Annotated in this window: 95 protein-coding genes, 4 tRNA genes, 1 other RNA gene and 3 pseudogenes; 38 read left to right on the forward strand and 65 right to left on the reverse strand. The window is 27.9% G+C overall.

What is annotated here, in order from left to right; all coding sequences use genetic code 11:
- Positions 1–80: 80 nt before the first annotated feature.
- Together A966_RS12590 and fliD are read right to left on the reverse strand one after the other, a co-directional pair.
- Entirely contained in the window at positions 81–851 is a 771-nt protein-coding gene (locus A966_RS12590) for a patatin-like phospholipase family protein (RefSeq protein WP_008726210.1), read from the reverse strand.
- 66 nt (positions 852–917) lie between these two features.
- Complete coding sequence (fliD, locus tag A966_RS12595) at positions 918–3119, reverse strand: flagellar filament capping protein FliD (RefSeq protein WP_008726212.1); 2202 nt, start codon at positions 3117–3119, stop codon at positions 918–920.
- Positions 3120–3336: 217 nt separating this feature from the next.
- Between fliD and A966_RS13320 the strand changes: the two genes are divergently transcribed.
- Positions 3337–3507 carry an NINE protein gene (locus A966_RS13320; RefSeq protein WP_372450730.1) on the forward strand — a complete coding sequence of 57 codons (171 nt, stop codon included), beginning with the start codon at positions 3337–3339 and terminating at the stop codon, positions 3505–3507.
- Between the two features lie 272 nt (positions 3508–3779).
- Here A966_RS13320 and A966_RS12600 read toward each other — a convergent pair whose 3' ends face one another.
- The 3 genes from A966_RS12600 to A966_RS12610 form a co-directional block, all read right to left on the reverse strand.
- Complete coding sequence (locus A966_RS12600; RefSeq protein WP_008726214.1) at positions 3780–4703, reverse strand: helix-turn-helix domain-containing protein; 924 nt, start codon at positions 4701–4703, stop codon at positions 3780–3782.
- 107 nt (positions 4704–4810) lie between these two features.
- The gene (locus A966_RS12605) at positions 4811–5449 is read right to left on the reverse strand and encodes a DUF3226 domain-containing protein (protein WP_008726215.1); all 639 of its coding nucleotides are present in this window, start codon (positions 5447–5449) and stop codon (positions 4811–4813) included.
- Positions 5442–6419, reverse strand: a complete 978-nt coding sequence (locus A966_RS12610; RefSeq protein ID WP_008726217.1) for an AAA family ATPase — start codon at positions 6417–6419, stop codon at positions 5442–5444. Before A966_RS12610 ends, A966_RS12605 begins: the two co-directional genes overlap by 8 nt.
- Before the next feature lie 104 nt (positions 6420–6523).
- Here A966_RS12610 and A966_RS12615 point away from each other — a divergent pair, with 104 nt between their 5' ends.
- Entirely contained in the window at positions 6524–7678 is a 1155-nt protein-coding gene (locus A966_RS12615; RefSeq protein WP_008726219.1) for a radical SAM/SPASM domain-containing protein, read from the forward strand.
- Between the two features lie 23 nt (positions 7679–7701).
- On the opposite strand, the gene uvrC is transcribed toward A966_RS12615, so the two are convergent.
- The 7 genes from uvrC to A966_RS12650 all read right to left on the reverse strand — a co-directional run bounded on the left by uvrC (position 7702) and on the right by A966_RS12650 (position 17195).
- Complete coding sequence (gene uvrC / locus A966_RS12620) at positions 7702–9543, reverse strand: excinuclease ABC subunit UvrC (RefSeq protein ID WP_008726221.1); 1842 nt, start codon at positions 9541–9543, stop codon at positions 7702–7704.
- Between the two features lie 252 nt (positions 9544–9795).
- The gene (locus A966_RS12625) at positions 9796–10194 is read right to left on the reverse strand and encodes a phosphoribosyltransferase (RefSeq protein WP_008726223.1); all 399 of its coding nucleotides are present in this window, start codon (positions 10192–10194) and stop codon (positions 9796–9798) included.
- A gap of 30 nt (positions 10195–10224) precedes the next feature.
- Positions 10225–12648, reverse strand: coding sequence for a phenylalanine--tRNA ligase subunit beta (gene pheT, locus A966_RS12630; RefSeq protein ID WP_008726225.1), 2424 nt, complete (start codon positions 12646–12648; stop codon positions 10225–10227).
- A gap of 132 nt (positions 12649–12780) precedes the next feature.
- Entirely contained in the window at positions 12781–13800 is a 1020-nt protein-coding gene (gene pheS / locus A966_RS12635) for a phenylalanine--tRNA ligase subunit alpha (protein WP_008726227.1), read from the reverse strand.
- A 109-nt stretch (positions 13801–13909) separates the two neighbouring features.
- Complete coding sequence (locus A966_RS12640; RefSeq protein WP_008726229.1) at positions 13910–14716, reverse strand: DUF4037 domain-containing protein; 807 nt, start codon at positions 14714–14716, stop codon at positions 13910–13912.
- Between the two features lie 52 nt (positions 14717–14768).
- On the reverse strand, positions 14769–15086 hold the full coding sequence (locus A966_RS12645) for a hypothetical protein (RefSeq protein ID WP_008726231.1): 318 nt from the start codon (positions 15084–15086) through the stop codon (positions 14769–14771).
- 54 nt (positions 15087–15140) lie between these two features.
- Positions 15141–17195: a tetratricopeptide repeat protein gene (locus A966_RS12650; protein ID WP_008726233.1), complete on the reverse strand. Its 2055-nt coding sequence runs from the start codon at positions 17193–17195 to the stop codon at positions 15141–15143.
- Between the two features lie 182 nt (positions 17196–17377).
- Between A966_RS12650 and trpB the strand changes: the two genes are divergently transcribed.
- Both trpB and A966_RS12660 read left to right on the forward strand, forming a co-directional pair.
- Positions 17378–18631, forward strand: coding sequence for a tryptophan synthase subunit beta (gene trpB, locus A966_RS12655; protein ID WP_008726235.1), 1254 nt, complete (start codon positions 17378–17380; stop codon positions 18629–18631).
- Between the two features lie 351 nt (positions 18632–18982).
- Complete coding sequence (locus A966_RS12660) at positions 18983–20740, forward strand: hypothetical protein (protein ID WP_008726237.1); 1758 nt, start codon at positions 18983–18985, stop codon at positions 20738–20740.
- A 47-nt stretch (positions 20741–20787) separates the two neighbouring features.
- On the opposite strand, the gene lepB is transcribed toward A966_RS12660, so the two are convergent.
- Together lepB and gatC are read right to left on the reverse strand one after the other, a co-directional pair.
- Positions 20788–21519, reverse strand: a complete 732-nt coding sequence (lepB, locus tag A966_RS12665; protein WP_008726239.1) for a signal peptidase I — start codon at positions 21517–21519, stop codon at positions 20788–20790.
- Positions 21520–21555: 36 nt separating this feature from the next.
- On the reverse strand, positions 21556–21879 hold the full coding sequence (gatC, locus tag A966_RS12670) for an Asp-tRNA(Asn)/Glu-tRNA(Gln) amidotransferase subunit GatC (RefSeq protein WP_008726241.1): 324 nt from the start codon (positions 21877–21879) through the stop codon (positions 21556–21558).
- A gap of 331 nt (positions 21880–22210) precedes the next feature.
- Between gatC and mrdA the strand changes: the two genes are divergently transcribed.
- From mrdA to secA, 6 genes are all read left to right on the forward strand, one after another.
- Positions 22211–24208 carry a penicillin-binding protein 2 gene (gene mrdA / locus A966_RS12675; protein ID WP_008726243.1) on the forward strand — a complete coding sequence of 666 codons (1998 nt, stop codon included), beginning with the start codon at positions 22211–22213 and terminating at the stop codon, positions 24206–24208.
- A complete protein-coding gene (gene rodA / locus A966_RS12680) occupies positions 24201–25517 on the forward strand; it encodes an FtsW/RodA/SpoVE family cell cycle protein (protein ID WP_008726245.1) in 1317 nt (438 codons plus the stop codon). The genes mrdA and rodA overlap by 8 nt, the downstream gene beginning before the upstream one ends.
- Before the next feature lie 11 nt (positions 25518–25528).
- Positions 25529–26683, forward strand: a complete 1155-nt coding sequence (locus A966_RS12685; RefSeq protein WP_039955787.1) for a fused response regulator/phosphatase — start codon at positions 25529–25531, stop codon at positions 26681–26683.
- Positions 26684–26840: 157 nt separating this feature from the next.
- Positions 26841–27458 carry an acetate uptake transporter gene (locus A966_RS12690; protein WP_008726248.1) on the forward strand — a complete coding sequence of 206 codons (618 nt, stop codon included), beginning with the start codon at positions 26841–26843 and terminating at the stop codon, positions 27456–27458.
- Positions 27459–27685: 227 nt separating this feature from the next.
- Entirely contained in the window at positions 27686–28411 is a 726-nt protein-coding gene (locus A966_RS12695; RefSeq protein ID WP_008726250.1) for a periplasmic-type flagellar collar protein FlbB, read from the forward strand.
- 361 nt (positions 28412–28772) lie between these two features.
- Complete coding sequence (secA, locus tag A966_RS12700; RefSeq protein ID WP_008726252.1) at positions 28773–31715, forward strand: preprotein translocase subunit SecA; 2943 nt, start codon at positions 28773–28775, stop codon at positions 31713–31715.
- 83 nt (positions 31716–31798) lie between these two features.
- Here secA and A966_RS12705 read toward each other — a convergent pair whose 3' ends face one another.
- The 13 genes from A966_RS12705 to A966_RS12765 all read right to left on the reverse strand — a co-directional run bounded on the left by A966_RS12705 (position 31799) and on the right by A966_RS12765 (position 43760).
- Positions 31799–32179 carry a hypothetical protein gene (locus A966_RS12705; RefSeq protein ID WP_008726254.1) on the reverse strand — a complete coding sequence of 127 codons (381 nt, stop codon included), beginning with the start codon at positions 32177–32179 and terminating at the stop codon, positions 31799–31801.
- Positions 32180–32310: 131 nt separating this feature from the next.
- Positions 32311–33984, reverse strand: a complete 1674-nt coding sequence (locus A966_RS12710; RefSeq protein WP_008726257.1) for a hypothetical protein — start codon at positions 33982–33984, stop codon at positions 32311–32313.
- A 99-nt stretch (positions 33985–34083) separates the two neighbouring features.
- Complete coding sequence (locus tag A966_RS12715) at positions 34084–35799, reverse strand: hypothetical protein (protein ID WP_008726259.1); 1716 nt, start codon at positions 35797–35799, stop codon at positions 34084–34086.
- A 20-nt stretch (positions 35800–35819) separates the two neighbouring features.
- Positions 35820–36632, reverse strand: a complete 813-nt coding sequence (locus A966_RS12720) for a hypothetical protein (RefSeq protein WP_039955788.1) — start codon at positions 36630–36632, stop codon at positions 35820–35822.
- A 262-nt stretch (positions 36633–36894) separates the two neighbouring features.
- Positions 36895–37863, reverse strand: a complete 969-nt coding sequence (locus tag A966_RS12725) for a hypothetical protein (RefSeq protein WP_008726262.1) — start codon at positions 37861–37863, stop codon at positions 36895–36897.
- On the reverse strand, positions 37847–39187 hold the full coding sequence (locus A966_RS12730; RefSeq protein WP_008726264.1) for an LptA/OstA family protein: 1341 nt from the start codon (positions 39185–39187) through the stop codon (positions 37847–37849). The genes A966_RS12725 and A966_RS12730 overlap by 17 nt, the downstream gene beginning before the upstream one ends.
- Positions 39171–39731 (reverse strand): LPS export ABC transporter periplasmic protein LptC, encoded by a 561-nt coding sequence (gene lptC, locus A966_RS12735; protein ID WP_008726266.1) that lies wholly within the window; start codon positions 39729–39731, stop codon positions 39171–39173. Before lptC ends, A966_RS12730 begins: the two co-directional genes overlap by 17 nt.
- Positions 39709–40260, reverse strand: coding sequence for a KdsC family phosphatase (locus tag A966_RS12740; RefSeq protein ID WP_008726268.1), 552 nt, complete (start codon positions 40258–40260; stop codon positions 39709–39711). The genes lptC and A966_RS12740 overlap by 23 nt, the downstream gene beginning before the upstream one ends.
- A gap of 39 nt (positions 40261–40299) precedes the next feature.
- Positions 40300–40372, reverse strand: a tRNA-Arg gene (locus A966_RS12745).
- A gap of 26 nt (positions 40373–40398) precedes the next feature.
- Positions 40399–40481: transfer RNA gene (locus A966_RS12750), tRNA-Ser, on the reverse strand.
- A 64-nt stretch (positions 40482–40545) separates the two neighbouring features.
- A complete protein-coding gene (gene truA / locus A966_RS12755) occupies positions 40546–41289 on the reverse strand; it encodes a tRNA pseudouridine(38-40) synthase TruA (protein WP_008726270.1) in 744 nt (247 codons plus the stop codon).
- 86 nt (positions 41290–41375) lie between these two features.
- Positions 41376–42338 carry an ABC transporter substrate-binding protein gene (locus A966_RS12760; RefSeq protein WP_008726272.1) on the reverse strand — a complete coding sequence of 321 codons (963 nt, stop codon included), beginning with the start codon at positions 42336–42338 and terminating at the stop codon, positions 41376–41378.
- A gap of 75 nt (positions 42339–42413) precedes the next feature.
- Positions 42414–43760 carry a hypothetical protein gene (locus A966_RS12765; protein ID WP_008726274.1) on the reverse strand — a complete coding sequence of 449 codons (1347 nt, stop codon included), beginning with the start codon at positions 43758–43760 and terminating at the stop codon, positions 42414–42416.
- Between the two features lie 465 nt (positions 43761–44225).
- Here A966_RS12765 and A966_RS12770 point away from each other — a divergent pair, with 465 nt between their 5' ends.
- Both A966_RS12770 and A966_RS12775 read left to right on the forward strand, forming a co-directional pair.
- Positions 44226–45278 (forward strand): DegT/DnrJ/EryC1/StrS family aminotransferase, encoded by a 1053-nt coding sequence (locus A966_RS12770; RefSeq protein ID WP_008726276.1) that lies wholly within the window; start codon positions 44226–44228, stop codon positions 45276–45278.
- A gap of 38 nt (positions 45279–45316) precedes the next feature.
- Positions 45317–46132 carry a metal ABC transporter permease gene (locus A966_RS12775; RefSeq protein ID WP_008726278.1) on the forward strand — a complete coding sequence of 272 codons (816 nt, stop codon included), beginning with the start codon at positions 45317–45319 and terminating at the stop codon, positions 46130–46132.
- A gap of 342 nt (positions 46133–46474) precedes the next feature.
- Here A966_RS12775 and A966_RS12780 read toward each other — a convergent pair whose 3' ends face one another.
- Positions 46475–47215, reverse strand: a complete 741-nt coding sequence (locus A966_RS12780; RefSeq protein WP_008726280.1) for a metal ABC transporter ATP-binding protein — start codon at positions 47213–47215, stop codon at positions 46475–46477.
- Positions 47216–47224: 9 nt separating this feature from the next.
- Positions 47225–48082, reverse strand: a complete 858-nt coding sequence (locus tag A966_RS12785) for a metal ABC transporter substrate-binding protein (RefSeq protein WP_008726282.1) — start codon at positions 48080–48082, stop codon at positions 47225–47227.
- A 173-nt stretch (positions 48083–48255) separates the two neighbouring features.
- Between A966_RS12785 and A966_RS12790 the strand changes: the two genes are divergently transcribed.
- From A966_RS12790 to A966_RS12805, 4 genes are read left to right on the forward strand one after another with little or no spacing between them, the layout of a single operon-like run.
- Entirely contained in the window at positions 48256–48660 is a 405-nt protein-coding gene (locus A966_RS12790) for an META domain-containing protein (RefSeq protein WP_008726284.1), read from the forward strand.
- Between the two features lie 33 nt (positions 48661–48693).
- A complete protein-coding gene (locus tag A966_RS12795; protein ID WP_008726286.1) occupies positions 48694–49104 on the forward strand; it encodes an META domain-containing protein in 411 nt (136 codons plus the stop codon).
- Positions 49105–49106: 2 nt separating this feature from the next.
- Positions 49107–49835: an ABC transporter permease gene (locus A966_RS12800; protein WP_008726288.1), complete on the forward strand. Its 729-nt coding sequence runs from the start codon at positions 49107–49109 to the stop codon at positions 49833–49835.
- Positions 49825–50511, forward strand: coding sequence for an ATP-binding cassette domain-containing protein (locus A966_RS12805; protein ID WP_008726290.1), 687 nt, complete (start codon positions 49825–49827; stop codon positions 50509–50511). Before A966_RS12800 ends, A966_RS12805 begins: the two co-directional genes overlap by 11 nt.
- A 2-nt stretch (positions 50512–50513) precedes the next feature.
- Here the strand turns inward: A966_RS12805 and A966_RS12810 are convergent, their stop codons facing one another.
- From A966_RS12810 to A966_RS12855, 10 genes are all read right to left on the reverse strand, one after another.
- Complete coding sequence (locus A966_RS12810) at positions 50514–51518, reverse strand: calcium/sodium antiporter (protein ID WP_008726292.1); 1005 nt, start codon at positions 51516–51518, stop codon at positions 50514–50516.
- Positions 51519–51548: 30 nt separating this feature from the next.
- On the reverse strand, positions 51549–52352 hold the full coding sequence (locus tag A966_RS12815) for a hypothetical protein (RefSeq protein ID WP_008726294.1): 804 nt from the start codon (positions 52350–52352) through the stop codon (positions 51549–51551).
- A gap of 147 nt (positions 52353–52499) precedes the next feature.
- Positions 52500–52832, reverse strand: a complete 333-nt coding sequence (locus tag A966_RS12820; protein ID WP_008726297.1) for a cupin domain-containing protein — start codon at positions 52830–52832, stop codon at positions 52500–52502.
- 112 nt (positions 52833–52944) lie between these two features.
- Positions 52945–54561, reverse strand: a complete 1617-nt coding sequence (locus A966_RS12825; RefSeq protein ID WP_008726299.1) for a CTP synthase — start codon at positions 54559–54561, stop codon at positions 52945–52947.
- Between the two features lie 116 nt (positions 54562–54677).
- Complete coding sequence (locus A966_RS12830) at positions 54678–55229, reverse strand: DNA-binding protein (RefSeq protein ID WP_039955679.1); 552 nt, start codon at positions 55227–55229, stop codon at positions 54678–54680.
- A 2-nt stretch (positions 55230–55231) separates the two neighbouring features.
- Entirely contained in the window at positions 55232–56443 is a 1212-nt protein-coding gene (locus A966_RS12835; protein ID WP_008726303.1) for an ATP-binding protein, read from the reverse strand.
- A 57-nt stretch (positions 56444–56500) separates the two neighbouring features.
- Complete coding sequence (locus A966_RS12840) at positions 56501–57427, reverse strand: pseudouridine-5'-phosphate glycosidase (protein WP_008726306.1); 927 nt, start codon at positions 57425–57427, stop codon at positions 56501–56503.
- Positions 57428–57444: 17 nt separating this feature from the next.
- The gene (locus A966_RS12845) at positions 57445–58386 is read right to left on the reverse strand and encodes a carbohydrate kinase family protein (protein WP_008726307.1); all 942 of its coding nucleotides are present in this window, start codon (positions 58384–58386) and stop codon (positions 57445–57447) included.
- 41 nt (positions 58387–58427) lie between these two features.
- Complete coding sequence (recR, locus tag A966_RS12850) at positions 58428–59033, reverse strand: recombination mediator RecR (RefSeq protein ID WP_008726309.1); 606 nt, start codon at positions 59031–59033, stop codon at positions 58428–58430.
- A 5-nt stretch (positions 59034–59038) separates the two neighbouring features.
- The gene (locus tag A966_RS12855; protein ID WP_008726311.1) at positions 59039–59479 is read right to left on the reverse strand and encodes a YbaB/EbfC family nucleoid-associated protein; all 441 of its coding nucleotides are present in this window, start codon (positions 59477–59479) and stop codon (positions 59039–59041) included.
- 152 nt (positions 59480–59631) lie between these two features.
- Here A966_RS12855 and A966_RS12860 point away from each other — a divergent pair, with 152 nt between their 5' ends.
- Entirely contained in the window at positions 59632–61101 is a 1470-nt protein-coding gene (locus A966_RS12860) for a CsgG/HfaB family protein (RefSeq protein ID WP_008726314.1), read from the forward strand.
- Entirely contained in the window at positions 61101–61703 is a 603-nt protein-coding gene (locus A966_RS12865) for a hypothetical protein (RefSeq protein WP_008726316.1), read from the forward strand. The genes A966_RS12860 and A966_RS12865 overlap by 1 nt, the downstream gene beginning before the upstream one ends.
- 182 nt (positions 61704–61885) lie before the next feature.
- Here the strand turns inward: A966_RS12865 and A966_RS12870 are convergent, their stop codons facing one another.
- Both A966_RS12870 and A966_RS12875 read right to left on the reverse strand, forming a co-directional pair.
- Positions 61886–62383 (reverse strand): septum formation initiator family protein, encoded by a 498-nt coding sequence (locus A966_RS12870; protein WP_008726318.1) that lies wholly within the window; start codon positions 62381–62383, stop codon positions 61886–61888.
- A gap of 693 nt (positions 62384–63076) precedes the next feature.
- Positions 63077–64390: an MATE family efflux transporter gene (locus A966_RS12875; RefSeq protein WP_008726320.1), complete on the reverse strand. Its 1314-nt coding sequence runs from the start codon at positions 64388–64390 to the stop codon at positions 63077–63079.
- A gap of 280 nt (positions 64391–64670) precedes the next feature.
- On the opposite strand from A966_RS12875, the gene A966_RS12880 reads away from it, so the two are divergent.
- The 4 genes from A966_RS12880 to A966_RS12895 all read left to right on the forward strand — a co-directional run bounded on the left by A966_RS12880 (position 64671) and on the right by A966_RS12895 (position 69259).
- Positions 64671–65417 carry a hypothetical protein gene (locus tag A966_RS12880; RefSeq protein ID WP_008726321.1) on the forward strand — a complete coding sequence of 249 codons (747 nt, stop codon included), beginning with the start codon at positions 64671–64673 and terminating at the stop codon, positions 65415–65417.
- 844 nt (positions 65418–66261) lie between these two features.
- Positions 66262–67026, forward strand: coding sequence for a ParA family protein (locus A966_RS12885; RefSeq protein ID WP_008726323.1), 765 nt, complete (start codon positions 66262–66264; stop codon positions 67024–67026).
- 77 nt (positions 67027–67103) lie between these two features.
- A complete protein-coding gene (locus tag A966_RS12890; protein ID WP_008726324.1) occupies positions 67104–68060 on the forward strand; it encodes a ParB/RepB/Spo0J family partition protein in 957 nt (318 codons plus the stop codon).
- An 8-nt stretch (positions 68061–68068) separates the two neighbouring features.
- Positions 68069–69259 (forward strand): DUF4384 domain-containing protein, encoded by a 1191-nt coding sequence (locus tag A966_RS12895; RefSeq protein WP_008726326.1) that lies wholly within the window; start codon positions 68069–68071, stop codon positions 69257–69259.
- A gap of 53 nt (positions 69260–69312) precedes the next feature.
- Here A966_RS12895 and A966_RS12900 read toward each other — a convergent pair whose 3' ends face one another.
- The 5 genes from A966_RS12900 to A966_RS12920 form a co-directional block, all read right to left on the reverse strand.
- Positions 69313–70002 (reverse strand): hypothetical protein, encoded by a 690-nt coding sequence (locus A966_RS12900; protein WP_008726328.1) that lies wholly within the window; start codon positions 70000–70002, stop codon positions 69313–69315.
- 490 nt (positions 70003–70492) lie between these two features.
- Positions 70493–71536 carry a hypothetical protein gene (locus A966_RS12905; RefSeq protein WP_039955680.1) on the reverse strand — a complete coding sequence of 348 codons (1044 nt, stop codon included), beginning with the start codon at positions 71534–71536 and terminating at the stop codon, positions 70493–70495.
- 11 nt (positions 71537–71547) lie between these two features.
- Positions 71548–72363 carry a TIGR00282 family metallophosphoesterase gene (locus A966_RS12910; protein ID WP_008726331.1) on the reverse strand — a complete coding sequence of 272 codons (816 nt, stop codon included), beginning with the start codon at positions 72361–72363 and terminating at the stop codon, positions 71548–71550.
- 5 nt (positions 72364–72368) lie between these two features.
- Positions 72369–73898 carry a ribonuclease Y gene (gene rny, locus A966_RS12915; RefSeq protein ID WP_008726334.1) on the reverse strand — a complete coding sequence of 510 codons (1530 nt, stop codon included), beginning with the start codon at positions 73896–73898 and terminating at the stop codon, positions 72369–72371.
- A gap of 113 nt (positions 73899–74011) precedes the next feature.
- Positions 74012–74551 carry a rubrerythrin family protein gene (locus A966_RS12920; protein WP_008726336.1) on the reverse strand — a complete coding sequence of 180 codons (540 nt, stop codon included), beginning with the start codon at positions 74549–74551 and terminating at the stop codon, positions 74012–74014.
- Between the two features lie 196 nt (positions 74552–74747).
- Here A966_RS12920 and A966_RS12925 point away from each other — a divergent pair, with 196 nt between their 5' ends.
- Both A966_RS12925 and A966_RS12930 read left to right on the forward strand, forming a co-directional pair.
- The gene (locus A966_RS12925) at positions 74748–75386 is read left to right on the forward strand and encodes a cytidylate kinase-like family protein (protein ID WP_008726338.1); all 639 of its coding nucleotides are present in this window, start codon (positions 74748–74750) and stop codon (positions 75384–75386) included.
- A gap of 56 nt (positions 75387–75442) precedes the next feature.
- A complete protein-coding gene (locus A966_RS12930) occupies positions 75443–75943 on the forward strand; it encodes a DUF2262 domain-containing protein (protein ID WP_008726340.1) in 501 nt (166 codons plus the stop codon).
- Positions 75944–75965: 22 nt separating this feature from the next.
- Here A966_RS12930 and A966_RS12935 read toward each other — a convergent pair whose 3' ends face one another.
- Together A966_RS12935 and ychF are read right to left on the reverse strand one after the other, a co-directional pair.
- Positions 75966–77216, reverse strand: coding sequence for a chloride channel protein (locus A966_RS12935; protein WP_008726342.1), 1251 nt, complete (start codon positions 77214–77216; stop codon positions 75966–75968).
- A 59-nt stretch (positions 77217–77275) separates the two neighbouring features.
- The gene (gene ychF / locus A966_RS12940; protein ID WP_008726344.1) at positions 77276–78376 is read right to left on the reverse strand and encodes a redox-regulated ATPase YchF; all 1101 of its coding nucleotides are present in this window, start codon (positions 78374–78376) and stop codon (positions 77276–77278) included.
- Positions 78377–78731: 355 nt separating this feature from the next.
- On the opposite strand from ychF, the gene A966_RS12945 reads away from it, so the two are divergent.
- The 7 genes and pseudogenes from A966_RS12945 (at position 78732) to A966_RS12975 (ending at position 86108) form a co-directional block, all read left to right on the forward strand.
- Entirely contained in the window at positions 78732–79724 is a 993-nt protein-coding gene (locus A966_RS12945) for an aromatic ring-hydroxylating oxygenase subunit alpha (RefSeq protein ID WP_008726345.1), read from the forward strand.
- A 66-nt stretch (positions 79725–79790) separates the two neighbouring features.
- Positions 79791–80168 (forward strand): STAS domain-containing protein, encoded by a 378-nt coding sequence (locus tag A966_RS12950; protein ID WP_008726348.1) that lies wholly within the window; start codon positions 79791–79793, stop codon positions 80166–80168.
- Between the two features lie 49 nt (positions 80169–80217).
- Positions 80218–81243, forward strand: coding sequence for a hypothetical protein (locus A966_RS12955; RefSeq protein ID WP_039955681.1), 1026 nt, complete (start codon positions 80218–80220; stop codon positions 81241–81243).
- A 1-nt stretch (position 81244) separates the two neighbouring features.
- Positions 81245–82180 carry a bifunctional riboflavin kinase/FAD synthetase gene (locus A966_RS12960; protein WP_008726352.1) on the forward strand — a complete coding sequence of 312 codons (936 nt, stop codon included), beginning with the start codon at positions 81245–81247 and terminating at the stop codon, positions 82178–82180.
- Positions 82147–82416, forward strand: coding sequence for a 30S ribosomal protein S15 (gene rpsO, locus A966_RS12965; RefSeq protein WP_008726355.1), 270 nt, complete (start codon positions 82147–82149; stop codon positions 82414–82416). The genes A966_RS12960 and rpsO overlap by 34 nt, the downstream gene beginning before the upstream one ends.
- Positions 82417–82485: 69 nt before the next feature.
- Entirely contained in the window at positions 82486–84627 is a 2142-nt protein-coding gene (gene pnp, locus A966_RS12970; RefSeq protein WP_008726358.1) for a polyribonucleotide nucleotidyltransferase, read from the forward strand.
- A gap of 173 nt (positions 84628–84800) precedes the next feature.
- Positions 84801–86108 (forward strand): annotated as a pseudogene (locus tag A966_RS12975) (ankyrin repeat domain-containing protein).
- 76 nt (positions 86109–86184) lie between these two features.
- Here the strand turns inward: A966_RS12975 and A966_RS12980 are convergent.
- Together A966_RS12980 and A966_RS12985 are read right to left on the reverse strand one after the other, a co-directional pair.
- On the reverse strand, positions 86185–87345 hold the full coding sequence (locus A966_RS12980) for a hypothetical protein (protein WP_008726360.1): 1161 nt from the start codon (positions 87343–87345) through the stop codon (positions 86185–86187).
- Between the two features lie 179 nt (positions 87346–87524).
- Positions 87525–89318 (reverse strand): phosphoenolpyruvate carboxykinase (GTP), encoded by a 1794-nt coding sequence (locus A966_RS12985; RefSeq protein ID WP_008726361.1) that lies wholly within the window; start codon positions 89316–89318, stop codon positions 87525–87527.
- 225 nt (positions 89319–89543) lie between these two features.
- Between A966_RS12985 and A966_RS13615 the strand changes: the two are divergent.
- Positions 89544–89852 (forward strand): annotated as a pseudogene (locus A966_RS13615) (hypothetical protein); the annotation flags it as partial.
- A 273-nt stretch (positions 89853–90125) separates the two neighbouring features.
- On the opposite strand, the gene A966_RS12990 reads toward A966_RS13615, so the two are convergent.
- The 3 genes from A966_RS12990 to A966_RS13000 form a co-directional block, all read right to left on the reverse strand.
- Positions 90126–90308 carry a hypothetical protein gene (locus A966_RS12990; RefSeq protein WP_008726363.1) on the reverse strand — a complete coding sequence of 61 codons (183 nt, stop codon included), beginning with the start codon at positions 90306–90308 and terminating at the stop codon, positions 90126–90128.
- Positions 90309–90328: 20 nt separating this feature from the next.
- On the reverse strand, positions 90329–91933 hold the full coding sequence (locus A966_RS12995; protein WP_008726365.1) for a peptide ABC transporter substrate-binding protein: 1605 nt from the start codon (positions 91931–91933) through the stop codon (positions 90329–90331).
- A gap of 403 nt (positions 91934–92336) precedes the next feature.
- The gene (locus A966_RS13000; RefSeq protein WP_008726367.1) at positions 92337–92900 is read right to left on the reverse strand and encodes an RNA 2'-phosphotransferase; all 564 of its coding nucleotides are present in this window, start codon (positions 92898–92900) and stop codon (positions 92337–92339) included.
- A gap of 178 nt (positions 92901–93078) precedes the next feature.
- On the opposite strand from A966_RS13000, the gene A966_RS13005 reads away from it, so the two are divergent.
- Positions 93079–93795, forward strand: a complete 717-nt coding sequence (locus A966_RS13005; protein WP_008726369.1) for a gamma-glutamyl-gamma-aminobutyrate hydrolase family protein — start codon at positions 93079–93081, stop codon at positions 93793–93795.
- A gap of 2 nt (positions 93796–93797) precedes the next feature.
- Here the strand turns inward: A966_RS13005 and A966_RS13010 are convergent, their stop codons facing one another.
- The 8 genes from A966_RS13010 to A966_RS13040 form a co-directional block, all read right to left on the reverse strand.
- Positions 93798–94655, reverse strand: a complete 858-nt coding sequence (locus A966_RS13010; protein ID WP_008726371.1) for a hypothetical protein — start codon at positions 94653–94655, stop codon at positions 93798–93800.
- Between the two features lie 154 nt (positions 94656–94809).
- Positions 94810–96090 carry a recombinase RecA gene (gene recA / locus A966_RS13015; RefSeq protein ID WP_008726373.1) on the reverse strand — a complete coding sequence of 427 codons (1281 nt, stop codon included), beginning with the start codon at positions 96088–96090 and terminating at the stop codon, positions 94810–94812.
- 120 nt (positions 96091–96210) lie between these two features.
- Positions 96211–96305, reverse strand: an RNA gene (gene ffs, locus A966_RS13325) — signal recognition particle sRNA small type.
- 32 nt (positions 96306–96337) lie between these two features.
- A tRNA-Ser gene (locus tag A966_RS13020) sits at positions 96338–96423 on the reverse strand.
- Between the two features lie 11 nt (positions 96424–96434).
- A tRNA-Arg gene (locus A966_RS13025) sits at positions 96435–96508 on the reverse strand.
- Between the two features lie 86 nt (positions 96509–96594).
- Entirely contained in the window at positions 96595–97332 is a 738-nt protein-coding gene (locus A966_RS13030; RefSeq protein ID WP_008726376.1) for a hypothetical protein, read from the reverse strand.
- A gap of 29 nt (positions 97333–97361) precedes the next feature.
- Positions 97362–97811 carry a ribosome silencing factor gene (gene rsfS, locus A966_RS13035; RefSeq protein WP_008726378.1) on the reverse strand — a complete coding sequence of 150 codons (450 nt, stop codon included), beginning with the start codon at positions 97809–97811 and terminating at the stop codon, positions 97362–97364.
- Complete coding sequence (locus A966_RS13040) at positions 97795–99009, reverse strand: LCP family protein (RefSeq protein WP_008726380.1); 1215 nt, start codon at positions 99007–99009, stop codon at positions 97795–97797. The genes rsfS and A966_RS13040 overlap by 17 nt, the downstream gene beginning before the upstream one ends.
- 252 nt (positions 99010–99261) lie before the next feature.
- On the opposite strand from A966_RS13040, the gene A966_RS13045 reads away from it, so the two are divergent.
- From A966_RS13045 to msrA, 4 genes are read left to right on the forward strand one after another with little or no spacing between them, the layout of a single operon-like run.
- Positions 99262–100239 carry a hypothetical protein gene (locus tag A966_RS13045; RefSeq protein WP_008726384.1) on the forward strand — a complete coding sequence of 326 codons (978 nt, stop codon included), beginning with the start codon at positions 99262–99264 and terminating at the stop codon, positions 100237–100239.
- 11 nt (positions 100240–100250) lie between these two features.
- Positions 100251–101234 (forward strand): hypothetical protein, encoded by a 984-nt coding sequence (locus tag A966_RS13050; protein WP_008726387.1) that lies wholly within the window; start codon positions 100251–100253, stop codon positions 101232–101234.
- A gap of 45 nt (positions 101235–101279) precedes the next feature.
- Entirely contained in the window at positions 101280–101753 is a 474-nt protein-coding gene (msrB, locus tag A966_RS13055; RefSeq protein WP_008726388.1) for a peptide-methionine (R)-S-oxide reductase MsrB, read from the forward strand.
- Positions 101754–101808: 55 nt separating this feature from the next.
- Positions 101809–102420, forward strand: a complete 612-nt coding sequence (gene msrA / locus A966_RS13060; protein WP_008726391.1) for a peptide-methionine (S)-S-oxide reductase MsrA — start codon at positions 101809–101811, stop codon at positions 102418–102420.
- A 65-nt stretch (positions 102421–102485) separates the two neighbouring features.
- Here msrA and A966_RS13065 read toward each other — a convergent pair whose 3' ends face one another.
- The 3 genes from A966_RS13065 to lysS all read right to left on the reverse strand — a co-directional run bounded on the left by A966_RS13065 (position 102486) and on the right by lysS (position 107195).
- Positions 102486–103379 (reverse strand): metallophosphoesterase, encoded by an 894-nt coding sequence (locus tag A966_RS13065; protein WP_008726393.1) that lies wholly within the window; start codon positions 103377–103379, stop codon positions 102486–102488.
- Between the two features lie 16 nt (positions 103380–103395).
- Positions 103396–105450: an ABC transporter permease family protein gene (locus A966_RS13070; protein ID WP_008726395.1), complete on the reverse strand. Its 2055-nt coding sequence runs from the start codon at positions 105448–105450 to the stop codon at positions 103396–103398.
- A gap of 224 nt (positions 105451–105674) precedes the next feature.
- Positions 105675–107195 carry a lysine--tRNA ligase gene (gene lysS / locus A966_RS13075; RefSeq protein ID WP_008726397.1) on the reverse strand — a complete coding sequence of 507 codons (1521 nt, stop codon included), beginning with the start codon at positions 107193–107195 and terminating at the stop codon, positions 105675–105677.
- A 181-nt stretch (positions 107196–107376) separates the two neighbouring features.
- Here lysS and A966_RS13080 point away from each other — a divergent pair, with 181 nt between their 5' ends.
- On the forward strand, positions 107377–107823 hold the full coding sequence (locus A966_RS13080; RefSeq protein WP_008726400.1) for a hypothetical protein: 447 nt from the start codon (positions 107377–107379) through the stop codon (positions 107821–107823).
- 615 nt (positions 107824–108438) lie between these two features.
- Here the strand turns inward: A966_RS13080 and A966_RS14070 are convergent.
- Positions 108439–108586 (reverse strand): annotated as a pseudogene (locus A966_RS14070) (Rpn family recombination-promoting nuclease/putative transposase); the annotation flags it as partial.

Below are 108586 nucleotides of genomic sequence, written 5' to 3' on the forward strand. Positions count from 1 at the left end.
TTTTTATTTTGTTTTTATATCACCGAATATGTACTTTCCTTAATTAATAAATAAAATTAGTTTTGAAACAGGTCATTATTTTATTGCAATGTACTCAAATCTTTGAAATAATTTTGGGCATCATTATAACCCTGCTCTATTCTTCTTTCAGCACCTTTTGGAGAGAAATCAAGTACCCCATAAAAGAAATTACCTAAGTCTTTGGAAGGATACATTTCATAAATATTAACATTATCTTTCTTTTTTACAGGCTTTTTATAATCCAAATGTATAACTATTATATCTGTACAATTTTCATAAAGATAAAGCGGCTCTATAGGACAATCATCTGTATAACAGCCGTCGAGATAGAATTTATTATCAATCTTTTCTGTTGGAAATACCCCGACTAAAGCAGATGTAGCTAAAAGTATTTTCTTTATTATTTCATTAGAATTGCCGTTTAATTTGAAATATTTTGATTTTATAAAAAACAGAGCATTATATTCTGTACAGGAAGCATATATATTAAAATGATAATTTGACAAAAGATTAATATCTATATATTTATCTATGATTTCGATTAATCCTTCTCTTGAAAATATACCGAATATAGAAGATTTATCAATTTTACAATACTCTTTAAGTTTTTTTGCTGTAAGTATTTTAGTTTTTATCTCTTCTTTCCACACTTTTACGGCCATATCATAATTATTCATAGCCATAAGACAAGCATTCAAAGCACCTACAGAAGTTCCGGAAATGGCAGACACTTTATCATATATACCAGATTCTATCAAATACTTCCAAACGCCTATATGATAAGCCCCTCTTCCTCCTCCGCCTCCTAATACAAGTCCGATTTTTTTCATACTCTGATTATTATAAAAAATACTATTGCATATTAAATACACAATAGTATAATATCAACATAATAATTAATTACCGCCATTATTCTGATTTAGTGAAGACTCAAGTCTCTTTCTTTCTCTCTCAGCCTGCTGCAATTCTGCCTGCATTTGATAATATGAAGCTAATCTCTGCTGTCTGTATTGTTCTATACGATCCTTTTCATCGTCCATTCTTCTTTTATTATCATCTAAACGGCTTCTTGTCATAGCAATACTATTTTCAACAATACCTCTTGTCTGAGAATAAGGAGTTATAAAATCACTCATAGTATAAGCAACTCCTGTATCCGGTACATCATCGCCTGTGGTATCATTAGAAAATAATTCTTCTATACCGTCCATCTGAGTCTCTATTTTATTCATAAATTTTTCTTCATCTACCTGTAAGAAACCTTTTTTTACTTTAGACCATTCCTCTCCGGCATTTCCTCTGTTTATTCCTATCTGATCTAGAAGTGCCAATTCCTCACCGTACTCTGTTTCATAAGCATCAGCAACAATCATTCTCACCCTTTGAGATAAAGTGCTTACAAGAGTATTTCCGCTGAATACACCTACATAATAAAGTTTCTTTCTCAAAGCATCATCTGTCATATCATAATTAAACTCTATTCCTAAAGTGGTAGCCAAATCATTTAAGTCGGTTCTATTCATAGCTTCAAGTCCGTCTCTAATATCTCTCGATAAAGGTCTTTGCGTAGTATCATTAAGAAGATCTATAACCTCATTATAAGCCCTTATAAAATTAGCTATAGCATTAACTACTCCCTCTTTATCAACTTCAATAGTGGTAGCAAATGCCTCAGGAGTAACTTTTTTAGCTGTGATATTAAGTCCATTAACTACATCATTAAACTCATTACTTTCGCTTAATACATCAACTCCGTCTATAGAAGCTCTGGCATCTGTAGCCTCTGAAACCAAATAATTAGGAGCATCTTCTTCTTTGCCCATGTCCTCAACTAATAAATCCTTATAAAATACATTATATCCCGGATTCTTATTGATAAGAACGACCTCTGTTATTACATCGCCCTCTTCAAACTGTCCGCCTATAGGAATATTAAGCCTTTGCCATGAGGCACTTATAGTAGGTAAAGCAAAGAATTTTTCTACCTCATCTCCTGCTTTATTTATATATTTTACTCCGATAATCTCAGAATTAAATCCTGTAGCATCTATTGGCTCAGGTGCTTCTGCTTCAAGTCCTTCTTTTGCCTTTCTTTCTTCTTCTAAGGCTTCTTTATATTTCTTTATATCTTCAAAAGTTCTGGAACTGTCTGCAGGAGATAAACCTTCTCCGTATAATTCAACATCTTTATATATTACGCTGTCTATTTTATTGAAAGTTACGCCTGTATCAGGTATAGACAAATCAACCGTAGGAGGCATAATAGGAGCTTCTTCATCATCTAAAGTATCAGAAACTCTAGCTGTTATAGATAAAGTAATATTTTCATTAACTTCAGCCTCTCTATGCAATGGAAGTGATAATTTATTCTCTCCCTTTAATACTATAAAGTCATTTTTTACCATATAATTAGTAGTTAAATTATCTGATTCATCTTCCCATTTATTTAAAAGCTGTTCATTAAATATATGTCCCAAATGCCTATAAGGGCGTCTAGTAAACATATTAAGCTCTTTCAATATGCCAGAATCATCGCTTACAACTTCTACTATATTTTTAGAACCTGTTTTTACTAAGTCCATAGTAAGAACTTGTAAATTTCTTGATTTCTGAGTTATTGTAGTTTTTATTTTCTTACCGAATGCCTTATCTATGGCTTTCTGTAAATTTACCAAACTTCCGCCTGCAAAATCTATAGTAGTTTCTTCCTCTCCTATTTTCAGAACTATTTTTCCAGCCGGAAGAGTATCAGTCATATTAAAAGCCTTTGATGAAAATTTCTGGCTTGCTGCTATATCCTTAATAGCTATATCATAAGTGGTGGTATTTGCTAATCTATTGGCTGTTACTGTAAAATAATCCGGTATACCTTCCCCTGTACCTACATAATTTTTGAAAGGAGAACGAAAGCCGTAAAGCTCTTTTGAGGCTGTAGATAGCGTATCTAATCTGGCTTTTAAATCCTCATAAGCGGATATTTGTCTTTGATAATCCCTTGCATTATCTGCCAAATTAGAAAGCGTGGTGCTTCTTTTATTTACCTCGGCTTCTACTGCATTTTTATATACTTCATCAAGAAAAGCTTCACTTGTTGCCATATAAACACCTCTCCTTATAATAATATATATTAATAAAAACTAAAATTCTAATATATTTGTAAAATAAATCTATTTTTAAATTATCGGAACAATGAAAAAAATAATAAGAACAATATTTTTTATTATAAGATAATCATTTGCACTTGAATTTTATTTTAATATACTATAGTACGGTGAATAAATTTAAAGGAGAGTTTATGGAAGTTTCAGATAGAAGCTGATTTTAGCTATATTCCTGCCGGTACACAGATTCTATGTAGGAAAAGGAGGAACAGGTATACTATATCTGATTACCGCAGGAGGATTTGGTATATGGTACATTATAGACATTGTAATGATCATATTAGACAAATTTACTGATAAAGAAGGAAGAAAGCTAAAAAAATAAGTAAATTTGAACAAATCAATAAAGGTTAGTATTGTTATGATGCTAGCCTTTTTTATTAAACTTTAATAATCGCTGCTTCTCTAATTCAAAACTTTTATAATCTAATATTTTAAAAAATGCTTTTTATAACCTCATTAACTTTTTATATTATTTTTCCATTACTTACTACAATATAAAGTATAAATACCCTGCTTTGATTATCATAACAAATATGCATACCTAGTATCATTAAAATAAAAAATAAAATTAGTTTTAATAAAAAATACTTAATATCAAGCCCTTTTTAAAAACATTAAATTTCTCTTGGTGAACTCTATAATCTCATCTTCAGTCATATTATCAAAACCAAGCCTTTTTTCTTCCTCAAGCAATTTTAATTTCTCTTCTCTCTCTTTTTGCATTTTAATTAACTCTATTTCTTTAAGCCGCTCTTCTCTTTTTATCAACTCCACTTTGCTGTAATGTCTTTTAATAGTGTTTTCTCTGTCTCCTTTCATTAAATATATTTTTAAATAACTTAAAAAATCAAGCCATATACCTGATAAATTGTCTTTATATTTTACTTTTTGTTTTGCTAAATTAATACAGTCCCTCCAATCATATTTCCTATCTTCAAAAATTAATTTAATTTCTTCCCGACTGTATTTAGTCTTAAAAGAATGTACTTGATATAATTTACTAGCTTTATTTCCTGTAAGAAAATTAAAAGTATTAATAAGCTCATTTACAAATATATCAAAATCAGAAGAGGGAGAAAATATTTTTTTATCTGCTTTATTTAATTGATTTGTATTTTTTAGTCTGCTATCTTTATTATTTAAGTTATTATCTTTATTATTATCTTCTGCTTTTTTATCTATACCGTCATCACAATTTTCACTATACTGTATAGGCTTTTTTGCTGATACATAATTAAATTTTTTTATATATATTTTTCTCTTCTCATTATTTTGTTTAGTTTTATCATATACGCATTTTATATAATTATATTCTTCAAGCTGTTTTATAGACCTTGAAATAGTATCTTTACTCACAGAATAGATTTCTGCAAAATAATGATTATTAGCCCAGCAGTAGCCTTTATCATTGGTAAGTGCTGCTATTTCTCCATAAATGAGTTTTGATAATGATTTTAATCTCTTATCATATCTTACATTAGATGGTATTATAGTATAATAGTTTTTATTATTTTTCATTATTATTACACCTTTAAAAAAACTTTATACTATATACAAAAAATATAATAGATTATAAGTTTATATTAATGCTTTTTTATCATTTTCTATTGATTTATTTTAATTTTTTAAATTAATGATTTAAAAAACTCTTTCAAATCATCTAGTATGCTATTATCTAAATCCCATATATCTTTTTTCATAGCATACTCAAAACTGCAGAATTTACTAGCTTGTTTTTGTTCTGATTTACTGCATGTATCAAATCTAATATAATTATTTATATAGAACTTATCAAAATCTTTATCGCTTATATCTTTATTATAGACTTTTAAACATTCTCTCCATCTATCTAAACAGTCAGCAAAAACAGAATCAGATTTTTTTATAGATTTTAATACAGTTTCTAATTCACCATATCCATCTACATTCATAATATAGCATACAAAATCAACATCGAGTTTAGAAGACTTTTCTAATTTATTTATTACTGTAAGATTTACATCATCACATACTGTTTTTAAGGAATCATTTATAAACTCAATCCTTTTATTTATACCTTCTTTATCAGCATCCAAAATAATTCCTACTATATCATATTTATCAAATTTTATATCTTTCAATTTTTTATTAAGGTTACTAATTCCATCTAAACATTCAAATTCACAAATACATTCAACATTTACATTATTAATATTAGAATGTTCAATTAATCTTTCTATAAAAAATTTATCGTTTTTACTTTCAACTATTATTAAATTATTCACCTCTAAACTCTCCATTATTAAGAAGTGCATATTCTAACTGCTCATTATCTCTATCTTTTATATTAATAAGTCCTGTTTTTTGATTTCTATAAAACTCTAAATATAATCCTTCATTGTCTTTATTTTCTTTATTAAAAGCCTCTATGCATTCTTTTGAATGAGTAGCAGCAAATACCTGACAATTAGCCTCTTTAGATATATCAAAAATCAATTTCCATAACTTAGGATAATTTGTATAATGTATTCCATTTTCTATTTCATCAATAAATAAATATCCGTCCTTACTAGCCCATATTGCACAAATGATTGCAATATATCTATTAATACCTTCACCAAATGAAGATAATAAAACAGGCTTCTCTCTATCTTTTAATTTTAATTTCAATATAACCTTATTATTATTAAATATTTGCCTAAGACCAATAATATTTTCATCAAATATTTTTAATGAATTATCAACATAATCTTCCTTACCCAAATTTGTTAATTGACCATATAAATATGCAGTATATTCTTCGTCAGTTTTAAAAGAATGTATAAAATGATAATCATCTTTAATTATTATTTTATCATTACAAAAATCGTATATATCTAATTCAAATTTACTATTATCAACAATTAAATTAAAATAAGGATGAATAATCATTCTATTTTCTTTTGATGGATCTTTTATATATACCATTTTTATTTTTTTATTATTAGATTTAATATTAATAATATTCGTATCATCATTAAAAAAATCTATATCAATATCATCATTTTGTCTGCTTTTAATCATTTGTATTATATTAGTATGAAGCTTCAAAGCATCTTCCGAATATACGGCAAGATTAACTCCTTCCATAAAAGAAGTTTTTCCTACATTATTCTTACCGCCTATCAAATTAACTCTTTTCAAACCATCAAATTCTAACTTTTTAAAGCATTTAAAATTTTCAAAACATATATTTTTAACAAAATGATTTTCCATTACTGCCTCTTAATATTTTTAAAAATATTATAGTTAATCATATACTAATTATTATATTTTTACAATAAAATAAAATCTCAAACAATATATAACGATTATAAATATTGAAATTTATAAAATTATGTATTAATATAAAATCTATGAATAATGTGTCTGTATTAATTAAGCCGGCATCATCTTTATGCAATATAAATTGTAAATATTGTTTCTATATAGACGAAGCTAAAAACAGAAAAATAGAAAATAACGGAATCATGACTGAAAATGTTATGAAAGCTGTAATAGATAAAGTTCTTCAAAATGCTGATAAAAATGCCTTATTTTCATTTCAGGGCGGAGAACCTACTGCAGCTGGACTAGAATATTTTAAGTCATTTATAGATTATGCTAATGAAAGCAATAAAAAAAACATCAATATAAATTACAGTATACAAACCAACGGATTATTGATAGATGATAAGTGGTGTGAGTTATTCAAAAAGAATAATTTTTTAGTAGGCCTTTCTTTTGATATGATAAAAGATATACATGATAATTATAGAGTAGATAAAAATAATAATGATACATATAACAAAGTATTAGAAACTAAAAAATTATTTGATGCCTTTAATGTAGAATACAATATACTTACAGTTCTTACATCCGAATTATCAAAATACCCTAAAGACATATACAAAAAGATAAAGAAGCTGAATATAAAATATACTCAATTCATACCATGCCTATCTGAAATAAATTCATGCAATAATGAATATTCTATAAAACCAAAAGAGTTTTCATACTTCTATAAAGAAATATTTTCATTATGGAAAGAAGATTTTTTTAATAATAATTATTACAGTATACAGTTCTTTGACAATATCATTCCATTATTTTTCGCAGGCTATCCTCCTATGACTTGTGGTATAAACGGAAAATGCACAAATCAGATAATAATAGAAAGCAACGGAGATGTTTTTCCCTGCGATTTTTATTGTTTAGATGATTATAAAATAGGAAATATAGCAGAAGAAGATTTGGCTGATATTTATTCAAGCAGAAAAGCAAAAGACTTTATCAATGAAAAAGCAGACAGAATAAATGATGAAAGCCATTCATTATGCCGCTCTTGTAAATACTTAAAAGTATGCAGCTCTGGATGCAAAAGAATGGAAAGCAATATGTACATAGATGAAAGCGGAGATTTCTGCGGCTTTAAAGATTTTCTTGATTATGCTATAAATGATATGATGATAATATGGAAGATAATATCAAGATAAATGAGTTTATAATAATAAATAGCTTATTTATGAAAATGTTCGTATATATTATTTGCTGCTTTATAGCTTATTCCCGGTATATTTCTAATGCTTTCAAAAGATGCATTTTTTATATTATCTATATTGATAAAATGAGAATACAATTTCTCTATAGTTTTTTTACCTATACCCTCTATGCTTTCAAGTTCGCTTTTAACCATTTCTCTGCTTCTTTTCTTACCATGACTGCTATTAACCCATCTGTGAGTCTCATCTCTAACCTTCTGTAAAAAAAGTCTTGCAGGTTCATTATCACTTAATTGTACAGGTTCATTTCTATTTGGCAAATATATTTCCTCAAACCTTTTAGCTAATGCCATTATAGGCTGTCCTTTTATATCAAGTTCTTTCAATGCCTCTATTGCCGAATTAAGCTGTCCTTTACCTCCGTCTATAAGTATTAAGTCTGGGAAAGTAAGATTCTCATCTCTAAGTCTTTTATATCTTCTGTAAACCGCCTCTTTTATAGAAGCAAAGTCATCTATGCCTGTAACTGTTTTCATATTAAATATTCTGTAATTCTTATTGTCAGAAACCCCATTAACAAATCTTACCATACCAGCCATAGTATAGCTTCCCTGAATATGTGCTATATCGAAAGACTCTATTACAGAAGGTGCTTTTTTCAATTTGAATATCTCCTGAAGCCTTGTTATGCCTAAAGGTATTTCTCTTATCAATGCCTTTTCTTTAAATAAATGTTTGGCATTCTCATTTGCTATGCTCATTAAACCTTTTTTGCTTTTATCGAGTTTTATATCAACATCTCTGCCTGAAATCTGCTTTAAATAATCTTTTATTATATCAATATCATTAATAGGAAAATCCGTGGATATAGAAGCCGGTATCAGATTGGCATGAGTATAATATTGAGTAAAGAAAGCAGAAAGTATTTCAGAATATTTTGATATACCATTTTCAATATAATATTCATCATCATTCGGAGAGTGCATACTGAAAGTTTTTCTGTCTGCAAGCTTACCTCCCTTAACTGATAAAATAACTATTATATAATTTCCTTTCTCTCCATAAACTCCTATTATATCAATATCATCGCTTTCAGGAATATAAATACTCTGCTCTACTGTTATATATTTAAGCAAGTCAATTTTATCTCTTAAATCTTTAGCCGCCTCAAACTCCAGCTTCTCAGCATGAACAAACATCTCTTGTTTTAATCTCGCAGCTAATTCATCAACATTTCCCTCAAGAAGCATTACAGCATCTTCTATAGTTTTATCATAATCTTCTTCATTTATCAAATCAGCACAAGGAGCACTACATTTACCTATATGATAATAAAGACAAGGTCTTATAGGTCTTTTAAGAGGAAAATCATATTTGCATCTTCTCAATTTGAAATTATCAATTATAAACTTTACTATATTATCCGCCCTTTCAGCAGCAACATAAGGTCCGTAATATTTTTTATATTTTCTGGCATTATCTTTATCTATTACATTTCTAGCCTTTATCACTCTAGGAAAATGCTCATTTGTTATTGCTATAAAAGGAAATGATTTCTGATCTTTAAGAAGTATATTATAATGAGGCTTATGCTTTCTTATCATCTCAGCTTCTAATATCAAAGCCTCAACTTCATTTTCTGTCAGTATATATTCAATATCCCTTATATGCTCTACTAATGCTGTTGTTTTTGCATCTTTGTTTGAATTATTAAAATATGATGAAACTCTTTTCTTTAGCGATTTTGCTTTGCCTATATATATTATTTCAGATTTGGAATCTTTCATAAAATATACTCCGGACTTATCCGGAATAATTTTTAATTTTTCATGTATATAACTTTTAACTTCCTGATTCATAATTCTCAACTTTTTATAAATTATACATAAAATAATAAACTTTGTCAAAGAAGTATACTATATATTGCTTTGTATAATTTTCAAGACTCTAATTAATAATAGACTTGTAGTTTGTTAATTTAATATTTCTTAATTAGAATAAAGTCTATTATAAAACTTTTAAAATATGTTAATTTAAATACAAAAAAAACAAACATAATCCTATAAAAAATAAGAAAATGTTTGTTTTATTTATAATATTAAAATTTATAATTATTTACTAGAAGCTTTAGTCTCCCATGGAAATAAAAGCCAATTATCATGATTAATATTTTTATAACTGTATCTAGGCTTTATTTTACTTGTATGCTCTCTTACAAATAAAGTAGCAATATCAAATTTCTGATCATCAAAATATTTTAGAGTTTCTCCTGTATCTGATATATCATCAACAATTAAAGCAGATTTATTTTTTACTTTTAATCTCCAAACTTCTTCCATATTTAAAACCATAGGAACTTTAAGTCTATGAGAAAGCATAACCGCAGGTACTAATCCGCCTCTTGCTAATCCGTAAATAACTTCATAATGAATCTTTGAATCTTCTATTTGCTTTGCTAATACCTCTATAGCTTCATCTATATTTTCCCAAGTGATTATATCATATTCCATTATACATAAACCTTCTTTAATCTTTAAAAATTAGGATCTTAAATTAATATCAAATCTAGTTTTAAGCATTTCAAGCAAAGATTTTTCCACACTATTAATATCTTCTTCTCTTAAAGTTTTATTAGGATCATAATATGTTATAGATATTGCTATGGACTGTTTTCCTTCTTCAACCTGTTCGCCTACATATCTATCAACTACACTTACATTCTGTATAATATTATTAAACTTAGTTATAGATTTAATAACCTTGCTGAACTCTATATCATTACTGCAAACCAAAGCTAAATCTCTAAATACAGCAGGATATTTTCCTATATCTTTTAATTTCTGTTTTTTAACTCTCTCTTTAACCAACTTCAAAGTTTTTCTGATATCAATATCCAAGAAATATACTTCACCGTTTATATCAAAAAGTTTAAGAAGTTTAGGATGAAGTCTTCCAATAATACCTATTTTCTCTCCGAATATAACAATCTCACCAGACATAGTAGGTATGAACCATTTATGCTCTTTAGGTACCAAATTATAATCAGTGCATTTTAAATCTCTTATTAAAAGCTCTTCTGCAACTCCGCTCATATCAAAGAAATCATAAGCCCTAGCTTCTTTATTCCATAATTTTTCCTGATAAAGTCCGAACATAACAGCAGACAAATGCTTTTCTTCTATAAAGTTTTCATTTTCCTTATAGAATATATTTCCTACTTCAAATAAAGCCCCATTTTTATGTCTATGATTATGATTATAAGCTACACTATTAAGAAGAGAAGCTAAAGTTGTAGGTCTTAAAACATCCATTTCATTAGTTAATGGATTTACCACTTTTATCAATTTTTCTTCTTCTATTCCCATAGCCTTAAATACATTGCTGTCCCCCATAGAATACTGCTTAGTTTCATAAAGACCATAAGAAGCCATTCTATGCTTAACAAAGCTCACTTCAGCATAATCTGTATTTATAGGATTACATTTTATATGAGGCACATTTGTAGATATATTATTGTAACCATATACCCTTGCTATTTCCTCAATCAAATCCTCAGCTATTGATAAATCATGTCTGTAATAAGGTATCTCTACTTTAAGATTATTCTCTCCAAGTGCTACAGCTTTAAATCCGTATCTTTTAAATATAGAAGATATTTCCATCTTACTCATATTAAGACCTAAATATCTTTTTACAAGTCCGCAGTCAAACACTATTATATTCGTATCAAACTGCTTAACATTTACCTCTTTAGATCTTGAAGCTATTTTGCATGAATTATCTAAAGTAACTATCAAATCAACAACTCTATTCAAAGCAGCAAGTGTAAGAGTATGATCTATATCTCTTTCAAATCTGTATGAAGCATCTGTTTTAGTCTTAGTTGCTATTGTAGATTTTTTCACCGCTATATGATCAAAATATGCACTTTCTATTAAAATATTTTTAGTATCATTTTCAATTTTAGTGAAATCGCCTCCCATAACTCCAGCAACACCCATAGGTTTTTCGCTGTCAGCTACTACTAAAACTTCATCTGTAAGTTCTATTTCTCTGCCGTCAAGCAAAGTAATTTTTTCTCCGTTTCTGGCATTTCTAACTATAACTTTACCGTCTTTTATCTTATCAAAATCATAAGCATGCAAAGGCTGTCCATATTCAAGCATAACATAATTTGTAACATCCACTATATTATTAACAGGATTTATACCGCACATTATTAATCTTTTCTGCATCCAATCTGGAGAAGGTCCTACAGTTATATCTTTTATAAGTCTCCCTACATATTTATAGCAGCTGTCAGTATTTTCTATTGTTATATCTATATTTCCGCCTGCAGCATCATAAGTATTAACAGATGGAATACTCACTCTTCTTTCTAAAACCAAAGAACATTCTCTGGCAAAACCTATAATACTTACCAAATCTCCTCTGTTTGCTGTGATTTCAACATTAAATATATGATCTGTGCTTCCTACTATAGTAGAAAGCGAATTTCCTAATATACTGTCTTTATCAGCATTAACTTTTTCAATATCTTCATCTAATATCCATATACCATATACGCCTTCCAATTCTTCATATCCCAATTCTGTTCTGGAACATAGCATACCATTACTTTCAAAACCTCTTATAGAAGCTTTTTTTATGGTCAATCCGTTTGGAAGTTTGGCACCTATCATAGCCACAGGAACATATATACCCTCTTTTACATTAGGAGCACCGCATACTATTGAGAGTGTATCTCCATCGCCAACATCAACTTTACATACACTTAATTTATCCGCATCAGGATGTTTATGTACAGATGTTATTTTACCGATAATAACACCCGGTATATCACCTCCTGTAGTTTCTATAGATGAAATCTCACTTCCTGCTAAAGTTATTTTTTCAGCAATTTCCTCTACACTAAATCCGTCTAAATTAACAAATTCTTTTAGCCAACTTAATGGAACTCTCATTATTATATCCTCAACTTAATTCTATTAAAAAATTATTTTTTTTTATTATTGTTGTTATGTATCTTGTTGTTATGTATCTTGTTATTATCTATTTCAGCCTCTATACTTATTTTATTAAATATTCTTAGAATTTTACCATTGTTTTAAGAAATCTATATCATTCTCATAAAACATTCTTATATCAGTTATTCCATATTTAATCATAGCTACTCTTTCTATACCCATTCCGAATGCAAAGCCTGTATATTTATTTGTATCATATCCAACATGTTTAAATACATTAGGATGAATCATACCAGCTCCCATAAGTTCAAGCCAGCCTTCTCCGCCGCAAGTTTTACATCCGCTTCCGCCGCATATTACGCAAGTAGCACTCAAATCAGCACCGGGCTCTACAAATGGAAAATAATCCGGTCTTAATCTTATCTGTGTCTTATCACCGAACATTTTTTTACAGAATAGCTCTAATATCCCTTTTAAATCATTAAAACTTATTCCATTATCAACCATAATCCCTTCAACTTGATGAAATACAGGTGAATGTTTTGAATCTATAGCATCTCTTCTGGCACATTTACCCGGTGAAACAACGGCTATAGGAGGAGGCGTCTCCATCATGGTTCTTATCTGCATGCCTGATGTATGAGTTCTAAGTACATGATCTTTAGATATAAAGAAAGAGTCATGACTATCTCTTGAAGGGTGATAATAAGGTATATTTAATGCCTCAAAATTATGAAAATCATCTTCTATTTCATTGCCTTCCACAACTCTAAAACCTATTTCTGTTAAAATCGAAACTATTTCCTCTTCCACTTTAGTAAGAAGATTAACTCCTACAGATTTAGGTCTTCTTCCAGGCATAGTTATATCTATTTTATTTTTCTCTAAAGAAGATAAAAACTCGCGTTCAGATATTAAATTCTTCTTCTCTAATAAAGAATTCTCACAATAACTCTTTATCTCATTAATCTTTTTTCCAAACTCTTTCTTCTCCTCAATATTATCTATAGAGGATAAACTTTTTAAAAGCTCTGTTATCTTTCCTTTTCGGCCTAAATAATGAATTCTTATATCATCTATTTCAGCCTGAGTATTAGCATTTTCTATACTGTTTTTTAAAAAGCTATGAAGCTCCTCGAGATTCTCCATTGATTTTTCCTATAACATAAAATTGAATACTATTATATTATACCATAAAATTATTTTCAATACAATAAAAAAATGATATAATATATTAATGATTTCTATTTATAATAATTTAAAAAATTTTTTCTATATTTTCAATAAGAATTTTAATTCTTTCTAAAACATTTTCATCATTTTTATTACAGAATAAAATATTTTTGATATCTCTATCAAAATTATTTGGAATTTTACGGCATAGTTTAAATACATAATCTAAAAGCTTCTTTTCACCTACATGCAGCTCTTCATTTAATGCAAATAAAATATCAAAATATGATGATAATATAGCCGTAATCCTATGATTAATACTCACAATATCATTTCTTTTTACTGCTTTTTCTAACTGCTCATAAAAAGATGCTATTTTCTTGCCGTACATAACATTAAAATTTTTTTCTATTATGTTGTTTTTTAATTTCTTAGGATATTCTTCATTTAATTCGCCTTGAAACTTCTTAAATTTTCCGCCTTTATCATAAAGTATATTAGAATGTTTTATATTGTATAAAAAAGCAGTAGTATATCCTATCTTTGCATTGCAGCCTCTCCATACATATTCAAGCTCTCCCTCAGCCCAAGATAAATCCCTATACATAAAATCTAAGCATATACCGCTGTCTTTTAATATCATCTCATCGCCATGCTCAAAATAATCATTGCCTATTTCATAATAAGAAGCATGTTTCTCAGCAAACTTTCTTCTAAGCTCTATATCTTCGCTGCTGTTTAATAAACCTTTGGAATATACATAAATGTCATAATCTGACATATCATCATTTATCAAACTGCTCCTTGATCCTGATAAAACTATAGAATCAATATTATTATTATTTTCAGTAATTATTTTTATATAATCATTTAGTATGTCATTTAAATACATAAAAACTTCCAAGTATTCTATTTTTTCTCCAATAAATAATTACTTTAAATAATCACTTTATTGAATTTGTTATGCCTTCTTTTACTCTATCTAATTCTTCTGCTGCCTTTTTAAATTCTGATTCTAAAGATTTAGAAGCATCTTCTATAGCTTTGGAAGGATCAATATTTTCTATAGCTTTTGAGAAATTATCAAGTCCTTTTTCTGCTGTATCTCCTGCTTTTTCTACGCTATCCTGTAATTTCTTTGAAGCATTATCTATTTTTTTATTTATAGCATCTGCTGCTTTATCTATCGCACTTTTATCTTTCTCACATGAAAAACTAAATAATGATAAAATAATAACCAAATAAAATATAATACTTTTCATAATATAATAAACTCCATATTTTTTTGTATAATTATAATAATTAATATGCATTTGTCAAGATATTGGAGAATTAGATATATAAACATTTATCTTATATTTATTTTTCATATTTTTTGAATTATATATACTAGTAGCTTTTGCAAGTCTGTCATTAAACTTTTCAACTAGAAAATCTGCATCTTTCACTTTAGGTGCTAGTATCACCTCTTTTAATGACTTGTTATCAAATATATAAAGATAATTTTTATAAGAGCGTTTCATTTTATTATCTATATGAAGAGGATTGCTTCCATACTCTACAAGCTGTATAATACGCATCTCCTGCTCTTCTATAAATGAAGCATCTTTTATTAAATACTGAATATTCATAAGAAGCTGATACGATAATGACAATTCTTCTGAATTAAAATCTTTGATAATTTTAAATATAGAATTGAATATATAACCTACATTGTTTTTTAATTTTTCATAAACTTTTTTATCATAGCTCCAAACATTATACTCTTTATTTAAATCAATGATAATATTATCATAATCCGATTCGCATGGATTGAATATTATTTCATTATTTTTAGAATTGTAATATAAAACAAAATATAAAGGCAAAGTCTGTTCATTATAGAATTCTATATTAGAATAATTATTTTTATCATAAGAAAATGAAAATACTATGCTGCTATTTAAATTATTAAATGAAGTATCAAAAAATGACTTATCAAATACCAAGCAGCAGCCTGTACCCTCTTTATTATCAGATTTTCCATATAGTCTGTACATAGTAAGAGAATCTTTGCATCTGCTGAATGATGTCTGTAATGCAATAAAATTATTAATATTTCCATATTTGGAATTTAATTTATTATTTCTAAGAAGCTGCATCAATATCTTTCCTTCTTTAGGATCATTTGCATTTTTTATGCTTGTCATTCTAAGTTTATTTTTCTTTAAGTATGTATTATATTTCGAGCTGTCTGATTTATCGTATCTCTTATCAAAGGCCATATCATCAAATACTTCAATGCTTGTATAATGGGATATCTCATTAATCTTATCATCATCTTTTACTGATACCAAATACAAAAATACATATTGTAATATCCATAGCTTTTTTAATTTTATTCTGTTATTAATATCTATATCTCTTACTATAAAATTAAAATATTCTTCTTTTTCTTCTGTCCAAAAATTATCTTCTTTTAATATTATATTAATAATTTTTTCTATCCCTATATATTCTATAAACCTTGATATAATACCGAATATATTAAGACTTTTAGAATCTTTAATATTCAATATAAGACTTAAAGCATAATCATACTGCTCTAAACCTATAAGAGCCTCAGATTTCAGAAAATATATTCTGTCATATATAGTATCATTTTCTATCATGCCTATTTCTATATACTCTATATAATCCTTATTTTTTATGATGGTGTCTCCCTTTGAATTTTTTTCATCTAAAATTGATAAAGATTTATCCAAACATTCTATAGCCTCTTTATATTTCTTTATATTGATAAAAAGACTAGCCTTATTTAAATAAATCACCTCCAAAGACTTATTTATACTTACAGCTTTATCATATACAGCAAAAGCCTCTTCTATTTTGCCAATCTTCTCTAATACTATGGCAACATTCAAATAAGCATAATCATACCCAAGTTCTAAAGCCTTATTAAAATAAAATAATGCATCTTCATATCGCTCAAGCCTTGAATATATAACGCCTATATTAAAATAAGATATCTCAGATTTATCATTTATTTCTAATGCCATATTAAATGCATATAAAGCCTCATCAAATGCCATTAACTTCGCAAGTATTATACCTTTATTGATAAAAGCCTTTTCATAAATAGGATTAATCTCTATAGCTTTGCTGTAATAATCTATAGCCTCTTCATATCTATTTAAATAATATAATGTTAATGCAGTTTTATAATAACTTCTTGCAAAATATCTGTCTATATAATTTCTATCAAGCTCATCATTATTATTTTCAAAATAACTTATAATCTTTAAATATATTCTAAGTGCTGAAGAATATTTTTCTAAATTAAAATAAAATCTAGCCTGAATAAACATATTTTCTATTCTATCTTTCAGCATAAAAAGTTCTCCAATAATTAGTATCATTTTATTATAAACCATTTTTTAATTATATAAAATTCTTTAATTATATAAAAATACTATAATTATATAAAAATACTATTGACAAATTTTTTATACATGTTAATATTACTATATAGAGTAATATTACTAAAAACATTTTAATTTAAGGATTTATGTATATGAAAAACAGTGATAAGGGATTCTTCGGTAAATTCGGCGGAAGATTCGTACCAGAAGAATTAGAAAAATTGTTAATCGAATTGGAAGAAGCATTTGCACATTACATTAATGACAAAGAGTTTTTAAGCGAGCTTGAGGAATTAAGAGCTGATTTTATAGGAAGACCTACTCCTTTAATGTACGCTAAAAACTTATCAGAAAAAATAGGCGGTGCTAAAATCTATGTGAAGCTTGAAGGCTTAGCAAATACAGGTGCACATAAGATTAACAATTCTATAGGTCAGGCACTTTTAGCCAAGAAGATGGGAAAGAAGAAAATTATCGCAGAAACGGGAGCAGGTCAGCATGGACTTGCTACCGCTGCAGCATGTGCCAAGCTAGGACTTGAATGTTCTATATATATGGGCGAAATTGATGTAAAAAGACAGCAGCCTAATGTTGCCTCTATGGAATTATACGGAGCTAATGTTGTGTCGGTAACCAGAGGAGGAAGAGGACTTAAAGATGCTGTTGATGCGGCATTAGAAGATTGGGTTAAAGATTTAAAAGATACTCACTATTTGCTTGGAAGTGCAGTAGGACCTAGCCCTTATCCTGATATTGTCAGGACTTTCCAATCGGTAATAGGAAGAGAATTGGATAAACAAATACAGGAAAAAAATTTGAATGTTAAAGCTATGATAGCATGCGTGGGCGGCGGTTCTAATGCTATAGGATTTTTTGAACCTTTTATAGAAAGAGAAAATCCAAAATTAATAGCGGTTGAAGCAGGCGGCATAAGTATGAACCTTGGAGAAAATGCCATTAGAATGCAAAACCCCTATGCTAAAGATATAGCAGCTCAAGGGTATATGAGCAAATTTATATTAAAAGAAAACGGCGAAATATCAGAAACTATGTCTATATCAGCTGGTTTGGACTATCCGGGAGTTGGTCCTCAGCTTGCATATTTGGGAGAATCTGGAAGAATAGAGTTTACTTATGCCACTGACAAAGAAGCTGTTAATGCAGTTAAAGAATTTGCTAGAAATGAGGGAGTAATATTTGCATTAGAAAGTGCACATGCCGGTGCTAAGGCTATAGAATATGCAAAGCAATACACCAAAGATGATGTAATTATAGTTAATATGTCCGGAAGAGGAGATAAAGATATATTCATAACTTCTCCTATATTTAGAGCAGAAAAATGGAAAGAATTCTTAAGAAATGAATTAGAGAGATTAGAAAAAAACATAGATATTCACAAATTTTAGTCTCCGATATAGGCTTTTGATTATTATTTATTAATATTCAAAAGCCTCTTTTTTATTTTCTATAAATTTCTACAAAAAATAACATACTTCTTCAAAAACTAATTTTATTTATGATTGCCGTACTAACCAAGTAAAGAAACAACCTCCTATTTTTTTATCGCTATACAAAACTGCATATTTATATAAAAATGATAATTATTATCACTATATAATAAGGCTTTTATTAATAATACATTTTAAATTAATTATGTCCTTGAAAAATATATATTTTATTATAGAATAAAGCTAGATTTTTAATTAAATACTATTGTTTTTATAAAATCATCGTATTTAGTTTAAGGATTTTTTATATTGAAAAATAAAGTTTATTTCATTATATCTTTGCTTTTTATAGTGTTAATAATTTCATGTAAAAAAATCAATTTATTAACTCCTTCTATTATACCGCCTCCTACGGAATTCCCTGTTTCAGGAGAAATTCCGGATTATATAGTACCTTCTCCTACACCTCCAGAAAATATAGAGGAAAGTTATATAGAAATAAATCCTGAAGTAGTTGCAAATGGCACTGTTTTTGGAGGGTACGGAAGAAGATTCAAATTTCAAAATGAATGGTATGTTTTAGCTACTAATGAATATCAATATGACCCTAATACAAAAAGGCTTACTCCTTCATCAAAAGGCGCATTACTAAAAATTAATAATGATGGAAGTACAATAATTAAAATTCATAGTTTATCATTAGCTGATGATTTAGAAAATACTGAATATTGGAGAAATTTAAACTCAAAACAATTAGTTATAGAAGCAGATAAAGTAACAATACCTTCAGCAAATGGAAGACAAAAAACTTTTAATTTTCCTAAATATCCATATAGATTAGATAGGGCAAATTTTTATTATAATAATCCTCCTCCTTATTATAACTTTGCATGCTATGGAAACTTAATTATTTATGCTGTATATAGAGAATCTCAGAGTCTTATAAATTGGTCTGATTCTCTTAATGAAATAGAAAAAGCGGACTATTATATTCCTGGTCCCGATAATTATGAGCTTGGTGTACAGGGTGTACATGGCATGGAAACTTTAGACTTTTCTGCTTTATTTTATATTAAAGGTAAATTATTTATTACAGGTCAAAAGTCATTTGCTGATGACAATCTTCGCGGATATAGAGACCCTCAAGCCGCTCAATATACATGTGATTCAAAAAACTACTATACTGTTGATATTACAAAAGACACTCTAAATAATAATAATTGGGATAAACATGAATTCCCTTTTCCAGAAAAAAGACAGCAGTTTCTTATAAAATATGATAGAAATAAATTGGACAAAGTATACATATATGGAGGAATATCTTCGCATTATGAGTATAAAGGCGGATATTGGCAAGAAGTAAAAGATAAAGATTTTAGCGAGAAAGACGGAGTATGGTCAACAGAAGACGGTATAAATTGGAAAGAAGAAAAGAATATAGATGTAAGTAAACTTGATAATTATTATTATGATGCTAATCGTGAAAAAATTGATATAGTAGGCGGATATGAATCTGAAGAATACGGAACCCCTTTAGAACCTTCATACACAGAATTAAATGGTAAATACTACAGAACTTTTAACAGCACTTATCCTATACCTCCAATAAAAGAAATTATGGAAACTGTTGATAGATTTGAAACAAATTTCACTGTTACAGAAGAGCATATTAAAAAGTCTGGTTATTATCAATTACAAGTCTCTTCAGTATCTCCAGATAAAGCAGATGAGTCTGACTGGGTTAATGTAGTACCTAATAATCAATTAACTTCCGCTATAGGCTGGGAAAGCGGCGGTGCTGATTTATTTACTTTTAATAATAAAATAGTTCGTCTGATTGATTATGACAGGCAATTCAAATTAAACAATCAATATGAAACGGCTTTGAATCTTGCAGATAAATATTATAATCTGCTTTTAAACTCTTCTATGTCTGATTTTAAAAAATATGATTATTATTTTCTATATTATAAAGCTATGGCGGACATGCTAAAAATTATTAAAGATAAAGGCAATGATTATTTTCTGCCCGATGAGGCAGTTACGCATTATACATTTAATATATAAGTATAATGAAGATTCATAAAAGTAATTTATTAATTTAGAAATATTTTTTATTTAGATATAACTTTTCCGTCTATATTAGAAAAATGAACATTCCCAAAATCTCTGCTGTCATAACCATAATCTCTATTATCAGAAAGTACAAAATATTCATTGTAGCCTATAATATAAGGTCCGAAATTATCTCTTGTTGATACTTCAGCATCTAATATTCTTCCGTCAAACTCTGCATTAGCCCAAGGCTCATTCAAAACTTCTCCGTTTATATAAACAACCTTATCCCTTATTTCTATTGTTTCATTTGGAAGTCCCACAACTCTTTTTATTAAATATCTGGTATTTGATATATTTACATTTCCGAATGTTACAAAATATACAAAATATGAAGCAAATCTTTTTAGAAAAAATTCCTTTTCCGTTCTAGGATCTACCATAAATACTATATCTCCCCTTTTAGGTCTTGAGAAAACAATAGTTTTTCCTGTAAGAGATGATACAAAAGGTTTTAATGTAATACCATATCTTAATTTAGAAGTAATTAAAATTTCATTAGGTTCTATAGTATCCATCATAGTAGAACTTTTCATTCTATCTATTCTTATAAATAAAGTAAAAATACCAAATAAAACAAAAGCAATAATAAATCCTAATATCAATCTTGCAGCTACCCTATAAAGCAGATTATTGCTTCTGTAATATATAAAAATAAAAGGTTTTAATACTGACTTGAGTGCATTAATTTTTTCTTTTTTTAATTCTTCTCTGTCATAAGAATAATTCATCTATAATTGATGACCTCTGTAAATAAAAATAACTTTTTATGATTTTTTAGCCTGATGCTCGCTATTTTCCAAAGCAGCAGGAACAGCAGGAACTACAATATATCCGTATTCGCCGCTTCTACATAAGTCCATTATTACTTCATTATTTAATGTAGCACCTTGAACATCTTCCCTTAAATATTCAGGCAAATCTATAACATGATATAAAGGATCAATGCCGTCAACATTAACTTCAAATAATCCTTCTATGAATTCCAAATCTTTATTTAATCTATCTAACATTTCATCTTTTTGACTTTCTTCTATTCTTAATCTTGTTTGATATAAAAGAGCTTCTAATTCTTCTCTGTCTGTAGTCATTATTATATCCTTAAAAATTATAATTACAAAAATAATATACTATAATCAATATTTTTTCAATAGTTTATATATTTTTTTAATATTACTAATATAAAAGAATTCTCTTCATTAAAATACAAAAATACATAATAAAAGCATAATTTTTATATTTTAGCTATTTAAATTTTATATAAAACAATGTATCATTTTTTTAAAATTAATTAACATAATATTAAATTAACAAGTAAAAAATATACTAAAAAATACCGTTATTTATACTATTGATAAAATTTTTTTGTTAATATAATATTGCAGTATTAATAATAATTCTTAAGAGGTAAAAGGTTTATTTATGAATTTTTTGGAAATAGAATTAAATAAAGATAAAAAAATAATAAGCGAGGATTTCAAATATAGAAAAAGGCTGATAGTTGTATTTATAATATCAATATTAGTTGCTGCATTATTATTAATAAGGCTGTTCTATTTACAAATAATACAAAATGAACATTATGACAGTTTAGCTAGGAATAATAAAGAGCAAATAATACCTATAGATGCCTATAGAGGTGAAATTTATGATAGAAATGGTGTTATAGTAGCAGAAAATATCAAAACATACACAATGTATATGATCCCTGTCTATTTGCCTAAAAATTATTTTGAAAGAGAAGAATTATTATACAGGGTATCTAAAGTATTTAATATAGATTTAGGACATATAAAATCAAGTTTGGAAAAAGTTTCAAAAAACAGCTATGAATCGGTAGAAATATCAGAAAATATATCAATGTCTCAAATGAGTTATTTGGCTGAAAGATCTGAAGAATATCCGGGAGTATATTATGGAAGTAAATCTATAAGACATTATCCTCTTGGCGAAACTATGACGCATGTATTAGGATATATCGGAAATATATCTCAGGAAGAGTTTGAAAGAAAGCAGGCAGAGGGATACAGAAGAAACAGTGTTATAGGTAAAGAAGGTGTTGAGCAGTTCTATGATAAAGAGCTTAGAGGTATAGATGGCTATGAACAGTGGATAGTAGACTCAAGAAACAGAGTAAAAGAAACTATAACACCTGCCATAGGAAAGCCAATACCTGGAAAAAAACTCATATTAAGTATAGATTCTAAAATTCAGAAAGATGCTGAAGATTTAATAAGGGGACAAGTAGGTACTATAATAGTATCAAAGCCTACAACAGGTGAAATATTAGCTATGGTAAGCTCTCCTTGGTACGATCCTAACATCTTTATAGGTAAAATAGACAGGCAGAAATATGCTGAACTTATAAATAACCCAGCTAATCCATTCTGGAATAAAGCCATAAGAGGAAGATATCCTCCGGGTTCAACATTCAAATTGGTAACCGCTGTAGGGGCATTAAATGAAAAAAGAATAGGAGTTAATACAACAAGATTCTGCGGAGGCGGTATGCTTCTTGAAAACAGATTCTACAGATGTACAGGTCAGCATGGCTATGTAAATATGTATAAAGCCATACAATATTCATGCAATACATATTTCTATAACTTGGCTTATGAATTAGGACCTAATTTCATTAAAAGATATGCTGAAATGCTGGGATTCGGCGATATTACAGGTATAGATTTACCTGGAGAAAAAGTCGGAGTTGTACCTAGTGCCGATTGGAAGAGAAGAAAAATCGGAGAATATTGGTGGGATGGAGATACTATTCAGTATGTTATGGGACAAGGTTATATGTCTGCTACACCTATAGCAGTTCATATGGCTACTTCAGCTATAATTAATGACGGAGTAATGTACAGACCTCATGTAGTTAAAGAAATAAGAAGCTCGCAAACAGATGAGGTTATATACAATAATGATAAAGTAATAATCAAAAAATTGGATATAGATAAGAATATATTTACAGTAGTAAAAGAAGGTATGAGAATGGCTGTAACAGGCGGTACTGCTAGAAATGGTGCTTGGTCTCCTGATATTAAATTAGCAGCTAAAACAGGTACTGCTCAAAATGCTCAGGGTAAAGACCATACTTGGGTTACAATATTCGGTCCTTATAATCCTAGACCTACTGATGATATGATAGCAGTTACAGTTATGCTTGAACATAGCGGCGGCGGCGGCGGTACTACTGCAGGTCCTATAGCTACAGCAATGCTTCGTTCTATATTAGGAGGCGAAAACGCTTTAGAAGCCAAAAATGTTATATATGCTAGAATGCAGTATATATATCAGCAGATAAGACTTGCAAGAGAACAAATGAAAGCTCAGGAAAATGGAGAAACCTTAGAAAATACTGACGAAGAACAGCAAAAAGAAGAAAAAACTCAAGAAGATGAGAGGATAAAATATGAGTGATAAAAAAGAGTTAAAAAAACTATTTGTCTTCGATTGGAAAATATTAGCAGCTGTAATATTTTTAATGACTGCAGGGGCTATTGCGGTATATTCATCAACCTACTCCCCTGAATCAGGAAAAACAAGCTGGATGTTTTTAAAGTTTATATTCTTCTGTGCCACAGGTATAGTATTGATATTCATCAGTATGTTTATAAACTATACTAAATTAGCAGAACATAGAATGTCATTATATATACCAATGCTTGGAATCTTAATACTAGTATTAATACCCGGTGTAGGAACTACTGTAAACGGCAGCAGCAGCTGGTTATTCGGTATGCAGCCTTCGGAGTTCGGAAAAATCGTTGTTATCATATTCTTAGCTGGTTATTTAGATCAGATAGGAGATAAAATAAAAGAAATAAAATATTTTGCTTTAGCAGGACTATTTATTTCCATACCTATAGGTTTAGTATTGCTTCAGCCGGATTTAGGTACTGTACTTGTATACTGTTTTATAGTATTTATAATGCTTTTTGTGGGAGGGGTTCCTACAAGATATATTATAGCTTTGATAAGCATAGGTGTTATAGGTCTTTCTATACCTATGTTTCTTGAATATAAAAGAATGTCTGATGATATAGATAATATACTTTTTAATTTTCTATCCCAAAGGATATATATAGGATATTTAGCCGGAATATTTTTATTTGTATCAATACTTCTCATTACATTAAATTTCTATATGAACAGTAAGTATGTAAGTTTATTATCATTTACTTTCTTTGTATTATTTTTATGTATGGGAGCGGCTCTTGTATTTGATATAGGTTTAAAAGAGTATCAAAAACAAAGATTATTGGTATTTATGAATCCTCAATTAACCAGATTAAGTTCGGGTTATAATATTATTCAATCGCTTATAGCTGTGGGAAGCGGAGGATTATTAGGCGAAGGTTTTTTAAATGGTAGTCAGTCTCAATTAAACTTCATTCCTCAGCAGGTAAATGACTTTATATTTTCTAATATATGTGAGGAATGGGGCTTTATAGGAAGTTCTTTGGTAGTTTTGGCTTATGCTGTTATATTTATAAGAGGTACAATGTCTGCATATTATGCTAAAGACAGACTTGGTGCTTTAATAGTATCAGGAGTAATAGCTATGTTCTTATGCCATGTTATTATTAATATAGGAATGGTTGTAGGAATGATGCCTATTACAGGATTAACTTTGCCTTTTATAAGCAGCGGCGGTTCATCTATATGGACTTTCTGTATATCAATAGGATTAATATTTAATGTAGAAGCAAGAAGGTATGTTCATTAGTTAATATGAGTATGAAAAACAGTAAAATTTTAACAGAAAAAGTTTTGATAGTCGATTCAAATATAGATTATGCGAAATTTCTGCAAAAATTTTTAAAAGAATCCGGATATTTATCATATATAGCTTTATCTTATGAAGAAGCTGTTAATATGGTCTATGATAAGATTCCAGACTGTATATTAGTTGATTACATGCTTCCTAATGCCGGAGCATGCCGTCTTTCTCAGCATATAAAAAATGATAATATATTAAAAAATATAGCAATACTTTTTCTCACGGCAACCAACAACAAAAGTGAATTTTTAAAAGCTTATGAATGCGGTGCTGATGGTTTTTTTATAAAATCTATAGATACGGATATTTTATTATCGAAAATGAAAGCATATATAAGGCTTAAAAAAGCTATAGAATCAAATATAATGTATATGAATATATTAAAACAGGATATAGAATATGCATCAAAGCTTCAAAAATCAATACTTTCTTATGGAAATACATCAATACCTAAAAATGACATATCCGTTTATCATTATGCTCCTAATGAAGTATCAGGCGATTACAGCGGCATAAAAAGTATAAATGATGGCTGGTATGCTATACTTCTTGCAGATGTATCAGGGCATGGGGTGGCGGCAAGTATGCTTACTATTTTGATAAAATCGTTTTTTGATTCTCATGCTGTTATAAATTGTAAAAATACTTCTCCTTCTAATTTTATAAAAGAACTTAATAACTTTTTTATAGATGAAAATTTTGATAAAAGTTTATTTGCATCCGTTTTTTACGCTATATACAACAATGATACAGGAGAATTAATATGTTCATCAGGCGGCTCTCCTAAACCAATATATCATTCTAAAGATTCAGCAGAGGAAATCAATATAGAAGGGCCTTTAATAGGTATGTCAGAAGACAGCGAATATTCAGAAATAAGCATAAAATTAAAATATAATGATGTAATATTTATATTCACCGACGGAGCTTATGAAGTATTTAATACCGAAGGAAAAATGCTTGGGGATACGGAATTAAAAAATATTTTCACTAAAAATATTCATAAAGATGTTAATGTAATAAAAGACAATATTATAAAAGAATTAAAATCATTTTCAAATAATGCCTTATCAGATGACATAAGTATGATAATACTAAGAAGAACTAACTGATAAAAGACAAATCAAATATTATTTTTTCATATAAAATAAAAAAAATCACAATAATTATAATTTTTTGTAAAAAAACAAAAATTTATTTACATGTTTATTTGACATGTAAAAATATTTTTCTATACTAAGTTAATAAATAGAGTATAGGAGTATTTATATGAACAATGAAGTAAAAGTAACACAAACTCTTGCAGATCCTGCACCTTTTGGTTTATTCGGACTTGCAGTAATAACATTTGTAGCTTCCACGCAAAAATTGGGACTTACATCAGGATTCCCAGGACTTATTCCTTGGGCTATATTTCTTGGCTGTATAACACAATTCGTTGCTGCTATTGTTGACTTCAAAAAAGACAATGTTTTCGGAGCTACTGTTTTCGGTTCTTTCGGATTATTCTGGATAGCTGTAGCTTTCATTTGGCTTACTACTTTAGGAGTATTTGGAGAAGCAATGAAGAACTCTATTGATATGAAACAATTCGGAGTTGTATGTATAGCTTATTTGTTCCTTGTAGGACCTTTAACTTTCGGTGCTGCTGAAGCTCATAAAGTTTTATTCTTTATATTTGTTGCTGTAGATGTTTTATTAGTAGCTATGGCATTAAATTATTTAGGAATAGCTGTAAAAGAAACTCAGATTGTTGCTGGTATATCTGAACTTATAGCAGGATTATTAGGTTTCTATGGTGCTGCTGCTGGTGTATTAAATAAAAATTTAGGAAGAGTTGTACTACCTGTAGGAAAACCTTTAGGAATATTCAAAAAACAAGCTTAAAATTATTGATGATTAAATATAGGGACTATATTAAAATATAGTCCCTTTTTTATTAAAAAGAATAAATAAAAAATAATTTTTAATGCTTAAAATAAAAAAAATATGATAACTAAATATTTTATTATTACGATAATAATTATGATAACAAAATATTAGTTGACATATTATTGTTTTTTCTATATGATGTTATTATATATTTATCTATTGCAATAAGGTGATTAAAGGTTATGAAATTAAAAATAGGAATTTTAACTATAGTAAACTTAATAGCATTTATAGCACTATTATATATGTTTGATATATTCGGTGTAGTTAATTATTATACTTTAATGCGTAATAAAATAGCACCGAATGTACCAGGATTCTTAACAAGATTCACTCAAAAACCAAGAGTAGAAGACATGACTCTTTTGGCAAGAGAAGACCTAAATAAAATGAGAGAATCATTCAACTTAAGAGAAAAAGATTTGCAGGCTCAGGAATCTTTAATAGCAAGCAGAGCAATAGAATTAAATACTCAATCTGAATTAATAGAACAGGACAGACAAAATCTTTTAAATGCTTGGTCTAATTATCAGGCTACTATGGACGAATCTTCTCAGTATCAATTAGTATTAACAGATTTAGCAAATAAAATTAACAGCATGCCTCCTCAAAACTCTGTGGCATTACTTAATCAGTTGGCTGCTAATGGATCTGATGATTTAGTTATAGATGTATTATTAGAAATGGATTCTATAGCTGCTGCTGAAGGAAGAAACAGTACAACTTCTTATCTTTTAAGTTTAATGGATCCAAATGTAGCTGCTAGAATATTAGAAAAATATGAGGCAAGATCTAATCCTGGAAATAATACTGTGCCTTCTTCACCTAATGACTTCCCTAATTATTTGCCTGATGAGATGAATAATGATGCTATGCTTAATGAAGGCATAATGGATATGGGAGCATAAAAGTTTAATAATCAAAAAAATAATAAGCTATTCTTAAATATTTTTAGGAATAGCTTTTTATTTTAATATATTTAATAAATTTAATTGTTATTAGAAAGCATTATAAAATATTTCAAAAGATTAACTTATAATAATAATTTTCTAAAAAATATATTTAAATCTTTCTTAAAAAGGCAAAGCAAAATTTATTAATTTTTTATATATAATGTTTAGAATTCATTTTATATCTTTAATTTAAATTACAGATATATGAATATTAAAATGATAATTTTCTACTTTATTATATTTACATTTTATGTTATTATTAAGTTTTAATAAAAAACATTCTACATGATATTAGATTTTTAAGGAGTTTATTCTAATGGGAGCAATGGACTTAGTATTTAAATTAATATTCGGCTCTAAAGAACAAAATGACGCTAAAATATTAAAACCTATAGCAGAAAAAACATTAACATTTGAAGAAGAAATAAAAAAATTAAGCAATGAAGAACTTACAAATAAAACTAAAGAGTTTAGAGAAAGAGTAGAAAAACATATAGGCTGCAAAACAGAGGAATTAGATTTAGGCAAAGAGGAAAACAAGAAAAAACTTCAAGATATATTAGATAGTATACTTCCAGAGGCATTTGCTGTTGTTAGAGAAGCTAGTATAAGAACTACAGGTATGAGACACTTTGATGTTCAGGTGATGGGAGGAACTGTACTCCATCAGGGAAGAATTGCCGAGATGAAAACAGGTGAAGGTAAAACACTTGTTGCTACTCTTGCGGTGTATCTCAATGCTTTAACAGGACTTGGAGTACATGTAGTTACAGTAAATGATTATCTTGCTAAGCGTGACGCTGAATGGATGACTCCTATATACTCTATGCTTGGAATATCTGTCGGCATACTTGATAATACTAGACCTCATTCCCCAGAAAGAAGAGCTGTTTATAACTGCGATGTTGTTTACGGTACTAATAATGAGTTTGGATTCGATTATTTAAGAGATAATATGGTTACAAGAAAAGAGGATAAGGTTCAAAGGAAATTCTATTTTGCCATAGTGGACGAGGTAGACAGTATTTTGATAGACGAAGCTAGAACTCCTCTTATAATATCAGGACCAGCTGAAAAAAATATAAAAATGTATTATGAAATTGACAGAATCATACCTATGCTTAAGCAGGCTGAAGTAGATGAGAGAATGCGTGAGGTGGCTGGAACTGGTGATTATGTGCTTGATGAAAAAGATAAAAATGTATACCTTACAGAAGAAGGCGTACATAAAGTAGAAAAACTTCTTAATGTAGAAAACTTATATGGGGCTCAAAGCAGTACAATAGTTCACCATGTTAATCAGGCTTTAAAAGCTCATAAAGTATTCAAAAAAGATGTTGACTATATGGTTACAGACGGAGAGGTTTTGATTGTAGATGAGTTTACAGGACGCGTACTTGAAGGAAGAAGATACAGCGACGGACTTCATCAAGCAATAGAAGCCAAAGAAAAAGTTGCTATACAAAATGAATCGCAAACTTATGCTACAATAACATTCCAAAACTATTTTAGAATGTATCCTAAACTTTCTGGTATGACAGGTACTGCCGAAACAGAAGCAGAAGAGTTTTATAAAATATATAAATTGGATGTAGCTGTTATACCTACTAATAAACCTATAGCAAGACAGGATTTATCAGACAGAATATACAGAACTAAAAAGGCAAAATTTGAAGCATTAGCAAAATATATAAAAGAACTTCAGGAAGCTGGAAAACCTGCACTTGTTGGTACTGTATCAGTAGAAATGAATGAAGAGCTTTCTAAAGTATTCAAAAGACATAAAATTAATCATGAAGTATTAAATGCCAAAAACCACTCAAGAGAGGCTCAAATAATAGCACAGGCTGGGGAACCTGGAGCTGTTACTCTTGCTACAAACATGGCAGGACGCGGTACGGATATTGTGCTTGGAGGAAATCCTGTTGCTAAAGGAGTTGCTGAAATAGAACAGATACTTGTACTTATGAAAGATAAGGCATTCAAAGAGAGAGACCCTTACAAAAAAGAAGAATTAACTAAAAAAGTTAAAGCAATAGATCTTTATAAAGAAGCATTTGTAAGAAGTGTTATTGCTGGAAAAATAGACGAAGCTAAAGAATTGGCAGAAAAAAATAATGCCTCTGAAATGATAGAAAAAATTGATAGAATTACTCATATAAATGAAAAATCTAAAATAGATAAAGAAAAAGTGCTTGCAGCCGGCGGTTTGCATGTTATAGGAAGCGAGAGACATGAGGCAAGGAGAATTGACAATCAGCTTAGAGGAAGAAGCGGAAGACAGGGAGACCCTGGACTTAGTGTATTTTTCTTATCTCTTGAAGATGATTTAATGCGTTTATTCGGCGGTGAGAGAGTAGCAAAAATGATGCTTGCTATGGGAATGGGCGAAGAAGAGGAGCTCGGTCATAAATGGCTTAACAAATCTATAGAAAATGCTCAGAGAAAAGTAGAAGGCAGAAACTTTGATATAAGAAAACATTTGCTTGAGTATGATGATGTTATGAATCAGCAGCGTATGGCAGTTTACGGAGAGAGAGACTATATACTTTACTCTGATGATATATCTCCTAGAGTAGAAGAAATTATATCTGAGGTAACTGAAGATACTATAAAAGATATTAGCGATAATAAAAAACATGTTGATCCTTTGGAAGTAACTAAATGGCTTAATAGTTATTTAATAGCCATAGATGAAGATGCTGCAAATAAGGCTGTGGAAGGCGGTATTGATAATTCTATAAAAAATCTCACTAATTTACTTTTGGAAGCATATCATAAAAAAGCCTCTGAAGTAGATGAGAAAATATTTAGAGAAGTAGAAAAAAATATATTCTTATCAATAATAGATAACAGATGGAAGGATCATCTATTTGCTATGGACAGTTTAAGAGAAGGTATAGGACTTAGAGGATATGCTGAAAGAAACCCTCTGACAGAATATAAACTTGAAGGCTATAAAATGTTTGTAGCTACTATGAATGTAATACATAATGAGCTTGTAAATCTTATAATGAGAGTAAGAATTATTCCTAATTCATTTGATGCTATGGATAGGGAAAATGCATTTGACGGCGGAGTTGAAGAAAAAGCGAATGCAAGTGCTATGAATGGCAATAACACTCAAAACATTCAAAGCAAAGTAAAAACTGCACAGGCTAATGTAAAAATGACTCAGAAAATAGGAAGAAATGATCCCTGCCCTTGCGGAAGCGGAAAAAAATACAAGCATTGTCATGGAAAAGATAATGTGCAGTGAGTAAAAGAAACAAATAATTAATGCAAAAATAAAAGGTATATATTTTCATATATACCTTTTTTAATATCATTAATACATTTATTTTATTTAGTATTTTTTAATTCCTGACTGTTTATAGGATATGTTGTTCCTTTTCTTACACTAAATGTTATACTTGTATTTCCATTAAAATTAACCATATATTCATAACTTGTATGAATTTTTGAATCAAAGCTAAATTTTCCTGTAGTTACTGCAGAAGTAACACTATAAGTTTCACTAACAGTACCTAAACCATCAAGATTAGCAATATTAATACTAATATTGTTATCATCAGTATCTTTTACAATTACAATGATAGTACCATCATTATTTTTATAAGTACCATTTCGATCTTTAAACTCAATTCCTCCTTTCTGTATATAAGGCGAAGTGCAGGAAATCAAAAATAAAGATATAAGTAATAAAGTAATTTTTTTAATCATTTTTATTTACCCCAACATTATATAATATATATTATATAAAAAATATAGTTTTTGTAAATAGTCATTTTATAAAAAAAGCGGAGAGAGTTTTTTATTCCCTCCCCGCTTAATTTTTATATTATAGATTTTATTTATTTTGTCTCTCTATAAGCCTCATATAGTGTGTCAATACCTGGTCCAGATATTGTAAGACCTGTATGGGCAGATTTTATTGTATTATCACTTGATGATAATTCAACCCAATAATATGCACCATCATATTCATAAACAGCTCTATAATGATTATCTGGATTATTATCAAATCTTGCTAACGTATATATATATGTTCTATCAGCCCAATCAGACCATGCATAATCTTTTCTCTTATAAGTTAAAGTAAATGTACTTCCATCGCTAGAAAATACATATTTTACATCTTTAGTTTCAAGCAGATAAGGATTTTGTTTTGTGCTATTAAAGAATGTTGCTCCTGCTACTCTATCTGTAAATATAGGTTCATAATCTTTAAAATCTGGGTCTAATGAAGTGCCATCAAAAGATATAGAATCTTTATTATTTACTTTGACTAAAGAAACTATAACAGTATCTCCAGAATCAGCAATATTTTCATATATAGCCTTATATTTAGAAGTTATAGTTTTAACTTTATATGTTTTTATTTCCTGAGCTCCACTATTATAATATGTATCTATAACAACTTTTATATTAGGAGCATCCGTACTAATTCCGCTAGAAGCAGTTTCAAATGTATATGTATATAATTTAAGACTTTTTCCTGTATAATTACCAGCTTTCCATAAATTCAAATCTATTTGTGATGTTCCATCAACCATATATCCTGAATAATCGCGATATTTAAATCCACTCTGATGACTATCTTTAATTTTATTTATCTCATCTTTAAAGTTCTTTTGATCTTCTGGTGAAGCAGGATCTGTAGATGAAGAATTCAAAGGTTTGTAAGGAGAATAACCATGTCCTGTAGGAGTAGGCTGTGCCATTTTATCAAAGCTATGATCTTTAGGCATATAAGAAGTAGGAGCAGATGTAAACTCTGTTTTATAATGATCATATAAAATAACAGATCCGTTTTCTGTAACATATCCTATAGGGTCATATTCATAAAAATCTTTATCTCCATGTCTTTCAACAGCCTCAAAAGCAATAGGTACTTCATCTCCAAAAACAGTATCTGTAGCAGTAATAGCACCGAAAGCAAATATAAACTTAGAATAAGTATCAACAGCTATCAAATATTGTTTTAATGTAGCTATAGAAGCCTTACCATTTATAGCATAAAAACGGAATCTGTCCATTCTTCCAGAAAGATATCCTAAACTGCTGTAAAGAGGATTGTTTCCAACATATCTGTATACTTTTAAGCTTTCAATAGGTACTTTCATAGATCCGCTTTGAGCATAAGTTTCTCCGTCTTTACCGTCATAATATTCTGCTGATATACCATTCCAATCAGCTCCTCCCGGTATCCAATATCTTGTACTATCATCAAAAAAATTGTATATAGGAAGTTTATCACTCTGAAAACTCGCTTTAAATAACCAGTTATTAAATTTATCAGCAGAAAACTGATAATTAGGACTATTATATTCTTCAGGAAGTTTAAATGGATCTTCATCAGCATCAACTTGTTCTGGAAGCTTTTCAGGAGCCGTATTAAGAGATTGAGATGATGAGCTAGAAACATTCGATTTATTGTAATAATACCTAGGATTAAAGAAATGCCCTCCGCAGGACATCATAAACATAGATATAGTTAATAAAAATATTAAATGGGTATTTTTCATATATTTTCCTTAAATTAAATTTTAAATGAAAAAGCGGAGAGAGTCTTTTATTCCTCTCCCACGCTTGATTCTTATAAAGTACAAAATTAAGGCGTTATTCTATCTATTAGCCACCATATCAAGACCGCCATTTAATGTAGGGCTTTCTGCAAAATCTATAGCGTGCAACGTCATACTCATACGAATAGTATCTCCTATTTCATCAACTCCCGGATTAGTAGTTCCGCTTCCATTTCTAAATACAACTCTGACATAATTACCTAGATTACCTGTTTTTGTTGTACATTCATACTTAGCTGTCCAAGTATTTTCAGGATCAGAATCAAATCTAGCCAATCTGAATTTTTGCGTTCTAGGATCTCCATTATGGGTATAACTCATAGTAAATTCTGTACCATTATCATTAAACTTATATTCAAAATTTTTCAAAGTAGCTCCTGCTCCATCCACAAATGTACAGAAAAATGTATAATATGCTCCTTCTGGATTAGTAAATACTGTATTTCTTGCTCTGTCTACAAATATAGGTCCGTAGTCTTCAAAATCCTTATCTAATACTGTACCGCTTACAGATATAGTATTTTCTCCATTATCATTTTGAACTATAGATACAGACAAACTATCCGAAGAATCAGTTTCATTTGTATAAGTAGCCTTATATGCTGCATTTATCATACTTAATTTATATTTTTTAGTAGTTACTGAAGAACTAGGGAATAATTTTTCTGTAACTGTCAAAGTTTGCTTATCAGTTTCCAATTTATAAGTATATAATGTCAAGCTAAGTCCTGCATATCCTGCTTTCAACCAAGAATCCAAATCTATTTGAGCTTTTTCACCTGTAGGAGATTTTTGATAACCTACATAATTACGGTATTTATATTCAATATTGATATATTGATCTATATCATTTTCAAATTTAGCCTTATCTTCTTCACTTGCTTCTGTATTACTGACTAGAGGTACATAAGGAGATTTACCAGGTTTTGTTTCAGCATGTTCTGCATAATTATCATAACCATGCTGTTTTGGTAAATAGCTTGTAGGATTAGCAACAAACTCATCTTTATAATGCTGATAAAATACAACTTCTCCTGTCTGTTTAACATAACCTATAGGATCATATTCATAGAAATGTATCTTACTGCCATAATATTCTATAGCCTCAAATTTACTAGGTACTTTATCTCCAAAAACAGTCTCTGTAGCAGTAATAGCACCGAAAGCAAATATAAACTTAGAATAAGTATCAACAGCTATCAAATATTGTTTTAATGTAGCTATAGAAGCCTTACCATTTATAGAATAAAAACGGAATCTGTCCATTCTTCCAGGTAAATATCCATTATTATCATAAAGAGGATTTTTTCCAACATATCTGTATACTTTTAAGCCTTCAATAGATACTTGCATAGATCCGCTTTGAGCATAAGTTTCTCCGTCTTTACCGTCATAATATTCTGCTGATATACCATTCCAATCAGCTCCTCCCGGTATCCAATATCTTGTACTATCATCAAAAAAATTATATATAGGAAGTTTATTTGCCTGAAAACTTGCTTTAAATAACCAAGAATTAAATTTACTCGCATCATATCCGCCATAATTGGGATTATTATAATCCGAATTAATTTTAAAAGGATCTTCATCTGCTGGTACTTCTTCAGGAGCTTCAACTTTTAAAATAGTTAAACCCTCAGAAGAAGATGATGAAGATGAACTTTTATTGTAATAATACCTAGGATTAAAGAAATGCCCTCCGCAGGACATCAGAAACATAGATATAGTTAATAAAAATAAATATATTTTTTTCATATTATGTACCTCTAATAAAATTATCCCTTAAATGCCAAACCTAATGTAAGCCCAAAATCTAATGAGTTTATATAATAAGATTTTAAAGGTGTGTCCATAGTAAAATTAGGAGCAGCTGCCTGCATAAGTTTAAATAAAGAGTTAGGCATTGTTATATATTTAGGACTGTAGACATTAAATCTTGTGTAAGCACCTAATATTATCTCAACTCTGTCATTAATAGGCTGATTATATTCTATCATAAATTTAATACTGAACATAACAGGATTCATATTTTTTATCATAAAATCAGTTACTATTATCTCACCTAGGTCAGGAAAACCAGCAATATCTGATCTGTTGAAATAAGCTAAATATTCAGGAGATGTATCAGCTATTAATTTTCCTCCTATATGAAGCCCTAATGCTAATTTGCTGTCTAAGAAATAAACCTTAGTACCAACTCCGAAACTTATTACAGGGGCATAACTTACATTGATATAAGCATCAGCTTGCTGACCATTTATGGTGTTTCCTGCAACTTGTCCTGCAAATCCGCTTCCTACACCTAAAGATCCAAATACACTCATTCCGCTAAATCCCTTAGGATCTATTCCTCCGAACCATCTTTCAGATCCGAATAAATAACCAAGTTCAGCTTCTCCATCCATAGTATATCCTACAGAACCTTTCATATATGCAGCACCAATTTTATTCAAATCCTCCTGACTAATAGAAGGCATAGTTGCAGAGCCGTTAAAGTTTACCTTTAATGCCCATATAAAACCTTCATCAAAACCGTAAGCAGCCGAAAAGCTGACCAGCAATAAAATGTTAATAAATATCTTTTTCATCATAAAATATTTTCTCCCACTAATAAAAATCGACATTTTGATTAAAATGTTTATATGCAAATTGTACTATCTTTTAAGTTTTAGTAAATACTATTTTTGTATGATTTTACAATAAATTTACTATATATGTTTTTTATTTTTTATAAAACACTACATATAAAACATATATATTAGACATTTAATAATTTTTGTATTGGTTTTTATAGACATTTTTTATATAATGTTGATTTTTACATAGTTAATTCATACTATGATAATATATTTAGTCTTTAATAGTATCTTTATAATATTTAATAGTTTTATAAGGCTGATTTAATTTAAAGTTTATTATATTGCTGTACCAATTAACATAATCAAACCTATTAACCTCAGCCATTATTGAATGTTTTTCATCTGAATGTATATCATATTTTGCAAACATCGCTGCAATAGACTGAATGATATAATAAGAAAATATATTCTTTAATGTTTCATTATCTAAGCCGGAATTAAAAAATTGATAAGTGCTTATTATAGAAATTGATTTGCATGGCTTTATATCATTATTTTCACAAATTATTCTATCTACAAATCCGCCGTCTGCAATAGATTTTGCACTCATTCCCCTGTAATTTGAAGTTAGAGGAATATTTATTATTACTAAGGAGCTGTCTGTAAACTCATTAGCTGCTATTCTCCAATATAAGGATGTAAAGATAAATAATCTTTTTGCATCTAAAAGCTCATTTCTTCCGCTTACAGAACTATTCCAAATATTAAGTATGCTTTGCTGATAAGACGGAGCTATATTTTCTGCTATTACTTTTAACGGAGTTCCATATTCATATCCGAATAAATTTCTTATATTTGCACTAGTTTCATTTGAAAGGGAATAGAATATATCTTTTTCTAATTGAGCAGAATCTGTATTTTTTACATCTATAAAATATCTTTCAAATATATCTGAATTTTCTGTTATTATTTTTCTGTTATCTCTATAAAATTTATCATAACTTATACCATTTTTCAAATTATATTTTATTTTATAACCTAATATTTTATAAGTAAGATCTGATAAATCATCATCAAAAATATCAAGAAAATCTCCAGGAGTAAATCCAACAATACTGCTATCTTCTATATAAGTTATGTTTACATCATATACTTTATTTTTCTTAAGAGGCTCATTACTTTTTTGACATGATAAAAAGAATAACAAAAATAAAAATACTGTATTACTCAGGTATTTCACCGCTCACACCCATAGCTTCAACTTTTTCAGTATCTATATAATACTTTATTTCTCTAGCTCTTACAACACTTTCTTTCTGCTTCAAATAAGGACTTTCTCCCCAAAGTCTTAAATATTTTTCATTATCAAAATAAGTAGCCCAAGCACTTTGAGAGTTCATATCCTTACCTTCAACATGTACATTTCCATTAGCCCTAAGTTTTTCTTCATCATTAAACATCTGCATAGTTACAGATGTAATTTTAATACTTCTATCTTCTACATAAGCTTTAGGACTTCCGCTTACTGTCGCAACTTTAGTATCCGGATCAAGATGAAGTAAATCTCCCTCTAATGATATACTCTCATCATAATCTATCATAACAACATCATTATGAAATATAACATCTTTAAATTTTTCATCTTTTTTGTATTCTATCCATTCACCAAAAGCAATAATTCCTCTGTCTGGTATTCTAACAGAAGGATCCTGATACATATAAATATGTTCATTCTCTATTTCATATTCTATATATCCGCCTTTGAGTATCATATTCTCTTCATAGAAGAATGCTGTAACATTTCCATAGGCATATAAAGTTCTTGTATTATTATCTTTTCCGCCGTATTCATTCAAAAATAATCTGTCTGCCACTATAATATTATAATTACTTACATTACTGTTTTTTTTATTTGTTTCAGAAGAGTTTACATAATTATTAGTCTGAAGTACATATATCTTACCTCTTCCCATAACATTAGCAGTAGCATTTTTAGCATTATACTCTAATATTTCACCTTCTAATCTATCTGCCCCTTGATAAAGTCTAGGATTTCCTGTGAGAACTGCTATTTCAGAATCCATATCATATACTAAATTATCTGCATAACCATCTGTTTTTCTTTCACTTTCTTTATCAATATGAGTTAAATGAACATTGCTGATTGCCTTAGCTAAAGGTGTATTAAAATCTCTTTCCATAAATGAGCTTCTTATAGTCATATTATTTGTAGGAGATCTTAAAATTGGATTATTTTTAACATAAGCATATCTGGTTTTTCCATTATAACTTGCATATCCGCCGGATATAGTAGAACCATTAGTTTTACTTAGAAGTTTCACACCTCCGCTGAATGTGGCAAGCTCTGTTTCCTGATAAAATGTCATAACATGGCTTGTAATTACAGCAGATGAATCTTCCATCTTAGAATTACCTGTATATTGAAAAACTTTTGTTTTATTATTATATGTAAATTTATCAGCACTTCTTCTTGATTGGGCAAGCAAGGATAATGCCAATATAAATAATATAATTAAAACAAAAAATTTATTGATCTTCAGCAACCGGCACTCCTATAGTATCGCCTTCATCAGTTTCATTATATACTGTAATATGTTCTAATCCAATATCACCTTCCATACTGCTTCCTGTAAGCCAACTACCGTCCTCCTGCTCTACACGAATTGGAACAGGGCTTTTAAATTGCTGTTTTTCATTATCCCATTGAAGATATTCTGTATAAAGTATTGTATTGTTTGATGATTTAACTATAACATTTGTATATATTTGAGTGAATAATGTATCCTGATTTACAGTTATAAACTCTCCAGACACGCTGGCAGCTATTGTATTATTGGAATCATAAGTATATGTTCTGCTGTCATAAAGTTCAACCAATTTCTTTTTATTATAGAATTTGGCATTAGTTGCAAAGGAATCTAACTGTTTAAAATTGGTATCATAATTTTCTCTTCTAAAACCATAAAATTCCATATCTGGAGGCGGTACAAAATCCTCAGTTTGAGCAAATTCTTTTCCAATATCATTAAAATTAGTGCAGGAAACACATAATATAAGTATTATACTAAATTTTACTAATAATTTCATCGTAAATACCCTTAGATTTAAGCAGCATATCTATTACTACCCTAACCGCACCATATCCTCCTCTTTTATGAATTATAACATTAGCAGCTTTTAAAGCTTCATAATGTGCATCTTTAGGAGAAAAAGAGAGACCAACATATTTCATAACACTTAAATCTATTAAATCATCTCCAATATAAGCTATCTCTTCTTTTTTTAAACCATATTTTTCCATTAAAGTTAAAACAATAGGCATTTTATTTTCTTCGCCAAGAATTAAATCCTCAAAACCATGCCTTCTAAATTTATCAAATCTTGTTTTTATAGCCTTAGAATTACTGCCTGATATAACAGCAATTTTTATTCCTGCCTTTAATGCTAAAACTATTCCCATACCATCTTGAGTATTAAAAAATTTACTTTCCACCCCATTATCATCAAATACTAATCTTCCGTCAGTCATAACTCCGTCTATATCGGATATTAACAGCTTAACTTTTTTTAACTTACTCTTATTAAGCAGATATGAAATATAATCTCTGATATTCATTTTTAGAAACTTTTATTAAGATATTAGGATAAAACATTTTGGGGCTTACAGGACTCGAACCTGCCCACCCGGTTTAGGAAACCAGTGCTCTATCCTGATGAGCTAAAGCCCCTTATATTTAAGAAGCTATTAAGTAATCGGAGAGTGTGGGACTCGAACCCACATGGGTGTTAGCCCGGCGGTTTTCAAGACCGCTGCTCTACCAATTGAACGAACTCTCCAAATAAATATGCTATACATTATAACATATATTAAATTTATTTCAAGTCTTTTTACAGTGAAAAATCAATTAAAAAACGCTCTTCTAAAATAAAGTCCATGGGCCGGAGCCGTTACAAATGCCGATGCCCTATTCTCACTCTTTAATATATCTTCTATAAAATTAATAGGCTTTTTCTTCTTCTGACCCTCTACCAAAGTACCAACTATAATTCTTACCATATTATGTAAAAAAGCATTGCCCCTAATAATAAAATATATAGTATCCCCTTTCCTTATAGCTTTAACTCTCTCTAAATACCTAAATTTAGAATCATTTTCATCTTCTGTAGAACAAAATGATGTAAAATTATGCTCTCCTATTAAATATTTTGCATATTCATTGATTAATTTCTCATCTATAATATTTTTTCTGTAAAACCAAGCATATCTTTCATAAAAGGGAAAAGAAGTGCTGCTGTTATGAACTATATATAAATATTCTCTAAATATAGCTGAAGCCCTTGCATTAAAATTATCAGGCATTTCTTCGGCTTTTATTATTCTTAAATCTCTACCTAAATATGAATTCAAAGCTATATGCACCTTATTAATAGGAACAAGCATCTTAGGAACTCTAAAATTAGCAACCTGCCCCAAAGCATGCACTCCCGCATCTGTTCTGCCGCAGCCGTATATAGTAATCTTTTCACCATATACTTTCTCTACTGCTTTATATATTTCTCCCTGCACTGTTCTTAAATTAGGCTGTATTTGCCAACCGTAAAAGTCTGTGCCGTCATACTGTATTGTTATCTTTATATTATTCATAAAACAAAAAAATAAAAGCCCATATAATATTTATACAGGCTTTGTACAATCATAATAAAATCATAAAATAATCAAATAATATTAAATTATAAATCTGCTGGTATTGTAACACCCAATTTCTGAGCTGCATTAGTATTAACTTCTAATACAGGATTTTGTATATATTCTATAGGCATATTAGCAGGTTGAGATTCTCCTTTTAATATTTTTACTGCCTGATTAGCTGTCAATTTTCCTAATTCATAATAATCTATACCATAAGTAGCAAGTCCGCCTGCATTAAGCATTCCAGCCTCTCCGCATATAACAGGTATTTTAGCAGGTTCTGTAATAGAAACAACATTAGCCATTCCTGCAGAAACCATATTATCTGTAGGTACATATATAGCATCTACTTTGCCAACCAAACTTTGAACTACCTGCTGTATATCATTAGGATTTGTGATTGTAGCATCTACATAAGATAAACCTAATTCATCAGCTTTTTCTTTTGCAATATCAACTTGAAATTTAGAGTTTTGTTCGCTTGAATTATATAAAAATGCTATTTTTTGTGCTGAAGGAATCAATTTTTTTAGCAAATCCATTTGTTCTTTTACAGGTGTTAAATCTGAAGTACCTGTAACATTTCCGCCTGGAGCATTATTATCTGCAACCAATTTTGAATCGGCTGGGTCTGTTACTGCTGTAATTAATATAGGTATATCTTTAGTTAAATTAGCAACTGCCTGTGCTGCTGGTGTTGCTATTGCAAGTATTAAATCTACTCTGTCATTAATAAATTTCTGTGATATTGTAATACAGTTTGCCTGTTCACCCTGAGCATTTTGATAATCTATTATAATATTCTTTCCATCTTCATAACCTGCTTCTTTTAAGCCGTCTACAAAACCTTTATTAGCTTGATCTAGTGCCGCATGTTCTACAAGCTGAAGTATTCCTATCTTTTTAGCCGCACTATCTGATGATGAAGCATTTGCATCATTAGTTTTGGAACATGAGGCAATTAATAATATTGAAATTGATAAAGCAATAAATAACTTCTTCATTATTATATCTCCTTAAAATTTAAATAATTACTATTACTAGTAGTATATAATACTGATGTAATAAAGTCAATAAAATTACTGCTTATTATTTTCTAAAAATTCTATTATTGAATTATTTTGATTGCTTGATAAATCTTTTTCAAATTTATTAATATATCTCTCAATACTTCCAAACATAGCAAAAGCATTCAGTATTAAAAAAATAATAAAAACTGAAAATATTTTTTTATTATTCATAACAAAATTTTCTTTTTGAACCAAAAATAAAATAATAGGAGCATAAGATACAGAAAAAAGTCCGTATAAATAATGGAAATATCCCTCGCCAAATCTGAAAATAAAAAAACATAAAAGTGTGATAAATACTGATAAAACAAGAAATTTTGATAATTCTAAAATAGACATTTCTATTGTATTATTAGATTTGTACTTAAAATTAAATATAAAATAAAACATATTTATTAAACAGAAAATAGAAAATAAAATACTAAAAATTAAAAATATTAAGCCATATATGTAAGAAGGCGATAAAGTCCAAAACTCAATAATATTCCTAAAACCTTGTAAATAATGAGATGACATTTCGTTTGTAGGAAAGAAAAATAATGCTTGTATTTTAGCAATCGTAATACCGTCAGAATTTGAACCTTTTGAAAGCATTAATTTTATATTATGAAAACCATTATTAAACTCTGAAATCAAATAAGGCAAATACTCTAAAAATGATAAGAAAACTCCTAAAATCCAATATTTTAGATATTTAAGAGTATTTTTGTAAGTTAATATCAAATAAAATATCATAGTAGGAATTACAGAAAAAAATGAAGCAAAATGTCCTTGAGCAACAATAGCTAATATTGGAAAAATAAAAATAGATGATATTTTGGAATTTATATTATAATAATTAATATTATATACATATTCATAAAATAAAATTAAAAATATAAAGCTGAATATTAATGCTATATTAGGATTCCAAAAATTAGTCATAGCTTTAACTAAATAGCCATTAAGCAGAATAAGAGGAGACATTAAGGAACAAACAAAAAGGCCTAATCTTTTATAAAGCCAAAATATAAACAATGACATTATTAAAAGGCTTAAAAAATAATTTATAATTTTAGCTGCATATAAATTTTCATTACCTAATTTATAACATAAAATATAAAATATATAATAAGCTCCTCCAGGTACTCTTGAGGTTGTAAACTCATCTTCATAAGTATCAGATAATTCAAATCTAGTACTTGTTGCTGGAAGTTCTTTTTTTTCATACCATCTATACATGTCATAAAAATGCTGAAAATCATCATAAGTACTTCTTATTGGAATTATACGAAAAGATAATATTATGTTTAGTATAAATGAAAAAATAATTAAAAATAAAAGTATAATTTTTATATTATTTTTAAAATTATTCATATTTTTTATAATCCTTATAATTCACTCTAAAGAATTATACTAAAATAAAATAAAAATACAATAAAAAATCAAGCATTTAGAATTTATCATAATAGACTTGTTTCAAAAGTCATTTTATTTATAATTTGTGGGGACTAGCCCTGCGAAGCACACAGTCGTGCCACACCCCCACTTCTTTTGCCGACGCTCTGCGTGCCGTAGGCAAGGCACCTACTCGGTGGTGACCCATACAAAGTACGCCTACGGCGAGAAGCAAAAGGACTGCATTTTATAGCTTAAACATACGGTTTATACAACATGTAAAATATTTAATTAAATTATAATGAATATTATTTAATTAAAAATAAAATAATAAACTTATAAAATTATTTGTAAAGTAGTTTTGAAACAAGTCTAATATTGAAAATAATATATTTTATGATATCATCATCTATAATATTTTAACTTTATACAAGGAACAAAAAATTGATTAGACATTCCAGACCTACTATAAGAAAAAAAGATTTAGAATCTGCTTTAAAAGTAATGATTAGCGATAATCTTGCTACGGGTGATGTTATACAAGAATTTGAAAGAGCTTTCGCAAATTATTTTGGAAAAGGTTTTACAGCAATATTTGTTAATAGCGGAACTGCTGCATTAGAACTTATATTGAGACATCTTAATATAGGAGAGGGAGATGAAGTTATAATGTCTTCTTTCCTTAACGCATCACCTCTTCAAGTCGTTACAAATTTAAAAGCTACACCCGTACTTATAGATATAGATGAAGACAGCTTTCAAATATCTATGGATAATGTCATAGAGGCTATCAATGAAAAAACTAAAGCAATTATAGTTTCTCATATGTTTGGAAATTGTGCTTTAATAGATGAGCTTACTGATATTAAAGTTCCTGTTATAGAGGATGCCTCTCATAGTTTGGGCGGCAAATACAGAGATACTTTACTTGGAAGTTTCGGAGATTTTGCTTACTTCTCTCTTTCTGCTACTAGAATGATTACTTCTGGGGGGGCAGGAGGAATGATACTCACAAAGAAAAAGGGCATGGATGCTATAAGGGATATAATTCATTATGATAAAAAAGAAAAATTTATAAAAAGATTCAATTACTGTGCAACAGATCTTCAAGCATCAATAGGTATAGAAGAGCTTAAGCATCTTGAAAGAATGGTTGAAGTAAGGTCAGATATAGCTTCATTTTATGATAATGCTATACTTGAAAGCAATTTGATGAAATTATCTACTCATGACAGTGAAAGTCCTTCACATTACCGATATGTTTGTATGCTTAACGGCAGCATGAATATATATGATGCTATTAAGATGTTTGAAAGACATAATGTAGAAGCGGCAAGACCTATATTTAAACCTTTGCATCAGTATCTTAATTTGCCTAATGAAAATTATCCTAATACTGAAAATGCGTATTTAAAAAGTATATCATTGCCTATATACCCTACTTTGCAGAAAAATGAAGCGGAGCTAATTTGTAAGCTTATAAAACAGATAAGATAATTAAAATATAATTTTTAGTGATTATATGGGGAAATCCTATGGAAATATTTGAATATGATTTTATGCGTAAAGCTTTCTTAGTTGGTATTATGCTTGCTGTTATAATACCTTGCATAGGGGTGGTTGTTGTATTAAAAAGACTCTCTATGATAGGAGATGCTATATCACATACTTCACTTGCCGGAGTTACATTCGGATTAGTTTTTAATATAAACCCAATAGTAGCCTCCATAATATTCTGTATACTATCTGCATTATCAATAGAGTTTATAAGAAAAAAAATAGCTAAATATGGAGAAATGTCTATATCAATTATAATGTCTTTGGCTATAGGAGTTGCGGGGCTTCTTTCCGGATTTGTAGCTAACAATTCAAACTTTAACAGTTTCTTATTCGGAAGTATCGTTGCTATAAGTGATTTTGAATTGAAATTAGTAATATTAATAAGTTCTATATCAATACTAATTTTCATCTTCCTATACAAAGAAATTTTTTATATAACTTTCAATGAGAGATTAGCAAAACTTTCTGGTGTACCTGTAAATAGAATTAATTTCATTTTTACAATATTGACTGCTGTTACTGTATCAATATCAGCAAGGGCAGTTGGAGCTTTAATAGTATCATCAATGATGGTGGTTCCTGTTGCCTGTTCTATGCAAATAGCTAATAGTTACAAAAAAACTATTATTTTTGCTGTAATATTCAATCTATTTTTTACAATATTAGGAATATTCATTTCCTATTATCAGGGTCTTAAACCCGGAGCAACTATAGTTCTAATAAGCATAACAACTTTTATAATTATAATATTATTAAAATCTGCTTTATCACCAAAACATAATAAAGCATAAAATTAACTTACATATTCCCACCCTATAAATTTATAATCTAATTTGATAATATAATATAGCATTTATTTTTTACTTATTCTGTGATTATAATACCCACCCTAAATTTTATTTAAATTTCAAGTTCATATCAACGCACGCAAAATGAAATTTCAAATATAAGTTCATTAACAATATAATTTAAATCATATAAAAAATGGAATACACCGTGCGTTGAATAAAATTCTAAATTTAATCAAAACTTGGGCGGGTGCTGAAAATTCTAATTAAGCAATAAATATAATTAAATTAAAATTACAAAATAAATCAGAAAAAATAAAGGGCGGGGTATGTAAATAAAATTAATTAACAAGAACAAATATTGTCGCTATTAGGATGCTTATGTTTATGTGAAAGTTCATCATATATTTGTTTCTTTTCAAGCTCAACCAAAGAACCTTGCTCAAAACAAAATATTCTGTTGGATATACTAGATATTTTTTCTATATCATGTGTAACCATTATTATAGTTACTTTCTTTTCTTTATTTAAAGACTGTAGAATTTTATATATTAAATCAATAGTTTCCCTGTCTACCCCATTTGTAGGCTCATCAAGTACAAGTAAGTCAGGTTCTGATATCAATGTTCTTGCTAAAAATACTCTTTGAATTTGTCCACCTGAAAGCTTTGATATCATTCTGTTTTTATATTTTTCCATACCTAAAAGCTCTAATGCTTTTATAACTTTTATACGATGGCTTTTATTTGGAAATTTAAATAAACCTATATCGGCAAAATTATTAGACATAACTATTTCATAAACAGTGGCTGGAAAATTTACAATTTTGGAATATGCATTCTGCTCTAAATAACCTATTCTTTTCCAATCTTTGAATTTATTTATATCTTCTTCATATAGCTTTATGCTTCCTCTGAATTGACTAATCTCTCCTAAAATAAGTTTTAATATTGTACTTTTGCCTGCTCCATTAGAACCTATTATAGATACAAAATCTCCGCTATTAACATCAAAACTTATACATTTAAGTATATCATCAGAAGTATATCCGAAATGCACATTTTTAAACTCTACAATCTTACTCATAATATTATTTTAATTAAGTCCATTGGTTAAAGAAATGAGATTTTCTTCCATTACAGAAAAATAATCTTTTCCGGCTTTAATATATTCTTCGCTTAAAGATTCTATAGGATTTAGTGTTAATACTTTTACTCCTGTTTCTTTTGCTATAGAATCAACTAATTTAGAACTTGAAAACTCTTCATAAAATATAGCTTTCACATCATTATTTTTTATAAAATCAATAGTTTCAGACATAGCCTTAGGATCTGCTTCATCTCTAGCAATAGCCACCTGATTTAATGAATATTCTTTACAGAAATGTCCGAAAGCAGGGTGAGTTACTACCAAATTAGTATTTTTTATATTAGATAAAACTTCTTTGAAATGATTATCTAATTCATCTAATTTATCTGCATAAAAATTATAGTTAGAATTATAATAATCAGCATTAACAGAATCTATATCCGCCAATGCATTTTTTATATTCTCCATTTGTTTCTTTGCTTTAATAGGAGAAAGCCAAAAATGAGGATCCAATCCTTCATTACTAATATTAGATGAAGTTTCTACATATTTTAATTCTTTTATACTATCTTTAACTGTATCAACCCAATGCTCCATTCCTCCGCCATTATATATAAATAAATCTGCCTTTGTTAAATCGGCCATATCTTTTGAAGTTATTTCAAAATCATGAGGCTCTGAGCCTGCAGAAGTCATATTATATACATCTGCTTTATCTCCACATATTTTTTTAGCAAAATCATATATTGGATAAATACTTGCATAAACTTTAAGTTTATTTGAAGATACTTCATTATCCTTTGATGCATTACTGCATCCTGCTAATAATGATAATATAAAAATAATTGTTAAAAATTTTTTCATAAGTTTTCATACCCTATAATAAAAAAATATATTTGTACATTATATATAAAAATAATAAAATTTCAATATGTTTTACATACCTAACATTATAAAATAATATATAAAATTACATTATCAAATTTAATTATTTTTTACCGATAATATTAATATTATGAATTAAATTTAGGATAATTATGAAATATATTGTACATATTTTGGCAGCTGTATTATTTATATTTTCATGCTCAACAGCAAAAGTTACTCATATAGAAGAACCAAAAAATGACTCCCTTTTTGGAAGGAAATTTAAATTGGTAAGTATATATCCTGATATGGACATAACCATAGAATTTACACAAGATACAATACATGGTTTTTCTGCTGTTAATAATTATTCATCTTCATATACTCTTGACGGAGATATATTTAACATATTATCAATTTCAATGACTAAAAAATCAGGTACAAGAGATAGAATTGCTGCTGAAATAGAATATCTTAATATGCTGCAAAATGCCACTTCCTACAAAATTAATGGCAGACAGTTAATAATATATACTTTATTATCCAGCGATAATTTAGTCTTTGAAGAATTTTAAGTAATATTGTATAATGCCATATAGGATATTTTAATGATAAGAAATTTTATTTTGATGCTAAGTTTTACTATAGTAATTTTTATAGGCTCATGTTCTACAACATCACAATCGATAAATATATCTACAAGTACTTTAAATGGAAAAACTTTTCAGCTTAGCAATATGTTTGAAGGAAGAGGTATTACAATATCATTCTATAATGAAGAGTTTTACGGATACAGCGGATTTAATACTTATTTGGGAAAATATGAAATGCGCAGAGGTAATATGATAATATTTACTGATATGGTAGTTACAAAAATGGGCGGTACTTCGGAAGCTGTAGAAGAAGAAAAAAAATATATAGAATTATTAAGCAAGGCATCTTCAATAGAACTTACAAGTAATAATCTTACAATAACTACTTTAGATAATGAAATTCTTATATTCAAAAGAATAAAATAATAATGAAAAATAAAAAACTTATATATTTAATATTAGGTGTTATTATATTCATAAGTTTTTGGTATTTTACTGCTTTAAAAATAAATTCAGAAATAGTTTTTCCAAATATACCAAATATATTAAAAAAGTTAATAGAAATAATATCTGAAAAATCATTCTACAAAGATTTATTATCAAGTTTATTAAGAGTATTAATCACATTTTCATTATCCTTTTTATCAGCATTTATAATAGGAATATCATCAGGAATATTTATGCCTATTAGATATACATTAATACCAATTATCAATTTCATAAGAACAATACCTACTATACCATTAATATTAGTTGCTATAATATGGTTTGATAATAATACCGTTCCTATATTTGTTTCTATGCTTATTATTTTTCCGATAATGTACGATTCTATAACTAATGGAATAATGAATGTAGATAAAAAATTGATAGAAATGTCAATATCATATAATGTATCTTTAAGAACTCAGATAATAGACCTTTATATACCATATATAAAACCATACATATTTACAGGAATATCTCAATCTATGGGAATAACTTGGAAAAGCATATTGGCAGCAGAAATACTAGCTTTACCTGCTTTTGGAATAGGTACAAAACTTTATGAATCTCATTTATATTTAGACAGTGTAAGCCTATTTGCATACTGTCTTATTGCAATAATATTTAATGCTGTATTTGAAATCATTATAAGGATAAATCATGATAAATAAAATAAATGATTATATATTCAGATTAGAAAATATAAATCTCTCTTATAATGACTTGATAATATTTAAAAATTTTAATATAGATTTTCATTTAGATAAAATAAATATAATATTAGGCTCTTCCGGTTCAGGTAAAACCTCATTGCTTAATATAATAGCATCAAAAATAAACAAAGATGATAAAGCATTCGTATATCAAGAACCTAGACTATTAAATTTCTTAACTTCATATAAGAATATAGAATATGTTTTAAAAGATAAAATTAAAAATAAAAATGAAATGGATAGAAAAATAAAGAATGCATTAGAAATTACAGGGCTTATAAATAATATAGAGTCAAAACCCAATGAGCTTAGTGGAGGAATGAAGCAGCGATTATCTCTAGCAAGAGCTTTAGCTTATGATTCAAATTTTATATTTATGGATGAACCATTACAAGGACAGGATATAAAAAGAAAAAAAGAACTTATTGATATAATAAAAAATATACAATCAAAAACAAATAAAACTTTTTTCTATGTTACGCATGATGTTTACGAAGCAGTTATGCTTGGAGATTATGTATATATATTATCTAATAAAAATAACTGCACCCAATTAATATTTAAAACATATATTGAAAATAACAGATTAGAAAATCACCAAGCAAAACTTACTGATATATTAATAAATAATTAATTTTATATAGATGTAGTTTTAAGAAGATAGGCAACATAAGCAATATATATAATTAAAAATATAACTCCTTTTACTTTACCTAAACTCTTTCCTCTTAGAGTAAAAGCTAATAATAATAATCCTGCAAATACCATAATAGAAAAGTCTATTAAATAATCTTGAGCCTCACTTAGAATTATTCCGCCGTATTTGAATGAAGCCATAGAGGATATACCCAAAACTCCTCCCACATTAAATATATTGCTTCCTACTATATTTCCTATAGATATATCAGCCTCTTTCTTGACAGCAGCTATTACACTTGTAACAAGTTCAGGTATGCTTGTACCTACAGCAACAACTATAAAACCTATTATATGCTCACTCAAGAAATTTCTAAATATCCATGTAACTCCTTTAATAAATACATCAGAACCAAATGCCAATGCCAATACAGCAACTATTATTTTAAATATAGCTCTGAATATAGAATGTGTTTTACTAGATGATGAAACTTCCTTTTCAAATACTGCTAATTCATCTTTATCTTTGGATATTACAGTATATAAATAATAAACATATACACATAATAAAACTATAAGTACAGCACCTTCTATTATTGATATTTTATCTCCGCTTAATCTCTTAGTTTTAATATTAAAAAGCATTATACCCAAAGCAACATACATTATAAACATAGAGACCATAGAAACATAATATGACTTTTTACCGGCAGACATTGTCATAAATAAAGCAGATACTCCAAGTACAAATACAACATTGAATATATTACTTCCTATAACATTACCTACTGCAATAGCACTCTCTCCCCTCAAAGCTCCGAATAGACTCACAAAAAGCTCAGGCATTGATGTTCCCATAGCAACAACTGTAAGCCCTATAACTATAGATGGTATTTTAAGCCTATTAGCTACCATAACACTGCCGTCTACAATATATGTTCCGCCCAAATATAAAAGCAATATTCCTGCTGCCGTAAAAACAATATTCAATAACATATTTTCCATCTAATTATATTCCTTAAATTAATTGTTTAACTATTGTGTTTTAATATCTGAATTATCTTTATTTTCTGTATTATCTTTATTTTCTGTATTATCTTTATTTTCTGTATTATCTTTATTTTCTGTATTATCTTTATTTTCTGTATTATCTTTATTTTCTGTATTATCTTTATTTTCTGCATTATCTTTATTTTCTGCATTATCTTTATTTTCTGCATTATCTTTATTTTCTGCATTATCTTTATTTTCTGCATTATCTTTATTTTCTGCATTATCTTTATTTTCTGCATTATCTGTCTTTTCAATTTTATCTGCATCTTCTGAAGACTTAGACTTTTTACTTAATGCTGATACTATAAATACTATCAAACATATTAATAATATAAATAATACTAATGCAGTAGAAAGCCATAATGGAGAAAGAACCCATACCCAGCTCCAATCAACAGCTTTGAATAATTTTAATATTACAAATATTATACCCAAAAAAGCAAAAAATATTGCTGCTATATTCAATACTGAAAATTTATTAGCTGATGATGCTTCTGATGTATTGGAATTATCTTGCTTAGTATCATCTGATGAACTTGAAGCATTATCAGAAGTTTTATTATTTTTAAAAAACATAGAATCAAAGACTAATGCAAATATTATAAGTATAACTTCTATTAATAGAATACTTAGTATAAAATACCAGCTTAAATCAATTAATACTTTTGACAGTTTTAATAATGATAAAATAACTATAAAAACAGGTAGCAATCTTGAAGAAAAATTTAGTAAATTTTTAATAAGATGTAAAGTTGCCATAGTAAAAATATTTTTTGCTTTTCCCATAATATAAATCCTATAAAAATATATATAATTAAATAATATATATTATTTTCAGTAAATTTTAAATAAGTATTTATAATATTTTTGGTTAAATAATTATGGTATGGAACAAGAATTCATTCCATACCATAATCATGAATTTATTTAGGGTTACTCTGGTTTCACTTGTATAACTAATAATTTGAATGCCTCTATGGCTTTTAATGAATGAGATGTATTGGCAGGGATTAATATAGACTCTCCTAATGATGTTTCAAATGGAGTGCCGTCAACTGTTATTTCTGCCTTTCCGTCAATCACTGTAACTAGAACATCTCCGGTACTTGTATGAGTAGGTATTTCTTTACCTTTATCTGCTGATATTATTGACATAACTAAGCTTTTTCTATCAACTAATGAAAGCATAGATATATCTTTAATTGCTATTAAATCTTTTAAATTAACTATTTTTTTATAATCTATATTATTAATATAATTTTCCATCTATAAGCCTTAATTGATTTTGATGTCATTATCCGGCATTTATATAAAAAAATCTATTGCTGCAGCAACAAAAATTTTTTTTATAAAAAATATGCATATTACATCATAATAATCATACTTTTAATCTTTTAGCAGCCTCTATAAATCCTACAAATAAAGGATGCGGATTAGTAATTCTTGATTTTAATTCAGGGTGAAACTGCACTCCTATCATAAAAGGATGATATTTAACTTCAACAATCTCAACCAAATCAGCATTTTTCATACGGCCTGTTATAATAAATCCAGATTTTTCCATTACATCTATATATTTATTGTTAAATTCATATCTATGCCTATGCCTCTCACTAATAGAAGTTTTATTGTACAGCTTATGTGCCAAACTTCCATCTTTTACATCGCACTCAAAAGCACCCAATCTCATAGTACCGCCTTTTAATATGCTTTTTTTCTGCTCTTCCATAAGCGTAATTATAGGATTTTTGGCATCTTCTTTTACTTCTATGGTATTTGCATCCTCTAGTTTTAATACATTTCTTGCAAACTCAACACTCATAAGCTGCATACCTAAACATATACCAAAATAAGGAATCTTGTTTTCTCTTGCATACTTTATAGCCCGTATTTTGCCTTCTATTCCTCTCTCTCCAAATCCGCCAGGTATTATAAGTCCATGAATACCTTTAAAATATTCAGATATATCATCTTTATTTTCTAACTCTTCAGCTGAAATCCATTCTATATCAACATTAATATCATTATATATGCCGCCATGATTCAAAGCCTCTATTAAAGATATATAAGCATCTTTCATAGATATATATTTTCCAACTATAGCAATTCTTACTCTTTCATTTGTTATAGAAATATTTTTTTGTCTTATTATTAAATCTGTCCAATCTGTCAAATCTATTTTTGCAGTCTGCAATTTAAAATGACGGCATACAACATCTGAAAGCCCCTGCGATTCAAGCATCAAAGGTACATTATAAATATTAGGCTCGTCAAAGTTTTCAAATACATTTTCCTTAGGAAGATTACAAAATAATGCTATTTTAGATTTATGCGATTCCTGTAAATGCTTGCTGGTTCTGCATACCAAAATATCCGGTATTATACCGCTTTGCATAAGCTCTTTTACACTATGCTGAGTAGGTTTTGTCTTTATTTCTTCAGATGAGCTGATAAAAGGTATCAATGTTACATGTATATATAAAACATTATCCTGACCTAATTCTGTTTTTACCTGTCTTATAGCTTCAATATAAGGTAAAGACTCTATATCTCCTATAGTGCCGCCTATCTCTGTTATTACTATATCGGTCTTTTTTGTATCATTTTCTCTGTATATTCTTCTCTTTATTTCATTAGTAATATGAGGTATAACCTGAACAGTTTCACCTAAATATTTACCCTCTCTCTCCATATTTATAACATGCTGATAAATTTTTCCTGTAGTAACATTACTAAATTTATTTAAATTCTCATCTATAAATCTCTCATAATGCCCAATATCCAAATCAGTTTCTGCCCCATCATCAGTAACAAAAACTTCTCCATGCTGAAATGGACTCATAGTTCCCGGATCCACATTTATGTAAGGATCAAATTTCTGTATAGTAACACTTAATCCCCTAGCCTTAAGAAGTCTTCCTAGTGAAGATGCTGTTATTCCTTTTCCTAAACCAGATACAACTCCGCCTGTTACAAATATATATTTAGTATTCATATAATCCTCAATTATGTTTTTATTTTATTTATTATTATCAAACCTTTTAACATTATCATAAATTATTATTAAATCAAGCGAATTTTATTATTATGTTAATTATCAAATAATATTTTCTAATAAAAATTAACTTCAATACCTAATATGTTTTTTATATAATTATTCCAAGAATATTCGGTTAAAACATCAGAAGTATATATAAATTGATTAGTATATAATGACTCATCAACTTTTGAAAAAATAGGTAAATAACGTTCCAAATCTTTACGCATATTTCTTAATACAAAATTAGGAACAGTATTAGGCATAGAAACAATAACATAATAATGTATATTTAATCCTAATCTATTTGATGAATATTCTCTTATAAATGTATCTCTTGCTTTTTGTATACAATCATAAGTATATGAATGTCCTTTATCTGGTTTTCTATATAGAAATTTTGAAAAGAAATCTTCTTTTTCTTCTTCTGTTTGAATCGATGAATATTTTTTATTATAATTTTTTACTTCAATAAAAACAATTATATTATTAACATATACAATAAAATCAACATCCTTCATAAAATGACTATAATTCAAATTCTCATCATCTATTTTTCTTACAATAATACCAGAATTATCATCATAAATCATTTTAAAATTACTTTTTTCTTCAAATATTTCCATAATCAATTTTTAAATGCTTTTTCTATAGATTGTAAATGCTGTTCTTCAAATTTATCTTCTATTGAATTATGCTGTATATTATTTAAATATTCATTGCTTTCAATTAATACTCCATTATTTTTATCTTCATCAAAATAAAAAGAATGAAACTTTATTTTATCATTTTCTTTTCTTTGCAGCTCAAAATCTTCTATAATAAAATTATTATGTGTAGCTAAAAATATTTGAACGCCTACTCTTGATAAACTTAGTAATATTTCAACTAAAACTCTTGTAAGTTTAGGATTTAAATTTGATTCAGGCTCATCAAAAAGAAGTATAGTATCTTTATCTATTTCCCCATTTTTTATAAGAAGCCAAAGCAAAGCAAGTTTTTTATGCCCTTCTGCCACCATAGTAAACTGCACTTCCCCAAAATCCTTATACTTAATAAAAAATACTTCATCTTTTTGAATAACAATTCCGCCTATTGCATTTTCTATTTTTTTTGCAATATCTTCTAAATACGGATCTAATTCTCTTAATTGAGGCACAAAAGCCTTATTTAAAATATCATAGTATACAGATTCAAAAGATACTTCCCTTTTATTGTATAATGAAATAAAACCTTTTGAATTAGTTAAAATATCTTTGCATGGTATGTATGTAATTTTTTTATATTTAAATGTATATTCATTATCATCAAATAAACTTTCATTATCTTTTATATTATTTTTATCATAAATATAGAAAACATTATTTGAAAAAATCATATTATCTTTTATTTTAGTATTATTATTTAATAGTTTTATAATTACATTATTAAATTCAATTTCCCAATCAGTAATAAAATTAAAATATTCATTGAACTTATTTACAATATAGATTTTTAATCCTTTCTTTTCTTCTTTATCTTCTAATAAACTAAATTGTCTAATATATTCATGTAGTTCTGTTTCTTTATCTTTAATATTGTCTTTTATTTTATTATATTTTAATTTATTTAATAAATTAAAGGTGTGATTAAATGGATAATGTAACTTGTCAACAGACATTTTATATTTATTATTTCCTACTTTTTCATAGAAAGATTCATTTAAACAATAAATAGCCTTAAGTAAATGAGTTTTGCCTGTTCCATTCTCTCCAATAAATATGTTAACTCCTTTACTAAAATTGGTACTACAATCTTTAAATACTGTAAAATTACTTATATGAACATTTTCTACATACATATTAAAATACTCCATTATCAATATCGGAGTTAAACATTATTAAAATTATTTATTATGTTACCTAATAAAATTTGAATAATCATAAGCAATATTAGCAGCAACACGGCAATTATTATAAACTAACTCTTTATTAGCTTTAAGACTTTTATTTTCTGTTACACTATGAAGCTTAGCCAATATAAAAGGAGTAACATCTTTTCCTGATATGTTTTTATCCCTAGCCTCTTTTACAGTATCATCTATTATTTTATTAATATAATTCTTATCCATCTCATATTCTTCTGGTATAGGATTGCATACTAAAACGCCTCCATTTAATCCTAATCTCCATTTTGTATCAAGTACATCAGCTATATCTTTTGTAGTATCTATTTTATAATCAACTTTATATCCGCTTTCTCTTGTGTAGAATGCCGGGAAATTTTCTGTTTTATAACCAAGAACAGGTATTCCGAAAGTTTCAAGATATTCTATAGTAAGTCCAATATCTAATATTGATTTAGCTCCTGCACATACAACCGCCACATTTGTTTTGCTTAATTCCTGCAAATCAGCAGATATATCAAAAGTTTCCTGAGCATATCTGTGAACACCTCCGATACCTCCTGTAGCAAATACCTTTATTCCTGCTAAAGAGGCACCTATCATAGTAGTTGTTACTGTAGTAGCTCCGTCTTTTTTCAATGCCAGCATAACAGGCAAATCTCTTCTGCTTGATTTTGCTATATTTTTATTAGCTCCCATATATTCAAGTTCTTCTTTATTTAAACCTACTTTTATTTTTCCTTTTATTATTGCAATAGTAGCAGGTACTGCATTATTTTCTCGTATATTTTTTTCAGAGTTTAAAGCACTTTCAACATTTTCAGGGTAAGGCATGCCATGTGATATTATTGTGCTTTCTAATGCAACAATAGCTCTTTTCTCATATAAAGCTTCTTTCACTTCCTCACTTATTTCTAAAAATTCTTCTAAATTATTCATAATCTATTCTCCAATATTTAATTAATTCTAAAAATATCTTCTATTCTATTTATAACTTTTTCAAAGTTAGTATTATTATTAACAGTCTCTTCACTCTCCAAAGCAAATGCCGCCATAGCAGCAGCAAATTTAACCTTATAATCCAAATCATAATCATGAAATATAGAATATACTATACCAGCCATAAAAGCATCTCCTGCCCCTGTAGCATTTACAATATTTATTTTAGGAGCTTTTAAATAATATGATTTACTTATATCATTATAAGTACCATAACATATGCCTAAAGCACCAAATGTTATATAAATTTCTTTTACTCCTTTTTTTAAAAATATTCTTACAGCTTTTTTACCTTCTTCTATAGTATTTATATCCATATCAAGAAGAAAAGATGCTTCATTAGAATTAAGCTTCAAAGCATAAATATGATTTTCTAGTCCTTTTATATGTTCTGATTTTTTTATTGAAACTGCATCAGTTAAAAGTTTTTTATTTGGAAAGTTATCTATAAGATACTCAAATATCTCCCTATTCATAACGGCATCTATAGTGATAAACTCAGCATTCTCTACAATATCTTTTATAGTATCTAAATACTCAATATTTATATTTTTATCCAAAGTATCCATATCAGACATAGCTATTTCCATATCTCTGTCATTATTCATAATAGCTATATATGAAGTGCTGCTACCATTTCTTACTATATAAGAGACATCAACTCCAAGTGATTTTATATTATTAAGAAGTATATCCCCGAAAATATCATCTCCTATAGAAGTAATAAATTTTATATTCTTTAATCCTATATTCGATAAATTATTAATAATATTTCTCTCTACTCCGCCTGCACAAACTTTTATTTTTCCTGGATTAGATTCTTTTAAAAGTATTCTTTCTTTTGAAAATCCTTGTATATCTATATTGGATCCGCCTATAGATAATATATAATTTTTCATTTAATACCTTTTATAAACTATAATATATAATAATTAAAAAATTAATTCATATCTACTCTGTCTAAAATACTTCTGGCTAAAGATCTGGAATCTGCATTTTCTATATCGCTTGCTAAAGATATTCCATAAGTAATACGCGTTATTCTGCCTCTAAAATTATTGTCTTTTAATGTTTTATAAATATATGAAGCAGTTGTATCAGCTTCTAAAGATGCACTGAATGCTATCATTATTTCTTCTATACTATTTTTATTAATTCTTGATATAAGTTCTCTTATCCTTATATCGCTTATACCAATACCTTTAAGAGGAGATATAAGACCTCCTAATATATGATAAACTCCATTATATTCTTCTGTTTTTTCTATAGCAAGCATATCTGGATATGATTCTATAATACATATTTTATTATGCTCTCTTTTATCATTACTGCATATATCACAAATATCATTATCACTCAAACTATAACATACATTGCATAGCTTAATATTTTCATGTAAAGAAGATAGAACATCTGCAAATTCTTTTAAATATTCATCATCGCAGTCAAATAAATACAATGCAAGCCTCATAGCTGTTCTAGTACCTATTCCAGGCAGCCTCGCTATTATCTGTGTAAGTTTATCTAAGGATTGTATATTATTCAAAATAATTATTCCTTATTATTATTGTCATCATCATTTTTATTATTGATATTATTGACCATATCATTCATCTTTGATATCATATCAGGAGTTATAGAATCTAAAGAAATATTTATTTTACCGTCTTTATATTCCACAGAAGTCATTTTGCTTATATCATTAAACATCTGATTCATATCTTTAAAATTCATATTAAATAAATTAGGCTTCTGCTTAACTTGTTCTGCTGTACTATCAGCATCTTCTTCATCATCTAGCTTTTTCCTTAATTCATTTACCTTTGAAACAGCTTCATTAATACTTGAACTTATCATCTCCTCTAATAATTCTTTCTGATCTTTTGCTAAAAGACTCTCATCTATACTGAAACTAGTTATATTATATGATTTATTCATAGTTAAACATACCAAATTTCCTGCAGAACTATATTTTATACTGTTTTCATTCATGATTCTTATACTCCTTTTTATTAATACAATATAATATATATTCTTTTTAATAATTTATCAATAAAAATAAAAATGTATAAATTTGACTTTTTTATTCTAAGAATATAACATGTAGAATACTAAAATAATAAAAATAAAACAGTAATTAAAAAATGTTGATAAGAAAAATTATATTATTAATACTAATACTTCCATCTATACTGCTATCTCAGCAGACAATAAAAGAAATAGGTGAAACTTATGAAAAAGAGAATATAGCTATATTTGAAATAGAAAGCACATCATCAGGATATGGAAAAGATTTAGGTGCTAAAATGACATCATTAATAGAAAATTCATTAACAAGAATGAATAGATTCAATATAGTAGATAGGAAAAATTTAGATAAATATTTAAAAGAAATGGAACTTCAATTAACCGGAATCACCGAAAAACAAGTAATTGAAGTTGGTAAAATATACGGTTATTCAAAAGCTGTAACCGGAAAAATAGTATCGGCCAATGTTACTGTAGAATATAATGATGACAGAAGTTTCAGTTTATATTCTACAGTTGCAATGGTGCTTCAAATAGTGGATGTTGAAACTACTAAAATACTTTACTCTTCAAAATTAGAAGGTTCTTCATATTACAGCACTAGTATATACCCTTCTTATTCTTTAAGAGAAAGTATTATCGATGATGCCTGCAATGATTTAGCATATAAAGTTGAAAACAAAATGAGAAGCATATTTAAAATAACATTAACAGTAGCCGATGTGGACGGCGGAAATGTTATACTGCTTGCAGGTAAAAATCATGGAGTAAGTTCAAAAACTAGATTTAAAGTTTATTCAAAAAAAGAAGATATAATACTTCCTTCAGGTAATGTAATAAGCGGAGAATATAATTATAAAGGTACCTTAAGAATAAAAGAACTTAATAATGAATATTCTATAGCAAAAATATCAAGAGGAAATAATATACAGGTAGGAGATATTGCAAGAGAAACTGTTATAGGAGATTTCGGTGTTGGAATATTCTTAAATTATGCTTCTTATAATATACAGAATACTGAAAAAATATATGAGAGCAGCCTAAGACCAGATGAAGGAAAGATGAAAATATCATTAAAAAAGAATGAATATGCCTTAGGAGTGCATATAAAAATGGGATACAATGGCGTATTATTTTCGCCAAATTTAAGTATAGGTATATTATTCGGAGACTTTTTTAAATCAAGTTATGCCGTAGATACTAGATTTAATTTCGATATTAATATAAATTTATATCAGGAAGTTTTAAGATTGATAATTTCTCCATATATAGGTATGGGAATATCTTTCACAACTATAGGAGAAATAATAGGAGGAAATTACTATACTGATAATTTCAGCTATATTAAAAACGGATCCAAAATAGATTCAAGGGATATTATGTTTGGTGCAGGGGCTATAGCTTCTTTACAGTACAATATTACAGATACTATAGGATTAAATTTAGGAATTGGATATAGATTTTACACTAATCCTATTAATTTAGGTGTTTTCAGTGATGGTAATGAAGTTTCTTTACCAGAACAAATAAAAACAGTCAATCTTACAGGATTAGAATTTACATTTGGAGCATTTTTTATATTATAATGAGTACAAAAATCATAGCAATATTATTTATTATATCAAACACATTCTTTGGTGCTTTTTATTTTTCAGATATAGCTAAAGAATACGGAACTAATGAAAACAATAATACAGAAAAAAAAACTGTAATAGAAACAAATGAACAGTTAAAAACAGAATATGATATAAATACTAACAGTATTGAATCATTCTTTAATATGGAAGGTACAAACATTATAAAACAAAACGGAGTCATAAGTTCTCCTGTTCTGATAGAAGATACTGCAAAAAGCAATCCTTTCAGATATACAGAAGTAACCTTTATTTTAACAGCATTCTTCTCATACACTTATGCTACTTATTTGACAATAGGCTTAACATCCATAGAAAATTCAAATGTTGCTGCTTCAACTACAGGAAGAAGCAAATATAAAGATTTATGGATATCAACCACATTATTTCAAATAACAGCAGGTTTATTTTGCGGAGCTGCCGTTGCTTATGACAGTTATCAAAGAGTATTTGGCAAGAAAAAAAATGACGGATTTACTTTCAGCTTTGTGCCTTTTTATGAACCGATAAATAAAGATGCCGGTTTTGTATTTTCTTTAAATCACCCTCTTTAGTTTTAAAGAAAAATAAAGTTAATATAACTATATTTGTAATTTAAATTATTTAATATTATACTTTTTACTCATATAGTAGTATTCTTTTATTTGTTTTATATATAAAAATATTATAATGAGAATACTGTTTTTTATACTAAAATGTATAAAAACTCATACTCTTAAACAATTTCAGTTTACAGCTAACCTCTGGAAATAATCATTTTTTTCTTTTTTAATTTTGGAAGTAAATTTTTATTTATAAGAAGTAAATATGTTATGAAACAGACTGCTATCATTGATGCTAATATTAAAGCTCCTTTGATATTAATATAATAATTATCACCCTCTTTTATATCTGATGATGACTGCAGATCTGTATTTTTTGCTTCTTCATTATTATCATTTCTAATAATCTTTATAATCTTTTCATTTTTAGTATCATCTAAATATCCAAATGTTTTAGCATAAGATAATATGTATTCTTTATCAGTTTTTAACCTTTCTATATTATTTGATATCTGAATTTTTCTTCTATTTAACTCTTCAACTTTCTTTTTCTTATTTTCTATAATAATTTTTTTAGCATCTAATGTAAGAAATCCTTTAGAACTAAATACGAATAAATATACCATAAAAGCTATCCCAACTAATATGATACCATAGAATATTTTAGAGCCGATTCTAACATTAAAATACATAAATTATTAACCTTATTAAATATACAACTTATTATCGGAAGTAATTTATTAAAGTTAATAGTATTAGATATAAATATTGTTTTTATAATTATATATATATATACTATTTATAATATCTAAAAAGCATTCAAATAAATAAAAAATATAAACACTTTTTAAGTTTTCATTAACTATCTAAAAATTAATCAAATACAAACCTTTATTTTTAATGTCTTTATTATATTTTTCTATACTAAATGATCGCATTAGATTTCATCATTAGACTTGTTTCAAAACTACTTGACAAATAATTTTATGAGTTTCTTATTTTATGCTAAATTATATAATATTAATTATTAAATAAATCACATGTTTTATATATTGTATAATTTGTTATTTTAATATATAAATATGCAGTCTTTCGCCTGCCGACACCAAAGGTGGACTTCGTCGGCACACACAGTGAGGCGTACTTCGTATGCTTCTCGCCTGCCGACACCAAAGGTGGACTTCGTCGGCACGCACAGCGAGGCGTACTTCGTATGGGTCACCACCGAGTAGGTGCCTATTCGGCAAAAGAAGTGGGGTTTTGCGTAAGCACGCAGAGCGGTGCACGACTGTGTGCTTCGCAGCAAAGCCCCAACTATAATTTAAAAATATTAAATTAAAAATTTATAAATTTAGTTTTGAAACAAGTCTATTATAAATATATAATTATTTTAAAGTTCTATATTTTATAAAAAATACGGCTGTTACTACAAAAGTAAAAACTTCTGTAATAGGCATAACATACCATATACTATCTCTTACAAATATTAAGGGCATTAGAAATATTAAAATACCGCTTATTATAAGACCCCTTAATATTGCAACTATAAATGAAGAAACTGGTTTCATTATAGCCTGAAAATAGTATGTTGCATATATATTAAATGGAAGTATTAAAAATGATATAAAATAAGCTCTCATAATATTTTTTGATATACTTAGAGCTTCATCTGAAGGCTTCATAAATGCTTTCATTAGAAAATCAGTATTAAAGTATGTAAACAAAGTGGATACTATAGCCAATACTAAAGCTGTAAATATACCATATTTTACTGCTGATTTTATTCTGTTCATATTGCCAGCTCCAAGGTTAGCAGATATTATAGGCTGTCCTGCTTGCCCTATTGCATAGGCTGATGACTGAACTAATATGTTAATATTTATTATAACGGAATAAACCGCCAATGCTGAAGAGTTGAAATATTTCATTATCTGATTATTAAACATTAAGGCAAGTATTCCCATTGCTATATCTATAAAAAATGTAGAAAAACCGATTAACACAATATTTTTTGATAATGAAAATAATTTATTTACTTTTACAAATTTTAAAGTATTCTTTTTTGTAAACAGATGAGATATTAAAATTGAAGCAGTTATAACCTGTCCTATAGCAGTGGCAAGACCAGCACCAAATATACCCATATCGCATACAAATACAAAAAAATAATCTCCAAATACATTAAATATACCGCCTGCAATAACAGCAGTAGTTGCTTTCATAGGAGCATTATCATTTCTAAGATATGCAGCAAAAAATTGACTAAAAGCAAATAAAGGTAAAATTATCTTTATAGGAAGAAAATATCTTTTAGCCAATATTAAAAGCACATCATCAGCCCCAAAAAAATAAAGTATATTATCTTCAAATATTATTGATAAAACCCAAACTATAAATATAACTATTGATAAAGCAATAAATGAAGAAGTAAATAAAATATTTGATTTTTTATAATCACCAGAGCCTCTTGCCTTACTAAAAAGAACAGAACCGCCTATACCAAATAACATGCCTATGCTGTATATTATATTCCATATAGGAGCAAATACCGCCAAAGCAGCAGCACCATTATCACCCTCATACTGCCCCACCATAGCAACATCAACTATGGAATAAATAGCAGCTATTAAAGCACTGCCAAAACTTGCATATAAATACTTAAAAAATATTTTTTTCACATCCGTTTTAAGTATATCCATAATCTACTCTCCAGTAAAAAAATAAAAGGCTGGAAAAGAAATCTAATAATTAGACATCTTATCCAACCTTTGGTATTTTCTATTTCCAATAAGTCCTCCGATGAACTTAGCTATATTATACCATACGATACTTATAAGTCAAATTTAGGACTATTTTTTTATAAATACTCAATTTTATTGTATTACTTATCATATTTATTTATTGATATTTTTTATATAATATATTATATTAGTATAGTATAAAGTGTATTACAATATAAATAATAAGAAGATATAATATATGAAAAAGTTTTTATTCACATTTATTTTAATGTTGATATTATCAGCATTAGCGTATTCTTTTCCATACAAGATGTATACCGGTATGACAGGAGCACTTCGTCTTGGAGGAACTCTCTATCTCAATAACGATAGAATAGGTACAAAAAAATATACTTTATCAAGTCCATTAATGATAAATTTTGGAATACTTAGAAATTTAGATATATTTGCAAGAATAGTTCCTATAACTTATATACCAGAAGTAGGTGTAGGTGTAGAAGGACAGCCACAATTTTCTATAATGCCTAGATTTCAATTTTTTAACGGATTTATAGGAGCAGTTGAAGTGTTATTTCCAGGATCATCTAAACAAAAATTCGGACTTAATCCGCAGCTTCACTATTTGATAGGTTTAGGCGACTTCTTTACGGCATTCTTTAATTTTGAGCTTCCTATGTATTTTGATGATCCTAGAGGAGTTGTTGAATCTATAAGATTAAAAACAGCTTTTGGTGTTTATCCAGGAGCATTATTTGGATTCTCTTTAGCTGGTATATATTTAGAATATCATTTTGCCTATGACTTTTATAACAATGCACTATTATATCTTAATCATTTAGGTGTAGGTCTTTATTTAGTATTAAATAGTGATGCAAGCTTGTCTCTAAACTTTACACCTTATTTAGAGCAATTATCAACAGGATTTTATTTTGGAATAGGTGCTTCTATATCATATACATTTGATTTCAGCCAATTCCTTAGATAATTATTGAAAATATAAAAAATATCAAATATTTATTTAATATTACAAAACAATAAAAATTTTCTCAATTTAAAAGCTAAAATAATATATAAACTATATTAAACTTGTTTCAAAACTCAATTTGTTTTTATATTTTTTATTATAGTTACAGACTAATGCTAATGACTATATTTTGCTTAAATTTAATAATTTATTTTGCATATAAAATATAATTAGCACTATTTAGTATTAGACTTGTTTCAAAACTACTTGACAATATTAATTATAAGAATTATTTAATTTTAAAATTATATACATGATGTTTTATATGTTGCATAATTTAGTATTTTAGTATATAAATATGCAGTCTTTTCGCAGAAGGCGTACTTCGTATGTGCCACACCTGCCTACGGCACGCACAGCGAGGCGGATAGCGTCACAAAAGAAGTGGGGTTTTGCGAAGCACGCAGAGCGGTTGGCAAAGCCACAACTATAATCAAAAAAAATATTAAATTAAAAAACTACAAATATTAAAAAATTGAGTTTCGAAACAAGTCTATTATTTTTAAACTTGAACTTTTGATTTAGCTCTACTTTATATGATTCTTTGATGCTGTATGCTTCAATCTGTGTGAGGTGAAAAAAGAAGAACTAAAATTTTTACAAACTTAAAAATTTTCAGTATATAATTATAATTAACATATTTTTTATACTTAAATTAGCATATAAAACAATATTTATTTGTCAATACTTTATGCGTATTTTATATTTTTCAGGTATAAAATTAGACAATAAAAAACTTGATAAAATGCCCGATTTTGATATAATAATATAATTTCATGATAGTTTTTAGTTTAAGGATATATTTATGTCTAAAGTTATAGCCATAGTCAATCAGAAAGGCGGAGTAGGAAAAACAACTACAGCCGTTAATTTAAGTGCCAATATAGCAAAAATGGGTCATAAAACACTTCTTATAGATATAGACCCTCAGGCAAATGCTTGTTTGGGTATTGGTATTACAAGAGATAAAATGCAAAAAAGCGTATATGATTTATTAATAGGACAGGCTGAAGCAAAAGAAGTAATAATGCCGACATATCAGGAAAATCTATTTTTAATACCAGCAGACTCTGATTTGGTAGGTGCCCAGATAGAACTTGTTAATGAAATAGCCAGAGAATACAAATTAAAAAAGGCTTTAGAAACTATAAAAAATGACTATGAATATATTATTATAGACTGTCCTCCTACTTTGGGTATATTAACACTTAATGCATTGACTGCTGCTGATTCTGTTCTTATACCTATACAATGCGAGTTCTATGCTTTAGATGGGGTTGCTGAACTTAATAATACTATAGCACTTGTAAAAGAAAATCTTAATAAAGAATTAAAAATTGAAGGAGTTCTCCTTACCATGTATGATGCTAGAACTAAGTTGGCATCAGATGTAGTTAAAGAAGTTGTCAATTTCTTTAAGGAAAAAACATATAAAACTATGATACCTAGAAATGTAAGATTAAGTGAGGCTCCGTCTTATGGTAAAGCTATAGGCGATTATGATAAAGATTGTGTAGGAGCTAGAAGCTATAAAGAATTTGCCAAAGAGTTTATTGAAAAATCTAAATAATTGAAAATATTTCTTAAAAATGAAAAAATGATATAATTATGTTTACTAAATTTAAATAAATATATAAGAGGGTTTATATGAGCAGAAAAGGCGGACTTGGCGGTCAGGGTTTAAGTGCATTAATAAAATCTACTGACAATGAAATAAGAACAGCAGCCGAAGAGGCAGAAAAAAAAGGAGTATTAGAAATAGATGTTTCTCTTATAGATGTTAATCCGGATCAGCCTAGAAAAGTATTTAATGAAGAGGAAATACAAGGTCTTGCCGAATCTATAAAAGAAAATGGACTTATAAATCCTATCACTTTAAGAGAAAAAGACGGAAAATATCAGATAATATCAGGAGAAAGAAGGTTCAGAGCATTCAAATTCTTAAATAGAGACAGAGTTCCGGCACTAGTATTAGAAAATATAGCAGATTCTAAAATGCTTGAGCTTACATTAGTTGAAAACATACAAAGAGCCGATTTAAATGCTATAGAAGTTGCTAGAAGCTATAAAAAATTAATATATGATTTGAATATAAAACAGGAAGAATTGGCTTTAAGGGTGGGAAAAAGCAGAAGTACAATATCAAATTCTATGCGTATATTAGATTTAAGCGAAAATATACAAAATTTGATATTAGAATCTAAAATAACAGAAGGACATGCAAGGGCTATATTATCATTAAATAATGAAAATGAAAGAGAAGAATTTGCTAAGGAAATAGTAGAAAAAGGATACTCTGTAAGAGAATGCGAAAGAATAGTAAAAGAAAGAAAAAATAATATTTCAAATAACTCTGATAGTAATAATAATGAAGAAAATAAAAATGAAATAAAAAAAGAAAATAAGAAAGACCCTAATATAAAAAAATTAGAAAATGACTTAGAAAAAATATTCTCCACTAAAGTTAATGTCATAGATAAAAACGGAAAAGAAGGTAAAATAGTTATAGAATATTACAGTTCTGATGATCTATCGAGAATAATGGATATGCTTGAAAAAGTATATGAGAGAGAAAATGGAATAAAACCTACTCTTGAATATTAGGAGTAATTTTGAAAACAGCATTAAAATATATTTTAATTATCACTATAATAACATTAAATCTTTATTCAAAAGAAACTTTACTTATAGCAACCGTAGATTTGGATCATAGCTTAAGAGCAAATGAGCCTATGAGAAAAGAGTTTGTAAGAACAATAAATAGATTTGCTTATCTCAAACAAAAAACTTCTATTTCTGTAGACAGAGAAAAGAAAAAACTATTCTCTACAAATAAACTTAGCTTGGAAGAAGGACTAATAGTTGCATCAAATTTAAAAGTGCAGGCAGTTATTATAATGGATAGTGAAAAAGTATTAAAAGCAACAAATACAAATAACAATAATATAACTATTAATTCAAATGATATTAATACTATGTTAAGCAATTATAATATTACAAATACTATGCTTAGTAATGATATTGTACTTACAAATGAGATAAAAGATTTAGGTGATTTAATAGAATACGGAATAGGAGAAAAAACTGAGAATATTGATAAAGACGGAGAAGAAAAAAGTGATGAAGAACTTTATGAAATGAGATACAATTTCAAAGTTATGGATATGGCAACAGGAGATACACTTAAAGAATACAAATTAAAGAATCAAACTGAAAGCGTATCAGCTATACAGGAAATATGCACTTATTTAGAATTTCATTTATCGAATCTATTATTTAAAGCTATGGAATCCCCTATAAACGGCATATATTTAAATTTTAGGATAGAAAGAATATCATTAGAAAATAAAACAAATGTAATAAATAATGAAGGCGAAATAATAGAAGGAGAATCTTTCACTCTAAACTTTAGATCTAATACAGAAGGTTATTTGTATATTTTTGCCTTTCAGAATGATGGAAATGTGATATTAATGCATCCTAATGACTTTAATAATTTTATAAATAATAAGTATGAAAATAAAATAGAGGCTAGAAAAAACTATATAATTCCTCCGGAAAATTCTAAATTCAACATAAGAATAAGTCCTCCATTTGGAGAGGATGCTTTTTACTGTTTATACACAAAAAAAGAGCAGAAATGGATTACAGGTCAATATTTTACAGGCGACGGCTTTAAAATGTGTCAGAAAAATAAAATCGGAGAATTTACAGATAAATTGAAATATAACTTAAAATTCATAAATGATAATGATTGGCAAATATCAAAAGTATATTTAAAATCCGTTTCGGAAACAAAATAAGCTATCACTTTAAGTAATAGCTTTTTGTTAATAAAACTTTTCGTATATAAAAATTATTTATAGATATATTTACTGTTGTAAAGAGGCTGATATCTGTTTTCTTTATCTAAAAATGAATCAAGATAAAAATCATATAAAACAATAGTACCGTCATCCATTACATGTCCAACAGGATCATACTTATAAAAAGGCATGATAGAACCTTTATATTTTACAGTATCTGAAGGTCCCCATTTTGTAGGTACATCAACTCCAAATATCTTATCTTCTTCCACAGGAACACCATATATATATACATATTTTGTATATATATCTACAGCAACCAAAGTATTATCTAAAGATATTATTCCGCCGCCCTTTCCTGTAAACCTATAGAAATAAAAACGTTTCATAGCATCAGAATTCTCTCTGTTTCTTTTTGCTGTATATAAAGGATTATATCCTCTGTATTGATAGTATGTCATAGATGATATAAAGAATATACCTGCTTTTGAATTTTTACCCTTATATACATATTCTTTTGTGCTGGAATCAGAAGACTCCCAATACATATTTTCAGTTTTATCTACAAATTGTAATGTTGGTACATTGTCACCGCTGAAAGTAGCAACTAAAAGCCAATCTTTAAATTTTGAAGAACTAAAGTTTGGGTTATAAGATAAATCTCTTTCTATAGTTTCTTTTGAAAATAGAAATAAACTATTTATAAATATCAATAATAAGCAAAAAAGTATTTTTTTCATAAATTAACTCAATTAAAAATTTAACTTTATAAGTTTATAATACATCAAAAAATATTTAAGTAAATGTTAAAAATACAGCATATAGTATAAATTTAATACAATTTATATAAAAAATAACTTTTAAATATATTGATAATACATTTAATACAAAAAATACTACATTTTAATATTATTGTTGCTGAATTATCGGACATTTTTTATTTTATGTCTTATAAAGAGTTTATCAGACTTTTTTCAAAACTAATTTTATTTATGATTTGTATAGACTAGCCTTGCGAAGCACACAGCCATGCAATGCTCTGCTTACTTAATACCACACTTCTTTTGTGGGCATCGACATGCAAAATCAGTAATATGAAAGACTGCATACTTATATACTAAATGATAATTTATACAATATATAAAACTTTTTCTGTAATTTATAAATTAATAATTTTTTATATATAATTCTATCAAGTAATTTTGAAACAAGTTTATTATATAGAATATATTATTTTTCATCATCTGAATTAAGTTCTATATATTTTATATCATCTTTGTTTTCATCTTGATTATCATCAGCATTAATTTCTATTACCTTCAAATCATCTTTATCGTCAGATACGGGAACATTTTTTTCTTCAAAATAAGTTTTTTTAGCAATATTTTTTAATTTTCCATAAATGACTACAAAAATAAGATAATAAATAATAGACATTAAAACAGCAGACAAACTATAAGGTATCAAAGACATATTATTATTATATACAGTATTAAATAAATAATTATAACCATAAGGGAAAAGTATATATAATAATAATATTAATGGAATGGTAAGAAAAAGCCATAATTTATTTTTATAAACTTTATCAGAAAACGAATATGATATAATAATAGTTAATATAGATATTGCAGTCAAATATGAGACAGTACCTCTATCTAATTTGGCATTATTATAATCCAACTCTAAAAAGTTCATTATAATTATTCCGCATATAGAAGTTAAAAATATACCTATCATAGTATATAATATTGCAAATAATAATTTAAGAAAGAATACTCTGCTTGAAAATTCTTTTTCAGTATGAGGAAGCATTTCCACAACCCAAAGTATTATAGAAAAAGAAAAAGTCTGAATAAGAAGTTCCGGTAAATTATGCAGATGAAATTCAAGAGGAAGCTGAGTGTATATCAAACCTTCTATAGAACTTGGTGCTGATGAAGGTGCTGAAATAATGCCTATACATACGAATATAAGCCATACTATAAACCAACCAAATTTGGTAGCTATAACTTTTCTAAGCGGAAATAATGCAATAGCTATGAATATTGCTCTTATAGGCTGTAAAAAAGGTCCTATAACAGTAAGAGGCGATTCAAAGCCTCTCATAAAATTAGATACTATATCATTACTATATATACCGCTGTAATCAAACATATTGGAAAATAATATTCCAAAAACTATATAAGTTAAAGTATGAATTACCGCTACTTTTATATAGAAAATAAAAAAATGTCTGAAAAAAATTTTAGGATTATTCTCATTTTCTTCCATAAAATTCTCTCTTATTTTTCTTGTCTTTCCACAATATCATTATGATAAACTAAATTAATTCTTTTAATAGAAACAGCCTTACCTGTTGCAGTGTCAATTTGCACCACAATACCATTAATCATAGGGCTTGTAGTTTCAACTTCAAATCTATGAGGCATTTTGGTAACAAATCTAGCAATAGCAGGTTCTTTTTTCATACCTATAACAGAATTATAACTTCCGCACATGCCCAAATCTGATATATAAGCAGTGTATGATGATAATATTTTTTCATCGGCAGTTTGAACATGAGTATGCGTTCCAAATATGCATGAAACTTGCCCCTCAAGATAATATGAAAAAGCTATTTTTTCTGCTGTAGCTTCTGCATGGAAATCTATAAATATAATATTAGTTTTTTCTTTAATATGCTTAATTGCAAGATTGGCTTTTTTAAAAGGACAATCCAATGCCTCCATGAAAGTCCTTCCCATAAGATTAATCACGCCAATCTTACAATCCAACATATCATATATATAGTAGCCAAGTCCTGGGGCATCACTAGGATAATTATAAGGACGAAGCAGACGATGCTCATTTCCTATTAAAGCAAAAACATCTCTATTATTCCAGATATGATTGCCGGAAGTAAGCACATCCACACCGGAATTAAAAAGTTCTGCTGCTGTATCTCTAGTAATACCTATACCATTGGCAGCATTTTCCCCATTTGCTATTGTAAAATCTATATTATTTTCTAATTTTATCTCTTCTAAATGCCTTCTAATAGCATAACGTCCTGTAACACCTATAATATCGCCAAGACATAATATATTTTTCACAGACATTTTATTTACCTTGCAACTTCAACTGCTCTAGTTTCTCTAATAACAGTAACTCTAATGATACCAGGATATTTCAATTCATCTTCTATTCTTTTAGCAATATCTCTTGCTATTTGTTTAGCATGAACATCATCTACCATATCACTTTTAGCCATAACCCTAAGTTCTCTTCCTGCCTGTATAGCAAATGACTTCTCAACACCCTCTATACTATCAGCAATCTTTTCTAAATTATCCAAACGCTTAATATAGCTTTCAAAAGATTCTCTTCTAGCACCGGGTCTTGCAGCACTAATAGCATCAGCAGCCTTTACTATTACAGCTTCAACAGTCTGAGTATCAACATCATTATGATGGGCTCTTATAGCATTAACAACTTCTTCTTTTTCTCCGCATCTTTTAGCCAAATCAGCACCGCTCATAGCATGAGAACCCTCACCCTCTGTTTCTATAGCCTTTCCTATATCATGCAAAAAGGCACCTCTCTTAGCCGTTTCTACATTAGCACCTATTTCAGCAGCTATCATAGCAGCAATATTAGCAACCTCTTTACTATGAGCAAGCATATTTTGTCCGTAACTTGTTCTATATTTGAGTCTGCCCATATGTCTTATCAATTCATGATGCATAGTAGTAAGGTTCAAATCTACAATAGCATTTTCACCGGCTTCCATTATAGAATCTTCAACCTCTCTTCTAGTTCTCTCAACAACTTCTTCTATTCTAGCCGGATGTATTCTTCCATCTAAAATAAGTTTTTCTAATGAAACTTTGGCAATATGCTTTCTTACAGGATCAAAACATGATATTACAACAGCTTCAGGAGTATCATCTATGATAATATCAACCCCTGTAAGTGTCTCAAGCATTCTGATATTTCTTCCTTCTCTTCCTATGATTCTTCCTTTCATTTCCTCGCTAGGTAAAGATACTGAAGTTACAGAACTTTCCTGAGCTACTTCACTGGAAAGTCTTTGTATAGTTTGTACTATAATTTCTCTAGCCTTTCTCTCTCCTGTTTCTATAGCATTTTTCTCTATATTATCAACTATTTTAGTAGCAGATTTTTTGGCATCTTCCTCTATATTTTTAATCAAATCAGCCTTAGCTTCTTCTTTAGTAAGTCCCGCTATTCTCTCAAGTTCTCTTTCTGCCTCTTGTATAACGAAACCTAATTTATCCTCCTGCTCTTTTATTTTTTTCATTTTGTTCTCAATATTATGCTCTTTATTTTCTAAATATTGAGACTTCTTGTCTATATTAGCCTCTCGTTGTAGCACTCTATTTTCTAGTTTCTGAATTTCAGCTTTCCTGTCTCTATTCTCGCTTTCTAACCTATTACGTTCTTTCTGTATTTCAGAATTAGCCTCAGAAAGTATAGTCTTTCTCTCATTTTCTGCTTGCTCTCTTGCACTTTGGAGCAATTTATGTGTTATTATCTCCGTAGAATTGAGCTTTATTTTAGCTATAACAAAACGGGTTATATACCCAAAAACAAACGCAACTACAACAGAGGTGATTATTATTAATGGATTCATAGTTCACCTCTTTAATTTTAAATTATTTTTGACAATACTATATTATTAACATAAATTTATTATAAAGTCAATAATATATTAATTATAAAAATAACAAAAAAAATGCTGTTTTATTAATATTTTTGAAACATTTTTCCTGAACCGCCGCAAGTTTCACAAGTTTCAGGAGCTTTATCCCTATAGATGTTGCCGCAGCTAGGACAAAGATAAAAAGTAACATCTCCGTCTTTATTCAAGAAATTATCTATAATATCTTGGAAAAGTTTAGCATGCTCTGTTTCAACTTTACCCAAAGAATTTACTGTATCGCTAGCTAATTTATTTTTCTGCTCTATAGCAACCTGTGCTAATTGAGGATAAAGTATAGTAGATTCATAAACCTCTCCTTTTATACCTGCTTCTAGGTTTTCTTTATCGCCTGCAGGTTCAACGGGATTAAGCTGAGGCACAAATTTACTCATATCTAATCCGCTTCTCAAAGCCAACTTTCTCATTTTTTCTGCATGAATTTTCTCTGCCAATGATGTTGTTGAAAATACTTTCTGAATAGCTTTATTGCTAGATGCTTTACCAAATAAACTATATCTATTTGCAGCATTTGATTCACCTTGAAATATTTGATATAAAACTTCTTCTAATGTTTTAGCAGCCATATTTATTTCCTCCAAATTGTGTATTTATATTAAAAAGAATAATTATTTTTTAATAGTATATTCCCAAGCAAATTATATCAATTAATCAAAAAAAATCAAACCATTTTTCCAAAATATACAAAAATTACTATATATTAATATGGAATTAATTTTTTTTGTATTATAATAAAAAACATTAATTAAAAATGGGATTATTATGAATAATATTATTATCACTATAAGCAGACAGTACGGAAGCGGCGGAAGAAATATAGGAAAATTGATAGCGAATAAATTAAATATAAATTTTTATGACAAAGAATTTATAGAAATAGTAGCAAAAAAAACAGGTATGAACAAACAATATCTGGAAAATATGGAAGAAAAATTCACTAATGATAACCTTTTTTTTAGTGCATTTCATAAAGAACATTTTTCAAGCCCCTTCTCAGGACAAATAAAATACTCTACTTTAGATAAAATGTTTGAAATACAAAGCGAAGTTGTAAAAGATATAGCAAATAAAGGAAATTGTGTAATAATAGGAAGATGTGCTAATTTTATACTGAAAAATACAAAACATAAATGCTTTAATGTATTTATACATGCACATAATAAGAACAGAATAGAAAGAATCAAAAAAGAATATGGAATATATGGAGTAAAAATGGAGGAGGCAGAAACTCAATTAATAAATACGGATAAATACAGATCTAATTATTACAAATATTATACCGGTATGGAATGGGGAGATATGGTTAATTATAATCTTACAATAGACAGCGGATATTTCAGTGATGAAAATATATGCAATATAATAATAGATGCTGCCCAAAAAAAGAATATAAATACTTGAAAATTAACAATATATTAATATATTTAAAAATAAATATTTACAAATAAGGGGATATTATGAAGAATAAAATTATAAAAGATTTTTATGAAAATGATTACTTTTCTTATGAATCTGACTGCGATTTATGGAATGATGAAAAAATATCATTATTAATAGATTTCGGAGAAGAAGCAAATAAATCTGAAATGCTTATAAAATACATAGATAAAATAAATGAAATATTGAAATGGATTGATGAACATAAAAAAAATGTTACAGATTTTCTTATAGATAAGCAATGTTTGGAATTAGCACAAGAATGGGTAATAACTAATGAACAAATAGATGAAAACACATATAAAAATCAATCCGGAGAATTAATAACAATACCTATAAAAGAAGAAGATTTTTTTAATGCTATATATATAGATACAATATTAATAGATTTTGATGAAGATGAAACAAGACCGGATACCACACTCCATATACTATTTGAGCCGGATTATTTTAAACATCATTCATTAATAATATATATTGACGGAGAAAGAAATATAGAATACGGCGATATAGCTGGATAATAAAAGTTATGCAAATAAAATATTAATCATTATGATCGTATATAGAGGTTACCCCCAATACTTTAGCAACCATGTACGATATAATAGCCGTCATTACCAGAGCTGAAAAGTTTGAAATAGAATTTGATATTTCTAGTATTAATATACATACCATTATAGGAGTTCTAGTAATTCCAGACATAAGTGATGTTATGCCAAGCAGTATAAATAAATCTCCATATACAGCATAATCTGGAAAATATTTAATAAGGAATATATCATATACAGATCCTATTGAGGCTCCTAATATAAATGTAGGAAAAAATACTCCTCCTACAGCACCCGATGTTGCACATACAGAGGTATAAAAAAGTTTAACAAATATGAGTACAAAAAGCATAGAAACAGAAAATTTATCTTTAACAATACTTCCTATAAGCAAATCACCGCTGCCTAAAACATAAGGAAAAAACATTATCATAAAACCAGCAAGTAAAAAAGCAGGTACAGGACGAATTATATCATTTTTAATTTTCTGATACATCTTAGAAAAGAAATTCATAAGAAAGTTTAAAAGTGATGCAAGTATTCCGCATATTATACCAAAAGGAAGAATAGATATATAATGCCTTACTTCAAGTATTTTAGGCAAATCAAAATTAAGTATAAAACCCTGCCCAACTATATGCTCCACAACCAATATTGAAGCTATTGAAGAAAAAACTATGCATACAAATACTATATGGTTTTTCTGTTCGCCAAGCTCCTCAAAAGAAAAAGCAATTCCTGTAAAAGGTGCACTGAAAGTAGCAGTCATTCCAGCACAAGCACCTGAAACAAGTAAATACCTTCTATATTTAGATAATTTAGAAAAATATTTATGAAAGAAAAGTCCTACAAGCATACCAACATGCATAGAAGGACCAGCTCTTCCTAATGAAATACCGCTTGCAAAAGATATCATACTGCCGAAAAGTTTAAATAAAATTTCAAAAAATATATTTTTTGGTTCATGAAGCGATATATAATATTTTATTTGTGGAACTCCAGCACCTCTTATCTGCGGATACTGAGTTAATATATAGCCTATAAGACAGCCCATAGCTATAAGAAATATAAAAAGAAGTATAGGATAATACCATCTGTCAAATATAAAATTTGAAACATAAAACACATTGACACTTAGTCTATACAATACAATCCTATATATTGAAACAATAAACCCTACAACAGCACCTATACATGCTGATAATACAAAAAGTTTTATATATTTTATTTCAAAGTTTATATTCATTGTTCTAATAGTTGTTTTTATTTTATATGTTTATTACTGATTTTTATTAATTCTAACAATCAAACATTAAATCTGAATGTAACAACATCACCTTCCTGCATAAGATACTGCTTTCCTTCAAGCCTTATAGCACCAGCCTCTTTGGCTTTAACAAAACTTCCAAGCTCTAAAAGTTTATCGCAGTTTATAACCTCAGCACTGATAAATCCTCTTTCAAAGTCGCTGTGTATGACACCAGCAGCCTCTGGAGCATAAGCACCTTCTCTAACTGTCCAAGCCCTTGTTTCATCTTCTCCAGAAGTGAGGAATGTTAAAAGTTTTAATAATCTATGTCCAGCCTTTGTAAGCCTTGCAACTCCTGATTCTTTAACCCCTAAATCTTCTAAATAGCTTAATCTCTCCTCTTCGTCCAAATCCTGTAAATCTGCTTCTATTTTAGCACTGAAAGGTATTAACTCAATATTTCTTTCATTTGCATATTTTTGTAATGTTACATAATTAGAGTTTTTCTCTGGGTTTGCAAGTTCATTTTCTGATAAATTAGCACCTATCATCATACTTTTTGCTGTAAGTAAAAATAATGGCTTTAATATTTCTTTCTCCGTATCTGTTAAATCTAAACTAAATACAGGCTTAAAATTATTTAATTCTGGAAGTATCTTTTCAAGCAATGCAACTTCCTCTTCTGCTGCCTTTACTTTAGCTCCTTTAGCTATCTTTTTTTGCTTCTCCATTCTAGCATTAACAGTTTCAATATCTGCAAGCATGAGTTCTGTTAATATAATATCCAAATCTCTTAAAGGATCAACATCTCCTATATGAGTAATATTACCGTCTTCAAATACACGAACAACATGAAGCACTGCATTAACTTCTCTAATATGAGAAAGAAATTTGTTGCCTAATCCCTCCCCTTTTGAAGCTCCTTTTACAAGTCCTGCAATATCTACAAATGTTGTTGTGTTATAAACTTTCTTTTTTGATTTGAAAAGTGCTGCTAATTTATCAACTCTTTCATCTTTTATTATAGCTGTAGCTTCATTTTTATCTATAGTACAAAATGGATAATTAGCTGCTTCTGCGTGGGCATTAGTTAAAGCATTAAAAAGTGTTGATTTTCCTACATTTGGAAGTCCTACTATTCCTATAGATAAAGCCATGATTGTTTCCTTATAAATAAAAAATTATTTTTTGTAGTAATATTATATATTAAAAAATATTAATAACAAGTATATTAAAAAGTATAATAAAAAATTTTTGTTAATTTATAATTTTTTCTTATATATCTTATCTTATCAAATAATTATAAAAAATCATAGTGTATTTTAAGCTTATTTTATAACTTAAAAATACGCTATATTTTTATACAAAAAATAATTTGATTAATATTATTTAAAATATTCTATAAATAATTAATCTTTTTTGTTATCATTTTTGTAAATCATCTTATAAAGTGTTTATTTATTAAAATAACAATATATAATTAACAATATATAAAAAATTTAGGATACATCTATGATATATAATATGTGGTATGCAGTATTAGATTCAAAAGAAGTAAAGAAAAATAAACCTCTTTTTGCTAAGAGATTAAATAAAAATCTAGTATTTTGGAGAGATTCTAATAACAATATATGCTGCATAGATGATAAATGCTGTCATAGAGGTGCCTCATTATCTCATGGAAAAGTGTGCGGTAATAATATAGCATGCCCTTTTCATGGATTTCAGTTTGATAAAAGCGGTAAAACAGTAATGATCCCTGCTAATGGAAAAAATACAGAGGTTAATAAAAATTTCTTTGTTGAAGGATATGAAGTAAGAGATTTATACGGGTTTATTTGGCTTTGGTATGGAGATAAAGATAAAATCAATGATAAAATAATGTTTCCAGATGATTTGAAAGATAAGAAATTCTCATATTCTACAATTAAAGATGAATGGAATAATCATTATACAAGATGCATAGAAAATCAGCTTGATGTAGTGCATATAGCATTTGTACATCATAACACTATAGGAAGAGGAAATAAAACTATTGTTAATGGTCCTTTAGCAGAGCTAGATGAGGATAATAATATATTAAAATTTTATGTGAATAATGTTATTGATAATGGTCAAAAGGCTTTAAGTGCCTCAGAAATGAAAAAAGAAGATTTTAAATATTTTTTATATTTTTATTTTCCAAATACTTGGCAGAATTATATATTTGAAAAGATGCGTATATTTGGGGTATTTGCTCCTGTTGATGATGAAAATACTGTTATATATATGAGGTTCTATCAAAAAATAGTGAATATTCCTTTTATAAAAAATATAATAAACTTTATAGGCAAAAAATATTCAGATATTGTATTAAAACAAGATAAAAATGTGGTAAAAACTCAATCTAAAAACGAATCTTATCTTGGTATGAAAGGAGAAAAATTAATATCAGGAGATAAACCTATAATAATATACAGAAGTACAAGAGATAAACTAAAAAAGGAAAATAATTCTTCTATATAAATATTTATAAAAGAAAATTCAAAAAAATTCATTGACTAAAAATGAGAAATTTGTTAAAGTAATCTCATGATAAATATTTCATTTGAAAGCAGTTATTATATAAAAGACGATTCTGTTATTATTATATCTTTATATAATAATATATATGATGAGCATCTTCCCCAAATAAAAGATTTATTTTCAGAGTTTATTAGAAAAGATATAAACAGCATTATATTAGATTTATCCGATTGTCTATTTATAGAAAAAGAGATATGGGAATATTTTATAGAACTAAAAAGAGAGTTATCACATAAAAAAGGCGATTTAGTTTTAGCAAATATGTATGGTGTTGTAAAAAATGATTATAATGTTATGGAATTATCCAATTATTTAGAGTCTTTTAAAAATATAGATAATGCTTTTTATAATTTTGGAATATTAAATGATATTAAATCAGCTTAATTTTATTTTTATACTTGAATTTTTCTCTCTATAGATATAATATATAATCATGAAAATTATTAAGAATTTTGTTTCACTTACACTTTTCTTTATAGTGTTTTTTATAATGTATTTTGGTATATATTTATTTAAAGTTATGGATACTAATAATATTTACCAAAACATGAATATTGATTTAATAAAAAATTTGATGGAGCATTATTTCCTTGCTATTTTTATAGTATCAGGTATTTCTTCTATAATAATAATAGGAGCTTTAAATAAATTTACAGGAAGTTTATCTACTATTATAGTAATAGGTATTCTCGCTTTCTTTATGACATTATATCCTGCTTATACAGTGGCATTTAATAAAAATATAGACTATCTTAGAAATGAACTTAATGATAAAACTTCATTATTTATAGATGATACAGGAAGATATTTCACTAAAATTGATAATTATTTGATAAAAGTTGGATATAAACTGCTGGATAATACTTATAAAAATGTAATATTAATAGATCCTACATTAATGGGCAAATTATATATTGGGGACTATATATATATTACTGATAAAGAAATATCTTTACATGAAGTAAAAGAAATTAGCGGTACTTCAGTAGTAGAAAAGACATCAAGTATATTTAACAGAAACTCTATAGGAAATTATTTATCAAATTTTACAGCAGACATAATTTTCGGATTTGAAGTATTCCCAGTAATAGCAGCATTACAAAAAATAATTACTTTAACAGAAATGCCCATTTATGCTATAGGATTATTATTTATTAATTTATGGATTATGCTGTTTGCCTTTTATATGTTGGGACTATCTTTGAATTCCAGACAGTATGTTTATCATAATATACTTAATGCTTTTATATTATATGGTATAATAAAAATAATATTTGCTATATCTATAGAACAGCATAACTTATTAGAAGTAATAATAAGAAATGTAAATTATTGGAATATGAATTTATATATATTTATAGCATCATTAATAACAATAATAATATCATTAGCTTTGAAAAAAATTCTTAATAACGATAAAAAAGCAGCTAATAATTTAGAAACGGATAAAGAACACTAAAATGAATCGAATTATCAATGATTTTTGCAAACTCCCTATAAAAAAAGATAGTATAATAACAATAGGAAAATTTGACAGTGTACATAGAGGTCATCAAAAGCTCATCAAATACACGGTCGAATACGCTAAAAAAAATAATCTAATATCAATAGCAATAGTTATCAAAAAGAAAAATGTATCAATATACAATACTGAAGATAATAATGCCTTAATAAAAGCTATGGGTATTAATTACATAATTGTTATTGACTTTTTACCAGAATTTTATACAATGGAAGCTAAAGAGTTCTTTGACAAACTCATAGAGTATTATCGTATGAAGCATATCGCTGTAGGAGCTGATTTTGCATTTGGTAAAGATAGAATGGGAGATTCAGCATTTCTAAAGAAATATTCTAAAGAATGCGGTATAGGAGTAAGTTTTATAAATTTTCTGAATTATAAAAAAAATAAAATATCAAGCTCTAATATCCGGGAAGCTCTTTCAAATGGCGATGTGGTTAGTGTAAATAAAATGCTGGGAAGAGAATATTCTATGAGCGGATTGGTAGTTCATGGAAATGCCTTAGGAAGAAAAATAGGCTACCCTACTGCTAATTTAGAAATACCTAAAAATATTTTTATACCTAAAATGGGTGTATACAGTTCTACTGTAAGAATAGGTAATTCTGATACAGTATATAAAGCTCTTACTTTCATAGGTATTAGCAATATTAATAAAGAACTAAGAGTAGAAAGCCATATATTAGATTTCTCTAAAATGATATACGGTAAAAAAATAACTGTTGTATTACTTAAATATATTAGAGATAATATTAAAGTAAACTCTATAAATGAAGTTAAAAAATTATTAGAAAATGATGAAAAAAAGATAAGAAAATATTTCAAAAGGAGAACAAAACAATGTCTATCACAGCAGACGAAAAAGCAAAAATAATAAAAGAATTCGGTAAGAATGAAAAGGATACAGGCTCTACAGAAGTACAAGTAGCACTTTTAACTAATCGTATAACTTATTTAAAAGGTCATTTCCAAACTCATACTAAAGATAATCATTCAAGAATGGGACTTCTTAAAATGGTTGCTAAAAGAAGAAAACTTCTTAACTATTTGAGAAAAACTGATATAGAAGCTTATAAAAATCTTATACAAAGATTAAAATTAAGAAAATAAATTTGCTCAATCAAATTTACTTATTTTAATACCCTCTCGGTGATTTGTACTTAATATAAGGAGTAGAATATGGTAACAGTCAAAAGTGTGTTTTGTGGAGAGGAGTTAATTTTAGAAACCGGACTTTTAGCTAAGCAGGCCCATGGTTCTGTAACTTTGAGGCTTGGAAATACAACCATATTAGCAACTGTTGTAGCAGCTAAAGAACCCAATTTAGAATCTGACTTTTTCCCTTTAACAGTAAATTATAATGAAAAATATTATGCAGGCGGTAAAATTCCTGGAGGTTTCTTCAAAAGAGAAGCAAAACCTAGAGATAAAGAAATACTTATATCCCGAATCATAGACAGACCTTTAAGACCTCTTTTTCCTGACGGCTTTAGAAATGAAGTTCAAATAATACCTACAGTGCTTTCTGTAGATACTGATATGCCTACAGATGCTCTAGCTTTAATAGCTTCATCTGCAGCACTTACAATTTCTTGGATACCATTCGGAGGTCCGGTTGCAGCTGTAAGAATAGGGTATAAAAACGGAGAATATATTATCAATCCTAAAAATAGTGAGCTTCATACAAGCGATTTGGATATTATTGTAGCTGGAAGTAAAGATGCTATTTTAATGATTGAGGGAGAAGCTAAAGAAGTTTCTGAAGAAGTATTTATCGGAGCAATAGAATTAGCACATAAAGAAATGCAGAAATATATTGATATGCAAAATGAAATGGCTTCTCTTTGCGGAACACAAAAAATAGAACAGGAATTATTTGAATTTGATGCTGATTTGGTAAAAACAGTTACTGAATACGGAAGAGCAAAAATAGAGGCTGCTAATTATAATCCTGACAAAACTAAAAGAAATGAAAGTATGGATAATGCTTTTGACGAAATAGAGGAATATATAAAAACTACAACTGAAGATGAAAAATTAATATCTCAGGTTAAAGGTATATGCCATTCTATAGAAGAGGAAATAGTAAGAGAGGCTATAGTAGAAAAATCTATGCGTCCTGACGGAAGGGCTTTAGATGAAATAAGACCAATAAGCACTATGGTTAATTTAATACCTAGAGTGCATGGTTCTGCTCTTTTCACTAGAGGACAAACTCAATGTTTATCTATAGTTACATTAGGAAGCGAGAAAGATGCTCAGTTAATGGACGATATATACGGCAAAGAAAATAAAACTTTCATGCTTCATTATAATTTCCCTCCATTTTCTGTAGGAGAAGTTGGAAGGTACGGTGCTCCTGGAAGAAGAGAAATAGGACATGGAAATTTGGCTGAAAGATCTTTCAATGCTGTACTTCCTCCTAAAGACAAATTCCCATATACAGTAAGAGTTGTTGCTGAAATATTAGAAAGTAACGGTTCTTCTTCTATGGCTACAATATGTGCTTCTACTATGTCATTACTTTCAGCAGGTGTTCCTCTTAATGCCAGCGTTGCCGGTATTGCTATGGGACTTGCCACATACAAAGACGGCTATAAAATACTCACAGATATACAAGGTGTAGAAGATCATTTGGGTGATATGGACTTTAAAGTGGCAGGAACTCGTAAGGGTATAACTGCTTTCCAATTAGATATTAAACTTACAGGTATTTCAACTCAGATATTAAAAGAGGCATTAGAACAGGCTAAAAAAGCAAGATACTTTATACTTGATAAAATAGATGCCACTATAACCGGTGCCGGAGAAATCTCTGATTTTGCTCCTAAATACAAAACTATGAATGTTAATCCTGAAAAAATAAGGGTATTAATAGGACCTGGAGGAAAAAATATAAAAGCTATAATAGAAGAAACAGGAAGCGATGTAGAGATACAGGACAGCGGTGTAGTTAACATATTTGCTCCTGATACTCCTACTTTAGATAAAACTATAAAACTTATAAACGCTTATGTTAAAGATCCTGAAGTTGGTGAAGTTTATGATGGAATAGTTAAAGACATCAAAGATTTCGGTGCTTTTATTGAGATACTTCCGGGAGTAGAAGGACTTTGTCATATATCTGAACTTGCTTATAAGCATGTTATGAATGTAGAAGAGGTTCTAAAAATTGGTGATGAAGTGAAAGTAAAAATATTGGATGTTAAGGGCGGAAAATATTCTTTAAGCAGAAAAGCATTGCTTGAAAAACCTGCTGACTATGTTGAAGAAGAACATACAAAAAAAGAAAAAAACATGGTAAAAAAAGATTCTAATTAAAAAAATTAAATAATTTTGATAATAAAAGGCTATTATAAAAATATAATAGCCTTTTTTATTTAACAAAAAATATTTTAATATCTAATAATCAATAAAATTTAATACTTATAAAAATATTTACTAAAAATATATTGTATGATATTATTTAAACAATTAATATTAAGGATTATTTTATGAAAAATAAAATCATTCTCATTGTGATGATAACAGTAATAACTTTATATGCAGCAAATAATGAAAGCAATAATGATAAAGTAAAAGACATTATCATGAATAATATAGAAACAGATAATACATTGATAGAGCCTGACAAAAAAGCTGATGAATATACTGAAGAAATAAAAGAAGAAACAAGAGATAGTACATTTAATGAAAGTAATAATGAAAAATTAAAAAATACATCAATGACAAATGAAATAATAATGCCTAATGAAGAATTATTAAAACTATTAGAAAAAAATAAAAATAAAACAGGCGTAGCTGAAATGATTGAATTGATAAATGAGGGCGGTATTAATGCTGCTTCAAAAGGCGAGCTTATTATAGGTAATGTTACCCACTATACTAATACAACACCTTTAATGATAGCTTCATCATATAATCATTATGATATAGCAAAGGCTTTAATTAACAATGGAGCTTTAATTAATTTAAGAGCAAGCGATGGATTTAATGCTTTAATGGAAGCTGTAAGAACTGATAATATAGATATAGCAAAATTACTAATAAACAATAATTCTGATATAAATATAAAAAATAAAGACGGAAAAAATATGATTATGATTGCATGCGAAAACGGCAATGAATAAATGTTTAATTTATTAGTAAAAAATAATGCAGATATAAATGAAAAATCATCTTGGGGAGCATCTGCACTTATTTATGCTTCTGAAAAAGGAAATACTAATATAATGCAATATCTAATAGATAATGGAATAGATGTTAATGGAAAAGCTGATGATAATGGGGATACTCCATTGCTTTGGGCTGTTACAGGAGAAAATCCTTATGAAGCTTCAAAACTTTTAATAGAAAATGGTGCCGATGTAAATGCTACAAATAGCAGCGGAGTTGCTCCTGCTACTATACTTGCGGCATCTACTCCTAAAGTGGTAAAACTCTTAAAAGATAATGGTGCTGATTTAGATACAAAATTTTTAGATTATTATCCTCCTATAGCAATTGCTGCAGGTGCGGGTAATTTAGAAATAGTTAAGGTATTGGTTGAAAATGGGGCTGATGTAAACTATTATCCTAATGATATAAACTATACTGCGATATTTCATGCTATAGACCAACATCATTATGAAGTTGCTGAATATTTATTAAAAAATGGTGTTGATTTAAATATAAAAATGAAACCTGATAATGACTATGGCAGAAGTATAAAAGAAAGCTATAATGTTTTAGAATATGCTGAGGCTATTCAGGATAAAAAAATGATTGATATAGTAAGCAAATATTATAAAAAGAAAATGTAGAGTTTTATTCAAAGTACTAAATATTTTATAAGTACAGATATTAAAATTCATTTTTTACAAATTATAATTGCTTATATTAACTATAAAATAAAGGCATTATAAAACATACTATAAAGGCTATAATACCATAAATGTATACATAACAACTTCTATTGTTTGTTAGTGTGATACTTTTTATATTTTTTATACTGCCTAATTTTTTTAATGATTTTATATTATCAATGATTATCAAAAGAAAATGAACAAGCATTATTATATTTGTAAAAAGCAAAGTTAATTTATTCGGACTAATTCCATATTCTTTTATTCTGTATATTGTAGAAGTTAAAATTATTATATTAAAAATAAATGCTATTACAGGAAATATAATATAAACTATCTTTGTAAATATGCTTGATTTATAATCAATAAGAACAAAAAATAAATTTACTGCTCCTATAGCAAGAGCAACATTATAAATTATAAAATTAATTCTGATGTCATAAGGATTATTATAAGGCATATACAAAGTAAATAAATATTTAACTATATTATATAAACTTATATACATTATTATTCTTGAAAAATATATTGATATATTTTTTACATCTTTTTTATAAAGAAAATAAATTATAAAAGGAGTAAAAGCAAATATATAAAATACAGATAATATAAAAACATTAAAAACAATAAGTGTATCATCAAATATATTTATAATAATACCTTTCAATAAGTTAATTACTGCCACAAAAAACATCATAAACATCACAGAAATAATTGCAGACATAATAGAAGTTAATATCATAATATCGGCACTGAAAGTAAATGCCTGATTAATATCTTTATAATTTTTATATTCATTGAATGATAAAGCAAACATTATAAAAAATATAATATCCAAAAATAAGTTTTTATTTAAAATAGTATGAACAAAGAAAATCAAATTTTTATCTCTATCTATTATATCTTTAAAAGTAAAATCAGAAGAAGGAATAAGCACTGTAATAATGCCTATAATTAAAAATATAAAAAAAGTTATAACCATATTTTTTTTATTATCTATATTAAATAATAAACTAAAACAAAATAAATAAAAAATCTTAAAAGCAAAAAAATAAGATGTTATTTGAGTTATTTTATAATTATCAATATCCATGCCTTTGAAAAATAAAAAATATATAGTAAAAGGCATAACAGAAATTAATGCCGGTATTATAATATTTTTTCGTGATGATATTTTTAACTTTAAATTATTCATAATTACAAACTATAATATAAAATTTATAGAAATAGATTATATTAGTTTTTAGAGTTTTTTCAACTTTTTAATTAAGTATAAAATAATTAAGTAAGAAGATATAATAATAAAAAAGCCAATAGCTTAAAATTAATTAAACTATCGGCTTATATTTTTTTAATAAAAACTATTAACTAAAATTATTTGCTTAATCTAGCTCTTAATTCTTCTAATTGTTTTTTAAGTCTAGCTGGAAGTCTGTTTCCGAATTTATTGAAATGAGCTTCTATTTGATTAGCCTGATCTTTCCAAGCTTCAACATCAACTCTCATAAGTTCTTTTAAATCAGCTTCAGGTACATCTAAACCTTTAAGATCTAAATCACCTTCTTTAGGCATTTTACCTATAGGAGTGTCAACAGCATCGATTTTACCTTCAACTCTTTCACACATCCATTTTAATACTCTTGAGTTATCACCGAATCCAGGCCATAACCATTTTCCGTCAGCATCTTTTCTAAACCAGTTTACATAGAAGATTTTAGGAGCTTTATTACCTAATTTATCTCCCATTTCAAGCCAGTGATTCATATAATCACCCATGTTATATCCAGCAAATGGAAGCATAGCAAATGGATCGAATCTTAAAGCACCAACTGAACCGATATTAGCTGCAGTAGTTTCACTAGCCTGACTAGCACCCATAAATACACCATGATCCCAGTTATAAGATTCATGTACTAAAGGCATAACAGAAGCTCTTCTTCCGCCGAAGATAAATATATCTATAGGTACACCTTTAGGATCTTCCCAATCTTTACAAATTACAGGACATTGTCTAGCAGGAGCAGTAAATCTAGCATTAGGGTGAGCACCTTTTTCTCCGCTTTCTGGAGTCCAGTCATTACCTTTCCAGTCTATACCATGTTTAGGTGCAGGTCCCATACCTTCCCACCATACATCGCCGTCATCTGTTTCTACACAGTTAGTAAATATTGTGTTTTCTTTGATAGATTCCATAGCCATAGGGTTAGAATCATAAGAAGTACCAGGAGCTACTCCGAAGAAACCAGCTTCTGGGTTAATAGCATAAAGTCTTCCGTCTTCTGGATTAATTTTCATCCAAGCAATATCATCACCTACAGTTTCACATTTCCAACCTGGGATTGTTGGTTGCAACATTGCAAGGTTAGTTTTACCGCAAGCACTTGGGAATGCAGCTGCAATATGGAATCTTTTGCCTTCTGGATTAGTTAAGCGTAAGATAAGCATATGTTCTGCCATCCAGCCTTCTCTTCTAGCCATAGCAGAAGCAATACGAAGAGCAAAACATTTTTTACCAAGCAAAGCATTTCCGCCGTAACCAGAACCATAAGACCAGATTAAGTTTTCATCTGGGAAATGAGAAATATATTTTTGTTCTATTGGAGCACAAGGCCATTTAGTATCTTTTTCACCGTCAGCTAGAGGAGCACCTACAGAGTGTAAGCAAGGTATAAACTCTCCGTCAGAGCCTAATACTTCTAATACTTTAGTACCTACTCTAGTCATTATATGCATGTTACAAACAACATAAGGGCTGTCAGTAATTTCTACACCTATTTTAGCAATAGGAGAACCTACAGGACCCATAGAGAAAGGAATTACATACATAGTTCTGTTTTTCATGCAGCCTTTGTATAATTCTTTCATAGTGCCTTTTAATTCATCTGGAGCCATCCAGTGATTAGTAGGACCTGCATCTTCTTTATCAGGATAACTAATAAAAGTTCTATCTTCAACACGTGCTACATCAGAAGGATCGCTTCTGAAAGAGTGGCTGTGAGGTCTTTTAGTTAAAGGTTTTGCTAAACCTAATTCTACTAAGCCATTCATACAATTATCATATTCTTCTTTAGTTCCATCACATACATATATATCTTTTGGCTGACACATATCTGCTGTTTCTTTAATCCAAGCTTTTAGCTTCTCATGTTTTAAATCTTCAACCTTCATGAATATTACTCCTTATTAAAATTTGTTGCAAGTATTATACAATAAAATAAATTTTTAGTAAATAATTTTTGTGAATTTATTAATTATTTATCATATATATAATATAATATTTTTATCAATTTTTTTGCAAAAAATAATAAAATTTTTATTATTTTCAATTATTAAATTTAGCTTATAAAAAACTGAAATAAAAATACATTAAAATAGCTTAATTTAGAAGATAAGCCCATATTATTAAAAAAGAATATAATTGAAAAAAATAAGGTAATCCACCCTGATATTACGGAAGAAGAAGCTAAAAGAATAATAGGAAATGCTTTATATAGACCAGAATTAATATTAAAGTCAAATATTGAAAAGACAGCCTATCATAACTTTATAACAAGAACAGACGATAAACATAGCGATTTAGTATTGTTAGAATTATCAGATAAAAAAGAAAACTATGAAATAGTAAATTATCATGTAATAAGAAATAAAGATAGAAATAGAAAAGAAGAATTACATCAAAATATATTAAATAAAAAAAGCTAAAATTGAAGGACGACCGTTCCCTTCATCGCAGTACTTGAAAGTCAAGCAAGCGGCAGGCGTGGTCGGCAAATTTTCTGCTCTTCTATTAGACTATATGTATTTAGTTTAACAAAGTTTTATGATAAGTCAATACGAAAATAAAAAAATATTAAACAGCGATAAACTAACTATAGTATAAATCTTTTTTCATTGTTTGATTTTATACTGTAGTTATGACATAAGCTATAACATATAAAAAATTATAGTTTTAACTTAAAGCAAAAATATAAATGTCTATTTTCTTAATTCCATTTTTATATCATTTAAAATATTTTTTATATTCCTTAATTCATACGCTATACTATTTAAAGCACTTGAATCCTTACTGCTTAACTCTGAATAAAGTTTCGGCATAATATTATAACTAAAAATAGTCAATGCTATGCCAATAAATAAACCTACAAAAAATTTTTTCATAAATTAAAATCCTATTTTAATTACTCTATATAAGCATTCCTAAAATCATATATAGAAAAAATATCATATTTCACACCATGAAGTTTTTTGCTCTGCATGATAGTAGCCTTGTCATAATATATAGGTATTATAGCCATATCCTCTTGTATAAGTATACGCTCTGCATCATAAGCAGCTTTTATTCTTATATCTTCATTAGCATTTGTCATGGCAATATCAACTAAATAATCATAAACTGCATTCGTGTATCCGCCATCATTACCAAGTCCGTCAAGCTGAAAAAGTCTTAAATAACCAGCTGCCTGATTATAAGCAACACTAGTACCAGCCTTAATCATCTGAAAACTTCCGTCTTTTATTGACTGCAAATATGTTGTAGGCTCTTCATATCTAAGTTTTAAATCTATACCCAAATTATTTTTATACATGTTCTGAATAGCTTCTGCCACAAAAAGCGATGAAGGATTAGTAGTTGTAATTAATTCTATTATAGGGAATTTTTTTATATCACTATATCCGGCAGCAGCTAGAAGTTTTTTAGCCTCTTCTATATTTTTCTGATAATCATTTTCTTTTAAAGAAATATATTCCGGTGCATGTTCTCTGAAATCATTAGTACCAATTTTTACATTAATAGGCACAAATCCATCAGCAGCAACTCTTCCTCCGCCCAAGACATTATTTACTATATAGTTTCTATCTATTCCAAGTGCTAATGCCTTTCTTACTAAAGGGTTACTAAAAGGACTTCTTTTCAAATTAACCATATAGTATGCTATAGATGTTATGTCAACTTCTCTTCCTATACCCTGCTCTATTAAAGAAGCCCTCTCATTTTCAGGTGCTTCAGGATAAAACAATATACTGTCTCCGTAAATTGCTGCAACTGCAGTATTCACATCTTCTAAAAACTCAAAAGTTATTTTTTCAGCCTTTACATTATCTTTATCCCAATAATAGGGATTTTTCTCCATTACTATTTTTACAGCCTCATCATATTCTGTCATTATATAAGGTCCGTTTCCAATGTAATGCTCTTTAGTTAAAGCCCAATCCTCTCCGTAAGTTTCTATAATATCATTTCTCACAGGTGAAGCAATATCGCTAGCCATAGCCTCCTCAAAATAAGGAAGCGGTATATCAAGCTCAATTTTTAATGTATAATCATCTAAAGCATAAACTCCAAGTTCTTCTAAACTCTTTTCTCCTTTCATTATACTCTGAGCATTTTTTATTATGTCAAAGCCTAAAGAAAACGGAGAAGCTACTTTTGGATCTATTAATCTTCTTAAAGTATATACAAAATCATTAGCCGTTAAATCTTTTCCGTCCGACCATTTAGCATTTTTTCTTAAATGAAATATATAAACCGTATTATTGCTCATAGCCTCCCAGCTTTCAGCGAGTGCCGGAATTATAGTGCCGTCTTCATCTCTTTGTGTTAATGTTTCAAAAGCATGTGTTATGTAAACTGCCGTATTTATACCCTTAGCAAATGCCGGATCCAAACTGCTAGGCATTCCTCCAACTGATACAACTATACCATCACTAGATAATTTATTATTAGAACATGATAATAAAAATATATTTATCAATAGAACTATTATAAAAACATATCTCTTCATAATTTATTCTCTTTAATATTATTTTAACTATTGTATTTATCAATTTTAATATGATAACCAAATATATAATTATGTCAACTATATTATGTTAATATTAATCTCACGCACGGTAAATAAATTAAAAAATATAAATATATTATTTTTCTTATTTAGTACATAAACTAATAAAAATAAATCGTGCGTAGAAAATTTTCGAAACTTAATAAAAACTTGGGCGGGAGCTTTAATTTCTAATTAAGATTAAAAAATAATAAAAATCGTATTATATAAATGATGCTATAAAATATAATGGGCGGGGTATGTATATAAAATTCATTATTTTTTATTACTGCTAATAAAAATTGTTCGCTAAAATGTATAGCAAATGAATTTTTATATTTAGCTTTCTAGTATTTTAAAATTATTATTTAATTATATCAAAAATATATTTAGGATCAACATAATCGCATAACCACACTTTGTTTTCAGACAAATAAAATTTAATACCATCTTCATACATTTTCTTAGAATTAATTTTTATTATTGCAGGCTTTCCATGACGCTCTCCCACTTTTTTGGCAATATCTTCTGTTAATGATAAATGCACATGAAGTCTTTTCATTTTTTTAATACCATATTTTTTTATGCTATCTATATTATCAATGGAAGTACCATGAAATAAAATATCTGGAGGTTCTTTCTCTTCAAACTCTAAATCTACATCTATACTATGTCCTTGATTCGCCCTTATTAAAGTATGATTTTCATTAAAACTAAATCTCTTTTTATCATTGTATAATACTACTCTTTCAAGTATTTCTTTATTTATATTTCTTCCTGCAGCTTTTATTTTTTCTATTAATTCATAAACATTAGCCCATCCGTCTTTTGATAATTTAATCCCTATATACTCTGGTCTGTGCCTTAATACCATACTTACAAACTTACTTATTTTAACTTCATCTTTAGTTAGTTTATCATTTTTCATTTTTATTTCTCCAATAAAAAACAATAATACTATTTATTAATTATGTCAACTATATTATGTTAATACTAATATTTAATAAAGATTTATTCAGCCCGCCCGCCCCCCCCAATCTCTTGTAAAAAAATTATTTTACTTGTAAAATATATGCAAATTTTTTACTTAAATAAAGGATATATTTATGTCTGTTATAGGTTTGTCTGGAAATATCTTATACGAAAATAGTTCTATACCAAAAGCATTTATTAACCGTTCCTATGTTGATTCTGTTATAAGATCCAAAGGAGCTCCATTTATAATGCCGATTACAGAAGACAAAGATATTATAAAAAAAATGGTAGAAAATGTTGATGGAATAATAATGACAGGAGGAGTTGATATTCACCCATTTAGATTTAATGAAGAGCCTATAGAAAAAATAGGTACTATATTAGCTGAAAGAGATGAATTTGACTTTACATTAATGAAATATGCTGTTGAAATGAATAAACCAATACTAGGAATATGCCGAGGCATACAGGTTATCAATGTATATTTCGGAGGCACATTAATACAGGATATACCTAGTCAAAGAAATACTAATATACTTCATAGTCAAACAGCAGAATATCATACAGCAACACATAAAATTCAAATAGTAAAAGATAGCATCATTTATGATATCTTAGATGAAACATCTGAAGTAAATAGTTTTCACCACCAGGCAGTTGATAAATTAGCTAAAGATTTCAAAGTAACAGCTACGGCAAAAGATGGAATAATAGAAGCTATAGAATATAAGAAAAAAGATTCTTTTATTTTGGGACTGCAATGGCACCCTGAATTAATGAGTTCAAGAATAGTAAAGATGCAGAATATATTTGACATGTTTATAGAAATTTGCAGATCAAGAAAGTAATTTTATATTATTCTATATGTAATCATGGCATTCATATCAAAATATAATGTTGCAGGAAATTCCGGATGTCCCAAATATTGTCCTATTCTCAAATTTACTTCTGTATATATTCTATTTATGAATTCATACTGAAGATGAGCATAAGCACCTATTGAATGCCATAATTGCTTGGTATTATTCATATAAGCAAGCATATAATTAATTCCAACAGTCAGAGGCATTAAATCAAAAAGAAGCATAGAATCTAGTTTATATGATATATCATTTTGATCTCTGATTAATAATAAATCATAGTCTAAATAATATTTTCCATATTTATTATAGGCATATTTAAAAGTAAGACCTGCCTGAAGTGTTAATCCACTTCCCTCAAACAATGATTTCAAAAAACTTACCTTAAATGTAGGCGTAGCTTCCGCCTCAAATGATATGTTGGAAGTTTTAGGAGCATTTGCTATTGCATTAGTACCGAAATCATCACTAGGACTATTAAAATTTACAAAACCTCTTTTAGCATAAGAAAGATAATAGTTCAGCATCGAAACTTTCACATCTATATTGAAATATTCTGATATTGAGCTGTTTACAAATATGGTTAGTCTATTCATTTCAGCACTAATATGATCACTAATTCCCACATCAGTTTTTATTCCTTCCCAAATATATCCGGGAAAAACATCAGAAATAAATCTATAAAAAAGCATAATCTTTCCGCCGCCGTCTAAATACGGACTAAAGCGTCCGTTTAAATCTGCACCTATATAAAGTCCGTCCTGAAGATTAGTTTGAGCGGTTAAAGGCTTAATTATTATTAATGCATATATAATTGTAAAAATAAATAAAAATTTTATTAGCTTCATTTAAAAAAACATTCAGTATTATAATTATAGTTTTAATATTATAACATTTTATAGAAATATGTATACACTATTAAAATTAATAAATCACAAAAATAAAAAAGGAGCTAATTTTAGAAAAAGCCCCTTTATATAAATATATATTGAAAATAATAAATCAATTTTTTACAGGTGTTACAATAGTATCTTCAAAATCATTGTCGCTGTAAGTTTCATCATCAGAATAAGCCTCTTCAGCACTCATCAAAAGATTGGAATCATCTTCATCTTGTTTTTTAGATTTCTTTTTTGAAGAAGAATTTTCAGAACTTTCCTCATCATCACTATTTTCTTTTAATGCCTCTTTGCTTCCGCCGTTTTTCTGCTCTTCTAAATACTCGGCAAGTTTTTCTTTTACCTTATCGGCTCCGCCCATATTCAATGTTTCTCTTATTTGTATCTCAAGCTCCATACGCATTTTAGGGTCTGATGCTAAAAGTTCTCTTACCTTCTCTTTACCCTGAGCAATCTGTTCTCCATTATAATAGAACCAAGCACCGCTTCTAGTGATGATTTTTGCTTCCATAGCTAAATCTATTAAAAGCCCCTCAGATGATATGCCTTTACCGAATATTATCTCTAAATTAACCACTTTAAATGGAGATGATAATTTATTTTTAACAACTTTTATTTTTACTTTATGCCCTATAGTTTCATCGCCTTTTTTAATCCATTCAGTTCTTCTTATATCAAGTCTTACAGATGAATAGAATTTCAAAGCCTTACCGCCTGTAGTAGTCTCAGTAGGTCCTGCACCATAACCTGTAGTAGCAATATTTTGTCTTAATTGGTTAATAAATATTACCGCAGTATTTGTATTGCTTATTATAGCTGTTAATTTTCTTAAAGCATGGCTCATAAGTCTAGCCTGTAAAGCAATATGAGCATCTCCTATATCACCAGCAAGCTCTGCCTTAGAAACAAGTGCCGCAACAGAGTCCACAACAACTATATCAAAAGCAGTAGAAGAAACAACCTTTTCTAATATCTCCAAAGCCTCTTCACCGCTATTAGGCTGAGATATATATAAATTATCAATATCTACCCCCAAAGCACTGGCATATACTGGATCAAGAGCATGTTCTGCATCTATAAAAGCGGCATACCCTCCAGCCTTCTGAGCCTCTGCTATAATATGTAAAGTGAGTGTAGTTTTACCAGAAGCCTCATGTCCGTAAATCTCTATAATTCTTCCTCGAGGAACTCCCCCTACTCCTAAAGCATGGTCAAGAGTTAATGCTCCTGTAGAAATAACATCAACATTAACTGTTTTATTACTTCCAAGTCTCATAAAAGAACCCGGACCATATTTTTTATTTATCTGATCTGTAATAGCTTCAATAGCTTCATTTTTACCGTCTTTTTTTACTTCAGCAGTTTCCTTCTTTTTAGTAGCCATATTAAAAAATTCTCCTAAAAACAATATAATAATACATTGTATAAAAATACATTGTTTTTGTCAAGTTATTTGTATATAAAAATTGAAAAAATTAAGATATATAATATAAAAAAAAGCCCCTTATAACAGGAAAACTAGCACCCAGTTGGGTTGACTTACCGTTGCTTCCTTCCGAACCTGGCGGATTCATCATCAACTGCCGTAGAGTCCCGTTATAAGAGATGTATAAAAAATAAAAACATATATACGGAAAGAGTGGGATTCGAACCCACGGTGCTGTTAAGCACACACGACTTCCAATCGTGCTCCTTCAACCAGCTCGGACATCTTTCCTAATATAGCAACGTGCCTGAGAAGATTTGAACTTCCAACCTTCAGAACCGCAATCTGATGCTCTATCCAATTGAGCTACAGGCACTTAAATATTTTAGTTTAAGAATTATAACATAACTAATATTTTTTTGCAAATATTAATTTTAGCTTAATGATTAAATTTATAGTAAATTAATCAAATAAACCGTCTCCGAATTTTAATCCCAATTGCACTCCAAAATCAAGTGAAGCTAAATTTCTGCTGTCAACCATTACTGTTTCAGCACCGCGTAAATCTATACCAAAGTCTGTTCCGACATAAGCACCGAGTAAAAGAGCAAAATTATCATGTATATATATAGAATAATCAAAAGTAAGTTTAACATAAGTAATAACTGAATTTTTCATTACATTTTTCATATTATTCATATCATAATGACCATCTGTTTTTGTGGTTGTATTTCCTGAAGTAAGCTCCATCGAATGTGTCAGATATAGAGGTAATTTTACTCCTATTCCTAATCCAAAAGCAAATTTATCATAATGAAATTTAGGAAGTATTCCTATAGATAAATTCTCAAAAGTATAATATTCTTTTTTCTTATAATCTATATTATTTTCTTTATATGAACCAGACAATCCGAATGAATCATGAGAATATCCCAAATCTAATAATAAACTTATTCCTATATCTCCATCAGATACTGCATATCCTGCCTGAATATTTACTCCCGCATCAAAACCAACTGTACCGCCGTCTTTTTTATAATTCTTTTTATAATCCTCAGTAGCAATATTGGCAAAACTAACATTATAAAAACCAAAACTCATTCCTATAGGAACCATAACTCCGAATTGCCAGCCGCTTGCTGCAAATGATATCTTAGCAAAAATAAAAATAATTGACAGTATAATAGTTATTCTCTTCATAAAAATACTCCAAAATAATAAAATATAAATTATACTTCAGGCATATCTATTTTTTTAGCTTCATGCCATAATTTATCAAGATTATAATATTCTCTTCCTTCCTCAGTAAATATATGAATAACCAAAAAACCATAATCACTTAAATACCAAACCCCTTCAGGGTCATTATCGTTTTCAGCATAAGGAAGAACCCCATCTTCTTTTAAATCCTTATAAACAGCATCGGATCCTGCTTTCATCTGAGGCGAAGAAGAAGCTGTAGCTAATATAAAAAAGTCTGAAATAGTTGTTACATCTTCTAAATCTAATATAACAATATCTTCAAGTTTCTTATCATATAAAGCCTTAGCTGCTTTTAATGTTAATTCTTTAGCCTTATCTTTATCTATAAACTTTTTCTTTCTTTTTTTAAGTTTTGTTTCTAAAAGTTCATTTGCATTATCATTTAATTCTTTATTTTCATCATTGTGTAATTTCATAGTAATCATTCCCCAAAATTAATACAGCATTATTTAAAACTCTTCTGTCTGTTTTAGCATATACTCTTGTTACCCTGCCTTCATTAGCAACCATAAATGCTTTCTCAATTTGTCCGTCTCTTATAAGAACAACACTTTCATTGAGATTAGTACCAAAATTGCCGTATTCTCCTGCAGAAAAACCTCTGTAACGCATTCTAATATTTATTCTGTCAGCAAGACCAACAACTGTTGTAGCATTTAAAACCGTTAAACTTACATCCTCATTATTCAATTCGCTTTTCTGTGTCTTAAGCTCAACATACAATGTTAAATCATCCATCTGCTTAATAAAAGCACTTCCATCAAATATAGGAGTCAAAATACCATTATCAGAAACTCTTGCATCAATATTTTCTATAACCAATGTTCTTTCATTGCTGTTTGCAAGTATATTCATAATAGCCTTCATATCAGGAGGTCTCAAATTACTTTTCATACTTCCAAATATGGCTTTTCTCATATCTTTAGAATGAATAATATTTCTAAGCTGAGGACTTTGTATCAATGATATCATAGAATTAACTATAACATCTTCCAATCTGTATAAAGTTTCTATATCCTCATATCCTTTCATATTCAAGTAATGCAAATATGATATTACTTTTTTTCCTGTAAAAAGCCACTCGCCTATATCGAATGATAGTTCGTATCCTTTCTCCTCATCTTTATAATTAATAGGCTCCTCAACATACATTTTTACTCCGCCCATTAAGTCTATAATATCAGATATTTGATTATTATCAATAGCTATTCTATAAGTTATTTTTTTATTCACCGAATTTTCTATTGCTCTGAAAACGGCATTTTCTCCGCCATTTTTATATAACTGTTCAATAACTTCAGCTGAAGAATTATCATTCTCCCATAATGCTATATTTTTAGGCAAACCTATTAAACCTATCCTATTATTTAAGCTCGATATTATACCTACATAAGCACCATAAATATCATTATTATCATCTATAAATAAAACTGAAAAGTATAAAGGAGAATCATTTTTTTTAGCTATGTCCAACTTACTTATAAAAAAATAATAAAATATCCCAGCAATAAATAATAATGAAAATATAACAGCAAATATAATAAGCATAATAGATTTTTGATTAGCCTGACTTATCGTTTTTATACTTATATTTTTTTCATTTTTATTCTTCATTTATATATAATATATTATGTTAATTAAGTTGTCAAATATATTTTTATAAAAGAAACTATATTGTAACTATTGAAATTGTTAAAGTTTTAATATAATATATACTATATATAAAAATAATGGATTTTATAATGAATTTTTTTAGAAAAATTATTTTTATTTTTGGATTATTACTGTCATTAATATCTATAAATGCATTAATGGCATGCAAAAATTCAAAAAAAGAAAAAGAAATAGACAAAGATTACTAATTATATGCTTTTTGTAAAAAATAAAATTATATTATTAATGATAATACTGCTTTTTAGTATTAATGCATACTCTATCACTATAACAATACTCCCTTTTGAAAGTGCTGATGAAACTTGGATAGAAGAGTATAAAGTAGATGACGGTATTCCAAGAGTATTGGAAGATTCTCTGATAAATAAAAAAATGCTCGATGTTACAGATTATGATTTGTTAATATCATATTTCAGTTCTTATGATATTGTAGCATCATATAAAAGTATGCAGACTAATTTGCAGTTGGCATCTGATTTTATAAAAGAAACATTTAATTCTGATTATATCATTACAGGTGAAATATTAAATTTTAACTTAAAAAAGGGTGGTAAAGACACAGCAAATGTTGAGTTTAAAGTTAATCTCATAGATATAAAATCCCTCAAAATAGTAAAAACATTTAAAGATAAAGGAAATTATACATTACCTAACAGCAGCCCTGTTTATTCAGCAGAAGATGCACTTTTTACAGAAACAGCATTGGGAGCAGCATCTGCTATAGCATTAAGTAAAATAGCAGATAGCATAACAGAATATCTAGGAAATCCTCCTTTAGTAGGTATAGTAACTAGAATAGAAGATAGTAAATTATATATAAATCTTGGTAAAAATAATAATATTAAAATCGGCGATGAGTTTAGTATATACAAAAGAGATAAAGTTCTGCAGCTTCCAAATTATCAAAATAATTCAACAAATAATATAAGCAATATACCAAAAATACAATTTGCTGACAATACAGAAAAAGGATATATCTCTGTAAGAAGTAATGAGAAAGGAGATGTTTGGTACACGAGCGAGATGCTCTATAAATATAGATTCTACAAAAATGAAGAAACTTTTATAACATCCGCTAAAGTTGTAGAAATCTATGATTATTATGCTATATTAGAAAACAAATCAGATGAAGTAATAGAACCTATGATGATAGTAAAAATAAAAGAATAGGAGCTCAATTGATGATATCAAAACAAAATGTTTTATATAACGAAATTGAAAAAGATGATTATTATATATATATAAATCAAAAAACTAATAAAGGTATATTTACACCTTATTATAAAGGAAGCGGCAATAGCTTTTTATATGATTTCAAATTAGATATATGCAGAACATTTCATAAAAATGCCAAATCCTACTCTATAATAGATATGTCATTAGATGGAACTAAAATTATGACTATCTCAGTTACAAGCAATGACTCGCAAAATAATGTATTTAAAATAATAGAAATAGGAACAAATAAAGTATTGCTTGAAATAAATAATCTTTATGTATATGAGGCTTTTTTTACAGGAAATCCTAGATATATATTCATTAGAGCAAGAGAAGTAAATATAATGAAGGTATTTGTATATGATGTGCAGACAAAAAAAACTATGTATACATTAAAAGAAAATATATTTATTAGAAGCGGCTGCTTTAATGAAGAAAGAATTATATTTACATATCCTTCTATAACAGAAAATAGAATTATAAACTATTTAAATTTTAATACTTTAACTGAAACTAAAGAATTAATAGGATATTCTGAAATAAAAGTATCTAAAATTTTTGATGCCTCTAATAAAGATTTACTTTTAGTAGATAATGATCAATCAGTTTCTTTGTACAGTAATAAAAAAATAATTTGGAAGATTCAATTTCTTTCATTTATCAATCATTATGTAGGAGGATTCTTTTATCTAAAAGAGGATAATAAAGTATATTTAGATACTCCTGCTATAATACAAGAGAAAATGTCTGATAACAAAATTGATAATATGGTTTTGTATAGAATAGATGCCTATTCTGGTAATATAGAAAGTGTACAATTACCGGCTAAAATAAAATATAAAAAATTTACGCATATGTTTGATTATAAATTAATAGATGCAACAGGAAATATATTTGATGTAAGAGATAGAACTGCATATTCTTTTCCTATAAATACACATAGATAATTTAAAGCTATTGATTTTTAAAAAAAACATTATATAATAATTATTATGTTAAGATATATATTAATACTAATTTCAATATTGATAATCTCTGTTTCATGCGATGAAACAACAGATACTAAAGAAACATATAGTGTAGGTAATGAAACAAAAGAGCTCTCAGCTAAAGAATATGATGTGTTGATAAATAAAGGCACTGAAATGCCTTTTAGCGGTGAGCTTTTAAATGTAAAAGAAGACGGAATATATACATGCAAAATATGTGATACTCCATTATTTCGTTCAGAATCAAAATTTAATTCTGGAACAGGTTGGCCTAGTTTTGATGATGCCATATCAGAAAACATAAAATTAGTACCTGATGGGGATAGAATGGAAGTTGTATGTGCAAAATGCGGCGGACATATGGGACATGTATTTTATGGAGAGGGATTCACCGAAAAAGAAACTAGATATTGTATTAATTCTGTTTCTTTAAATTTCGTCAATAAATTTACAAATGAAAATTCTGAAAATAAATAGTGTTTTGAATTGAGATAATAAAGAATAAAATAAAAATCTCGGAGTTAAATACATTATGATAAAAAAAACAATAATAACAATCTTATCTTTATTATCAATTATTTCATGTTCTGAAAAACTTAACAGTCAAAATATTAATGATAAAGGTAACAATATGGATAATAATACTACAGATATGCCTGAAAATGTAAAGTATGCATATTTTTCTTCAGGATGTTTCTGGGGAACAGAATATTGGTTTGAAAAATCAAAAGGTGTTCTTTCTGTTGTAAGCGGATATGCTGGAGGACATAAAGTAAATCCAACTTATAGAGAAGTATGCACAGGACTTACAGGGCATTTAGAAACGGTTAGAGTGGCTTATGATCCTGAAAAAACCACTTATGAAGAATTAGTAAAACTTTTCTTTGAAACTCATGATTTCACTCAAAAGAATGGACAAGGACCTGATATAGGATCTCAATATTTATCTGCTATTTTCTATCAAAATGACGAAGAAAAAGAAATCGCAGAAAAATATGTTGCTATGCTAAGAGAAAAAAATTACGATGTTGCTACAACTATAAGACCATTTAAAAACTTTTATGAGGCAGAAGATTATCATCAGGACTACTATGCTAAAAAAGGATCTATGCCTTATTGTCATTTCTATACAAAAATATTTTAATGAAATTTAATTATTAAAAATAAAATAGACTTTAAATTTAAAATTTAAAGTCTATTTTTTATTTATCACTTACTTTTTAAAGTTATTATCACTACTTCAGGATATGCAAATAACCTAAAAGGCATAAGCACAGCACCTATTCCCGAACTAACATAAACTTTCATATTACCATAATTCATAAGTCCGTAAACAGCTGGAAAAATAGGATATTCTCTATTTTTATTTAATCCCTCCCATACCCACATAGGAAGAAAACTTATTTGAAGTCCATGAGTATGTCCTGAGAAAAAGAAATCTATAAACTCACTATATCCTCCGTCTTTTGCTCTTTTCAAAGGTATATTGGGTTCATGCGATAAAAGTATATGAAAATCCTCAGCTTTAACATTACTAACAGCAATATCAAATCTAACATCATCTGTTAAGAAATCACCTACTCCGCCTATAGATATATATTCTCCCATTTCATTTGTTATAAATAAAATATTATTGTCAATCACTTTAAATCCATTAGAATATAAAGCATTAGAAACATCTTCTGTACTTTCCCAATTATCATGATTGCCTAAGACAGCATATTTTCCGTATTTAGCTTCTAAACCTTTTATGCCGTTATAGAATTTATCTGTATTTTTTTTATCATAATGGCTAAACTTATGAGGAGCACTGTAAATATAATCTCCTCCAAATAATATCATATCAGGTTTTTCATTCATTATTAAATCTGACATCTTCCTTACATGACTTTCCGGTATATAAAGCCCCGCATGCATATCTGAAGCCAAAGCCAATTTTATATTATCAAAACTTTTAGGCAGATCCTCAAATTCCAAAGTAATATATCTTACCCTCATAGAATGTGCTGTTTTGTACATATATAAATGCAATATAAAAATAAATAATATAACTATTAAAAATATTATTTTGTTTCTTTTAGATATTTTCTTAAAAAAATTCATCTCTAATCCTTAACCTCTATATGTAATTATAATTAGCTATTAAAAGAGATAGTACAAATGATAATAATACTATACATAAACTAAATAATATGAATTTAATACTAAATATCATAAAAATAAATATTATTACAATAGATAATATTACAGAAATAATAAAAGATAAAGCATATAAACTATTTAACAATAAACTTTTATTAAACTTTGATAATCTCCTATATAAAACAGATAATACAGATGAAGATAATAAAGCAAGTGAAAAAGCTAATACTATTATAAGTAAAATAGCAGCATTTCTAATTGAGGAAGAATTTTCAATATAATATGCTTTATCAGATGAAACGACTTTTAAATCATTTTCATTTATAGTATAGCTAGCATTTAAAAGAGAATATATATCATCATTCTTAGAAAAAACAATTATGCTTTCATTATATGGAGATTTATCACCTTCTTTAAGATATATAAAACTATTCATAGCAGTGATATCTCCTATAATATCATAATTTTTATCCTTCAAATCATATATACCGCTTACATAAAAATATCCTGTTTCAAGCCAGCCTCTTGATGCCTTTGCTATCAATGATAATGCATCACCTATTTTTAAATTCAAGTAATTAGCTAAATCCTTACCTATTATAATTTCTCTTTTGGGACTTTCAAACATTTCTCCTTCTATTATTATATTAGATAAACTTAATCCGCTTTCTAATATATTTTTTTCATAAGCATAAACTCTTGAACCTATACTTCCAGTCCTTATAACAACACCCGCAGGAAAACTCAATACTCTTTCTATTTCAGCATATTTGTCATAAGAATAAATTTCATTAAAAAGAGTATTAGTTATATTTTCATTATATATAGAGCCGTTAAATAAAAATGTATTTTTTGATGTTTTGTCTTTTACTATTCTAACAATATTTTCTAATTTTTCTATATTTGAATTATCATTCGCAGATGAAATAAATGACAAATATAGTAATATAAACCCTATCGTATAAGTAAATGCTAATCCGAATATAATCAATATATTCTTATTTTTTTTGTATTCTTCATCATTTTCTATAAATAATTTCTCTAAAATGCTGTATTTTATATTAGCAGATATGACGGATATTATGTTAATAATAAGCATAGAAATATATGCATAACTAAATACAAAGTCTTTTTGATAGTATAATTTTATAATTATAAAGTATATAATAAATGATAATATAAAACCAATGAATGAAAATAATACTTTATTTTTTAATACAGTTTTATACTCATATATTGTTTGCGAATTAATAAATATAAACACAGAAAATAAAGAAAATAAATATATTAATAATATGCAAATATTAAGTTTGCTATTATCCTGATTATTATCATTATCTCCTAAAATATCTTTTTTAGAATATATAGAAAAATCATTTCCGTAAATTTCTTTTATATCATTGTCATATTTTATTAAATTTTCATTTTTAATATTCTTTTTTATATATACTTCTGTTGCGGCATTTTCTAAACCAGTGAAATTATTTAAATTATTAATATCTATCAAAGCATAATTATAATTTAATTTATCACATACCTCTATTACAGTATATTCTTCTGCATTATAATGTCCTGTTTTTGTAATGAGTTTTAATATAACTGTATCATTAGTTTTGATATCCAATATAGAAGATATTGATTTGCTTATTATTATAGAATTATTAGAATCAAAATTTTCTAAAGTATAGTCGGATAATATATTAAAAACTTTTTCATCATTTTGTATATCAATTCCATTTATAACAATTTCTTCTTCGCCTATATGAGATATTAAACTAGCTCTGTATTTTAATCTTGATGATGTATAATCTGTTTTGAATATTTCTTTTAACTTTTCTTCTTTTTGAGAATAATCAAATATATAATAATCATCTAGTATATAATCTCTTAAAGGCATATAATTAGTGTTCATTATATTTATATTACTTAAGGAAGTATCATAATTGTCTTTAGATACATAATTAATAGACAATAATGCCATTAATGTAACTATTATAGATATTAAACAAACTAGTATATTAATTTTTTTCATAAACTATCCATATAAAAAACTATATTTATGAGATTATATCTTAATAGTAATTTTTGTAAATAGATAATATTTATAAATAATAAAAAAATTGATTATACAAAAAATTATATTTTTATATATAGTATTTTATTTGTGAATTATTGTATATTTAAAATAAACAAATTATATTTAGCTATATTTTTAATTTATACATAAAAATATAGCTAAATTAATATCGTATATAATTATTCTGATTTTCTCATTTGAGGGAAAAGAATAGTATCTCTAATACTAGCTACATTTAAGAAAAGTATAGCCATTCTGTCGATACCTATTCCAAGACCGCCAGTAGGAGGAAGTCCGTATTCTAAGGCATTAATATAATCCAAATCCATATCCATAGTCTCATCTTCGCCGCGGGCTTTTGCTTTTAACTGTTCTTCAAAACGTTCTTTCTGATCTATTGGATCATTAAGCTCGCTGAATCCGTTTGACATCTCCATTCCGCCTATAAATAATTCGTATCTCTCTGTAATATCTGGATTATCTGGATAAGATTTTGAAAGCGGAGAAACTGCCTTAGGATAATTAATAACAAATGTAGGCTGTATTAATTTCTCTTCTACTTTCTCTTCAAATACAGTAACCATTACTTCCCATTTAGAAGGTTTATTTTTAGAGGTATCTATTTCTATTCCTATAGATTTTGCTTTTTCTATAGCTTCATCATCTGATTCTATAGCATTAAAATCTAGCCCAGAATGTTCTTTAACCAAATCAACCATAGGTACTCTTGCAAAATGAGGTTTAAAGTTAATTTCATAATCTTTATATGTTGAAGTATATTTGCCGTTTAATTTATAGCATACTTTAGAGAATACTTCTTCTACTAATTCCATAACATTATAAAAGTTAGCATAAGCCATATACGCTTCCATCATAGTAAACTCTGGATTATGCTTTGTTGATATTCCCTCATTTCGGAAATTTCTATTGAGTTCAAATACTCTGTCGAAACCTCCTACTATTAATCTTTTCAAATAAAGTTCTGGTGCTATTCTAAGATAAAGTGTCATGTCCAAAGTATTATGATGCGTAACAAAAGGTTTTGCCTTAGCTCCGCCTATTAATGGATGCATCATAGGAGTTTCCACTTCTAAAAAATTATTTTCTATCATTACTTCTCTTATAGCAGATATCATCTTTGAGCGTTTAATAAATGCCTCTTTTACATCATCATTCATTATTAAATCAACATATCTTTGTCTGTATCTAAGTTCTGTATCAGTGAGTCCATGAAATTTTTCAGGCAATGGATTTATGGATTTTGTAAGAAGTGTTACTTCGCTTGCATATATAGTTATCTCACCTGTTTTTGTTTTAAATACAGTTCCCTTTATTCCTACAATATCTCCTATGTCTATTAACTTTTTAAATACTGTATTATAAAATTCATCGCCTACCTTATCTCTTTGTACATAAGCCTGAATACTGCCTTCAGAATCTTTTATAGTTAAAAACGAAGATTTGCCCATAACTCTGTATAGCATAATTCTGCCTGCTATAGCAACTTCTGTCTGATTCTTTTCTAATTCATCAAATTTTTCTGCTATTTCCTTTGATTTGTAAGTTACATCATAGCTGTTTGGAAATGGGTTGATACCCATATTTCTTAAAGTGTTTAATTTCTCTTTTCTGTTTTCTTTTTCTACACTAGTATTTTTTTCATTTTGTGTATTTTCAGAATTATTTTGATTTTCTGACATTAAATTATCCCTCTTAAATTATTTGTTATTTATAATGAAATAACATGAAAAATATTGATATAAATATATATTAAAAACGAAAAAAATTCTATAAAAAATTAACATTATTGAATATATTAAATAAAGTTAATGAATGCTAGGAATCACTTTACAATATTAGAAAATATATTATCATTAATATATGAATAATAAATTAAAAATTATAAAATATAAAGCTATACTATTTTTTATAGGACTGATATTTTTATCTGCATCATTTATTATAATATATATTAATTTTAGATTTAATGATGACAATATAATAAAAGTAAATGCCAATGTAGAGAGTATTGAGTATTATGAATACGGAATTATAAAAAAACAAAAATTTGCAAATGTGATTTATAGTTTTATTTATGAAGGAAAAGAAATAATGCTTACAAATTCATATTTGGAAAATTCAGACAATAATATTTCTGTAAATTCTACAACTGAAATACTTTATGATAGAATAAGCAACACTATAGTAACTAAGCCTAGTATATATACATTAATTATAGCATTTATATTTATAATATTTGCTATAGTAGTAATTGTATTTGCCTTTAAATTAAAACAAAACAATATATATGTATCACCTAAACTATAGAAATAAATTTCTATAATAAATAGCTGATAATTAATTTAATAAATCATCAGCTATTTATTTTTTATTTATTGTTGTTATGAAGCCTACAACTACAATTATGGTGCTTAACTAATCTATAGTATCAGTATTATTGGTATTAACGGTATTAGCAGACTTGTTTCAAAAGTACTTGACAAACAATTTTACAAGTTTATTATTTTATGCTAAATTAAATAATATTAATAACGATTTAATTAGATGTTTTACATGTTGTATAAATTGTATGTTTAAGCTACAAAGTTCTTTCGCCTGCCAAAGGCACACAGAGTGAGGCGTACTGCGTATGGTTCTTTTATAGCAATACAGAAAAGTACCTTGCCTACGGCACGCAGAGCGTCGGTAAAAGAACTGGGGTTTGGCACGACTGTGTGCTTCTAAGCAAAGATCCAACTATAATTTAAAAATATTAAATAAAAATTTATAAATCTAGTTTTTAAACAAGTCTAGTATTTGTGTTTACTTCTGTATTATCAGCTTCTTTAGAAATTGCAGCTTATTATATTTATTATACTAATTAATATTAAAATAGAATTTTAAAAAAATTTAATAAGATGATATCATATTAAATTTTTCATGTCATAATTTTTCTATTTTTTCTATACTAAGTCCTGTTAATTCGCTTATAAGATTTAAATCCATATTTTTATTTTTCATATTTCTAGCTAGAGAATATTTTTCTTGTTCTATACCTTGTTCTATACCTTGTTCTATACCTTGTTTAATT

The organism is Brachyspira hampsonii 30446 (assembly GCF_000316195.1).
GTDB lineage: Bacteria > Spirochaetota > Brachyspiria > Brachyspirales > Brachyspiraceae > Brachyspira > Brachyspira hampsonii_C.

Coding starts and splice junctions, on each gene's coding strand:
- A966_RS12590 (WP_008726210.1), bottom strand. CDS start 851: ATGAAAAAAATCGGACTTGTATTAGGAGGCGGAGGAGGAAGAGGGGCT.
- fliD (WP_008726212.1), bottom strand. CDS start 3,119: ATGGCAACAAGTGAAGCTTTTCTTGATGAAGTATATAAAAATGCAGTA.
- A966_RS12600 (WP_008726214.1), bottom strand. CDS start 4,703: ATGAAAAATAATAAAAACTATTATACTATAATACCATCTAATGTAAGA.
- A966_RS12610 (WP_008726217.1), bottom strand. CDS start 6,419: ATGGAAAATCATTTTGTTAAAAATATATGTTTTGAAAATTTTAAATGC.
- uvrC (WP_008726221.1), bottom strand. CDS start 9,543: ATGAATCAGGAAGTTAAAAGTTATATACATGAAAAATTAAAAATTATT.
- A966_RS12625 (WP_008726223.1), bottom strand. CDS start 10,194: ATGGAATATGATATAATCACTTGGGAAAATATAGATGAAGCTATAGAG.
- pheT (WP_008726225.1), bottom strand. CDS start 12,648: ATGAGAGTTCCATTAAGTTGGCTAAAAGAATTTGTTAATTTAGACGGA.
- pheS (WP_008726227.1), bottom strand. CDS start 13,800: ATGGAGAATCTCGAGGAGCTTCATAGCTTTTTAAAAAACAGTATAGAA.
- A966_RS12640 (WP_008726229.1), bottom strand. CDS start 14,716: ATGTATTTAAATGACATACTAAATGATTATATAAAAATAATTACTGAA.
- A966_RS12645 (WP_008726231.1), bottom strand. CDS start 15,086: ATGAAAAGTATTATATTTTATTTGGTTATTATTTTATCATTATTTAGT.
- A966_RS12650 (WP_008726233.1), bottom strand. CDS start 17,195: ATGCTGAAAGATAGAATAGAAAATATGTTTATTCAGGCTAGATTTTAT.
- trpB (WP_008726235.1), top strand. CDS start 17,378: ATGAAAAACAGTGATAAGGGATTCTTCGGTAAATTCGGCGGAAGATTC.
- lepB (WP_008726239.1), bottom strand. CDS start 21,519: ATGAATTATTCTTATGACAGAGAAGAATTAAAAAAAGAAAAAATTAAT.
- gatC (WP_008726241.1), bottom strand. CDS start 21,879: ATGACTACAGACAGAGAAGAATTAGAAGCTCTTTTATATCAAACAAGA.
- mrdA (WP_008726243.1), top strand. CDS start 22,211: ATGAATTTTTTGGAAATAGAATTAAATAAAGATAAAAAAATAATAAGC.
- rodA (WP_008726245.1), top strand. CDS start 24,201: ATGAGTGATAAAAAAGAGTTAAAAAAACTATTTGTCTTCGATTGGAAA.
- A966_RS12685 (WP_039955787.1), top strand. CDS start 25,529: ATGAAAAACAGTAAAATTTTAACAGAAAAAGTTTTGATAGTCGATTCA.
- A966_RS12690 (WP_008726248.1), top strand. CDS start 26,841: ATGAACAATGAAGTAAAAGTAACACAAACTCTTGCAGATCCTGCACCT.
- A966_RS12695 (WP_008726250.1), top strand. CDS start 27,686: ATGAAATTAAAAATAGGAATTTTAACTATAGTAAACTTAATAGCATTT.
- secA (WP_008726252.1), top strand. CDS start 28,773: ATGGGAGCAATGGACTTAGTATTTAAATTAATATTCGGCTCTAAAGAA.
- A966_RS12705 (WP_008726254.1), bottom strand. CDS start 32,179: ATGATTAAAAAAATTACTTTATTACTTATATCTTTATTTTTGATTTCC.
- A966_RS12710 (WP_008726257.1), bottom strand. CDS start 33,984: ATGAAAAATACCCATTTAATATTTTTATTAACTATATCTATGTTTATG.
- A966_RS12715 (WP_008726259.1), bottom strand. CDS start 35,799: ATGAAAAAAATATATTTATTTTTATTAACTATATCTATGTTTCTGATG.
- A966_RS12720 (WP_039955788.1), bottom strand. CDS start 36,632: ATGAAAAAGATATTTATTAACATTTTATTGCTGGTCAGCTTTTCGGCT.
- lptC (WP_008726266.1), bottom strand. CDS start 39,731: ATGAAATTATTAGTAAAATTTAGTATAATACTTATATTATGTGTTTCC.
- A966_RS12740 (WP_008726268.1), bottom strand. CDS start 40,260: ATGAATATCAGAGATTATATTTCATATCTGCTTAATAAGAGTAAGTTA.
- truA (WP_008726270.1), bottom strand. CDS start 41,289: ATGAATAATATAAAGATAACAATACAGTATGACGGCACAGACTTTTAC.
- A966_RS12760 (WP_008726272.1), bottom strand. CDS start 42,338: ATGAAGAAGTTATTTATTGCTTTATCAATTTCAATATTATTAATTGCC.
- A966_RS12765 (WP_008726274.1), bottom strand. CDS start 43,760: ATGAATAATTTTAAAAATAATATAAAAATTATACTTTTATTTTTAATT.
- A966_RS12775 (WP_008726278.1), top strand. CDS start 45,317: ATGGAAATATTTGAATATGATTTTATGCGTAAAGCTTTCTTAGTTGGT.
- A966_RS12780 (WP_008726280.1), bottom strand. CDS start 47,215: ATGAGTAAGATTGTAGAGTTTAAAAATGTGCATTTCGGATATACTTCT.
- A966_RS12785 (WP_008726282.1), bottom strand. CDS start 48,082: ATGAAAAAATTTTTAACAATTATTTTTATATTATCATTATTAGCAGGA.
- A966_RS12790 (WP_008726284.1), top strand. CDS start 48,256: ATGAAATATATTGTACATATTTTGGCAGCTGTATTATTTATATTTTCA.
- A966_RS12795 (WP_008726286.1), top strand. CDS start 48,694: ATGATAAGAAATTTTATTTTGATGCTAAGTTTTACTATAGTAATTTTT.
- A966_RS12800 (WP_008726288.1), top strand. CDS start 49,107: ATGAAAAATAAAAAACTTATATATTTAATATTAGGTGTTATTATATTC.
- A966_RS12805 (WP_008726290.1), top strand. CDS start 49,825: ATGATAAATAAAATAAATGATTATATATTCAGATTAGAAAATATAAAT.
- A966_RS12810 (WP_008726292.1), bottom strand. CDS start 51,518: ATGGAAAATATGTTATTGAATATTGTTTTTACGGCAGCAGGAATATTG.
- A966_RS12815 (WP_008726294.1), bottom strand. CDS start 52,352: ATGGGAAAAGCAAAAAATATTTTTACTATGGCAACTTTACATCTTATT.
- A966_RS12820 (WP_008726297.1), bottom strand. CDS start 52,832: ATGGAAAATTATATTAATAATATAGATTATAAAAAAATAGTTAATTTA.
- A966_RS12825 (WP_008726299.1), bottom strand. CDS start 54,561: ATGAATACTAAATATATATTTGTAACAGGCGGAGTTGTATCTGGTTTA.
- A966_RS12830 (WP_039955679.1), bottom strand. CDS start 55,229: ATGGAAATATTTGAAGAAAAAAGTAATTTTAAAATGATTTATGATGAT.
- A966_RS12835 (WP_008726303.1), bottom strand. CDS start 56,443: ATGTATGTAGAAAATGTTCATATAAGTAATTTTACAGTATTTAAAGAT.
- A966_RS12840 (WP_008726306.1), bottom strand. CDS start 57,427: ATGAATAATTTAGAAGAATTTTTAGAAATAAGTGAGGAAGTGAAAGAA.
- A966_RS12845 (WP_008726307.1), bottom strand. CDS start 58,386: ATGAAAAATTATATATTATCTATAGGCGGATCCAATATAGATATACAA.
- A966_RS12855 (WP_008726311.1), bottom strand. CDS start 59,479: ATGAATGAAAACAGTATAAAATATAGTTCTGCAGGAAATTTGGTATGT.
- A966_RS12860 (WP_008726314.1), top strand. CDS start 59,632: ATGTTGATAAGAAAAATTATATTATTAATACTAATACTTCCATCTATA.
- A966_RS12865 (WP_008726316.1), top strand. CDS start 61,101: ATGAGTACAAAAATCATAGCAATATTATTTATTATATCAAACACATTC.
- A966_RS12870 (WP_008726318.1), bottom strand. CDS start 62,383: ATGTATTTTAATGTTAGAATCGGCTCTAAAATATTCTATGGTATCATA.
- A966_RS12875 (WP_008726320.1), bottom strand. CDS start 64,390: ATGGATATACTTAAAACGGATGTGAAAAAAATATTTTTTAAGTATTTA.
- A966_RS12880 (WP_008726321.1), top strand. CDS start 64,671: ATGAAAAAGTTTTTATTCACATTTATTTTAATGTTGATATTATCAGCA.
- A966_RS12885 (WP_008726323.1), top strand. CDS start 66,262: ATGTCTAAAGTTATAGCCATAGTCAATCAGAAAGGCGGAGTAGGAAAA.
- A966_RS12890 (WP_008726324.1), top strand. CDS start 67,104: ATGAGCAGAAAAGGCGGACTTGGCGGTCAGGGTTTAAGTGCATTAATA.
- A966_RS12900 (WP_008726328.1), bottom strand. CDS start 70,002: ATGAAAAAAATACTTTTTTGCTTATTATTGATATTTATAAATAGTTTA.
- A966_RS12905 (WP_039955680.1), bottom strand. CDS start 71,536: ATGGAAGAAAATGAGAATAATCCTAAAATTTTTTTCAGACATTTTTTT.
- A966_RS12910 (WP_008726331.1), bottom strand. CDS start 72,363: ATGTCTGTGAAAAATATATTATGTCTTGGCGATATTATAGGTGTTACA.
- rny (WP_008726334.1), bottom strand. CDS start 73,898: ATGAATCCATTAATAATAATCACCTCTGTTGTAGTTGCGTTTGTTTTT.
- A966_RS12920 (WP_008726336.1), bottom strand. CDS start 74,551: ATGGCTGCTAAAACATTAGAAGAAGTTTTATATCAAATATTTCAAGGT.
- A966_RS12925 (WP_008726338.1), top strand. CDS start 74,748: ATGAATAATATTATTATCACTATAAGCAGACAGTACGGAAGCGGCGGA.
- A966_RS12930 (WP_008726340.1), top strand. CDS start 75,443: ATGAAGAATAAAATTATAAAAGATTTTTATGAAAATGATTACTTTTCT.
- A966_RS12935 (WP_008726342.1), bottom strand. CDS start 77,216: ATGAATATAAACTTTGAAATAAAATATATAAAACTTTTTGTATTATCA.
- ychF (WP_008726344.1), bottom strand. CDS start 78,376: ATGGCTTTATCTATAGGAATAGTAGGACTTCCAAATGTAGGAAAATCA.
- A966_RS12945 (WP_008726345.1), top strand. CDS start 78,732: ATGATATATAATATGTGGTATGCAGTATTAGATTCAAAAGAAGTAAAG.
- A966_RS12950 (WP_008726348.1), top strand. CDS start 79,791: ATGATAAATATTTCATTTGAAAGCAGTTATTATATAAAAGACGATTCT.
- A966_RS12955 (WP_039955681.1), top strand. CDS start 80,218: ATGAAAATTATTAAGAATTTTGTTTCACTTACACTTTTCTTTATAGTG.
- A966_RS12960 (WP_008726352.1), top strand. CDS start 81,245: ATGAATCGAATTATCAATGATTTTTGCAAACTCCCTATAAAAAAAGAT.
- rpsO (WP_008726355.1), top strand. CDS start 82,147: ATGTCTATCACAGCAGACGAAAAAGCAAAAATAATAAAAGAATTCGGT.
- pnp (WP_008726358.1), top strand. CDS start 82,486: ATGGTAACAGTCAAAAGTGTGTTTTGTGGAGAGGAGTTAATTTTAGAA.
- A966_RS12980 (WP_008726360.1), bottom strand. CDS start 87,345: ATGAATAATTTAAAGTTAAAAATATCATCACGAAAAAATATTATAATA.
- A966_RS12985 (WP_008726361.1), bottom strand. CDS start 89,318: ATGAAGGTTGAAGATTTAAAACATGAGAAGCTAAAAGCTTGGATTAAA.
- A966_RS12990 (WP_008726363.1), bottom strand. CDS start 90,308: ATGAAAAAATTTTTTGTAGGTTTATTTATTGGCATAGCATTGACTATT.
- A966_RS12995 (WP_008726365.1), bottom strand. CDS start 91,933: ATGAAGAGATATGTTTTTATAATAGTTCTATTGATAAATATATTTTTA.
- A966_RS13000 (WP_008726367.1), bottom strand. CDS start 92,900: ATGAAAAATGATAAACTAACTAAAGATGAAGTTAAAATAAGTAAGTTT.
- A966_RS13005 (WP_008726369.1), top strand. CDS start 93,079: ATGTCTGTTATAGGTTTGTCTGGAAATATCTTATACGAAAATAGTTCT.
- A966_RS13010 (WP_008726371.1), bottom strand. CDS start 94,655: ATGAAGCTAATAAAATTTTTATTTATTTTTACAATTATATATGCATTA.
- recA (WP_008726373.1), bottom strand. CDS start 96,090: ATGGCTACTAAAAAGAAGGAAACTGCTGAAGTAAAAAAAGACGGTAAA.
- A966_RS13030 (WP_008726376.1), bottom strand. CDS start 97,332: ATGAAGAGAATAACTATTATACTGTCAATTATTTTTATTTTTGCTAAG.
- rsfS (WP_008726378.1), bottom strand. CDS start 97,811: ATGAAATTACACAATGATGAAAATAAAGAATTAAATGATAATGCAAAT.
- A966_RS13040 (WP_008726380.1), bottom strand. CDS start 99,009: ATGAAGAATAAAAATGAAAAAAATATAAGTATAAAAACGATAAGTCAG.
- A966_RS13045 (WP_008726384.1), top strand. CDS start 99,262: ATGCTTTTTGTAAAAAATAAAATTATATTATTAATGATAATACTGCTT.
- A966_RS13050 (WP_008726387.1), top strand. CDS start 100,251: ATGATATCAAAACAAAATGTTTTATATAACGAAATTGAAAAAGATGAT.
- msrB (WP_008726388.1), top strand. CDS start 101,280: ATGTTAAGATATATATTAATACTAATTTCAATATTGATAATCTCTGTT.
- msrA (WP_008726391.1), top strand. CDS start 101,809: ATGATAAAAAAAACAATAATAACAATCTTATCTTTATTATCAATTATT.
- A966_RS13065 (WP_008726393.1), bottom strand. CDS start 103,379: ATGAATTTTTTTAAGAAAATATCTAAAAGAAACAAAATAATATTTTTA.
- A966_RS13070 (WP_008726395.1), bottom strand. CDS start 105,450: ATGAAAAAAATTAATATACTAGTTTGTTTAATATCTATAATAGTTACA.
- lysS (WP_008726397.1), bottom strand. CDS start 107,195: ATGTCAGAAAATCAAAATAATTCTGAAAATACACAAAATGAAAAAAAT.
- A966_RS13080 (WP_008726400.1), top strand. CDS start 107,377: ATGAATAATAAATTAAAAATTATAAAATATAAAGCTATACTATTTTTT.